General features: G+C 71.9%; 54 protein-coding genes and 2 pseudogenes (1 of these 56 cut by a window edge). 35 read left to right on the top strand and 21 right to left on the bottom strand.

Annotated features, from left to right (window positions below):
- Nucleotides 1-5 precede the first annotated feature (5 nt).
- Nucleotides 6-1661, top strand: a complete 1656-nt coding sequence (locus JOC24_RS19445) for an HsdM family class I SAM-dependent methyltransferase (protein ID WP_205021610.1) — start codon at nt 6-8, stop codon at nt 1659-1661.
- A gap of 51 nt (nt 1662-1712) precedes the next feature.
- Here the strand turns inward: JOC24_RS19445 and JOC24_RS19450 are convergent, their stop codons facing one another.
- The 3 genes from JOC24_RS19450 to JOC24_RS19460 are packed head-to-tail and all read right to left on the bottom strand — an operon-like array spanning nt 1713 to nt 6942.
- Complete coding sequence (locus JOC24_RS19450) at nt 1713-3848, bottom strand: UvrD-helicase domain-containing protein (RefSeq protein ID WP_205021611.1); 2136 nt, start codon at nt 3846-3848, stop codon at nt 1713-1715.
- Nucleotides 3849-3874: 26 nt separating this feature from the next.
- Nucleotides 3875-5113: an McrC family protein gene (locus JOC24_RS19455; protein ID WP_307792731.1), complete on the bottom strand. Its 1239-nt coding sequence runs from the start codon at nt 5111-5113 to the stop codon at nt 3875-3877.
- Between the two features lie 11 nt (nt 5114-5124).
- Complete coding sequence (locus JOC24_RS19460) at nt 5125-6942, bottom strand: AAA family ATPase (protein WP_205021612.1); 1818 nt, start codon at nt 6940-6942, stop codon at nt 5125-5127.
- A gap of 317 nt (nt 6943-7259) precedes the next feature.
- Here JOC24_RS19460 and JOC24_RS19465 point away from each other — a divergent pair, with 317 nt between their 5' ends.
- From JOC24_RS19465 to JOC24_RS19475, 3 genes are all read left to right on the top strand, one after another.
- On the top strand, nt 7260-8573 hold the full coding sequence (locus JOC24_RS19465) for a hypothetical protein (protein ID WP_205021613.1): 1314 nt from the start codon (nt 7260-7262) through the stop codon (nt 8571-8573).
- A gap of 134 nt (nt 8574-8707) precedes the next feature.
- A complete protein-coding gene (locus JOC24_RS19470) occupies nt 8708-9898 on the top strand; it encodes a helix-turn-helix domain-containing protein (protein WP_239580686.1) in 1191 nt (396 codons plus the stop codon).
- Nucleotides 9895-10461, top strand: coding sequence for a hypothetical protein (locus JOC24_RS19475; protein ID WP_239580687.1), 567 nt, complete (start codon nt 9895-9897; stop codon nt 10459-10461). Before JOC24_RS19470 ends, JOC24_RS19475 begins: the two co-directional genes overlap by 4 nt.
- Nucleotides 10462-10728: 267 nt before the next feature.
- Here the strand turns inward: JOC24_RS19475 and JOC24_RS19480 are convergent, their stop codons facing one another.
- The 4 genes from JOC24_RS19480 to JOC24_RS19495 form a co-directional block, all read right to left on the bottom strand.
- Nucleotides 10729-13230: an Hsp70 family protein gene (locus tag JOC24_RS19480; protein ID WP_205021614.1), complete on the bottom strand. Its 2502-nt coding sequence runs from the start codon at nt 13228-13230 to the stop codon at nt 10729-10731.
- Nucleotides 13231-13386: 156 nt separating this feature from the next.
- Entirely contained in the window at nt 13387-14022 is a 636-nt protein-coding gene (locus JOC24_RS19485; RefSeq protein ID WP_205021615.1) for a nucleotide exchange factor GrpE, read from the bottom strand.
- On the bottom strand, nt 14019-14261 hold the full coding sequence (locus JOC24_RS19490) for a hypothetical protein (protein ID WP_205021616.1): 243 nt from the start codon (nt 14259-14261) through the stop codon (nt 14019-14021). Before JOC24_RS19490 ends, JOC24_RS19485 begins: the two co-directional genes overlap by 4 nt.
- Nucleotides 14262-14299: 38 nt before the next feature.
- On the bottom strand, nt 14300-16123 hold the full coding sequence (locus JOC24_RS19495; protein WP_205021617.1) for a hypothetical protein: 1824 nt from the start codon (nt 16121-16123) through the stop codon (nt 14300-14302).
- Between the two features lie 316 nt (nt 16124-16439).
- On the opposite strand from JOC24_RS19495, the gene JOC24_RS33395 reads away from it, so the two are divergent.
- Nucleotides 16440-17612 (top strand): restriction endonuclease, encoded by a 1173-nt coding sequence (locus tag JOC24_RS33395; RefSeq protein ID WP_205021618.1) that lies wholly within the window; start codon nt 16440-16442, stop codon nt 17610-17612.
- A gap of 142 nt (nt 17613-17754) precedes the next feature.
- Here the strand turns inward: JOC24_RS33395 and JOC24_RS19505 are convergent, their stop codons facing one another.
- On the bottom strand, nt 17755-18201 hold the full coding sequence (locus JOC24_RS19505; protein ID WP_205021619.1) for an ATP-binding protein: 447 nt from the start codon (nt 18199-18201) through the stop codon (nt 17755-17757).
- A 174-nt stretch (nt 18202-18375) separates the two neighbouring features.
- Here JOC24_RS19505 and JOC24_RS19510 point away from each other — a divergent pair, with 174 nt between their 5' ends.
- Nucleotides 18376-19257, top strand: coding sequence for a helix-turn-helix domain-containing protein (locus JOC24_RS19510; protein ID WP_205021620.1), 882 nt, complete (start codon nt 18376-18378; stop codon nt 19255-19257).
- A complete protein-coding gene (locus tag JOC24_RS19515) occupies nt 19254-19445 on the top strand; it encodes a DUF397 domain-containing protein (RefSeq protein ID WP_205021621.1) in 192 nt (63 codons plus the stop codon). The genes JOC24_RS19510 and JOC24_RS19515 overlap by 4 nt, the downstream gene beginning before the upstream one ends.
- A 54-nt stretch (nt 19446-19499) precedes the next feature.
- Here the strand turns inward: JOC24_RS19515 and JOC24_RS19520 are convergent, their stop codons facing one another.
- The 5 genes and pseudogenes from JOC24_RS19520 to JOC24_RS19540 all read right to left on the bottom strand — a co-directional run.
- A complete protein-coding gene (locus tag JOC24_RS19520) occupies nt 19500-20015 on the bottom strand; it encodes a hypothetical protein (protein WP_205021622.1) in 516 nt (171 codons plus the stop codon).
- A 69-nt stretch (nt 20016-20084) separates the two neighbouring features.
- Nucleotides 20085-24197, bottom strand: a complete 4113-nt coding sequence (locus JOC24_RS19525) for an Eco57I restriction-modification methylase domain-containing protein (RefSeq protein ID WP_205021623.1) — start codon at nt 24195-24197, stop codon at nt 20085-20087.
- Nucleotides 24198-25420: 1223 nt separating this feature from the next.
- A pseudogene (locus JOC24_RS34235) lies at nt 25421-27160 on the bottom strand (DEAD/DEAH box helicase family protein); the annotation flags it as partial.
- Between the two features lie 42 nt (nt 27161-27202).
- On the bottom strand, nt 27203-33607 hold the full coding sequence (locus JOC24_RS19535; RefSeq protein WP_205021625.1) for a protein kinase domain-containing protein: 6405 nt from the start codon (nt 33605-33607) through the stop codon (nt 27203-27205).
- A gap of 160 nt (nt 33608-33767) precedes the next feature.
- Nucleotides 33768-33950 (bottom strand): annotated as a pseudogene (locus JOC24_RS19540) (iron chelate uptake ABC transporter family permease subunit); the annotation flags it as partial.
- Nucleotides 33951-34063: 113 nt separating this feature from the next.
- On the opposite strand from JOC24_RS19540, the gene JOC24_RS19545 reads away from it, so the two are divergent.
- On the top strand, nt 34064-35200 hold the full coding sequence (locus JOC24_RS19545) for a peptidase C39 family protein (RefSeq protein WP_205021626.1): 1137 nt from the start codon (nt 34064-34066) through the stop codon (nt 35198-35200).
- A 93-nt stretch (nt 35201-35293) separates the two neighbouring features.
- Here JOC24_RS19545 and JOC24_RS19550 read toward each other — a convergent pair whose 3' ends face one another.
- Nucleotides 35294-37291: a beta-N-acetylglucosaminidase domain-containing protein gene (locus tag JOC24_RS19550; protein WP_239580688.1), complete on the bottom strand. Its 1998-nt coding sequence runs from the start codon at nt 37289-37291 to the stop codon at nt 35294-35296.
- Nucleotides 37292-37721: 430 nt separating this feature from the next.
- On the opposite strand from JOC24_RS19550, the gene JOC24_RS19555 reads away from it, so the two are divergent.
- From JOC24_RS19555 to JOC24_RS19575, 5 genes are all read left to right on the top strand, one after another.
- Nucleotides 37722-38462: a FadR/GntR family transcriptional regulator gene (locus JOC24_RS19555; RefSeq protein WP_205021628.1), complete on the top strand. Its 741-nt coding sequence runs from the start codon at nt 37722-37724 to the stop codon at nt 38460-38462.
- A 181-nt stretch (nt 38463-38643) separates the two neighbouring features.
- Nucleotides 38644-38817, top strand: a complete 174-nt coding sequence (locus JOC24_RS19560; protein ID WP_205021629.1) for a hypothetical protein — start codon at nt 38644-38646, stop codon at nt 38815-38817.
- Nucleotides 38818-38823: 6 nt separating this feature from the next.
- Nucleotides 38824-39969 (top strand): galactonate dehydratase, encoded by a 1146-nt coding sequence (gene dgoD / locus JOC24_RS19565; RefSeq protein ID WP_205021630.1) that lies wholly within the window; start codon nt 38824-38826, stop codon nt 39967-39969.
- A gap of 50 nt (nt 39970-40019) precedes the next feature.
- Entirely contained in the window at nt 40020-40721 is a 702-nt protein-coding gene (locus tag JOC24_RS19570; protein WP_374104510.1) for a bifunctional 4-hydroxy-2-oxoglutarate aldolase/2-dehydro-3-deoxy-phosphogluconate aldolase, read from the top strand.
- Nucleotides 40718-41707, top strand: coding sequence for a sugar kinase (locus tag JOC24_RS19575; RefSeq protein ID WP_205021632.1), 990 nt, complete (start codon nt 40718-40720; stop codon nt 41705-41707). The genes JOC24_RS19570 and JOC24_RS19575 overlap by 4 nt, the downstream gene beginning before the upstream one ends.
- A gap of 259 nt (nt 41708-41966) precedes the next feature.
- On the opposite strand, the gene JOC24_RS19580 is transcribed toward JOC24_RS19575, so the two are convergent.
- Nucleotides 41967-42944, bottom strand: a complete 978-nt coding sequence (locus JOC24_RS19580) for a mannose-binding protein (RefSeq protein WP_205021633.1) — start codon at nt 42942-42944, stop codon at nt 41967-41969.
- Between the two features lie 524 nt (nt 42945-43468).
- Here JOC24_RS19580 and JOC24_RS19585 point away from each other — a divergent pair.
- The 4 genes from JOC24_RS19585 (at nt 43469) to JOC24_RS19600 (ending at nt 50204) form a co-directional block, all read left to right on the top strand.
- Nucleotides 43469-44278, top strand: coding sequence for a type VII secretion system-associated protein (locus JOC24_RS19585; protein ID WP_205021634.1), 810 nt, complete (start codon nt 43469-43471; stop codon nt 44276-44278).
- On the top strand, nt 44275-45504 hold the full coding sequence (locus JOC24_RS19590) for a ricin-type beta-trefoil lectin domain protein (RefSeq protein WP_205021635.1): 1230 nt from the start codon (nt 44275-44277) through the stop codon (nt 45502-45504). The genes JOC24_RS19585 and JOC24_RS19590 overlap by 4 nt, the downstream gene beginning before the upstream one ends.
- Nucleotides 45505-45651: 147 nt before the next feature.
- Nucleotides 45652-48963 (top strand): right-handed parallel beta-helix repeat-containing protein, encoded by a 3312-nt coding sequence (locus JOC24_RS19595; protein ID WP_205021636.1) that lies wholly within the window; start codon nt 45652-45654, stop codon nt 48961-48963.
- Complete coding sequence (locus tag JOC24_RS19600; protein ID WP_205021637.1) at nt 48960-50204, top strand: S8 family serine peptidase; 1245 nt, start codon at nt 48960-48962, stop codon at nt 50202-50204. Before JOC24_RS19595 ends, JOC24_RS19600 begins: the two co-directional genes overlap by 4 nt.
- A gap of 66 nt (nt 50205-50270) precedes the next feature.
- Here the strand turns inward: JOC24_RS19600 and eccCa are convergent, their stop codons facing one another.
- Nucleotides 50271-54275: a type VII secretion protein EccCa gene (gene eccCa / locus JOC24_RS19605; protein ID WP_205021638.1), complete on the bottom strand. Its 4005-nt coding sequence runs from the start codon at nt 54273-54275 to the stop codon at nt 50271-50273.
- Between the two features lie 460 nt (nt 54276-54735).
- On the opposite strand from eccCa, the gene eccD reads away from it, so the two are divergent.
- The 11 genes from eccD (at nt 54736) to JOC24_RS19660 (ending at nt 103224) form a co-directional block, all read left to right on the top strand.
- Nucleotides 54736-56145 carry a type VII secretion integral membrane protein EccD gene (gene eccD, locus JOC24_RS19610; RefSeq protein WP_205021639.1) on the top strand — a complete coding sequence of 470 codons (1410 nt, stop codon included), beginning with the start codon at nt 54736-54738 and terminating at the stop codon, nt 56143-56145.
- A gap of 47 nt (nt 56146-56192) precedes the next feature.
- Nucleotides 56193-57803, top strand: a complete 1611-nt coding sequence (gene eccB, locus JOC24_RS19615) for a type VII secretion protein EccB (protein ID WP_205021640.1) — start codon at nt 56193-56195, stop codon at nt 57801-57803.
- Between the two features lie 467 nt (nt 57804-58270).
- Complete coding sequence (locus tag JOC24_RS19620) at nt 58271-58606, top strand: hypothetical protein (protein ID WP_205021641.1); 336 nt, start codon at nt 58271-58273, stop codon at nt 58604-58606.
- Between the two features lie 92 nt (nt 58607-58698).
- Nucleotides 58699-59007, top strand: coding sequence for a WXG100 family type VII secretion target (locus tag JOC24_RS19625; protein WP_205021642.1), 309 nt, complete (start codon nt 58699-58701; stop codon nt 59005-59007).
- Nucleotides 59008-59138: 131 nt separating this feature from the next.
- The gene (locus JOC24_RS19630; protein WP_205021643.1) at nt 59139-59603 is read left to right on the top strand and encodes a type VII secretion system-associated protein; all 465 of its coding nucleotides are present in this window, start codon (nt 59139-59141) and stop codon (nt 59601-59603) included.
- A 122-nt stretch (nt 59604-59725) separates the two neighbouring features.
- A complete protein-coding gene (locus tag JOC24_RS19635; RefSeq protein WP_307792732.1) occupies nt 59726-63883 on the top strand; it encodes an AAWKG family protein in 4158 nt (1385 codons plus the stop codon).
- Between the two features lie 190 nt (nt 63884-64073).
- The gene (locus JOC24_RS19640) at nt 64074-64529 is read left to right on the top strand and encodes a YbaB/EbfC family nucleoid-associated protein (protein WP_205021644.1); all 456 of its coding nucleotides are present in this window, start codon (nt 64074-64076) and stop codon (nt 64527-64529) included.
- 2 nt (nt 64530-64531) lie between these two features.
- Nucleotides 64532-64900 carry a hypothetical protein gene (locus JOC24_RS19645; RefSeq protein WP_205021645.1) on the top strand — a complete coding sequence of 123 codons (369 nt, stop codon included), beginning with the start codon at nt 64532-64534 and terminating at the stop codon, nt 64898-64900.
- 81 nt (nt 64901-64981) lie between these two features.
- A complete protein-coding gene (locus tag JOC24_RS19650) occupies nt 64982-101692 on the top strand; it encodes a lonely Cys domain-containing protein (RefSeq protein WP_205021646.1) in 36711 nt (12236 codons plus the stop codon).
- Nucleotides 101693-101759: 67 nt separating this feature from the next.
- Nucleotides 101760-102512 carry a type VII secretion system-associated protein gene (locus tag JOC24_RS19655; protein WP_205021647.1) on the top strand — a complete coding sequence of 251 codons (753 nt, stop codon included), beginning with the start codon at nt 101760-101762 and terminating at the stop codon, nt 102510-102512.
- Nucleotides 102505-103224, top strand: coding sequence for a type VII secretion system-associated protein (locus tag JOC24_RS19660; protein ID WP_205021648.1), 720 nt, complete (start codon nt 102505-102507; stop codon nt 103222-103224). Before JOC24_RS19655 ends, JOC24_RS19660 begins: the two co-directional genes overlap by 8 nt.
- 79 nt (nt 103225-103303) lie before the next feature.
- Here the strand turns inward: JOC24_RS19660 and JOC24_RS19665 are convergent, their stop codons facing one another.
- Nucleotides 103304-104380: an NADH:flavin oxidoreductase/NADH oxidase gene (locus JOC24_RS19665; RefSeq protein WP_205021649.1), complete on the bottom strand. Its 1077-nt coding sequence runs from the start codon at nt 104378-104380 to the stop codon at nt 103304-103306.
- Between the two features lie 174 nt (nt 104381-104554).
- On the opposite strand from JOC24_RS19665, the gene JOC24_RS19670 reads away from it, so the two are divergent.
- Complete coding sequence (locus JOC24_RS19670; protein WP_205021650.1) at nt 104555-104908, top strand: ArsR/SmtB family transcription factor; 354 nt, start codon at nt 104555-104557, stop codon at nt 104906-104908.
- Between the two features lie 223 nt (nt 104909-105131).
- Here JOC24_RS19670 and JOC24_RS19675 read toward each other — a convergent pair whose 3' ends face one another.
- Nucleotides 105132-105536: a MerR family transcriptional regulator gene (locus tag JOC24_RS19675; protein WP_307792733.1), complete on the bottom strand. Its 405-nt coding sequence runs from the start codon at nt 105534-105536 to the stop codon at nt 105132-105134.
- A gap of 409 nt (nt 105537-105945) precedes the next feature.
- Between JOC24_RS19675 and JOC24_RS19680 the strand changes: the two genes are divergently transcribed.
- A complete protein-coding gene (locus JOC24_RS19680; protein ID WP_205021651.1) occupies nt 105946-107451 on the top strand; it encodes a SulP family inorganic anion transporter in 1506 nt (501 codons plus the stop codon).
- A gap of 554 nt (nt 107452-108005) precedes the next feature.
- Here JOC24_RS19680 and JOC24_RS19685 read toward each other — a convergent pair.
- A complete protein-coding gene (locus JOC24_RS19685; RefSeq protein WP_205021652.1) occupies nt 108006-108650 on the bottom strand; it encodes a dihydrofolate reductase family protein in 645 nt (214 codons plus the stop codon).
- Between the two features lie 199 nt (nt 108651-108849).
- On the opposite strand from JOC24_RS19685, the gene JOC24_RS19690 reads away from it, so the two are divergent.
- From JOC24_RS19690 to JOC24_RS19700, 3 genes are all read left to right on the top strand, one after another.
- Nucleotides 108850-109080 (top strand): hypervirulence associated TUDOR domain-containing protein, encoded by a 231-nt coding sequence (locus tag JOC24_RS19690; RefSeq protein WP_205021653.1) that lies wholly within the window; start codon nt 108850-108852, stop codon nt 109078-109080.
- A 170-nt stretch (nt 109081-109250) separates the two neighbouring features.
- The gene (locus JOC24_RS19695; protein WP_205021654.1) at nt 109251-110762 is read left to right on the top strand and encodes a cryptochrome/photolyase family protein; all 1512 of its coding nucleotides are present in this window, start codon (nt 109251-109253) and stop codon (nt 110760-110762) included.
- Nucleotides 110763-110908: 146 nt separating this feature from the next.
- Nucleotides 110909-112084 (top strand): spore photoproduct lyase family protein, encoded by a 1176-nt coding sequence (locus JOC24_RS19700; RefSeq protein ID WP_205021655.1) that lies wholly within the window; start codon nt 110909-110911, stop codon nt 112082-112084.
- 73 nt (nt 112085-112157) lie between these two features.
- Here JOC24_RS19700 and JOC24_RS19705 read toward each other — a convergent pair whose 3' ends face one another.
- A complete protein-coding gene (locus JOC24_RS19705; protein WP_205021656.1) occupies nt 112158-113075 on the bottom strand; it encodes a universal stress protein in 918 nt (305 codons plus the stop codon).
- 350 nt (nt 113076-113425) lie between these two features.
- Between JOC24_RS19705 and JOC24_RS19710 the strand changes: the two genes are divergently transcribed.
- A complete protein-coding gene (locus tag JOC24_RS19710; protein ID WP_205021657.1) occupies nt 113426-113983 on the top strand; it encodes a DUF3291 domain-containing protein in 558 nt (185 codons plus the stop codon).
- A gap of 539 nt (nt 113984-114522) precedes the next feature.
- Nucleotides 114523-115251 (top strand): TOPRIM nucleotidyl transferase/hydrolase domain-containing protein, encoded by a 729-nt coding sequence (locus JOC24_RS19715; protein ID WP_239580689.1) that lies wholly within the window; start codon nt 114523-114525, stop codon nt 115249-115251.
- Here JOC24_RS19715 and JOC24_RS19720 read toward each other — a convergent pair.
- Nucleotides 115179-115343 carry the 3' portion of a vWA domain-containing protein gene (locus tag JOC24_RS19720; protein ID WP_205021658.1) on the bottom strand. It continues 1107 nt past the right edge of the window, so only the last 165 of its 1272 coding nucleotides appear in the window; the start codon falls outside the window, past its right edge; the stop codon is at nt 115179-115181. The two genes, JOC24_RS19715 and JOC24_RS19720, sit on opposite strands and share 73 nt — an antisense overlap.

A 115343-nucleotide genomic window follows, 5' to 3' on the forward strand; every position in this document is an offset into this window, starting at 1 on the left:
CGGGTATGAAGGACGACGACGCCTCGCCGATCGGCCCCCTGGTCACTGGCTCCGAGATCGCTCGGTTGGCCGGTGTCACCCGGGCTGCCGTTTCCAATTGGCGACGGCGGTACGACGACTTCCCCGCCCAGGTGGGTGGTGCCGCGAACAGCCCGCTGTACGCGCTCGCGGAGGTCCAGGTGTGGCTGGACAGGCAGCGCAAGGGGCAGGAGGTGTCACCCGAGGTCGAGTTGTGGCAGGCCATGCGGGCGGCGTTCGGTGAGCAGATGACCGCCGGTCTGGCCGAGGTGGCTGCCATGCTTGCCGGAGCGCGGGCAGCGGGACTGCCGGATGATGTCGCCACCCGTGTGGAAGCGCTTCTCGAACGTGAAGGACCCGTCGATCTCGTGAACGGGCTGACCGAGCGTTTCATGGACTCGGCCAGGCGTGCGGGGTCGGACCAGGTGACCTCCGAGCGCGTGGTGCGCGCCGTGTGTCATTTCGTCCCCGAACTGCCGTCCGATGCGACGGTATTCGACCCTGCGTGCGGAATCGGCGTGCTGCTCCTTTCCGTGGCCCAGGAAGTGGGGGCACGCTGCCACGGCCAGGAGATCGACGCCGACAGTGCCCGCTTCGCGCAGCTTCGTGCCGATGTCCTGGGTCGATCGGGTGTCCGCATCGTGGCAGGTGATTCGCTGCGTGCAGACGGATGGCCCGATCTCCGTGCGGATCTGGTCGTCTGTGATCCGCCGGCCGGCGTGACCGAATGGGGGCGGGACGAGCTGCTGCTCGACTCCCGCTGGGAACTGGGGACTCCTTCCAAGGCCGAAGGGGAGCTCGCGTGGCTTCAACACGCTTACGCGCACACCGACCAAGGCGGTCAGGTCCTCATGGTCATGCCCGCCTCGGTCGCCTATCGCAAGGCAGGCCGTCGTATCCGGGCGGAACTGGTACGCCGGGGCATCCTGCGTCAACTGATCGCCCTTCCTCCGGGGACGGCTACCTCCCACGCGCTGCCCGTCCACCTGTGGTGTCTGCGGCGTCCTGAGGGCACGGGGAGCGCGGAGGAGATCCGGACCGTGCGCATGATCGACCTGACTGACAACAGTCCGGAAGAAAGCTTGGAACCACGACCGGACCAAGTCGTCGACGTGCCGCTCATCGAGCTCCTCGACGACACCGTCGACCTGACCCCCGCCAGCCATCTGCGGATCCGGCATCGTGACTTTCCCAGTGAGTACGCGGCCCTGCGCAAGGAACTGGACGACCAGATCCGCCGGCTCGCCGCGCTCCTGCCGGGGCTGAAGCCGGGCGCGCGACCGGGATCGCTGGACGGTGCCACCACCAGCGTCGCAGATCTCGCCCGCGCCGGACTCGTCGCGTACGACGGTTCGGAACCGGTCTCGGTCAGTGAGCAGTTGGACACGGACTACCTGCAGGGATTCCTGCTCAGCTCCGTCAATGCCCGCCGGTCCACCAGCGCCAGTGGGACCTACCGCATGGATGGCAGGGGTTCACGCATCCCTCGCATGGACATTGCCGACCAGCGGCGGTACGGGGCGGCGTTCCGCGCCCTGTCCGCGTTCGAGGAAGGCATGCGCAAGGTCGTCGATCTCAGTCGGCAACTCTCCGAGGTCGCCCGTGACGGCCTTGCCGCGGGCGCGCTGATGCCGGAGGAGTGAGGGCGGTGCGGGCACCCGGCCCGGGTGCCCGCACCGGCCCGGGGACGCTTCTCAGGTGGTGCGGTCCAGGAAGGGACTCGGAGCTCCGTTCCACGTCACGCTCAGGGCCTCGCGGGCGCGCGTGCAGGCGACGAAGAGGAGGCAGCGTTCCCGGAGCAGGTCGGAGTCGTGCTGCAGCGGGTCCGCCTCCCGTGAGGTGATCTCACGGGCGAACGGGACGGCGCCCTCGTTGACGCCGAGAACGGACACCGCCCGGAACTCCAGCCCCTTCATCGCGTGCATGGTGGCCAGCCTCACTCCCTCGGCGCCCTGCGCGATCTGACCCCTGACCCGCAGCACAGGTATACCGGCGGCCTTCAGCTTCTCCTCGGCCGGATCCAGGGAGAGGTTGAAGCGGGCACACACGCCGATCTCGTGCGGTGCGAGGCCGTCGTCGAGCAGCGCACGGACCCGGTCCACCAGGGCTTCGGTCTCCTCCTGCCGCGTCGCGTACTCCTGTACCTGGGGCAGGCGCCCGTGCAGCAGGGACCGGTATCCGGCCAGCGAGTCCATCCCCTCGCCTCCGAGCGCTTCGACGGTGACCGGTGCGAGGAGCCGCGCCGACCAGGAGAGGATCTCCTCCGTGGAGCGGTAGTTGACACGCAGCCGGAAGCTGCGGCCGACCGTCGCGATACCCAGGGAACCGAGGGGGACCCGGGAGTCGTAGATCCGCTGATGCGGGTCACCTGTGACGAACAGGTCGTCCGGGCCGGCGGAGACCGCGGCGCGCAGCACACGCCACTGCGCGGGGTGCAGATCCTGAGCCTCGTCGATGACGACATGGGCGTACGGGGCCGCACCGTCGGACAGGAGTTCCGCCGCCCTGGCGCAGACACCCAGGTGTGTGGTCTCACCGCGAGCACGCAAGAACTGTTCGAACCGCTCCACGGCGCTCCACACCTCACGCCGGCGTGCGGAACCGAGGCCGGTGCCGCGGCCACGACGACTCGCGCCGAGGTAGGCGTCGAGATCGCGCAGATCCTGGCCGAGTACGACGTGCCGGTACTCCTGCGCCAAGAACTGTGAGGTGAACGGCAGATCGAGCTGCTTGACGGCCTTCTCCCACAGCTGACGTTGTTCCCGGTCCCCGACCGGCTTGGGCGCGATTCCGGACTTCGCGCGCACGATGCCGTTCGCGTAGGCGTCGACCGTCGTCACGTCCACCCGCGCCAGGAGCTCCTCGTCCTCGTCGAGGAGGAGGCCCAGCATCTGGCGCAATCCGGCCGCGAGCGCGTTCGTATAGGTGGTCAGCAGGACGCGACCGTCCTCGCGGCGTCCGAGCAGATGCTTGACCCGGTGCAGGGCGGCGACAGTCTTTCCCGTCCCCGGCCCTCCGGTGACCTGGACGGGGCCTCTGTACGAGGTGCGGTAGGCCACGCGGCGCTGGGAGGGATGGAGGAAGACGCGCCAGGCGTCGAACGGCTTCTCCAGCATCTCCTCCAGCTCGTCCGGCCCCGTGACCAGGCGAATGCGTGCTGAAGTGTTGGCGATCACGGTGGCCAGGTCCTCGACCGGCTCGGCGGGCGCGTCGGCGGGCCGGCGGACGGCGACGACGTCCCGGTAGACCTCATCCGGTCCGAACCCCTCTGCCAGGTACTGGAGCACCTCCAGCTGGTCCTCCGGCAGAAGCGTCGCGAAGGCGTCCAGCTGTGCCTTGTCCACGAGCGAACGTGCGGCGCGCAGCACCTGGTCGTCGATGCCCAGTTCGTGCAGAGTGCCGTCGGAGACACCCGCGAACAGCAACGCGGGAGCATCGCGCGCGGCTGTCTCGTACAAGGGGGTCAGCTCGTCCAGGGCGACGGCGTTCCGCACCTCCAGAGCCCTGGTCGCGGAGTTCGCGCTGTACAGGCGCTTCGCCGCCCAGGTGTAGGCGTCGTCGTGCGGCAGGACGTTGACCAGCAGGAACATGTCACTGCCGTCGTCGGGGGCGAGGACGACGCCCCGCCAGAAGTCCGTGATGCGGATGGTCCGCATCCGCGGATCGCGGGCGCTTCCGACGGATTCCAGGTGCAGGCCCTTGTCCGCGTTGAGTTCGGCGGCACTCAGGGTCTGGAATTTGCGCATGGCCTTGCGGACACCGGCTCGCACCGGCTTTTCCAACATGTCGTAGCCGTCCCAGAAACTCTGGGCGAACGCGAGCCGTGGCATGGGGGTCCTTCCTGCCTGACGGGTTTTCATGAGCGTGGACCTGGTCCGGTGGTGGCAGGCCTTGCGGCGATGTTCCGGAGGGACGACAGGATCTGGTCCGGCTCCTGGGAGAGGTCGAGGGTGTGCTGGTACAGCCGTACCCCCCGGCCGTCCCGCCCGGCAACCGTGCCGCGTACCTCATGGAAGTGCTCCGGTCGCCGCCCCGCCGCGTACACGAGGTGTGCCTCGCGCAGGCCGAGCACCGTGGCGTACGCGAGCGCCTGGTACAGGTCGGCGTTGTGGAGGCCGTCGGACTTCTCCACCTTGTACTTGGCGTCGAAGACGGCGAGTGGAGTGCGGCCGTCACCGGTGCGTACGACGAGGTCGGGGCGGATGCGTACACGGCCCGCGGCGTCCAGGTGGTGCGGGTCCTGGAGGTACGCGGTCAAGCCGTGTTCCCGGAAGGCCTCTCGTAGAGCGACCGTGACGAAATCCTCGAACAGTCTGTTCATGTCGAGCAGGAACCCGTCCATGCTGAGCGGTTCGTCACCGGCCGGCCGGTGTTCCGGGGAGGTGTCTCGCAGGACGGCCTCGGCGAGTCGTAGCGCGGGCTGGTAGCGGGAGTTCAGCCGCGACGGCTGCCAACGCGGCAGTCGCTGTCCACGTATCAGTGACCGGGCGTCGGCGAGACGCACACGCTGATGGGCGAGGCGCCGCCGGACCGGGCCGGGGACCCCCGGCAGCCGCAGCAACCGCTCGGCGGCCGCGCGCAGGATGCGGTTCTCGGCGGTGTCGCCGGTGTACGCGTCGTAGGCGACCTCCACGGGCGGGGTACGGCCGAAGTGCCGCCGGATCTGCTCGGCCTCCCGGAGTCGACCGCGTACGACCAGGGCGGACTCCTCCACTTCCCGGTAGCCCTGGAGGACACCCCGTCGCAGCGCCGCGTCGATCTGCCGCTCCACGGCGTGCGCGAGGGCCGGGACGACGTCGTCGTACGCGCCGGTGTCGACGCTTCCCTCCCGGCTGTCACGCCAGGCGCGTGCCGGATCGAGGCTGAAACCGAGGAGGAAGAACAACCGGCTCACGGGGGTCTTGGGCATGATGCGTACGACTGGACCGCCGGGGGTGCGTACGGCACCCACCCGGCTGCCCGCCCGCAGCATCCAGTGCCCCTCCCTGCGCGGATCGGGGGCCGCGCTCTGCAGGATGCCGGAGCCGGCGAGGGCCAGCCCGGCCTCGGTGCACAGCGGGACCGAGACCGCAGGCCCGTACTCGTGGAGTGTCACATCGGGCACGGTCACGGGAGCTGCTCGCGCAGCGAGGCGAGACCGTAGCGGGCGGCGACGTCGAGGCCCTCTCCGTAGTGGTACTCCTCGAGCAGCGGGAGGATCTTCGTGCGCCAGGTCCGTTCGAGGCCGCCGTCGCGGTACACGCCCGGCTTCATCAGGTAAGAGGGGCCTATGGCGAAGTCGGCGTCGTCGATACGGGCGTTGAGAGCGTCGAGAAGGTGAGCCGGCTCCTGCTCCTTGCCCTGACGCTCCAGCCAGCGGGCGAGCAGCCCGGCTGTCGGCTCGACACGGGGGGAGAGTTCCACGAACGCGAATCGGCGCCGCATCGCCGCGTCGACCAGTGCGATCGACCGGTCGGCGGTGTTCATGGTGCCGATCACGAAGAGGTTGGGGGGCAGCGCGAAGTCGTCCCCGGAGTAGGTGAGACGGACGGACTTCGTCCGGTACTCCAGGAGGAAGTACAGCTCACCGAAGACCTTGGCCAGGTTCGCGCGGTTGATCTCGTCGATGATCAGGAAGTGCGGCACATGCCGATTGCCTTCGCGGGAGGCGAGGTCGGCGAGCTCCCGGAGCGGACCCGCGGTAAGCCGGAAGGCCACCTCGCGCGTCTCGGGGTCCTCCATGGGCCGAAATCCCTCGAAGAAGTCCTCGTAGGAGTAGGACGGGTGGAACTGCACGATCTTGACCTGCTCGGGGCCGCCGCCGAAGTACTCGGCCAGCTTCATCGCCAGGTAGGTCTTGCCCGTGCCCGGAGGTCCGTAGAAGACCAACTGCTTGTCGTCGGTGAGGAGTTCTCGCATCTCCTCCAACCAGGCCCGGTCGTGGACGAGGAGATCGGCCGCGAGGGGCCCCGTGACGTCGGGCAGTGACAGGTCCCGCGGTGCCTGCCCCTCGGATGCGGACTGCTGGACGGGTGCGCCGACCGCTGACGCTCCGGTCTGTCCCTCGAGCGTGTCCAGCGCCTCGAGGACACCGGTCAGGTCGACGACGTCATGCTGGACCGACAGCTTCTGCTGCACTTCCTCCGGCAGCTCCTCGTACGGGTGGCTCCCCGTCTCCCAGGTGACGGTTCGCCGCAGATTGGACCGGCCGCCCGGGGACGGGGTCTGTACGGCATCCCCGGTGATCCGCCCGACGTGAAGCCGGCCGTCGCCGATGGTGGCCACCGTGTCACCGACACGCATCTGCGTCAGGAAGGCGTGCAACTCGTCGACGAGGCCCCGCTTCTGGTTGTACGAAGCCGCGCCCTCGTACCCGTCCTCGACGAAGCGGCGCAGCGCGCTCTTCGTCGGATCGCTCTCCTCCAAGGGCGGCAGATGTGCGCCGGCGATGGAGACGACGCCCTCCTCGAGCCACAGCTGCCGGACCAGGTTGTGGCCCGAGACGTTGGAGCCGCGCACGAGCCACGCCTTGCGCGGGGCGCGCCAGCCGGTGGACAGGTAGTCGGCCAGTGGGTGACCCTCGACGGTTCGCCAGGACTCGGGGCCCGAGGCGTCGTAGCCGTACACCAACGCGGCGGCGGCCGAGGAGGAGTTGCACGTGATGTCCCGGGTCGCCACCCATCGCCGAGCTGCCTCCGGCCGCCCGGGATCTGGCGGGACGTCGGCCAGGGCTTCGTCCGCGCGCAGCTCCGCACGGTTCCGGCGCGCGTGGTCGCCCAGCCCGGGCCACGCTTCGGCGGCCACTGACGAACCCTTCTGCAGGACGAACTTGTGCGTGCCGTTGCCGCCGAACTCGGTGAGCAGATGTCCGCGCGCCGCACCGCCGTCCTTGGGCAGCGTGATGCTGAACTCGGGCGTGCCGGGGAGCCGGTCGAGCTGCGGCATGGGTGACCTTCCGGTTCGGGCGTGAGAGCGCGACACCGCACAGCCTACCTGTTGACGCCTGTTGACGATGTAAACGGAACTAATCTACGGTGTGGACGCATCCGATCGGCTCTTCCGAACGGGAATCGGGACTGGCGAGGTCGTCGGGGCGGGGGCGCCGGAGCGGGGGCGCTGAGGGTGGGGATTCGGTGGCTGAGTCGAACGACGCGCGATCGGGCGGAGGTTGTCGTCTGTCGCTGCGATCCAGCACGACGGTCATCGAGCGTTCGTGACGGCCAGTCAGCCGTAGGGTGTCGTGTGAAAACAAGGGGGAGACGATGATTGACTACCGCAAGGCAGCAGCCGTTCCGGTGTGGACGCTGGCGACGGGGGACGTCCGGGTGCCCGCAGTGGCCGGGGACGGGCCGATGACGGCTGAGCGCCTGGGTGAACTGCGCGGCGTGCTGGCCGCGCTGGCCGACGAGCCGATCGCCACTCTCGAGGTGCATCCGCTGCCCGCCGAGCTCGACCGCAGCCGAGGCCTCCCGCTCGATGCCGTGAGTCCCTTGGCGCAGCACCTGTCGCAGCTCGTCACGCAGACGGCGCGGAATTCCTCTTCGGCTGCCACGGCGACCGCCGCCGGCGAGAACCTGTATCGCATGGTGGTTCCGGCGAAGGTCGCCGCCCAGTTCGGTCAGGGCATCGTTCGCCCGATGGCGGCGAAGGGAGTGGTCTGTGGCTTCCGCGGCCCACTCGTGGATCCCATGGGACGCATCGTGGCCGGCACGACGTACGTGCCGGTCGGTAAAGCGGCGGCAGCTGGCGCAGCCGGTGGGGCCGGTGCGACGGCCGGTGTGGCGGCCGCCGGCGGCGCGGCGCTCACCGTGGCCGCGCCGCTCGTGCTCATGGCCGTGGCTGTGGGGGTGAGTGCGCATGCCGACCAGCAGCGTCAGCAGGCCATCGAGCACATCACGGAACTGCTGGAGCAACTGCACGAAGACAAGCTCGATGACGAGCACAGCGCCCTCGACGGCTGCCGCGGTGCCATCGACAAGGCCACCGCCATTCTGCTCGACCAGGGCAAGCTCGGTGTCTCGCTGGGACTGGACTCTGCGGTGTACGCCATCGACACGGCGCTGGGCAAGGCCGGCCGACGTCTTGCCCGGTGGCAGAGCGCACTCGACAACCTGCCCGACGGCAAGGCCGTCGAGATCGGCACGCTGACCGAGTCGTTCCCAGGCGTGGACGACCACGGCGGCACGTTCCGTGCCCACCTCGAACTCGCCGCCTTGGCCATCGCGCTGATGCGGCGGGTCATCATCCTGCAGGCCGTCGAGCATGCCCAGAGTGACCCTGGCAACCTGTTCGAGAACTTCACCCGCGCACTCAAGCGCGACCAGCAGCGCCTCGACGCAATGGAGTCGGGTATCGCCGGTGTCCTACTGCGCCTGTCGGCGCTGGAGCTGGCGCGTCCCAACGGTTTGCGGCCCGTCTTCACGCCTGGTGAAGTCGATCGCCTGATGCGCGCGACACACCGGATTCACCAACTGGGCGACGGCGTCACGGCTGACAGCCGCCCCACGGACGTGACGATCGAGATCGCCCGCAACAGGGACGGCTCGGTGGTCGTCTTCCCCGCGCTGCCCGCGTAGGCGTACCGGTGGAGGTCACCGCGGACGCGGGTGACCTCTACGCGAAGGTGGCCGGCCGCCGGGGGGAGGGGAGCCTCCGGCAGCCGGACGCCACGCGTGTTGCGATTTTCGCAACGCGTCGATACGGTGAGGGAATGACCGAGACTGTGATCGACCGTGTACGTGGAGTCATGGACGCAGCCTCCCTCTCCCAGACCGCGTTCGCCGAGCGGGTCGGCCTCTCCCCGGACAAGCTCTCCAAGTCGCTCAGCGGCGTGCGTCGCTTCAGCTCCCTGGATCTAGCCCGCATCGCGGAAGCCACCGGCACGACGGTGGACTACCTGCTCGGCGGACGCGAGCCGGTGCGCCCCCGCTCAGCCGCCCGTTCCGGCGGTGCGGTGGCCGAAGGGGCCCGGTGGGCCGAGGTCGAGGCCATCGCCTGCCGGTTCCAGAACGCCTACGACGTGTTGGACCTGCTCGGCCGGCCCCGCGCGATCCCCGACCTGCCTCAGCCCCGCCCTGAACTCGAGCGGTACGTCGACCAAGGGGAACGCCTCGCGGCCGACTTCACGGAGCACCTCGCGCGGCAAGGCGCGGGGGCTCCCGCCGGTATGGATCTCCCGTCCCTCACCCGCCTCCTCGCGGACCACTGCGGAATCGACGTGGCGCTCGTCGACCTCCCCGCCCAGGCTGCCCTCTCCGGCGCGACGTGGCAGTCCGACGCCTTCCGCATCGTTCTGCTCGCAACCACCCAGGAATGGACCCGGGCACGCTTCACCCTGGCCCATGAGGTGGGACATCTCCTTGCCCGGGACGCCCAGGACCTGCGCGCCGACGCGGTACCGCAACCCGGTAGGCAGAAGGACTACACAGAGGTGAGGGCCAATGTCTTCGCCGCCCACTTCCTGATGCCCGAACCCGAAGTGCGAGCGGTCTGGGAGCGCGCGGTCACCGACCGGAACGCTCCCACGGACGCCGAGCTCAGCGAGCTGGTCGTCGCCTTCAAGGTGTCGCCGAGCGCGCTGGCCGCGCGACTCCACCGCATCGGGCTCCTCGACACGGCCCGCCGGGACAGGCTCCGTGGCTTCACCACCGAGATCTGCCACGTCCTCGCGGGGCGGCTCGACGACCACTACCGCCACCGCGCCGAATCCGCCGTGGCGCGCCCGCCACTCGTCCCGATGGCAGAACTGCACGCCGCGTACGAGGCCGGCGAGACGACCCTCCGCCCCCTGGCCGCCTATCTGGACCGCACCGTCGATGACCTGAGAGCCATACTCGAGCCGTCGCGCGCCCCGCGGGCGCTGCCGGAGGACGAGAAGGGCGACCCGGTATTCCAGCCATGACCAACCCCCTGGACCTCTCCAGCCGCGTCAGCCTGTTCCCCGACAACACGGTTCTCTGCAACTTCGGTGCCGTGAGCCGTCTGGATCTGCTCCGCAAGGTGCTCGGCGGGTGTGGCCGCTGGACCGAAGCGGTGGCGGAGGAAGCCCGCCGCTCAGCCGCCTACGTCCGCGACCTCGGTCAACTCCCCGTCGAGGGCTGGCTGGGGGAGCCGATCGAACTGTGCACCGAGGCTGAGATCGCCTTCGCGGACCGACTGCGACGAGCGGTCTTCGGCGGCATTCCGAGCGAGCCCCTGCGTCATCTGGGCGAAGCCGAGACCCTCGCCCTGATCCAGACGAGGAAGGAGTTCGCCGGGGCCGTCTGGATCACGGACGACCGCGACGCGGGCGAGTACGCCGCAGCGCGCGGTATTCCCGTCAAGAACACCGTCACCCTCATGCGCGAGGCCGCCGTGTCCGGGCTCATCCATTATGCGGAGGGGCACCGTCTCCTTCTCGGGATGGTCGCCGACGGGCGGCACATCCGTGGCGTTCCGGACCGCGCCGAGCGCTTGCTGGACTGACGGTTCACGACGGGACGGGGCGCCCCGGGTACGGGGTCCGGTCCGACGGGCGCCCCCGGTAAGCCGCAGACCGTGACCGCCTCCACCATGGGCCGACCGAAGCAGGGCCGGCCAGGTGTCATCGGAAGCCTCCCGGGCACCGAGCCGGTCGGATGGGTATGCGAGAGCGGCCGGTCTCGCCCACTCACCCTTGCTCGGGGCCTGGGGCCCCGGGACGTGCGGTGCGGGGCCGTACAGTCCCCGCACCGCGCCGGTCGCCGCAGCCCGTTACCGCTTGGAAGGCAGCACGCTCCCGGCAGCGGGGGCGCTCACCTCCGGGAACTGGTCGCGGCCCTGTTCGGCGAGACGTCCGAGGCGTACGAGCTGGGTGTCCTGGGCGGCCTGGTCACTGCGCTCCACGGCGCTGCGCAGAGCGTCGCGGGCAGCCAGGACCTCCTTGCGGAGAGTCGCCGGGTAGGAGTCCTGTTCGGCGAAGCGGATGGTGAGGATCGAGGTGCGAACCGCCGGGTCGAGTCCGGTCCACAGTTCCTCGGCGCGTTGCGTGGCCGTTCGCATGGCGTCAGTGTCCATGGCCTTACGCGTGTCCATGACCGCCTCCGCCGCTCTCCGCAGTTGCTCCAGGAGCGGCGACGGCAGTAGCCCCCGTCCGCCCTGGCCGGCGATCGTCGCCCGGGCGTAGGCACTTCGGGCTCGGGAGCACAACTCCAGGGTGTCGCGGGCAGAGTCCAGCAGTCCGTCCAGGGAGCGGCCCACCTTCTCTCCCTTGCTGAGTGCCGCCAGGTCGGCCATGACCTCGGTGAGGGCGTCGCGCTCGGCCGGGGTGACTTCCCGGCCCCAGTCGTCCAGGAAGTGGGCGTATCGATCGTGGAGTTCGGCCGACTTTCGGCCGATGGCGGGGGAGACCATGCTGCGCCGCAACCGGGCACCGTGCCAGTCGCCCGCGCCGAAGCGGTACATCAGGTCGATGGTCCGGTCGGCGTCGAGCCGCACCTGAAGGGTGAGGGGTACCTCGCCCCGAAGTCCGTCGGTGCGAGTGTGGACGTAGTTGCCGCAGAACTCGTTGCGCTGCGCCGAGCGCAGGTGTGGTCCCTCCCAGAGTTGGAACCGCACCGACCCGGCGCGGGCGCCGGGCACCTTCAGGTTGTCCACCCGGTGCCATTCGGTCGGGTAGGGCATGCCGCCGGGGAAGAGGACTTCCACGGTGCCGTCCTCGAGCTCGAGTCCGATGTGCTGTGCCGTGACCTGTTCGGCAAGGGCGGTTCCGAAGTCGCCCCCACAGAACGAGCATGTGGTGAAACCGGCCGCGTTGACCATCCCGCAGCCAGGGCACTTCAGGCCGCCCGCGTCCAGCGTCGCGTCGCAGTCGAGGCACACGGTCGCGGAGGCGGGGTTGTCGTCCCGGCCGCATTCCGTGCACTCGGTAAGGGTGGACACCGGGCGGGCGGTGCGCAGCCCGGACAGGTCCGTGGCGCACACGGGGCAGGCCGCAGTGAGCTCGGGGGCGGGGACATGGCAACCCGGGCAGTCCACGGTGGCCGTCCCGAGCAGCGGGGTGGCGCAGCCCGGGCAGACGTCGGCCGTGACCGGAATGCCCTCGACGGTGCAGGTCTCGGCGGGGCAGGCGAGGGTTCCGAGGAGGCCGGTCTCCACGGCGGCGCCGTGGGCGACGGCCGTCATGGGATCCACCGCATGCGACACCGTCTCCTCGCCGAAGAGGTCCTCGAGGGTGCGCCTGACGGCCGGGATGCGAGTGGAGCCACCGACCAGGAGGACGCGCTGGACATCCTCCGGCAGCGCGTCGCCTTCCTTCAACACGGACTCGACCGTTTCCCGCATACGGCCCAGATGCTCGTTGAGGAGTGCTTCGAAGTCAGTGCGCCGTACCGCCCCGGACCAGGATCCGCCCTGGCGGCCGAGCGGAGCGAGGGTTACCTCGGAGACATCGCGCGAAGAGAGTTCGACCTTCGCGCGCTCCGCGGCTGCCCGGATGCGCGAGGCGTCTCCATCGCCACTGTGGTCGCGCCCGTCCAGCTGTTCGCGCAGATGGTCGTCGAGCAGAGCGTCGAAGTCGCTCCCGCCGAGGAGGTTGTCCCCTCCCAGCTGGCCCACCAAGAAGTAACTGGGACCGATCGTCAGCAGAGACACGTCGAAGGTACCGCCACCCAGGTCGAAGACGAGCACGGTGGCGTAGTCCTCGGTGCCGTCCTCGTCCGGCCTGATGCCGAATGCGTGCGCGGCGGCGGTCGGCTCCTGGACGATCCGCGCCACGTGGAAACCGGCCAGCCGCCCGGCCTCACGCACCGCGCTGAACTGCGGTTCGGCGAAATACGCCGGCACCGTGATCACCGCACGCCCGAACGGCACACCGGCAGCGGCCTCGGCGTCCTGCTTGAGCCTGCGCAGCAAAATGGCGGAGACCTGGACCGGGGACAGGTAGTGCTCGCCGAGCCGGATCTCCACCGAGCCGTCGGCGCTCGCCCGGACGGGCGACGCGTCGTGCGGCCGCGCCTGCAACGCCTGCTGCACGAGCTCGTCCTCCCAGCGCCGCCCGATCAGCCGCTTGGCCTCTGTGATCACGGAACCTGGCTGTGCAGTGCTCCAGTTGAGGGCTTCGTGCCCGACCAGGAGGGCGCCGTGGGGATCGACTCCGAGGGCGGAGGGGGTGGCCTGGTCGCCGTGCCGGTTAGGCAGGACGACGGGGACGCCGTCGCTCAGCCAGGCGGTGACGGAGTTCGTGGTGCCGAGGTCGATGCCGAGAATCCGGTGCATGGAATTGCTTCCTGATCGTCATGGGGCGTCGGACGTAAGACGTGGGTGCGGTACATGGGCGACGGCGTCCGGCCCGGAGCGGGACGGGGCCGCCGGGCATCCGGGACGCGCCGGGTGCGCTGCGGGCAGGTGCGTCGACGAAGTGCGGCGGCAGATTCAGGCGCGACGGGTGCGACGCCCTCGCCTCGCCGATGGTTTACGCGGCAGCTGCCGCCCGGAACGGGTGGTACGCCGTGGCTGAGTCCGCTTGCCCCCGGACGAGCTCCCTTCGGAGACCGCCGGATCCGTGCTGTCCGCGCTTGCCGGGACCACGGTGGGTTCCGGGACGGGGCCCGGCGCGGCGACGACCACCTGCGCGGACCGAAGGGTGGAGTTGCCCAGGCGGAAGCCGGTGACCCTCTCCTGCAGCACCATGCCGTCCGGGGCGGAGGGATGTGGCGCAGTCCCGACGACGCGCATCTCCGCCGGATCGACGGCCCTGCCCACCGCGTCCATCGGACTGACGTCGTTGCGCGCGAATTCGCTCCGCAGCATCACGTGGGCCGCGTCGATCTGCTCGCTCAGTGCGACGGCAGCCGAGGTCGCCTCGCGTGCGGACCGTGCCTCGTGCAGAGCGCCGGTCCGGCGACGCGTGTCGGCGAGCAGGTCGTCCAGTGGCAGCAGGGCTCCCAGCAGTGCGTGCAGCCGGGCTTCGGCCTTGTCGCGTTTATGGGACAGCGCCTCGACCCGGCGACGCAGTTTGTCCAGTTCGGACGGAGGGCCGGCAGGAGCGCTCGGAGCGGGATCGTTCACGGGAGTTCCTCGGTGTCATGGCCGGGCAGGGGCGGCGTGAGCATTTCGGCGACGAGGGAGTCGACCGCACTGCGGGAGGCCTGGTCGGCCCCACGGATGAGCCCTTGCCTGACCGGGTCCTGCCTTGCGGCGGTGAGGGCCTGTGCCGCCTGCCTGCGCAGGGCCGGGGGCCGGGTGCCCGGCACGGTGCCGGGCACGAGTTCGTGCAAAGTGGGACCGAACCATGGAACAGACGGCATTGCGTCGTCCCCTGTGCCCGAGTCGGCTTCGTCGACGGTCAAAAGAGGGATTCCTGTCCGGAGTCGTGGTCGCGGCGGCGTCGGGGGGAGGGACCGAACAGCAGGCCCTGGTCGGAAAGTCCGGCGCCGATCCGTTCCGCACACGCACGGTCGCGCTGCGCCCCGCCGAAGTCTCCCTCTGCCTCGCGCGTCGAGGCGCGGCGCAGATAGGCGGATTCCACGGTCTGGTCGAAGCGCGCACTGACGCCGATCCGCATCAGGTCCCGGAGGAACAGCTCGATCACGTCCGACGGCGACGCCTCTGCTTCAAGGTGTTCGGCGAGGTCGAGCACCGCGGCGTCGCGTTCCTCCGTGACGTGTCCACGGGCCGGGCCCGCGACACCGGCGGCGGTGCTCAGCAGGGCCACGCGGTGTTCCATCCACGCTCGCGCACTGTCGGCATCGGAAGACAGGGACGCGTCGATCAGCAGGTCGACGAGCACGTCGTCGACGAGTTCCTCACTGTGAGGGGACCGGGTCTCGCTGTACTGGATCACCTTGCGCACGGCGGTCCGCGCCACTGACGTAAGCCCGCGGGACGCGGCGGCCACGACCTGCCCGACGTAGTGGCGCGTCAGCCACTCCCGGCCCGGCGCGCCGTCCGGGTCGCGCCGGAGCAGGTCGCGCACGGCGGCTGCACGGATCGTCTCCTGAGGTTGCGCCCCGTCGAGTACCCGACGCAGGTCTGCTCGCAGATGGTCGTCGAGGCCGCACCTGGCATCCGGCGCATGGGGCGATACGACCAGGGCCCGCGCGAAGCGGTTCCTGCTCTGCCGAGGGTCGCTGTCGAAGACTTTCCTGCCCTGGCGGACCAGCTCAGCGGTGAGCTCGGCGGCCTGTGAGCCGTCCCCGGGGAGCAGTGCGTGCGCGAGTTCCAGGCCGTGGATCCGTGTGACGGGGGAGTGGCCGCGCCCGTTGCGGCGCCGTCCGACGTTCTTCCCCGCGCGCAGTACAGCCGCCTGATCCTTGGCGTCGAGGGTGTGCCCGAGTCGCGCCGCCGTGCTGAAGTCTGCGAGCGCCTCGCTCCACTCCCCGCCCAGCACCCTGTCCTGACCCCGCTGGGCGAGGGCCCGGGCGAGAGCGTCTGCACACCCGCGGTGATCGGGCGAGTCCGCGATCCAGGTGGAGGGGTCGGGGTGCCGGGCGGTGTAGGCCTCGAGGAGGACGACATGGCGGCCGTGGCCCACGAGATGCCAGGCGGCATGCCCGAGCGGGATCAGGCCGTCGGTTCCTACGTCTGCCGGGATGACCTCGGGGCCGGAGCGCTCGGCCTCCCAGGCCGTCTCCCATGCGGCAAGGGCGTCTCGGCCGCCCCGGACATCCAGGGCGTGCAGCAGATCGGTGATGCGCCCGAGTAGTTGACCACGGGCCTTCTCCCAGAGTTCGTCGGGCACAGGAGTGCAGCGCCGCCCGGTGAGCAACGCACGGAAGTCGCCCGGGTCGTCCTCGTCCAGGAGGTGTGCCCACAGCACGATCGCGAGGGCCGCTGTGCCGGCATCGTCGTGCCGTCCGCCCTCTTCGCCCAGCCGACGGAGAGTACCCACCGCAAGGGCGTGCACGACCCCCGTTGCCGCCAGATCCAACTCGCTGTCAGGGCACCGCTGGACAGCCTCCGGCCAGTTCCCGACCCGCGCGGCCAGCGCGGCGCGGAGCACGGCGTACCGCACCGCAGCGTCGTCGGTGTCGGGTGTGCCGAACTCACTGTGGAATCGCTGCACAAGTGGTCGCACGACGCCGAAGTCGGCGCGCAAGAAGGCGCGCTCGGCCTCGTCGAGCAGTCGGGCACCAGTGACGGTCCGGCCAGATCCACCGGCATCGTCCACCCTCACGGCTCATTGCCCCCTGATCCCCCTGCATGGCAATGGCCACCGTAAGTAGATGTGTTGGCGCCGTCAACACGCTTATGGTGTGGGGTGGCCGAATCCCGTGCGGCGATACTTCCTGTTGGCGGTACCAGCAGTGGTTCACGGGCACGCACCCCTTGTGAAGATGGCGTCATGACATCTGACCTACCGGCCTGCGTCACACCGAATCCACGCCGGAACCCATGTCAGGCGTGGGGAGTTGAGGCAAAATGAGACGGTGTCAAGTCTCCGCAACGACCCTCGCACCTCCGCTGCCGTTCGCGGTAGCGGCTGGGTGGCCAACTCTCCGCAAGCCGACCAGTTATTGGCGCGTCTGGAGCCAAACGAACGGGTCGAGCTACTGTTCACCACGCTCCGGTTCCATGGCGCGCTGACCGGTCGACGTCTCCTCCTGTGGCGGGGCACCTTCAAGGTGGCCCACATGGAACTGCGCCGTCCCCTTACCTTCCTTGAGGGGAGAGGCGCTTCCCGGTTCGGAGAGGCGGTCGTACTCGACGGCCCCGAAGGCGCGATAGAGCTCAGTTCCCTCTCTCCGGCCGCGGCCAGGGCTCTGGCCGACGCCGGGCGGCGCAGCAACGGCAACGTCTCTGGTGCACCTCCGCGCGTCGCGCAGCACGACCACGAGCTGTTCGGGATGACAGGACCGGGCCGAAGGTCACCCGGCCAGGCCCCCGCACCCCCGTATGCGGAAGGAAGTACACGCTCAGCGCGGGAAAGTTTCCACACAAGGAGCATCCGCACATGGCAGGACGCCGAGCTCGCCGCCGCTGACCACATGCGCAGTCTCGGCTTCACCGACGCGCGGGTGACGGGCGCCGGCGCGGACGGCGGCATCGACGTGGTCGCCCGCGACGCCGTGGCGCAGGTGAAGCACTACAGCCAGCCGATCGGTGTCGGACCCATTCGAGAACTGCGGGGAGTAGCGGACTCGCACCACCACCTGCTGTTCTATGCATCCGGTGGCTACACGGCCAGCGCCCGGCAGTTTGCCGACGAGAGGGAAGTCGCGCTGTTCTCCCTCCCGGAACTCGGTCACATCACTCCGCTCAACCCGGCAGCGGTTGGCTTGTCCGCTCGTCCGGCCCCGCCCGCCGGAGGGAGCCGAATGATCTCCAGTCCCGACCAGGCAGCTTCGGGGCGAGGCTGGACGCCGACTGGGCGCGCGAGTCAGCGTGCCGCCGAGTTGGATGCCCAGCGGCAGACCGTGCTCCGCCTGATCACTCGCGTCCGTGCACGCACCAGTGAGGTGCACGCCCTGCCGTCCAACCGGTACACCAAGGACCTCATCAAGTCGCTGCAAGCGGCGCACAAGCTGACGGAGCGGGCGGCCTCCTTGCTGGTCAAGTCTCAGGCCGACTTCCAGACGTACGGCACGCGGAAACGGTTCATAGCCATGGCCGACGAGAAGGCCCGCGAAGCCGCCCTCAAACTGGGGATGCGTACCTGACGGTCAGGCGTTCCTCTCTTGAGGCCGAGTGCATCTGTAGTCGCCGTTCGAGGACTCGCTGGGTACCAGCACCGGCTTGAGGGCCCGGCCGGGTGCAAGCGCCCGCTGAAGACAGCCGTCACCCGCTCTTGCGCCGACGGGATCACGATGTGGTGCCGTGAAGCTCGGCCCGGACGGTCTTGCCGCCGGGTGGGTGGGGTACGCAGTCCCAGTGGTCGGTGAGGGCGGTGACGAGCAGCAGGCCCCGGCCGCCGGAGTGCAGCGCCTCGGGGTCGGTGTCCGCCGGAGCGGGCTGCGGGTACACCTCCCCGCGGGCGTCGGTCACTTCGACGCGGAGGCGGCCGGCCGCCGGGTCGTAGGCGAGGGTGAGCCGGAAGCACCGACCTGGTACGAGGCCGTGGAGGACGGCGTTGGCCGCGAGCTCCGCGACCACGAGCTCGGCACGCTCCGTGAGTTCCTGCGGGGCACCCCAGGACCTCAGCTCGGTCCCGGCGAGCAGTCTGGCCAGCCGGGCGCCGCGTCGCGTGGACGACAGGAGCTGGGAGAAGGTGCGGGTGGGGCAGCCAACTTGGGGCAGCGCGTGGTTCATGGCGCCAGAGTGACGGCAGGACGCGCCTGGGAGCGAGAGCCACACCCCGTACGCGGAGTCAGCGTACGGGCACGAAGAGTGGACAGTACGGTGCGGCTTCCGTCACGCTGAGTGGTGAGCCCGGGGCGGTGTCAGGAGCCGTCGCGGTGCGATGCGGAGAGAGGCGGGGGCCGGATGAGCATCGGTGTGGGGGAGGCGGCCGGGGGCGTCGGCGCGCAGGGGGTTCCGGCGGGGGAGTGGGAGCGGGAACCTCATCCGTCCGACAGTCTGCGCACGTTCGGCGCGGTCGTCCAGGCGCTGCGCGAACACGCGGGGCTCAGCCGGATCGAGCTCGGCGCCCGGGTCCAGTACTCCAAACACACGGTGGAGTCGGTGGAGTTGGGCCGACGCATGCCGGACGAGGTGTTCGTGGAGCGTGCGGAGGAAGCGCTGGGCAACACCGGTGCCCTGCAGAAGGCCGCCTGTCATCTCACCCGGGGCGAGGCCGGGCTCGCGGCATGGTTCCGGCGGTGGGCGCGGCTGGAGCGTGAGGCGGTGAGCCTGTGCACGTACGAGTGCCGGCTGGTGCCGGGGTTGTTGCAGTCGGAGGCGTACGCGCGGGCCGTGTTCGACAACAGCATCCCGTTGCTGACCGATGAGCAGGCGGAGGCACAGCTCACTGCGCGGATGGAGCGTCAGGCGATGTTGCGGGAGCGGCCGACCGTGCCATTCAGCTTCATCGTGGAGGAGTCGGTTCTCCGGCGGCGACTCGGGGGAGCGCACGTACAGGCGAACATGCTGGACCATGTGCTTGAGCTGACCGCACCGCGCAACGTGACGTTTCAGGTGGTGCCGCTGGAGTTGCCGTTCCACGGGTGCCTGGACGGCCCTGTCCAACTGGTGGAAACCGCGGAGGGGCGACGGCTCGGATACTCCGAAGGGCAGCAGAACGGGCGACTGATCTCCGACCCGAAAGAGGTGAGCCTGCTCTGTCGTCGCTATGACACACTGCGCTCGCAGGCCCTCAATCCCAAGGAATCCCGGGACCTGCTGGAGCGACTTCGAGGAGAGCGATGAGCAGCGGTACGACGGAACTCGCCTGGTTTAAGTCCAGCTACAGCGGCACCCAGGGTGACAGTTGCGTGGAGGTCGCGGTCGCCGAACAGGGCGTATACGTAAGGGACTCGAAGGACGTGACCCGCCCGGCCTTCGCGGTGGGCCGCGAAGGCTGGGGAGAGTTCGTGCGGTTCGCGTCGGAGCGCTGAGCGACAGAAGGTGTGCCGTCGGGCCGAGCGGTGGACGGCACACTTTCGTCGTGCTCAGGAACCCTTGGTCTCGGTGTAACCGAGGGCCGCGCGGTTGATGAAACGGTCACCGAGGTCGCGAACGGGCGCGGGCTTAGGCTTCTGCGCGGCCTTCTTCGCCGTGGGCTTCTTCGGGGCGGGCTTCTTGCCGCCCGCACGCTTGGCCGGCGCCGCCTTCGCCTTCGCCTGCCTGGCGTTCTTCGCGGCCGGTGTGTTGCGCGCCGCGTGCCGCTTGCGTGCCGCTGAGAGTTTCTCGCGTTCTCGAACGGCCACGTTGGCGGGGAGGGCGTTAGCCAGGGTGCGGGCCCGGCTGAGCGCGTAGCGCGCTGCGGTCCAGTGCTTCTTGTCGATGGCCAGGTTGGCCAGCCTGACGGCTTGCTGCAAGGCCTTGATCTTCGCGGGCTGCCGTTGGGGTATCGGGGTCTCGGCCCCGCTGCTCCGCTTCTGTCCGGCGGCACGGGTGCCCCAATCCGTACCGGAGGTCAGGACGACGACCGAACGAGGGTTGCTGCTCTGGCTTCGACGTACCACGTGCGTTGGTTCCTTGGATGAGCGAGGGGCGCCCCTGGGTGACCGCAGATGCGGCCACCCAAGAGCGGGTCAGTCGTGACGAGGGCCCTGGCCGGGGGACAGGGTGAGGGTGGACCGGTAGGTGCCGGACTCGCCCTCGGTTAGCGGGGTTTCGAGGGTGAGGCCGGCGGTGGCCATCCGGTCGTACTCGGCGAGGGTCAGGTTCTTGGTGCGGTACTCACCGTACTTCTCCTCGTCTTTTCGTTTAAGGATGGGAAACGTATTCAGGATGTATGACACGTCGTCGCGACTGATTCCGTAGAGGTGGAAGAAGAGTGCGTCCAGCTCGGCACGGATTACGGATCGGCGGTCCTCGTCCCAGTGGAAGGGGGTGCCCGTGTCGCCGAGGTCGCGGGCGAAAGGGGTCATGTCATGTGCAGTGTAGGTGAGTTCGAGGACTCGGGGCGTGATGAAGCTGAGATGGGGCTCCATCTGCTTAGGGTTCGGCAAAGGGAGCTGATACGTAATGAAGAAATTGAGGTGAGTCCCACCTACCTTGAATCGCGCGATGAAGTCGAACACCGTCGATGTTGCCGCCGCACAAAGTGCTGGTACGGATTTCGACAGGTCGCTTCTCGTGATCGATACAGGCAGGCTGTTGCCAACGCCAGCGTACGGAATGGGGCCAACGATTGTGGTTCTCTCGTTAGTGGCCGAAGTGATGTCACGCCACCCAAGAAGCCACTTCTGCTCCCAGCCTTGATCGGACAGTCTTTTAGCTACCCCCTTGTACTGGCGTCCGCTAATGGTCACGTCAGTTTCGGGTACCCAATTCAATGGCTGAGGTAGGCGGTCCGGGTCATCGAGGTCTCGGGCGGTCAAGTATCTTGGCTGATTTTGCCGCTTCGTTGCTGTTTCGCTCTTGACCACATCGGCCACGCGATGGTTGTAGAAGTCTGCCATCTTCGCCTCATAGAGCGGGAGAAGGCGCTCCCCGCCGCGGACCAGTATGTTGCGGTCAAGGCGCCAGCCGTCCCTGAGGAGATCGTCGAACGTCTCGCCATTCTGAATATCGGGGCGGAAGAGGTGGGATTCGTGCGACATGTCGAACATGCGCAGGAAGGAGACTCCCCAAGGGTTCCCAGCGGGCCCCTTTGATGCGTCGAGGAGGACGGGCACGCGTCGATAGATTCCGAGAGTGATTTCGGCATCGCGTCGGGAACGGAAAACAGGGCAGGTGCCAGTATTGGGATTTAGAAGGTTGATCTCTTCTGCTGATAGTGGGAACGTCTTCTCCGGGTCGGTCAACTCGGTTGGATCGTGCAGGAAGAAGCCGAATTGAGCGATGGGCTGGCGAACATTTTTCCCTGTCATTGAAAGTACACAGAACTTCATGCGAGAATCGACATCTGGAAAAAGTCCACTGCGGTTTTCGAAGTCGAAAAGTGCCGACAAAGACTGTGATGCGATAAGGTCTTTGAAAAAGTACTGTGTTCGAGCATCAGTTGCGATGCCAGTCGGAACGATCACTCCTGTGCGGCCACGGTGAGATGTCAGAACGCGGTCGTTCTCGGCGAACAAGGCGTAGAGGTTGAGATTTCCCTGGCCGGTCAAAGGGTGTCTGCTAGAGGTGCGGAGAAAGTGACTCTCTCCATACACCTGGCGCTTTGCTGCTTCGTACTCGAAATAGAGTTTAGCTGTATCCGGACTGTCCTTGAGCGCCTGAATCTTCTTCTTTCTGGCTGCCGTGTTATTGATTTCTGCGATTCCCGGCGCGCGCACAGCAAAAAACTCTGTCTCGGGGAAATTCACACTGTCCCACGGCGGGTTCCCCACCACCGCGTCGAATCCGCCGGCCCACCCCGTCCCCGGCTGGACACCGGCTCTCGACTCCGGGACCGCGAACACCTTGGGGAACTCCAGGTGCCAGTGGAAGAAGCGGTACTGCTCCCTCAGCTTCCGGATTTCCGCGTGGGTGGTGTCCGGCACCGCGGACTGGTTACGGCTCCGCAATGCGCGGAACACCTGGTCGGTCGGCGCCTCGGGGGCGCCGTCGCGCTTGGGCCAGACGAAGGCGGCGCACCAGGCGTCGGCGGCGTGCACGTCGTCGATGTACGCGGCCGACTCCGTGTGGGCGCGGTAGGCGGACTCCTGCGCCCGGACCTGTTCCAGGAGGTCAGACGGGGCCGTGGTGATGCGGGCGAGTTCGGCGGCGTAACGGTCGTTGCCCGGCAGCGTCTCCGTGTCGAAGAGCAGCTCGTCCTGGCCGCCGCGCTGGACCTTGTTGCGCTTGACCAGCCCGGCCGCGTACTTCCGGTCGTCGCCCTCGATCGGCTTGAACGCGTCGTCCGGGACGCCGTCCGCCAGCAGTTTCGGCGTTGCCCCGATCAGGCCGTTGCCGTGCTTCACATGCGCGTCCAGGAACCCCAGCGCCTTGCCCGGTTCCATCGCCTCCAGCCAGAGCGAGACCTTCGCCAGCTCCACGGCCATCGGGTTGAGGTCCACGCCGTAGACGCAGCGGGCGACGACCTGGTGCAGCGCGTGCCGCACCGCGTCGACCGTCGGCTCCGGGTTGCGCTCGCGCACCGACGCCACGCGCTTGGCGATGCGGCGGGCCGAGGCGACGAGGAAGTGCCCGGAGCCGCAAGCCGGGTCGCAGACCGTCAGGGACAGCAGCTCGTCCACGATGTCGTCGGTCGGGTCGGGGTGGCCGGCCTCCGTGGCGCGCTGTTCGCCGCGCTTGACCGCGTCGTCTATCACCGGGTCGAGCGTCGTGTCGAGCAGACACTCGATGAGCGAGGACGGGGTGTAGTAACTGCCCGTCGTCTTGCGGCTGTTGCCCGCGACCTCGATGAGTTCGAAGGTGCGGTCCGTGGCGGAGTGCTTGGGCTCCAGCTCCAGCAAGGACTCGTAGACCGAGCCCAGTTCCTCGGCGTCCAGGTGCCGGTAGTCGATGGGGCGCCAGCGGCGGGCGCCCGGGTCACGCATCTGGGCGAGGTGGCGGACTGCGGCGAGCAGCGACTCGTTGGACAGCTTCAGGCCGTCCAGCGGGGCATCGGTCTCCTTGGGGGAGAACAGGCCACCGAGGCCGGGCAGGCCCAGTTCGGGGCGGCCGCCCTCCTTGCCGAGGGCGTCGAGGACGAGGCGCAGCGCCTCGTACTGGTCACCATGGGCGGTGCCCTGGCGCCGGCGGGCGCGCTCACGCAACCGGGCCGAGGAGAAGTACCGCTCGTACGCGCCCCGCTGCCGCTCGTCGGCCTTCGGGTCGAGCAGGGCCCCGCGGTCCTCGGCGACGAAGACGAACAGCAGGCGGTAGACCAGGCGCAGCAGGGCGTCCCGCAGTGCCTTCGGGTCGGTGTCCTCGCGCAGCCGGGTGTTGTCCGGGTGGCGCAGGAAGCCGGTGCCGAGAGCGGTGAGGGCGTTCTGCACCCCCAGGCGCAGCTGGTCCAGGGCGCGGGCGCCGGAGCTGACGGCCTCGGCGCGCCACTTCTCCAGCCAGCACCCCGAAGCCGCCGCCCCCTCGGCCACCGCGAACCGGGACGCGTGCAGCACGCAGTACAGCAGCACGAACTCGCTGAACAGCTCGCCGTCGAAGATGGCTTCCAGGTCGAACTCCACGTACGCGGCGGTCGCGAAGGACGACGAGTCGCGCAACAGCCGCACCCGGCGGCCGTTGGTGAGGACCGCCCACAGGTGGGCCTCGGTGCGGTTGAGGCAGTCCTGGAGCATGGACTGCGGCGGTACCTGGCCGAAGGTCAGGCGCTTGTCGAGCTCCTGGTTCCAGGGGACCTGGTGGACGAGGGCCGGGCCGTGGCGGTGGGAGACCGGGAAGTGCTTGTCCGGGTCGGCGTCGGCCGGGATGCCCGGCGCGCCGACCTCGGTCAGCGCGCCGAAGTCCAGCTTGCGGAAGAGCTGGGCCAGCCAGTCGGTGCCGGCCCGGCCGGTCGGGTCCGCGGCCGGTGCGCCGGTCTTCGGGTCGGCGGGCAGGGCGGTGCGCAGGTCGCGCCAGAGCGGCTTGAGGTACTCCCAGGCGCGCTCGGCCTCGTCGCGCACGGGGACGGAGGCGGGCAGGCCGTAGTCGGCGGGCCTGGTGCCCGGCAGGTTCCGTGCCTCGGCGATGCGCAGCAGCATGTCGGCGGGGAGCAGGCCGCCGACCGTGGTGACGGCGGTGAAGGCCAGGGCGGTGCGGGTGGCGGCGGACATCAGGCTTCGGCTCCGGACACGGTAGAGGCGGCGGGGGCGACGGGCGGCAGGTAGACGTACACGCCGAGGACGTCGGCGGGTTCCTGCGGGACGACCTTCAGGCCGCGGACGATCTCCTCGTTGGCCTTGCGCACCCGGCGGTGCGAGGCGTCGAGCTCGGCGGCCAGATTCGTGCCGTACTCCGTGAGGTGTGCGGCGAGGTCCCCCAGGCCGTCCAGGGCACGGGAGATGGCGTTGTGGGCGGACTGCTCGTGGGTGTTCGCCACGGCGCGGGCCGCGAGGAGGGCAGCGGCCGCGTCGTCGTCGAGCCAGCGGGCGCGCGACGGCATCCCCTCGAAGGCGAGGAGGCGTGCGTCCTCGGCGACGACCTGCCGTTCGCCGGTGCGGGACGGGAGGGTGAGGTGGAAGCGGTAGCGGACCAGCAGGAGCGTGGTGCGGGTGGTGACCGCGTCCGTGGTGACGACGCCGCAGCGCCGTGCCGGGCGGGGGCCGAGCGCCTTCACGTCCAGCGCCGAGTCCAGGACGTAGGAGGCGATGGCGCCGATCGCCGGGTCGGTGCGGACCAGGGCGGCCTCGCCGCGGGCGATCGCCGGGGTGGTGCGGAAGGGGATCTCGCGGTTCTCCTCGACGAGCCGGTTGCCCAGGGTCGCTGCGAGCGCGTCCCGCAGGCCCGCCGGGGTGCCGCCGGCCTGGGCGGTGAAGTCACCGGTGCCGTCGCGTGGGTCACGGACCAGCGCGTCCAGGTCGCGCAGGGCCTCCAGGGCGAAACCACGGACCTCCTCCGCGCCGCCGAGCGCGGCCCGCACGGCGGCGACCTCGCGGGCCACCTCCTCCGGGTGGATCGCGCGCTGGGCGTACTTCGAGCGGGAGGTCTTCTCCCGCTCGGCCGCCGAGGACCACTCGCGCTCGATGCGGTCGAAGGACTCCTGGTGGCCGTCCTCCATGTCGAACAGGCTCTCCTGGCTGCCCTGCCGCCCGTGCAGCAGCAGCCACTCCACCACCGCGTCGGTGACACCGGACGCGGTCTCGTCGGGGACGGAGACGGAGATGCCCAGGTCCTTCTTGATCTGCCGGTGCTTCTTGAACAGCACCTCCAGGACCTTGCCGTCGATGCCGTTGTCCTCGCCGTACATGGTGATGACGCGAACCTGGTCGCGCTTCTGGCCGTAGCGGTCGACGCGTCCCTCCCGCTGGTCGTGCCGGGTCGGGTTCCACGCCAGGTCGTAGTGGACGACCGCGTCGAAGTGGTGCTGGAGGTTGACGCCCTCGGACAGGCAGTCGGTGGCGATCAGCACCCGGCGGGCAGCCGGGTCGCCGGCCTCTGCGGCCTCTGCGGCCTCGGCGGCGAGCTGCTCGATGCGCTCAAGACGCTGCTGCGGGGAGAGGGTTCCGGTCACGGCGGCGATCTTCGTCTTCTTGCCGAGCTTGCCGTCGAGCTGATCGGCGAGGTACGTCGCCGTCGGGATGTAGCGGCAGAAGACGATCGGGTGGTAGCCCTCGGCGATCAGGCCCTTCAGGTGGCGGGTGAGTGCCTTCAGCTTCGCGTCCTCGGCGGGGCCGACCAACTCCGCCGCCCGCGAGGCGAGTTCGAGCAGCCGGGCGCCGGCGTCCTCGGACTCGGCGGCACCCGGTGCGACGTCCATGCCCTCCAGCCGGTCGTTGTCCGCGGAGTCGGCGGCCACCGAGGCACCCAGCAGGTCCGCCTCGTGCGCGGTGCGGGCGACGGCCGACTCGGAGCGGGTCTTCAGCGTCTGCGCGGCGGCGGCCGGGGAGGACACCATCGAGCGCAGCAGCGCGATCACCGACCACCACGCGATCCGGGCTTCCCGCTTCCCCTGCTCACCGGCCTCCGCGACCCGGTCACGCGCGTAGGCGATGGCGTCGTCGAGCAGCGCCCGGTAGGCCGGTGTCAGCTTGTACGGCTCGTCCTTCGTCCAGCGGTCCGAGGGGAAGGCGGTCCGCTCGGCCAGCGAGTCGTCGGTGAGACCGTCCTCCTTGGTGAGGTAGGTGCGGACGTCGGCGCGCTTGCGGGCCACGAAGTGCTCGGCGAGCTTCGCCCGCCCCGCCGGGGACTCCAGGTCCAGGGTCGCCAGTTCGGGCCGTACCAGACCCAGCAGGTTGCGGAAGGCGGACTCCTTGCCGGAGTGCGGGGTCGCCGTCAGCAGCAGCAGATGGCGGTCGGCGTCGGCGGAGACCTTCCGCAGCAGCTCGTAGCGGAGCTGGTTCGACGCGGAGGACGCGCCGCCCTGCGTCGCGTCGTCGGCGGCCACGCAGGAGTGCGCCTCGTCGACGATCACCAGGTCGGGGCAGTGCCTGAGGAAGTCCTCACGGTGCCGGGTCGACTTGATGAAGTCCGTCGAGATGATCGTGTACGGGTGCCTGTCGAACAGGGACTGGCCCAGCTCCAGCCCGCGTTCCAGCCGCGACACCGTGGAGGCCAGGACCAGTTCGGCGTCGATGCCGAACTTCTCCCGCAGCTCGCCCTGCCACTGCTCGGCCAGCGACGGGGAGCACAGCACCGCCAGCCGCGTCGCCTCGCCCTGTGCCAGCAGCTCCTTGGCGATGAGCCCCGCCTCGATCGTCTTGCCGATGCCGACGTCGTCCGAGATCAGCAGCCGTACGGTGCGCTGCCGCAGCGCCATCAGCAGCGGGACCAGCTGGTAGGCCCGGGGTTCCACGGCGATCGACGCCAGGGAACGGAACGGACCCGCCCCCGAACGGAAGCCGATGCGCAGCGCCGTGCGCAGCAGACCGGCGGCCCGCTGGTCGCCCAGGTCGGACGGGCTCGGCGGTGCGAACTCGGCCGGACGCACCTCCTCGAAGGAGGGAAAGACGGCCGCGACGTCGTCCTCGCTCCCACCCAGGGGGCGCAGCACCAGCATGTCGGCGGCGCTCTCGGGCAGCACCACCCATTCCCGGCCACGGGCGGCGACCAGCGAGCCGGCTGTGTACGTGAGGCTCATGAGATGTCTCAGTTTCTGGAGATCCGGAAGAGGGCGGCGCGGTCAGCGCAGGTGGAAGTAGGCGGCCTGGTGGCCGGTGATGGCGTCCCAGTCCGCGTCCGTGGGGAAGCGGACGACGTCCCAGCCCGCGTCCTCCAGCCGGTAGCCGGCCTCCAGGTCGCGGGTCGCGTCGGCCGGGTGGCCGGGGACGTCGACGAACACGGCGAGGCTGGCACCGTCCAGGCGGAAGACGAGGTCGGGGCAGGCTCCCGCCTCCGGGGCCAGGGTCTTGACCTCGTCGGGGAGCCGGTAGCCCTTCGCCCTGAGCCAGCCGAGCAGATCGCCGTCCGCGACCAAGGCGGCCAGATCCGTCTCCAGCACGGTCGGCGAGGGCGCCGGGGTGCTCGTGGGAGGGGAGTCCACCGTGCGCGCGGCCGGGGAGTTCTGCGGTGCGGTGGTCGCGCTGTCCGCCGCCGGGGCCAGCCTGCGGAAGAGTTCGCTGCGGGACTCTCCCCGGTCCTCCCGCTCGGTGCGGGCGCCGGCCAGCCGCTCCAGCAGCGGCCGGGCGCTGTGCCGGCTCAGCCTGCGGTGGTGGGTCTGGTTGGCGTAGGAAAGCAGGCAGGCGTAGCAGCCGCGGGCGCACTGCTCGTCGTCCGACGGCCCGCCCTCGTCCTTGCCGGTCTCCGGGTCGAAGTGGCAGATCTCCATGGCGGTCCTGGCCGCCTTGGCGAGGGCGTCCTTGTCGTGCTGGATACGGCGCAGCACACCGGCGCCACCCTCGGCCGCCTCCGTGAACAGCAGGTGGCGGCGCGGGCCGTCGTCCGGAGGCAGCAGCTCCGCGGTCAGCTCGGAGTCCTCCAGCTCGAACGCCGCCTCGATGCCACGCTCCAGGGCGTACAGGAACGACAGGGCCACCGGCTCGGGCTGCGGCTCGTCCAGGGTGACGACGAGGATGTTGCGGCGGTCCTCCACGTAGGGCAGGACACGCCGCTTGCGGCGCTTCTCGTTGCCGTCCTCGTCGACCACCGGCATGCCGGTGCCCTCGATGGCGTCCGCCGCGGCCCGGTCGTTGAGCCAGCGGCCGTCGCCGAGGTCGAGCCAGTAGCCGTCCGGCTCGCCCTCCTTGTCGCGTACCCGGCCGAGGTTGGTGATGCGGACCGTCGCGGAGTCCCCGTAGTCCAGGTCGAGGACCGGAGCGCCTTCGCGGTCGGTCACATGGGAGGTGAGACGCCCCTTGCGGACGCCGTGGTCCTGGAACGCGTACGAGGTCTCCAGGCGGAAACCCGCCCGGCGGCGCTCCTCCTCGTCGGAGGAGATCCGCTCACGCGGGGTCGTGTACACGGTGTGCAGGTGGAGCAGGCCGGTGCGCTTGCCCGTCAGCTGCTCGTGGCACATCGTGCAGACGTCCGTGCCGACCTTGACGGCGTAGTGGTAGCCGCAGCCGTCACAGCGCCTCGCCTCCGCCGTCGCCAGGTCACCCGAGGCGTCCGGCGGCAGCTGCACCCGGGTGACCTGGTAGCGGGCCCCCTCGTGGTAGATGAGCGCCCCGGGTCCGAACTCCCGGATCGCGAGGAACCGGGGACGCTGCAGGTAGTCGCCGTCGGCGTTGCGGCGGTTGCCGGACCGCGGGATGTACGCGGCCAGCGGGAGCCGCGGGAAGCTGTAGCCCGGCAGGAACCCCTCGGAGGCCAGATAGCGGTACGGATTGAAGTCGCTCATCACCGACTTGCTGTCGGACGAGCGGTTCAGCAGCAGGTTCGTCTGGGTCTCCGCCTCGCGCCGGCGGGTCCGGGCCCGGCCCTGCTCGCCGGGAGTCAGGGTGTGGTCGACGACCCGCTTGTTCTGCTCGTACTGGTCCATGACGGCCGCCCGGAACAGCTCCCGCCACCGGTCGAAGGACGCGTGGAACTCCTGCGGGGCCCGCTCGATCCGGTCCTCGATCCACTCGTCGTACCACCACGTGGTGGCCTCGAAGTCCCCGATGAGCGGGGTCAGTACGGTCCGGGCGGTCGCGATCGCGCGTCGGCGGGCGTCCTCGTCGAGGGACAGGTCGTGGATGTGGGGGAGGAGCGCCAGCGCCATGTGCGGATCGGGGCGGTCGCCGCCGTCCGGGTCGTAGGCGACGTCGACGACGTCCGGGATCGCCCTGCCGAGCTTCATCCCGGTCTCCGCCAGCCAGATGCCCTGCAGATGGGAGCGGACCAGGTCCTCGTTGGCGAGGTCCAGACGCGGCGGGGCCACCTGCCCGGACACCATGTCCTGGGAGCGGCGGAAGTAGTACTGATCGTGGCTGTTGCCCGTGGCGCAGTACGTGGTCACGAGTGCGGGCTGGCCGGAACGGCCCGCCCGGCCCGAACGCTGCGCGTAGTTCGCCGGGGTCGGCGGGACGTTGCGCATCATCACGGCGTTGAGCGAGGAGATGTCCACGCCCAGCTCCATCGTCGGCGAGCAGTACAGCAGGGGCAGTTCGGCGGAGCGGAACTCCCGCTCGCGCTCCAGCCGGTCCTCCGGCGTCACCTGCGCGGTGTGCTCCCGGGCGAACAGGCCCGCCAGCTCGGCCGCCGCCGTCCGGTACAGGTCACGGAAGAACGGGTTGACCCGCGGCCCCTCGCCGCGGTTGTACGTGCGCGCCAGCGGGTCGATCGCGCCCCGCTCGCCGTTCCCGGCCCGCCAGACGAGGGCGGCGGCCGACACCCGGAACCCCATGCGCTTCTGGGCCGCACGGCGCCGGTAGGCCGGGCCGGCGTGCTCCGGAGCCGCCTCCACCTCACGCACCAGGTCCGCCTCGCGCAGCACCCTCAGCAGGTCCTCGATGATGCCCTGGACGTCCTCCGGGGGGAGGTCGCGCAGCTCGGGCAGATTCCGCCGCAGGTACTTGCCGAACTTGCCGCGGGCCGACAGGAACAGCGCGGAGCGCTCCATACCCGGCCGCGAGCCGTACGGGTAGGCGGTGCCGACGGTGGGGCGGTCGCTCTCGCTCAGCACCCACGGACCCGCGAGGCGCTCCTCGCTCGCCCGCTGCAAGGTGTCGAAGTCGTCGCGGAAGTACTGCACGTCGATGGCGAGGGCGCGCCGCATGAAGTCGAGCAGCGTCCGGGCGATCTCCTCACGCAGCGCGGGGTCCGCGTCGCGGAGCGCCGCGTGGACGGAATCCCAGCGGTCCGGCTCGGCGGCGATCCAGCCCAGGTCCTCGTAATCGATGCGCAGCAGCCCCGTCTGCTCGAGGTTCGGCATCGTGATGCGCCAGCCGCGCTCCAGGTCGCGGTAGAGCCGGTACCCCACGACGTCACGGAAGGCCTTCGCCGCACGGCTCTCCATCGAGGGAGCCAGCTTGCTGTGCTTCGTGTTCGCCGCGTACTCGCGGGGCGTCAGCCCCATCACCTCGGTCACCGCCTCGGCGAGGTCGTCATGGCGCAGCCCCTCCTCGCCGGCCCGGACCGCGGCCTGGTGGAGGGCGCCGCGCAACTGGGTCACCTGCGCGAAGTCGTTGAAGTGCCCGGCCTGGAGCGACGCGTCCTGCCGGTTGTCGACGAAGGTGAGGAGCTTGCGCGCCTCCTTGCCCAGGCTCTCCTCCGGCACCGCCCGCAGGGACTTCACGATCGACGCGGAGATCAGGGAGGTCGCCGAGGAACGCCCTTCCTGGTCGAGGGTGGCGAGCTTGGCGAAGTCCCGGCCGCGGGTCTGCTCGTAGGAGACCTGGCAGTGCACGCAGAACAGGAACGGCGCCGGCACGAACGCCGCCACCAGACCCTCGTCCGACTCGTTCCCGAAGGCGTCCACGACGACGCGCTTGGGCACCCGGGGGCGGTAGGACTTCTTGACGACGGTCACGCCCTGCGCGTCCGGTTCGAGCCACGACTCCGGCAACCGCCGGTCGTCCACGGCCTTCTGCGCATCGGCGGGCCACTCGTAGTCCTCCCCGGGCACGCCCAGGTACAGATAACCCTCGCCTTCACGGCCCCCGGAGGCGGAGGTGTCCCGGCGCGGCTCGTACCGGAAGGCGCCGCTCTCCTCGGAGCGCCAGACGGTCAGGTACTCCTGGCCGCACTCGCGGCAGAACGCCAGCGGGAACAGCGGCTTGCCGGCGCTGCCGGGCTGCTCCAGCTGGTAGGTGCGGGTGAGGGGGCGGGTGAGCGGATCCTCCAGCGTCGTGTAGACGGTGTCGCCCTTGGAGAGGAACTGGTGCAGCCGGAAGGCGAACAGCGGGCGTTCCGTCACCGGGTGCTTCGCCTGCGCACCGGCCTCCAGGGTGGTGCGGATCGCCTCGCGCACGCTCTCCTCGGCCACACCCGAGGAGTCGGCCAGCTCTCCGGCCGCCGTCTCCAGGGTGCCCGGGGCACACCGGCGGTACCTCCCCGTGCCCTCCTCGCGCTCCAGACCGAACCGGGACTCCACCCAGCGGGCCAGCGAGTCCTTCGTCAGCGCGTCGTACGAGCGGGGTGCCGCCGGAACCCGCAGCCGCTCGGCGGGCACGTCCGCCGGGGCCTCCTCGGTAGCCCGGACGAGGGTCTCGCCGATGACCCGCTTCGGCAGGACCGTCGTACCGAACAGCCGGCCGGCGACCCTGGCCACCTCGCGCCGCTGGTCCTCCCAGGACCCCTCGGTCGACATGGTCGCCGAGGTGCCGATGCACTGCAGGGTCGCCGAGGCCCGGCAGGCCTCGCGGACCCGGCGGATCAGGAACGCCACGTCCGCGCCCTGCCTGCCGCGGTAGGTGTGCAACTCGTCGAAGACGAGGAACTGCAGCCCCTCGGCCATGCGGATCAGGCTGGACCTGTCGTCCGGCCGGGTCAGCATCAGCTCCAGCATCACGTAGTTCGTCAGCAGGATGTCAGGAGGGTTCCTGCGCAGCTCCCGACGCTGTTCGTCGGACTCCTGCCCGGTGTAACGGGCGAAGGTGACCGGCTCGCCCCCCGTCCCGAAACCGTGGCGCAGGTACTTCTCCAGCTCGCCGAGCTGCGAGTTGGCCAGGGCGTTCATCGGGTAGACCACGATCGCGCGAACCCGCCCGCCCCCGCCGGGGCCGGCCGCCTGACGTTCCTTCAGGACGCGGTCCACGATCGGGACGATGTACGCCAGGGACTTGCCGGAACCGGTGCCGGTGGTCAGGACGTAGGAGTCGCCCGCCTGCGCGGCCTCGATCGCCTGCCGCTGATGGAGGTGGAAGGTCAGCGGACGGCCGTCCGGGCGCCGCGCGTTCTCCTTCTTCCCCGCCTGGAAGATCTCCGCGCACCTGGGGTGCAGCACGCCGTCCCGCACGAGGTCGGTGACCTGGCCGCCGTCGGCGAAGAAGGGATTGAGCGACAGCCACGGGTCGGGCCACTGCGACTTCGCCGCCAGGTCGTCCTCGACGAAGCCTTCGATCCGGGCGTCCCGGATCACCGTCGCGCTCTTGGTGAAGTCCTCGTACTCCTCGATCAGATCGGCGTGGATGCCGAAGACGTCCATCGTCTCGGGCAGGCGCGGCTCCCTGCGCGGCACGGGCGCGGGCGCGGCAGGGGTGCGCTCGGGGAGCAGGGAACGCAGCCGCGCCACCGGGTCCATCACCCGCCAGTGCGGGGCGAGCAGGTCAGCGGTGTCGTCCGGCGCGAGCGCGAGCGGGACCAGGGCGTCGTGGACCTGGGCGGCGTTCTCGGGCCGCAGGTCGGCGTCCTTCTCCAGCAGGCGGCCGACGAGCCGGACCAGCTCGGCGGGAAGGTCCGGGCGCACCAGGGTCAGCTGCGGCGGCGCTTCGTGCTGATGCTGCTCGGAGAGCTCGAAGGGCGTCCTGGCGGAGAACGGCGGCCGCCCGATGAGCAGTTCGTACAGGATGCAGCCGAGCGCGTAGAGGTCGGCGAGAGCGGAGACGGGTTCGGCCCGGAACTGCTCCGGGGCCATGTAGCGGGCCGTGCCGACGCTGACGCCCGTGCTGGTCAGCCGCGTCTGGTCGGGATCGTCGACGATCGAGCCCATGCCGAAGTCGAGGACCTTGAGGGTGCCGTCACCGGTCAGCATCACATTGGCCGGCTTCAGGTCGCGGTGGACGACCCCGGCCGTGTGCGCGGCCGTGAGAGCCGCGGCGATCTGGGCTCCGACGGCGGCGGCCCAGGAGACCGGAAGCTGGGGCTCCTCGTCGATGAGGTCGGCGAGCGGATGACCGTCCAGCAACTCCATGGCCAGGTACGGCAGACCGCTGCCGCCCGGCGTCCCGTCCACGCCGCCGTCGATCAGCAGGGTGAGGTTCGGGTGCCCCTGGGAGAGCATGCGCATGATCCGCACTTCGCGGCGGAAACGGTCGATCTCCTTGCCGGACCCGGAAGTGTCGACGGCGACCCCGGTCCGGCCGCGCAACACGGTCTTGACGGCGACCTCGCGGTGCGGGGAGTCCGGGGCGGCACGCAGGTCCTCCGCCCGGTGCACCTCACCCATGTTCCCGCGGCCCACGACCCCCGTGATCCGGAACCGTTGGTCAACCGTCTCCAGGCTCACTTGCCCTCCCCGTTCCCCACCCGACACATGCAAGACGGCCACGTCTCGCAGGGAGCGTACACCGTACCCCCTGAATGGAGAGTAGATGCTGTGCGTTTACGGTGTCAACGGACTGATTTCCCGTGAATCCTTCGTTGGGGCTTTGGTGTGGGCCCCGGTGTCATGCACGGGACTGCCTGAGCACCCGGATGAAGTGCGGTGCTCCGACCAGGGCGACCATGAGGCCCGCCGACATCTGGGCGGGTGCGACGAGCGTGCGGCCGAGGGCGTCGGCCACGCGGACCAGCAGTCCCCCGAGCGGCATCGCCACCGCGATGGCGCGACCGTGCCGGGCGCCCACCAGTGGACTGTGACGGCAAGCGGAATATAGCCTTTTCGAAGTTAGGTGACCCTTAGTCGGCGAGGGTGCCGAGGTTGACCCCACCCCACTCCCTCCGACCCGTAAGGAGCACCACGATGGCGGCCCAGCAGGAGACGCCCGTGAGAAGCGTCGTCGTCCCCTTCGAGCCCGACACGTCGCTGGACGCGCTGAGGCGCCTCGGCCCTCACGAGGTGGTGGAACGCTGGCACGCGGTCGACCGGTCCACCCAGGCTCCGCACATCGTGGCCGTTCCGGGTGACGACGGAGAGGAATGGGTCGCTGCCGCGCTCGTCACGGCACGCCCGCACACGGCCTACCTGAAGATCGTCGACGCCGTCGGCGACGTGCCGGCCGCTGTCGCGGCGGTCGTCGCGCACGCACGCGGTCTGGAGCTCGCGCAGGTCAAGTGGGAAGGATGGACGGTGAGCCCGGAGGCCGCCGCTGCCGCCGGCTTCGTGCCGTTGTGTCCCCCGCTCGGGCAGCCGGACAACGCCACCGGGCCCGCCACGGGTCACGTCCGCTGGCTGGACGACCGGGCGGTGACGGAACCCCCGTACTACGGGCAGACCACGCACTTCACCTGCGGTGCCGTCACCGCCCTGGTCGCGCAGGCGCATGCGGGGGTGATGCCCGCGGAGAGCATCAACCGCCGGGCGGAGCTGACGTTCTGGCGCGACGCGACCAACTTCCCCGCCTGCGAGCCCGTCGGACTGGGCGTCGCCGTGCGCCGGGCGTGGCCGTCCTCGCCCGTCGCGGTCCACCTCGACACGGACCGGCCCGTCATGCTCGACCACCTCTCCGAGAGCGAGCAGGAGTGGCGTGCCTGCCTCCAGCGCATGTCGCGCACGGACGCCGACGGGGTCGGCGTCCCGGTCCACCCGCGCCACCTCTCCGTGGCCGCGATCCGGGATGCGATCGACCGAGGGGAGCACGTGCTGCTCCTGGTGTCGCTCGCCGGAATGCAGGGCTTCGACGTCCCGCACTGGGTGCTCTGCCACGGCACCGTACCCGGCGCCGTGGTGATCGAGGACCCCTGGGCCGACGCGGCGAAGGGGGACACCTGGGTCGACGCCCATCTGCTGCCCGTCGCCGACCCCTCTCTCGACGAGATGTCGGCCGTCTCGGCGGACGGCTTCCACGGAGCGGTGGCCATCGGCCGCCCGCGGCGGGGCGGGGTGCCGTCATCCGGACCTGGGGGCGAGCAGTCGGACAACGGCTGTCTGCAGCGCTGACTCACGCCCGACCGGGCACGGCGGTCACGCCCTGCCCGGTCGGCCTTCGTCGTGAGGGCCGAGGGCGCCGCTCATCGGCGCCCGGGCGTCATGTCACATCTTCGGCGCCTGCTCGATGAACGTGTCCAGCACCCCGTCGGCCACCTTGATCCTGCCCTGCGGCCGGGTCGTGCCCGGGATGGTGGTGAACGCGGCGGCCTGCTTCGCCAGGTCGGCGGCCTCGGCGAAGTCCGCCTGTCCGCCGCCCGAGTGGAGCTGGGCCCGCAGCCCGTCCAGGGTGGCGTTCAGGGAGTCGCCCCATACGTCGAGGGCGTCCAGCCAGGGCTTCGTCTGGGCGAGGAAGGCCGGGTCCCGCACACCGGCACGGATCTGCTCGGGAGCCCCGGCCAGTACGTCGGCGTAGGCGCCGAGCTCCCGCAGTGCGGCCTGGCGGCGGGCAGGGGATCCGCTGCTCCAGGCAGCCGTGAACTTCGCCAGGCGCGCCTTCAGTTCGGGGGCCTGCGGCTGCCAGTTCGTGTCGCCGAACGTCGGCGCGAGATGTTGGGTGTCGAAGAAGGCCAGCAGCGCCCGGGCGGTGGCGCGGTCACCTCCGGCCAGGTAGTCGGCCGCCGCGCGCCACGTGCGGTCCGGGTCGTAGTCGTCGTCGTTCCAGGCGAACGACGCCCCGCCGAAGAGGGCGACCTTGCTCGCCGCGGCCTGGTTCATCGGGTTGAGCACGATGCCGCTCAGTGCCTTGTGAAGGCCGGCTTCCCGCTTGTCGTAGGGGGCCATCAGCAGCCGGCCCGTCGTCTGGCCGTAGTCGTTGACCGGGTAGTTGTCCCAGAGGAACACCTTGCGTCCCCACACCGCGGAGGCGGCCTCGGCGTCCGCCAGGCTGATCGAGGGGGGAACGACGTCCGTGCCCGTCCACTGCACGATCACCTTCGGGTCCAACTGCTCGCGCAGCACGGACTTGTAGGCGGAGTCGGCGGTGTCGGAGTACTCCGTGGGCACGAACTGCAGCGGCTCGGCGTCCGCGCGCTTGTCGATGAAGTCGTGCTGCACGGCGTTGAGCAGGTCGGCCTGCGCCTGTCCGGCGCTGCCCCGCCCCGGGGCGCCGTACTTCGCCTGGTCGCCGTCGCAGTTCCACTTGGTGTAACTGATGTCGTCCAGTGCCACGTAGAAGTTGCGGGCGCCCTGGTCGTAGAGGCTGCCCAGCTTCTCCTTCAGGGCGCTCACGTCATCGGGGTCGCTGTAGCAGACGGACAGGCCCGGGGAGACGGCGTAGGTGAAATCGACGTGGTGGGCGGTTGCCTGCTCGATCAGTTCACGCAGGTCGGCCAGCTTCTCGGCAGGGTAGGGCTCGCGCCACTCCTCCCTCAGATACGCGTCGTCCTTCGGCGTGTAGATGTAGGTGTTGGCCTTGATGTCGCCGTAGAAGGCGAGTTGGTCGAGGCGGTCGGCGTGCGACCAGGGTGCGCCGTAGAAGCCCTCGATGCTGCCGCGGAGCGGCATGGACGGGTGGTCGGTGATCGACACGGATGCCATGGTGTGCTTTCCGGTCACCAACTGCCGCAGTGTCTGGGCGGCGTAGTAGATGCCGTCCGCGTCGTTGCCGGCGAGCACGACGCTGTCGCCGCGGGAGGCGAGGGAGTAGCCCTCCGCGACCAGCGTGCCGGGTACGGTGCCGCCGGTGGCACGCAGGACGCCGGCCACCGCCTTGTCCTTGACGGAACCGGCCACGACGGTCAGTTTCGTTCCATGGGCGGGCGGCGCCGAGGTGGTGTCCCCGGCCGTGGCCGACTCGATGTGACGGGCCCCGGCCGCGGTCAGTGCCCGTTTGATGACGTCGGCGCTCCGGGCATCGACGCCGTCACCGAGGACGAGGCGCACGCGGGCCGGCACTCTGATGTCGCGCCCCGTCGACTTCATGCTCTGCGGGGTGGGGGTGACGACGGGCGTGGCTGCGGACGGGGCGGGCGCCGCCGTGGTGGCGGACCCCCCGGCCGCCCACGCGGGAGCGGAGAGTGTGCCCAGGGCCAGCAGGGCGGCGGCGCCGAGAAGCGGGAGCCGGGGAACACGGGGCAGACAGTACGGATGGCTTTCAGACATACGGATCACTGCACCTCCACGTAAGTGGACCACCACATTCAGGTGGAGTGGTCTAAACCACCACTCGTCGGCGGCGGTGTCAAGATCGCGCCATCGGAAAGATGGAAATGGTCAGCCGTGGCGGGCTGCCGCGACGCGCACGGTGGCCCGGTGTACGGGTATCAGCCGGCGTCGTGGAGCGCGGCCGTCTCATGAGCCGCAGTGAGGCCGTCACGGACGGACGCGAGCAGTGCCGGCGACGCTGTGGACCCGGTGGTGTGCCGACGAGACGGCTCTGCGAAGTGCTCTTATCGGCAGTGCACTTACCAGGGGTGTGAAGATATATTCATAATTAATGTTGAACGCTATGATGACGGCCGGACTGACGCGCGCCCGTGGCGCGCGCTGATCGCGCACTCCTCGGTGCGCCGTGACGTGAGGAGTCGGCTGCATGGCGGCCTACAGCGCCCGAGGTGTCCACGGGCAGGTGGTCCAGTCGCTCGGTGCGCGCATCGTGAGCGGCGCCCTGGGTGAGGGAGCGATCCTGGATGTGCGGGCCCTGGGGGAGGAACTCGACGTCAGCCTCACCGTCATGCGCGAGTCGCTCAAGGTGCTGGCCGGCAAGGGGCTCACCGACGCACGGCAGAAGCGGGGCACCTTCGTCAGGGAGCGCAGGCACTGGAACCTGCTCGACGCGGACATCATCCGCTGGCGGGTCGAGGGTGGTGACGGTGGCCGGCTGATGCGGGACCTGGCCGACGTCCGCTCCGTCGTCGAGCCCGCCGCCGCCCACCGCGCGGCCCTGCACAGGACCGACGCCGACCTGGCCGCGCTGGAGCGTGCTCTCGACGCCATGGGGCGGGCCCGGGTCGACGCGGCCGACGCGGACGCGGCCTTCCACCGGGCGCTCCTGGTGGCCACCGGCAACGAAATGCTGGCCCGTATGGACATATTGCTCGAACCGGGTCTGCGGGAGCGCGACCGGCTGGTCCACGCCCACGCCTCCGTCGACGATCCCGTGCCCAGCCACCGCGCCGTCCTGGACGCCGTACGTGACCGCGACCCGGTCCGGGCCGAACTCGCCATGCTCGACCTGCTGGCGAAGGCGGCCCGCGACTTCGAGCGACTCGGCGCGCACACCGAGGGGCCGGCCGGCCACGCCCCGGCGCGACCTCCAGAGGTGGCCCGCTGACCCGTGGTCGGTTCCGGCCGGCGCGGGTGAGCGAAGCCGGCGCGTGAGTTCCGCCCGTCGCGCTGCGGGCGATCGACGGTACGTGGCGGCTCGGGCACGGACCATTGGAGTTTCGAGATAATTCATATTTAATAAGTCTCGGTGGATCTCCCGAGCGCTGCCGTCCCCTCCGCATCCGTCCGTGCCGCTCCTTGCCGCCGACATCGACACCACGGAGGGCGAGCGCACGACACGCGCCATCCGGGACACCGGGGGAGAAGCGCTGTTCCACCGCACCGACGTCAGCCAGGAGGCGTCCTGGACCTCGGCGCTGAGCGCCGTGCACGAAGCGTTCGGCCGTTCCAAGAGAAGGTGAGGGAACATGAAGATCGCCCGCGTCGAGACCTTCGCGGTGCCACCCCGCTGGCTACTGTGCCGGGTCGAGACCGACGACGGCGTCGTCGGCTGGGGGGAGCCGGTGGTCGAGGGCCGCGCCGCCACGGTCCGCGCCGCCGTACGGGAACTGTCCGAACTCCTCATCGGGCAGGACCCGCTGCGGATCGAGGACCACTGGCAGACCATGTCCAAGGGGTCGTTCTACCGCGGCGGGCCGGTCCTCTCCAGTGCGGTCGCCGGACTGGACCAGGCCCTCTGGGACATCGCGGGCAAGGTGTACGGCGCCCCGGTGCACCAGTTGCTCGGCGGCCCCGTGCGTGACCGCGTACGCGCCTACACCTGGGTCGGCGGGGACGAGCCCACGCAGATCGCCGAGGCGGTGCGGGAGCAGGTCGAGGCGGGATTCACCGCCGTGAAGATGAACGCCTCCGGGCGGATGAACCGGCTGGCGACCACCCGCGACATCGACGAGGTGGTCGCCCGCGCCGCCGCCGCGCGTGAGGCGCTCGGCTACGACAGGGACTTCGCCGTCGACTTCCACGGCCGGTTCACGGTCGCCAACGCCGCCAAGATCCTGCCGCACCTCGCCCCGTACAACCCGTTGTTCGTCGAGGAGCCGGTGCTCCCCGAGTACACCCACCGGCTGCGCGACCTGGTCGCGGGATCGCCTGTGCCGCTGGCCACCGGAGAGCGCCTCTACTCGCGTACCGACGTACTCCCCGCCCTCATGGCCGGAGTCGCGGTCATCCAGCCCGACCTCTCGCACGCGGGAGGCGTCTCCGAGGTCCGCAGGATCGCCGCGCTGGCCGAGACCTTCGACGTACTCCTCGCTCCGCACTGTCCGCTGGGCCCGGTCTCGCTCGCCGCCAGCCTCCAAGTCGCCTTCGCGACACCGAACTTCCTGATCCAGGAGCAGAGCATAGGCATCCACTACAACGTCGGCGCCGGCCCGCTCGACTACCTGGTGGACACGGAGCCGCTCCGCTTCCACGACGGCCACCTGTTGCGGACCCCGGCACCCGGTCTCGGCATCGAGGTGGACGAACGCGCGGTCCGCGCCGCCGACGACACCGTCGCCGACTGGCACAACCCGGTCTGGCGCCACACCGACGGCTCCTTCGCCGAATGGTGACCCCCGGCCGCCTCCGAAAAGGGGTCGCGGCCCCTCCACGGCCCCTGGACGTGAACGACGTGAATGATGTGAACGACGTGAACACCCCGAACAATCCGACCACCCCGAACAACGAAAGCTTCGGAACGGTGCTCCGGCGCACCCGCCTGGCCGCCATCGTGCGCGGATCGGACCCCGACGCCGCGCTGCGCACCGTCCTGACCCTCGCGGAGGAGGGTGTGGCGCTCGTCGAGGTCTCCCTCAACACCGCCGACGCCCTCGGCGTCCTGCGCCGTGCAGCCGCCGAGGTGGGCCCCGGCACCGTCATCGGGGCGGGCACGGTACTCACCGAGGACGACGTCGCCCGCGCCCTGGAGGCGGGCGCCGGGTGGATCGTCACCCCTGCCTGCACCGAGTCCGTGGCCGCCTCGGTCCGTGCCGGACTGCCGGTCCTGGCCGGCGCGCTCACCCCGACCGAAGCGGTCACCGCCGTGCGCGCGGGGGCCGAGGCGGTCAAGCTGTTCCCCGCATCGCTCGGCGGTCCCGCCTACCTCAAGGCCCTGCGGGACCCGTTCCCCGACGTGCCGTTCGTACCGGTCGGCGGAGTGGACCTGACCAGCGCCGGGCAGTACCTCGCGAACGGGGCCGTCGCGGTAGGCGTCGGCTCGCCGCTGGTGGGCGACGCCGCGCACGGCGGCGACCTGGTGGCCCTGCGCGGACGCGCCCGCCGCTTCGTCGCGCTCTGCGGTCGCGACGAACGGGCCGAGGCATGAGTGCCGGTACGGGCGCCGTACCCGCCTCCGTCGACGTGCTGACGTTCGGTGAGACCATGCTCGCCGTCCAACTGCCGGGGCCTCTGGCGGTGGGGGCGCAGGCCCGGACCACGGTGGCCGGCGCCGAGTCCAACGTGGCCGTCGGCCTGTCCCGGCTGGGCCACCGCGCCGCCTGGGCCGGCCTGGTCGGCGACGACGAGCCCGGCCGCCTCGTGCTGCGTACGCTCCGCGGGGAAGGGGTCGACACCACCCGCGCCGGCACACACGCCACGGCCCCCACCGGCGGGATGCTCCGCGAGCGGCGCGTCGCCGACCTGGTGCGCGTTCACTACTGGCGCGGCCGTTCCGCCGCTTCGCAGATGACTCCCGCCGACATCGCACCCGCCCTCGGCGACGGCGCCCGCGTCCTGCACCTGACCGGCATCACCTGCGCGCTCGGCCCCGGCCCGCTGGAGGCCGTCCGCGCTGCCGCGGCCCATGCGCACGCCCAGGGCTGGACCGTCACCCTGGACGTCAACCACCGGCAACGTCTCTGGACCGCCGAGGAGGCGGGCAGGGCGCTTCGACCGCTGCTGCCGCACCTCGACGTCCTGATCGCCTCGGACGACGAACTCCCCGTCGTGACGGATGCCTTCGCCGCGACAGCTGACGGGGAGGAACGGGCGGTGGACGCACTGCTGGAAGCCGGTGTGCGCGAAGTGGTCGTCAAACGCGGGGGAGAGGGAGCCGCGTACCGCGACCGGCAGGGCGCGCGGCACGCCCGGCCCGCGCTGCGCGTACCCGTGCTCGACACGGTGGGGGCCGGTGACGCGTTCTGCGCCGGGTACCTCTCCGGTCTGCTCGACGGGCTGCCACCGGCTGAACGTCTGGCCCGCGCCAACACGCTCGGGGCGTTCGCCGTGGCCTCGGAGGGCGACTGGGAGGGACTGCCCCGCCGTGACGAACTGGGCCTGCTCGCCGCCGCCCCGGGGACGGCGATCCGCTGACCGCCCGTCACCTCGTCCGCGCCGGCCGGCGGCCGTGCACCCGTCAGGCCGGTCCCGGCACCGTGTGCGGTCCACGGTGCCGGGACCGGCGCGTGCGCTCCCCGCGGTCGGGCACCGGCGCGTGCGCTCCCCGCGGTCGGGTCGCCCGCACAGGCTGACCGGGGCAGGGGGATCGCAACCCGCGCCGACTCCGTCGGCCGGTGGCCGGCCGCGTGAGGGCGCGGCGCACACGGGTGACCGGGTTCGCTGTTGCGGGGGGTCAGGTCGACCAGACGACGTTGCCGTTGTCCAGGACGACCACCCTGCCGTCCGCTCGCAGGACCAGCTGGGCTCCCGGGTGGTCGTGGGTCTTGGAGGCCCAGATCGGGCGGTCGTCACCGTTGTGGATGACGAGGTTGCCGTCGGGCTGGAAGATCGCCCGGTGGTTCTGGCCGAAGGTCATCGCAGCCCAGATCGGCTTGCCGAACTCGTTGAGGACCACGAGGTTGCCGTCGGTCTGCATCACCATCTTGATGCGGTTCGTCGTCCAGGCCTGGTTGACCTGGATGACGCTGGGAGCCGAGATGGCCACCGTGCTCCAGTCCGGCTTCGGGGACGCCTTGGGCTTCGGCTTGGCCTTGACCGTGGCCTTGGGCTTCGTCGCGGACGGGCTGGGAGTCGGCTCCGGCGCGGGAACGACGGGGGCGACGGCCTTCGGTTCGACCGGCTTCGGCTTCTCCTTGGTCGGGGACGGGCTCGGCTTCCCGGCCACGTAGTCCTCGAGGTCGGCGGGGGCGGAGTTCGGGTTGAGGACGGTGTCGGCACCCCCGGCCACCGGCCGCATCGGCGTGTCGTCCCCTCCCTTGTCGTTGGCGCTTCCCACCAGCAGCAGGGGTATGGCCACCAGGGCCGCGCCCAGGAAGGCGGCACCCGCCAGGACCGGCGTACGGGGACGGCCGCCGTTGACGCCCGTGGCGGTCTTGGTGCCGGGCGCCGTCACGGCTGCCGTCGCGACGCCGACCCCCTCCTCGGACGCCTCGGGTGCCTCGGCCTTGGCGGCCGCCGGGGCGGTGGCCGTGGCGTCCCCGGCCGTGGCGTCCCCGGCCGGGGTGGCGCCGGACTCCGCCTCGGGGGCGGCCGCACCGGCCGGTGTCTCCTCGGCCGGCACGGGCGACGCGGGCCGGGAGCCGGCCTCCTTCGCGTCGGGGGCGGCGGCCGCCGTCGTGTTCGCGCCGGGGGTGGGGGGCTGGGAGGACATGCGGTTACTCCTTCTCGGTGGCGGAGCTGTCGGTGGGCAGCGAGGCGCCGGAAGAACACCTGCGAGCCCTCGAGGCGTTGGCGGACGTCGCGTCGAAGGGGCCGGGTCGCCCCGGTCCTCGCCGTCGGATTCCGGATGACCCGGCGCGGTGGCGGCCGCTGGTCCGACGCCTTTCCGAACTGTGAGGCTGTGCCGTGCGGCCCGGTCCGGACGGCCGGGCCGTGAGGCGCTGCACGTCGAAGAGGCCGATGGCGTACACAACGTAGCCCGTCGCGGCGAGAAGGGCCGTGCCCTCACCTCGACACCCACCGTCACTTTGTCCTCCTCTGCCTCACTGCTCCCGGAAAGTTCTCCATACGGTCAGGAAACGGGCACGTCAGCGGCGCAAACGGACCCACTCCGAAGTCCTGTGGGCGGAACTCGTATGACATCCTGTTGGCTCCCCGATCTGATCAAAATGTCGGCGTGCGCGCATGGCGTTTCAACAGCCGAGAATTCGTACAGACCCAAGAGTTCAGGTGGAGATGCGGCCCGGAGAGCGACAAGAGGGCGCGAACAGCGCCCCGTTCGTCATGCCCGAAGCCTCGGATCCGGCCGTCGAACCCGGGGCCGTCACCGGCCACACCGTCGCCGCCGACACCTCCGGGATCCCCGAGGCCGTGAAGGCCGCCGCTCGCCGTGCTCCGGGGCACTGGGTCGGTGTGGTGGACCCCGAATGGACCGAGGAGCGCACGCCTGCCGAGTGGGCGGTGCTGGGGGAGTGGCAGTCGGACGCGAGCGGCAGCGTCGGGGAGTACCGCGCCAACCCGGCCTACCGGCCCTCGGCACGCGTGCTCGGCTGGCCGGAGCCCACCGATCCGGTGGACGCCGCCGCGCAGCGGGCCGCCACCGGCTACGGCACGGTGGAAGAGGCTCTCGCCGCGCTCGCCGAGGCGGACGTCACCGTGGTGCGCGGACCGGACGGCGGGCCGCTGACGGCAGCCGGACGGGACGGGGCGCCGGTGGTCCTGCTGTTCACCTCGCCCGCACACGAGTTCATGTCCTCGGCACTTCACCATGACACGCTGCCGGCACGGGAACTGGCCCGCACACTGAAGGACCCCGGCACGATGCTGATGGTCAACGCGGGAGCCGCGGCCCCGTTGCTCGTCCCGGCGGAGAGCCTCCCCGGCCCCGCGCACGCCGCGGGCGACACGTGGGCGTCCGCGGCGGAGTACGTCGCTGCCGTCTCAGGTACCGCGGAGCACGTCGGGACCGCCCCGGCGGAACCCTCCGCGGACCGGACCGCCAGCTCATCCGACCAACTGCCCCCCACCACAGGCAGGACCCCATGACGAGTTCGTCCCAGCAGCCCCCCGCCTCCCCGAAGGCACGCGCCGAGTCCTCCGCCTCCGGCGGCGAGGAGTCGGCCGTCGGCACCGCGCCCACCGCCTCAGCCGCACCCGCGTCCGGATCCGCAGGGTCGACGACCGGGGCGGACGCCGGGAAGGCCGGTACGCGGACCACGGAGGCCGAAAGCACGTCCGGAGAAGCCGAAAAGGCGTCCGGAGAGGCCGCGAAGCCCTCGGGAGAGACCGCGAAGGATCCCGGCGCGACGGGAGAGGAACCCGCAGGATCCGCGGCGGGCACGACCGCCGAGCCCGAAGCCGGCGCCCGGCCCGAGTCCGAGTCCGAGGCCGACCAAGGCGGCACCGCCGCCGCGCAGAGCCGCTTGCCCGCACTCGTACGGACCATGACCGCGACCGCGATCGGCAGGCCGGAGCAGGACGCCGGCACCGTGGGCAGGCCCGGCAAGGCGGTGCTCGCCGGGGCGGCGGTCGCGGGGGCGCTGCTCGTGTCGGTGCCCTTCCTGATACTCGTCGGGAACGACGACAAGGGACCGGAGCGGACGTCGGTCGCCGCCGCGGGGACCGTGCTCGACGGGAGCGGGCCGGAGGCGCCGGGTGACTTCGCGGTGACCCCGGCCGAGACCACTGCTCCGGCCGAGGACAAGAAGAAAGACGCCGACGAGCCGGTGGCCGAGAAGCCGGTGGAGAAGGTCCCGGTTCCGGAGAAGACGAAGGACGTGCCGAAGAAGGCCGCCGACCCGGAGGAAAAGCCCAAGAAGGAGAGCGCGGAGAAGAAGTCCGACGGCGCCGGGAAACAGCCCGCGAAGGCCGCTCCCGCCGTGACCCTCAGTGGGCCCGTCTCCTTCCGCAGCCACCTTTCGGGCCGTTGCATCGACGTACCGGGCCACGACTTCAGTGACGGCAAGGCACTCCACGTGTGGGACTGCAACGGCGCCCCCGCGCAGAAGTGGCAGTTCGCCTCCGACGGCACCATCCGCATCAAGGGCCTGTGCCTGGACGTGGCCAACGCGAACTTCAGCGACGGCACCCCCATCCAGATCGCCTGGTGCAACGGCAACGCCGCCCAGAAGTTCGCTCTGAACGGCGCCCACGACCTGGTCAACACCGTCGTCGGCATGTGCGTCGACATCGCGGGCGCCAACCGGAACAGCGGGGCGGCGCTGCAGCTGTTGCACTGTTCGGGCAACCCCGCCCAGAAGTGGAGCACCTGACCGCAACGCCTCGACGCCGGGAGGACCGGTCCCGGAACCCGTTCGCACCGGGGACGAGGCATGATGGCATCGTCGGCCCGCCGACACGCGCCCCCGGCGAAATGGGGGAGTTCGCAGAAGACGCCGCCGTAGCAAGGAGGTTGGTGCGTGTCGCGCCAGGTACTGTCGGTCGGCCCCACTGACCGCTTTTCGACGATCGGTGAGGCACTCGCCGCAGCCCGCACAGGGGCGCTCATCAGCGTCCGGCCCGGGACGTACGCCGAGAACCTGGTGATCCACACCAGGGTCACCCTCACCGCCGCCGAGGGGCGGGGCACGGTGGAGATCCGGCCGCGTTCGGGCAGCGTGGTCGCGTTGCGCGCCGACGCCGTGATGCTCTCCGAGCTGACCCTGCGGGGCGGCGACGCCGAGCTCCCGGCCGTGGACGTGCGGCGCGGGCAGGCCGCGCTCGACGGCTGCGAGATCATCGGCGCCGCGTGGACCGCGATGCTCGCCGGGGGGACAGGTTCCCTCGCGCTGCGGAACTGCCGGGTGAGCAACCCGCAGGGCGCCGGCATCGTGGTGACCTCGACCACCCCCACCACCGTGGAGTCCTGCACGCTCGAACACCTGGGAACCAGCGGCCTGGTCCTCGCCGAGCAGGGCGAGGCACGCATGCGTGACTGCACGGTGCGCGACGCCCGCGGCAACGGCCTGCTCGCCAACGGCGAGACCCGCGGCAACGTCGAGGACTGCGACATCTCCTCCACCGACAAGCCCTCCATCGCCCTGGAAGGGAACTGCACCGTCTCGGTGGTGCGCACCGTGGTGCACGACACCAGCACCGGTGTGCACCTGAGCAGCTCGGGCCGTACGACCCTGGAGGACGTCCGCGTCACCGGGGCCTCCGGGAACGGGATCGCACTGGCCGGGGGTACCGACCCGGTGCTGCGACGCTGCCGCGTCTCACGCGCCCGCGGGCACGGTGTGCTGGTCACCGACCGCTCCCGCGGCACCTTCGAGGACTGCTGGGTCGACGGCGCGCAGGGCGCGGCGCTGCGGGTCGCCGGGGCCGCGTCCCCGGCACTGACCGGCCTGACGGTCCGCGACTGCGACGGTCCCGGACTGCTTCTGGAGGAGGATTCGGCACCGGAGCTGGACCGCCTGGAGGTGATCGGCGGCTCGCCCGCGGTCGCGGTGGTCGGCGGCGCCAACCCGTTGCTGCGCCGGGCCCGGCTGGTGGAGCCCTCCGGCGACGGCATCGTGGTGAGCAAGGACGCCCGGGGCCGCGCCGAGGACTGCGAGATCGTCCGTCCCAAGGGCGCGGGTGTGCGCGTGGCCTCCGGCAGTACCCTCTACCTGGCCGGTGGCGGGGTCTCCGACACCGCCACCAGTGGGCTCATCGTGGAGGACGGCGGCAACGTCACCGTCCGCGACTTCCGCGTCGAGATATCCGGCGAGGAGGGCGTGGTGGTCGCCGCGGGCGGCGAGCTGACGGCCAACCGCACCACCGTGCACGCCCCGAAGGGGCACGCCTACCTGATCCGTGAGGGCGCACTCGCCTCGCTCAGCGGATGCGAGGCCACCGGCGGATCCCAGGACGGCTTCCGGGTGGAGTCCACCGCGCCGGTCTCGCTCGTCAACTGCCACGCGCGGGAGAACGAGGGCGGCGGCCTGGTGCAGACCGTGCCCGGCGAACGTCTCGCGGTGGACAACCTGAACAGCGTGAGCAACGGCAAGCGGGATGCCTGGGGCACCGGCAGCGCCGAGAACACCGACCCGGCCGGCTCCGGCGCCGCGGACGCGCCCCCGCCGGACCGCGCGGACGGCCCGCTCGGCGCCCTCAACGCGCTGATCGGCCTGGAGAACGTCAAGCAGCAGGTGCGTACCCTGGTCAACCTCACCCAGCTCGCCCAGCGCCGTGAACAGCTCGGCATGTCGGCACCGCCGATGAGCAGGCACCTCATCTTCGCCGGCCCGCCCGGCACCGGAAAGACGACCGTCGCCCGCCTCTTCGGCGCGATCCTGGCCGAGCTGGGATCGCTGCGCAGCGGGCACCTGGTGGAGGTCTCGCGCGCCGACCTCGTCGCCCAGGTCGTCGGCGGCACCGCGATCAAGACCACCGAGACCTTCCAGCGGGCCCTCGGCGGGGTCCTGTTCGTCGACGAGGCGTACACGCTCGCCTCCGACAGCGGCAACGGCGGCGCCGACTTCGGCCGCGAGGCCGTGGACACCCTGCTGAAGCTGATGGAGGACCACCGCGACGACGTGGTGGTGGTCGCGGCCGGCTACTCCCGCGAGATGGACTCCTTCCTCGCCTCCAACCCCGGCCTGGCCTCCCGCTTCTCGCGGACCGTCGAGTTCGAGAACTACTCCGTGCCCGACCTGGTCGCGATCATGGAGAGCATGTGCACCCAGCACCAGTACGAGCTGGGCGAGGGCACAGCGGCCGCCCTGGCCGCGCACTTCGAGGCGATGCCACGGGACGCCGGCTTCGGCAACGGCCGTGCCGCACGCGGGGTGTTCGAGGAGATGGTGGACAGACAGGCGGTCCGGCTCTCCGAGCAGACGCAGGTCAGTGAGCACGACCTGCGGGTCCTGCTGCCGGAGGACGTCTCCGCCACCGCCGCGGCGGCGGCCATGGACACCGCCGTTCCGGACGACGACCCGCTGACCCGCCTCGGCGACATGATCGGCCTCGCCGAGGTGAAGCGCGAGGTCGCGGACCTCGTCAACCTCATCACCACGGCCCGCCACCGTGCCGCGGCCGGGCTGCCGGTCCCCTCGCTCAGCAACCACCTGGTCTTCACGGGCCCGCCCGGTACCGGCAAGACCACCGTCGCCCGCCTCTACGGGGAGGTCCTGACCCAGCTCGGGGTGCTCGACCGGGGCCAGCTGGTCGAGGCGGCCCGCGCCGACCTGGTCGGCCGCTACATCGGCCACACCGCACAGCTCACCCGGGAGGTCTTCGAACGGGCCCGTGGAGGTGTCCTGTTCATCGACGAGGCGTACACCCTCACCCCGCGCGGCGGCGGCGCCGACTTCGGCCAGGAGGCCGTGGACACCCTGCTGAAGCTGATGGAGGACCACCGCGACGAGGTGGTCGTCATCGTCGCCGGCTACACCGACGAGATGGAGCGCTTCCTCGGCTCCAACCCGGGCCTCTCCTCCCGCTTCCCGCGCCGGATCGCGTTCGCCGACTACTCCTCGGAGGAGCTGGTCACCATCGTGCGCACCCAGGCCGCCAACATGGGCTACGAGTGCGGACCCGGCACCGGCCCGCTGCTCAAGGAGTACTTCGACGCGATGCCCAGGGACCGTTCCTTCGGCAACGCCCGGCTGGCCCGTCAGGTGGTCGAGTCCATGGTCACCCGCCAGGCGGGACGGCTCAGTTCGCTGGCCGCGCCGACCCTCGACGACCTGCGCGTCCTCCTCCCCGCCGACGTCACGGCCGCGGCACCGAAGGTGGCACCCCGATGAGCCCTCAGGGGAACGGGGCCGCCCGCCTGCTGTCCGGTGCCGGCCTCGCCGCCGCGCTGCTGCTGCCCACTGCCCTTCCGGCGCAGGCGGCACCCCCCTCGCGCGTCCCCGCGGCCGACGGGAAGAAGGGCCAGGAACTGCCCGGGATGCCCTCCGCCCTGGACCCCGAGGCCGAGGAGGTGGTCTGCACCCCGGCCTCCCGCGAGACGGCGAAGAAGCAGGACTGGTCGCGCCAGCGCCTGGACCTGGACCGACTGCACCAGCACAGCACCGGTGCCGGGGTGACCGTCGCGCTGATCGGCACCGGTGTCGCCCCCGGCGCGGCCGGGCTCAAGGGCCGGGTCACCGCCGCCGGTGAGGCCGCCGACGACTGCGTCGGGAGCGGCACCTTCCTGGCCGGGCTGATCGCCGGGACCGGCGGTGATAGCCCCCGCCTGGCCGGAGTGGCCCCTGGTGCGAAGGTCCTGGCCCTGCGCGGCACCGACCGACGCGGCCTGGCGAGCGCCGACCTGGTGGTGGACGCGCTGCGTGCGGCGACCGAGGCACGCGCCGAGGTGATAGCGGTGGCGGTGGCCCTGCCGCGGCAGGACGCGGCGCTGAGCAGCGCGGTCGCGGAGGCCCGCCGCACGGGCGCGGTCGTGGTCGCGGCGGCCGCCCCTGACCCGCCGTCCCGGGGCGGGTCCGACGAGGTACCGTCCCGCACCTACTGGCCGGCGGGTGAGCCCGGTGTCATCTCGGTCGCCGACATGCTTCCCGGCGGCGCCCGCCCGGAGGGCTCCCTGCCCACCGACGGCGTCGACCTGGCCGCACCGGGCGCGGGGGTTGTCTCCGGCGGCCCGCGTGGCACGGGCCACTACCTCGGCGGAGGCGTCCAGGTGGCCACCGCCTACGCCGCGGGGGCCGCAGCGGCCGTCCGCGCCGCCCACCCCGACGCCTCGCCGGACGACGTGATCCGCCGTCTGACGGCCACCGCCTACCCCGCCGACATCCCTCAGCTGGACGCCTACGCCGCCGTCACCACGGTCCTCGGTGCCGCCGCGTCCGCCGGCGACAAGGACGCCGCGGAACCCGTGACCGTCCGCGACACCTCCGCCGCCGACCGCGCCACCGGCCGGGCCACCCTCTTCGTACTGCTGGGCTCCGCCGCCGTCCTCGCCGTCCTCTGGGCCGGTTTCGCCCTGTCCCGGGCCCGCGCCCGGGGGTGGCGCCCGGCGGGAGCGGCCGGCACGGCATCGGACTGATCAGGGGCCTGACGACGACACCCTCCTGAGGTACGCCTCAGGAGGGTGTCGTCGTTCCGCGTTGTGTCAGTCCTGGCTCCGGCTCTCCTCCACCAGCGCCGTCTGCATGAGACGCGGCCGGCGGCGCGCGATGTGGAGGGCCCGGCCCGGCGGGAGGTTGAGGGGCTTCGCGTCGCCGAAGAGGCGGCCCTCCGTGGGCGGGCAGGAGAGCAGGACCGCGGGGTTGTTGGCCTCGTCGAGCCGGCGGATGAGCCCGTCGCTGAGGCCGCGGCCGGCGCCCATGGCACTGCGGGCGACGACGAGGTGCAGACCCATCTCGAAGCCCAGGGTCAGATTCTCGAAGAGCGGTTCGAAGGGGCTCTGGAAGGAGTTGCCGGAGACCATGTCGTAGTCGTCGACGAGGACGAACAGGCGGGGGCCGGTCCACCAGTCGCACCTGCGCATACGGGCGGGTGCGATGTCGGCGCCGGGGACGCGGGACTTCATCGCGCGGGCCGCGCCCTCGATGGTCTCCTTGAGGTTGTCCAGGGAGATCACGTGCCCGATGCGGTACTCCTCGGGAATGGCACCGACCAGGGTGCGGCGGTAGTCCACCGCGATGATCTTCGCCTCCTCCGGGGTGTAGCGGGCGGTGATGTTCCTGGTGATGCCGCGCAGCAGGTTGGTCTTGCCGCTCTCGGTGTCGCCGACCACGATCAGGTGCGGCGTACGGCTGAAGTCGTGCCAGACCGGTTCCAGTGCGTCCTGGTCGATACCGAGCGGGATACGCATGCCCCCGCCCTCGGTGGCCTCGGGCGCGGGGAGCTCGGCGGCCGGGAGCCTGTGCGGCAGCATACGGACCTGCGGGGCGGGTGCCCCCGTCCAGTGCCGGGAGATCTCCGCGACCAGGTGCGTGACTCCGTCGCCGAGGTCGTCCAGCGAGCCGCTGCCGTCCAGCCTGGGCAGGCCGGCGAGGAAGTGCATCTTGCTGTCCGCGGTGATGCCGCGGCCACCACTGCGCGGGACCGAGCGGGCCTTGCGGGTGTCGATCTCGGAGTCCATCGGGTCACCCATCCGCAGTTCGAGGCGGGTGGCCGCCTGGTCACGGACCTGGGCGGACAGCTCCACCCAGCGGGTGGTGGTGATGATCAGGTGGATGCCGTAGTTGAGTCCCCGGGCGGCGAGTTCGTTGAACTTCGGGATCAGGTCGTCGTAGTCCTGACGGACCGTGGACCAGCCGTCGACCACCATGAACACGTCGCCGAAGGGCTCGTCGGGGAACTCTCCGGCGGCCCGGCGGCGGCGGTAGGACTGCATGGAGTCCAGCGTGTGGTCCACGAAGAACTGCTCGCGGCGGGCGAGCAGCGTCATCACCTCGGCGACGGCCCGGTGCACCCGCTCCGGGTTGAGGCGTGCCGCGACCCCGCCGACGTGCGGAAGGGCGGCGAGCTGCGAGAGGCCGCCGCCGCCGAAGTCGAGGCAGTAGAACTGGATCTCGGCGGGGGTGTGGGTGAGGGCGAGGGCGGCGATCAGCGTGCGGGCCAGTGTGGACTTGCCGCTCTGCGAACCGCCAGCGACGGCGACGTGGCCGCCGGCTCCGGAGAGGTCCACGACCAGCGGGTCGCGGCGCTGCTCGAAGGGCTTGTCCACGAGACCGACAGGGACCCGCAGCCGACCGGTGCCCGGCCACCCGGCGGCGGTCAGGCCGCGCTCAGGGTCGGACGTGATGCCGGGCAGCAGGACGTCCAGCGGGGAGGGCTCGTCCAGCGGCGGCAGCCACACCCGGTGGGCGGCCGGGCCGGAGCCGCGCAGCCGGTCGAGGGCCACGTCGAGCAGGGCCTCCTCCTCGCCCGTCTCCTCGGCTTCCGGCTCCGGCTCGGTAGCCGGGTCCAGGGTGCGCGGCACCACCCAGCCGCTGGTCCACGGCACCACCTGGCTGGCCACCCGGGCCTGGACCACCGCGCCGGTGCGGCGCCCGTACGTGCCGGACGAGTAGGCGGCGCGGAAACGCGTGAGGGCCTCCACCCCGGACTTCAGGTATCCGCTGCCCGGCTGGGCCGGCAGCTCGTAGGCGTCCGGTACGCCGAGTACCCCGCGGCTCTCCATGGCGGAGAAGGTACGCAGACCGATGCGGTACGACAGGTGGCTCTCGAGCTGGTGCATGCGGCCCTCGTCGAGGCGCTGCGAGGCCAGCAGCAGATGCACCCCGAGGGAGCGGCCGAGCCGTCCGATCATCACGAACAGGTCCATGAACTCCCGGTGCGCGGACAGCAGCTCACTGAACTCGTCCACCACCACGAAGAGGCTGGGCAGCGGGGTGAGGTCCGCACCCCCGGCGCGGGCGCGCTCGTACTCCAGGGCGGAGGTGTAGTTGCCGGCGGAACGCAGCAGTTCCTGGCGCCGGATGAGTTCACCGTGCAGGGCGTCCTGCATGCGCTCGACCAGGGCGACCTCGTCGGCGAGGTTCGTGATGACGGCGGAGGTGTGCGGGAGTTCCTCCAGACCGAGGAAGGTGGCTCCGCCCTTGAAGTCGACCAGGATGAAGTTGAGGGTCTCGGAGGAGTTGGTCAGGGCGAGACCCAGGACGAGGGTGCGCAGGAGCTCGCTCTTGCCGGAGCCGGTGGCACCGATGAGCATGCCGTGCGGGCCCATGCCTCCCTGCGCGGACTCCTTGATGTCGAGGTCCACCGGGCGGCCGTCCACGCCGACCGCGATCGGCACCCGCAGCCGCGTGGAGCCGGTGTGCCGGTTGAAGAGGGTGTGCGGGTCGTGCCGGTGCAGGTCGGGGATGCCGAGCAGCGTGGTCAGCTCCACGTCCGTGTCCATCGGCTGCGCGATGTCCGTGCCCAGGCTCATCCGGCGGGGGGTGATCAGCCGGGCCAGCGACTCCGCGCCGAGCAGGCCGAGCCGGTCGGGCCGGCCGAGCGGCACGGAGCGCTCCTTGCGGCTGCGGTCGGTGCGCACCAGGCTCACCTGGTCGGTGCCGACGGTCAGCCTCAGGGTGTTGCGGCCGGGGCGCCAGCGCAGCGCCCCGGATATGTCGAGGGTCAGGGCGTTGCGGTAGCCGTGCCCCTCCCAGCGGTGGCCCTCGGGCACGGTGACGCCGTCCAGGACGACGATCGTGTACGGCTCGTCGCGGCCGGGGCGCGCTTCCGGGTCGAAGCCGGGACGCTCGGCGAACTCGGCACCGAGGAGGTCGTCGAGTTCGGTGACGTCGGCGGTGATCCGGCGGGCCTGGCCGGCGCCGTCCTCCTCGTACGGGTCCAGAGTGTGCGGAAGCCACTTGACCCATTCCCAGTCGGGCCGCCGCTCGTCGCTGACGCAGAGGGCGATCCACAACTCCTCGGGTGCGTGGAACACCGCGAGCTGCCCGAGCATGGCGCGCACCAGGGCGCGTACCGCTTCGGTGCCGGGGCCCTCGCCTGCCTCCCCGGGCGGCGCGGTGCCCTGCTCGGCGGTGTCCTGGCCGGGTGTCTCCTCGGGGCGCAGCAGGATCCGGGCGGAGGAACGCAGGTAGAGGCCGAGGGGCTGCCCGGGGATGGTGGAGTAGGCGCGGACGAAGCGGCGCAGGGCGTGCGCGCAGAGGGGTTCGAGGTCCTCCACCGGGCGCGTGGAGACCGGGTTCAGGGTGAGTGCGAGCTGCTGCTCGCCGACCGCGAGCCGGACCTCGCCGAAGTCCTCGTCGGCCGGGCGGCGTTCCCACAGACGTGAGGTGCGGGCCAGTGAGCGCAGCGACGAGGGCTCCGGGTGACGCCAGGCGAGTGCCCGCTGCTGCTCCGTGATGGTGGTGCGGACCCGCTTGCGGATCTGTGCCAGGTACCGCAGGTAGTCGCGGCGCTCACCCTTGAGGCGCTGCTTGCGCTCACTGGAGCGGCGCATCAGCTGGCCCAGCAGCATGGCACCGGCGGAGAGCGCCATGACGCCCATCGCCAGGTACATGAAGACGCCGTTCCCGCCGCCGGGGCGCAGGAACATCAGCATCATCGAAACCGACATCAACGCCATCGGCAGATAGGTCCAGATCGCCGAGGTGTCGGGCACCGTCTCGGCGAGGACCGGCGGTTCCTGGAGGGTCAATTGCCCTTCGGGCATCTCCGGCCCGCGCCTGCGGGCCGGGCGACGAAACAGCACGACACTCAAGGGAACTGAACCTCCGGTTCACTGACTCTCCGGCCCGCACCGGAATTCCGGCGCACCCGGCGGTGGAAAAGGCCGCACCGCACTGATTCTCCGGGCCCCGCGTGACGCGCGGTGAACGCCGGATGAATGTTTCGAGCGGATGGCCGGGTGCGGTCAACTTCGGTGATGGCCAACCACATACCGGATAAATGGTGTCCGGTCCGCAGCACGACCCCGTGGTCGTAGGCAGTAGTGTGCATTCACGGAACGCGACCTGTCCACGCGGGAGTGGTCGTCGCCGGGCCCCGCGGAGGCAAATTCCGCGCCCGGCCCCCCGGTTCGCGGCCGCGCGGACCTTCCGTACTGTTCGCACATCCCCTCTCGCGGGGAAGTCCTCCCTGTCAAAGCCTTTCGGAAGACGAGAGTTCAGCTGATGACCGACAGCGCGGTGGCCGAATCGTGCCGCCTGACCGTACGTGCACCGAGCGTCAGCATCGATCTGGCGGTGCCCGCCGACGTACCCGTCGCCGATCTGCTGCCCACACTGCTGCGTTACGTCGGCGAGGAGGCCGAGGAGGCCGGACTCGACCACGCCGGCTGGGTGCTCCAGCGACTGGGTGACGCCCCGCTCGACGAGGAGACCACCCTGGCGCGGGCCGGGCTGGCCGACGGCGCCGTGCTCTACCTGCGCCCGCACACCGAGGCGCTGCCCGAGGCGCGCCTCGACGACCTGGTGGACGGCATCGCCGAGACCGTGGGCCGACGGCTGCGCACGTGGTCGCCCGGCGCGGCCCGTGGCCTGCTGGTGGGCACCGCGGTGGCGACCGTGGCTACCGCCCTCGTGCTGGTCTTCTGGCCGGGCGTGACGACCAGCTCGGGTGCTTCCCGGGCGGCCTGCGCGGCCGTGGTCGGGCTGCTCCTCCTCGCGGGGGCGGGCTCCGCCAGCCGCGCGGTCGGTGACCGCCTCTCGGCGACCGCGCTCGGCCTGCTGGTCGCACCGTGCCTGGCGCTGGTCGGCTGGGTGCTGCCCGGCGGAGACCTGACCGGCCCCGACGCGGAACAGGTCGCCGGCGCCCGGCTCCTCGCCGCGGGCGCCGCGGGTGCGGGAGGAGCGGTCCTGGCGCTCGCCGCCACCGCGGTCGGCGCCCCCGCCCTGCTGGCCACCGCGATGGTCGCGGTGGCCACGGCGATCGCCGGGGCACTGATGGGATACACCGGCCTGGACGTGCCGGCCGCGGTGGCGCTGGTGGCGACGGTGATCGTCCTCGCCGCCGGGGCGGTCGCACCGTTCGCCTTCAAGCTGGCCGGGATGCGGATGCCGGCGCTTCCGTCCACCGCCGGACAGCTCCAGGAGGGCATCGACCCCTACGTGGGTGACGAGGTCGCCGAACGCACCGAACTGGCAGGCCGCTGGGTCACCGCACTCTTCGCCGCCACCGGCACCATCGCCGCGGCCGCCCTGGTGGTCCTCGCCGAGAAGCCGAACCTGCCCGAGGTGCTGACCGGACTCGCGCTGAGCCTCCTGCTGCTCCTTCACAGCCGGGGTCTGGTGCACATCGGCCAGCGGCTGACCCTGGCGCTGCCCGGGACCCTGGGGCTGCTGCTGATGGCCCGGGCCTGGGCGTTCGACAGCGGAGCGGACGGCCGGGTGGTGGTCTTCGGCGTGCTGCTCGCCGCAGCGGCGGGGCTCGTCGTCGCGTCCTGGACGCTGCCCGGCCGCCGGGTCCTGCCGTACTGGGGCCGTGCGGCGGAGCTGGCGCACACCGGCCTCGCCGTCGCGCTGCTGCCGTTCACCCTCTGGGTGGCGGGACTCTTCGGCTGGCTGCGCGGCCTGTTCGGCTGATGACGACAGCCGGACGCCGTTACAAGAGAACGAGTTGAGGAGAGGCTGTGCAGTCCAAGCGCGACCAGGTACAGGCCCACGGTTTCATGATGGGCAGGCTCAGCTCGGGCCTGCTGACGGCCGACCCGGACGCCCCGGAGAGCCCGCTCGGGCGCACCACCCGGGGTGTGGTCTTCGGCGTGCTGGTGACCGTCCTGATCGGCGCGGGGGCCACCGTGTACGGGTTGCTGCGCCCCGGCGGCAACGACGGCTGGCGTGACGCGAGGAACCTGGTGGTCAACAGGGACACCGGGGCCCGGTACCTGTGGACCGGCACCGACGGCGTGCTGCACCCGGTGCGCAACTACGCCTCGGCGCGCCTGATCGGTGGCTCGGACCTTCCCACCGTGGACGTCGCCACCGCCTCGCTGCAGGACATACCCGTGGGGTCCCCGGCCGGCATCCCCGGCGCGCCGGACACCCTGCCCGGACCCGGACAGCTCGACGAAGGTGCCTGGCACATGTGCGTCACCGGGCCGGGCGGGGCGCTGGCCAGCACCTCCGGTGCCGCGGCGGGCGCCGGGGTGGAGAAGCCGGGCGCCACCACCGTGGTCGCCGGGGCACCCCTGGACTCGCGCGGAGTGGGAGCCGACCGCGGGGTGCTCGTCCGCGGCCCGGACCGCACCGAGTACCTGGTGTGGCGGGGCAGCAGGCTGGCGCTGGACCGTGCCTCCGACGCCCGTACCGCCCTCGGTTACGGCTCCGAGCGGCCCATGCCGGTCTCGGCGGCCTTCCTCGACGCCCTGGCCCCCGGCCCCGCCCTGAAGCCGCCCGAGGTCGAGGGGCGCGGCGGGGAAGGACCGGTGCTCGGCGGTGAAGCCAGCCGGACCGGCCAGCTGTTCAAGGTCAGCGTGCCCGGCGGAGGCAGTACGTACCACCTGCTGCGGAAGGACGGCCTGGTGCCGCTGACCCGGCTCGGCGCCGCGCTCGTGCTGGGCGACCCGGCCACCCAGAAGGACGCCTACGAGGGGCGGTCGCCCGAGGTGCGCGCGCTCGGCGCGGACGCGCTGCGCGAGCACAGGGCGCAGGACTCCGGCACCGCCGGGTCCGCGGAGCTGCCCGAGACGCCACCGGTCCCGCAGTCGGCGCCGCGCGGTACCGCGCTCTGCGCCCAGGTGGACGGCGACAACGGTGGCGCGCGGATCAAGTCGGTGCTGGTACCGCTGGCCGAGCTCGCCCCGGTCGCCGTGTCGGAGGGAACCGCCCAGCCGCTGAAGGCGGCCTGCGTCAGGACGGACGCCACGGTGGTGCGTCCCGGGCACGGAGCTCTCGTCCGGGCGCTGCACGCGAGCGGTGCCGCGCACGCCGGCACCACCTACCTGGTGGCGGAGAACGGCGTGAAGTACCGGGTTTCGGCCAAGGACTCCCTGGCGGCGCTCGGTTACGCGGACGGAGACATCAGCTCGGTCCCCGCACCCCTGCTGGCAACCCTCCCGACCGGCGCCGACCTGGACCCGGCGGCCGCGTCCGGTGCAGCGCAGACCAAGGTCACGGCTCCGCAGTGCGGTGCCGACGAGCCGGAGGGGCAAGGCGGCGAGAAGGGCGAGAAGGGCGAAGCGGAGCGGGTGGACCAGGCTGCCGCGGAGGGCGGGGCCAAGGCGGCCGGCTCCACGTCCTGACACCTGGCGACCCGCTCCCGCGGCGTCGAAGAATGAGAAGCCGAGGGCAGTGGTGACTTTATGCTGCGCTCTCGTCGCTCTCAGGTGGATTCGTCGTGCATCGGTCGCGGCGGGAAAGCTCAGAATTTGCTCAAACTTTCTTGGGCGCCACCCTCGCGGAGGCCCGTTCCTGAGAGACGCCCGTTTCACCTGAAACGGGCGTCTCCGGTGACCGTTCTCAGCGCGCCCGCGCCCGTTTCCTGACCGCATGATTCGGAACGGGGCGTTGGCGGCCCATCGGTCCTGTCCACTGGGTAACACACGTTCATTTCGCGGAAACATCTCGACAACTCCATTGCCCCGCAGGGATTCCGGCGAGCTGACCTATGCTCAAATCTCCCCAGCATCCGTTGCGCCGGACGGTGGATTCTCTTTAGCCTCAGCGGGCAACGGTGCGAGGAGACTCGCCTGAACGAAGGGAGCGTGACATGGCGGACGGTTCCGGCAGGAAAGCGGAATATGCCAAGGGCTTGGGAGGTGTCTCCTCCCTGGAGTCGGCCCGGGCCGCGGTCGAGAAGATCCAGAACAACGTGGCCGAGGTCGCTGCGCGTTCGGGTGTCGGCGGCGACGAGGGCCAGGCTCTGCTGAAGCTCTTCCGCAGTTGGAACGGCGAAGCGCAGAAGGTCGTCGTCCAGATCAGCAAGATGATCGACGCGCTCCAGGAGAACGTGACCTCGGCCAACCGCCTGGCGAAGGAGAACCAGGACCTGACCGAGGTGCTCAACAGCAAGACCAGCCAGGGTGTCTTCGAAGCGCTGCGCTGACCCAACCCCCAGCGGCACCCGGCCCCCTGCGAAGAGGCCGGCACCCGTGAGCTTCCCGGGCCTCGACGCCCGGCCACCCGAGAGGAGACGTCATGGCCGACGGCATCATCGATGTGCAGTACGCCACGGTCCGGAACGCGATTGAGGAGCTGAAGGGCCAGACCCAGCAGATCATCACCACCCTCAACAACCTGGAGGACGAGCTGAAGCCGCTCGTCATGTCCTGGGAGGGTGACGACCAGCAGATGTACCGCGGAGTCCAGGCGGAGTGGGACCAGGCCACCAAGAACATGGCCCTGCTCCTGGGCGACAGCGGTGAACTGGTCCAGAGCATCCACGACAACCACTCCCGTGACGAGCGCAAGAGCGCCGACAACTGGGGCAATGTGCGAGCTCGCTGAGGTCCTCCGTGCGGATCGCGCCGGGGTGTTCCCCGGCGCGATCCGCACGGCAGGTCCCCGGGGCCGGCCGGACTCCACTTCGTCCGGCCGGCCCGCGTTCCGTCCGGTACCGAACGGCAGGAGGACGTCCCATGGCCGGTGAGAAGGCCGACGTCAAGCATTTCGACCTCAAGCAGATGGAGAACTTCCGGGACAACGAGGTGCAGCCTGTGTACACCAAGGCGAAGAAGCACCGGGAGGACGGCGAGCCGCCCAACATCCGGCCACTCGGTGACCTCATCGACGGGCACACCAGCCCGGACAACCTCGTCCAGGGCCAGCAGCTCCTACGCATCGGCAAGATGGCCACCGAGGCCCTGGTCTCGGGCCCCAAGCTGATCGAAGGTGTCCGGACGGCGGCCGAGGCCATCGACAAGCTGCTCGGCGACCAGATGGAGCTCTTCAAGGAGCTGCAGGAAGCGCTCACCGAGACCATCGAAGAGGCCAACAAGACCAAGAACAAGAACCTGGACGCGATCGACGCCCAGACGCTGCTCCAGACCTTCGACGAGGTCGACACGCTCACCAGCGGGTCCTCGGAGACGAACGAGACCTGATCCAGTGCCGTGCGAGGCGTCGGCGCCCCGCCCGGCACACGCTGTGAGAGAGACCCGGCTGCACGTCCACACGACGGGGCGGCGCGCCGGCGCGGACGACAACAGACCAGAAAGGGTCCCCGGTGCCCGATAGGTACGATCCCACATCCGTCGACAACGTCGGCAAGTACGAGGACGTCGGTGGAGCATCGTCCGACACCTGGGCCGGCCTGGTCACCCACATCACCGGATATCCGGTACCCGACCGCGCCACCATCTTCGACAAGCTCCGCTCCGACCACGGCGGCAAGCTCTTCCGGATGGACATCAAGGAGCGCAGCCTCGGCCTGCTCGTCAAGGACTCCGGCTTCCTGCAGAACAAGGGCGAGGACTACGACATATGGTTCTTCGACGGCGGCAAGAAGCGCTCCATCATGCAGGCCCGCATCGTCTTCGAAGGGCGGGTGAAGGCCGGTGAGGAGATCATCTTCGCCGGGACCGACTCCGACGACGTGAACAACGTCCAGGTCCGTGAGGGAAACGAGTTCACGGACTACAACAAGGACAAGATGAGCACCATCCCGCTTGCCCAGTACATGAACGGGCCGCGGGCAGCGCTTCTCGAACTGCTGACGGGCGACACGAAGAACGCCCGGTTCAGCAACCTCGGTGTGGGCGACGAGGCCGTGGTGGACCTGAACTCCTTCAATCGCACGGGGGAGTCCTTCGACTTCGCGGCCAAGTTCTTCAAGGACCAGGCGCCGCTGCTCAAGGACTGGGAGGACCGCTTTGGCCGCGACGACGCCAGCTGGAAGGGCGAGGCCGCGGACGTCTTCCGGAGCCTGCTGAAGAAGGTCCGCGAGAACTACGACAGCTACGTCGAGACCTTCAACTCCTCGCCCGGCACGGGGGACGAGGCCGGAACGGGTAACACGCTCTACTCGCGGTCGCTGTCGCTGGGACGCTCGTACCTGGTGGACGCCGCCAACACGCTGCTGGCGGCGTGGCTGAAGTGGGCGAAGTCCCCGTACTACGACCCGCACCGGGTCCTGCGCTACGTCCTGGACGACCTCGCCCAGTGGGTGGACACCGAGAACGTGGCCAAGACGGAGATCAAGTCCTACACCAGCCGTTACTCGACGACCGTCAGCCACAGTCCGAAGGAGGGGTTCTCCCAGGTGCACCCCGACTACGGGGACCTCACCGACATCGCCAACTGGGCCAAGGTCGGCGACAAGGCGGTCGAGATCTGGAACAAGGGCGTCGACGATCTGCTGATCACCCCCGCCCGTCAGGTGCAGTCCACTCTGAACAACCACTTCCTCGACCTGGGCAAGGACTTCGCCGAGAGCGTGCCCAAGCCGAAGTCGACCAGCACGGCCTCGGAGGAGTACGAGAAGAAGAAGCTCGAGGAGGAGAAGGAGGAGATCAAGAAGGAGAACGAGGAGAACAAGAAATACCAGGACGAGCTGCGCGAGGAGCAGAGAAAGCAGCGCGAGGAGGACAAGAAGTACCAGGACGAGCTGCGCGAGGAGCAGCGGCTTCAGCGAGAGGAGGACAAGCGGCTCCAGGACGAGCTGCGGAACGAGCAGAACCAGCAGCGCGACGAGGACAAGAAGTATCAGGACGAGCTGCGCGAGGAACAGAAGCGCGAACAGGAAGAGGCCAAGAACCTCCAGGACGAGCTGCGGAACGAGCAGAACCAGCAGCGCGAGGAGGACAAGCAGTACCAGGACGAGCTGCGCGAGGAACAGAAGCGCGAACAGGAAGAGGCCAAGCGGGAGGCCGAGGAACAGCAGAAGATCGTGGAGGAGAGCCTCGGCGGCCTCAACGATCCGAACGCGGTCAACACGCAGAACCTCGACGAGCTGTTCAACGTGCCGGTCACCGAGAGCAACGGTGATCTCGGTAACCTGAACAATCCGGGTGGTCCCGACGACCTCAACAACACGATCACCGAGGAGCTCGGCAACCTCGGCGACGTGAACAACCCCGGTGGCGAGAACCAGTCGCCCCTGGGTGTCACACCGCCCGTGTCCCAGAACCTCGGCAGTCTCGGCAATCTCAACGGTGGCCCCGGCGGCACGAAGAACGCCACCGACGCGGCCAACGAGGCGATCGCCCAGAACCTGGGCAACCTCGGTGATCTGAACAGTGGTGCCGGCGGCTCTCTGGACACGCCGACCGGAGGCAGCACCCAGCTCGGTGACAGTGGACTGACGACGGACTTCCCGGACGGCAGCAGTACGCAGTTCGACCCGGACAGCGGTGTGCTGACCACCACGCATCCGGACGGCAGTGTCACCACGCAGAACCTGGGCGACGGCGCAAGGGTGACCAACCCCGACGGGTCGGTGACTTCGCTGGGTGACGACGGGAAGCTGACGACGACGTTCCCCGACGGCACCACCCAGGTCGTGGACCCGGCGACCGGCCAAGCGGTCTCCACCGCTCCCGACGGCACCGTCACGACCGAGAACCTCGGCAACCTCGGTGGTCTGAACAGCGGGAACGGCGGCCTCGGAGACCTCGGCGACATCAACTCCTCGCTGCCCACCGACTCGATCGGCGACCTGGGCAACCTCGGCAACCTGAACGGTGGTGCCGGTGGCTCCCTGGACACGCCGACCGGGGGCAGTGTCCAGCTCGGTGACAACGGTCTGACGACGGACTTCCCGGACGGCAGCAGTACGCAGTTCGACGCGGACACCGGTCAGCTGACCACCACGCATCCGGACGGCAGTGTCACCACGCAGGACCTGGGTGACCTCGGGCAGGTGACCAACTCGGACGGGTCGGTGACTTCGCTGGGTGATGACGGGAAGCTGACGACGACGTTCCCCGACGGCACCACCCAGGTCGTGGACCCGGCGACCGGCCAAGCGGTCTCCACCGCTCCCGACGGCACCGTCACGACCGAGAACCTCGGCAACCTCGGCAACCTGAACGGTGGTGCCGGTGGCTCCCTGGACACGCCGACCGGGGGCAGTGTCCAGCTCGGTGACAACGGTCTGACGACGGACTTCCCGGACGGCAGCAGTACGCAGTTCGACGCGGACACCGGTCAGCTGACCACCACGCATCCGGACGGCAGTGTCACCACGCAGGACCTGGGGGACCTCGGGCAGGTGACCAACTCGGACGGGTCGGTGACTTCGCTGGGTGATGACGGGAAGCTGACGACGACGTTCCCCGACGGCACCACCCAGGTCGTGGACCCGGCGACCGGCCAAGCGGTCTCCACCGCTCCCGACGGCACCGTCACGACCGAGAACCTCGGCAACCTCGGCAATCTGAACAGCGGGAACGGCGGCCTCGGAGACCTGGGTGGCCTCGGGAATCTGGACGGCCTGGAGACCCCGACGGGCGGGCAGACCGGACTCGTCGACGGCGACTTCGCCACGATGTTCGCGGACGGTGGCTCGGCGCGCTTCGATCCGGAGAGCGGGATGCTGACCAGCACCGGCCCCGACGGCTCCACCGTGGAGACCGACCTCACCCACGGGGCGAGGGTGAACAACCCGGACGGCTCCACGACCTTCCTGGAAAACGGCGAGCTGACCACCACCTTCCCGGACGGCACCAAGCAGGTCATCAACCCGGACACCGGCGTCGCCACCGTCACCGACCCTCAGGGCAGGACCGAGACGGTGAACCTGAAGGACCTCAACTCGTCGATCCCCACCAATAGTTCGGGAATCTTCGACGAGCTCGGCGGCCTCGGTGATCTCGGTGGGTCCGGCGGCGGTGGTGGTGGTACCACCAGCCGCGACGTACCACTCTCCGAGCTGGGCCTCGGCGGTGGTGGCGCCACCGGTGTGTCCGGCGGCGGCATCCCGGGGGCCTCCGTGGACGGCATCGGCACGGGTCAGGCCGCCCCCCTCTCCGACAGTGCGACCGCCGGCGCGGGAACCCAGCTCGCCGCCGCCGCCGGGGGCACCGGCGGAGCCCCCGGCGCCCCCGGCACGCCCGGCAGCCCCGGCATGCCCATGGGTGGAGGCATGGGCGGCATGGGCGGCGGTGGCGAGAAGGGCAACGGCGAGCGGGTGCGTTCCGTCCTGGTCGACGCGGCCGAGGAGAGCGAGCGCCGCACCCGCCGCCGACGCAGCCCGTGGAACCGGCAGGAGGACAGCGACACCTTCCTGTCCCCGGCCTCCCGGGTGACGACCACCGGCGGCGATTCCCCCGAGGAGTCGACCGAGCCGGGCCGCAGGCCCACCACGTCCGCCGACTACCTCGAGGAGGACGCGGACGTGTGGGGCACCGAGGAGGGCGGCACCCCGTCCGTGATCGGCCGGTGACCACCACTCGGATCCGGCCCACCACCGCGGTGAGAGGCTCCCGGACCCACCCCGGCTTCCGCAGCGGGGTCTTCACCAGGCAAGATCAACGGAGCAGTTGAGTCACCGGGGACCAGGGGCCCGGCACATCCGTCCGGGCCCAGGGGCGCACGGACGTACGGACAGACCGACGGAGAGGGAGGGAACGAGCATGACGGAACCGTTGGAGAAGCGCCTCGAGAAGGCCATGGCCGAACTGCAGTCGGCCCAGGAGGCGGTCGCACGCACCGAGCGTGAGCTGCGGACGGCGTCGTTCGCGGCACTCTCCTCCGACCGTGCGGTCCGAGCCACGGCGGGCCCGCAGGGCGAGCTGACCGGGATCGACTTCCTGGAGAACAAGTACCGCGACATGTCACCGCAGGAGTTGGCTGCCAGCGTTCTGGAGGCGGCGAACGCGGCGCGCCTCAAGATGAACCGTCATGTGATGAAGGCGATGGCGCCCTTCGCCGAGCCCAGCAGCAACGTGCCGGAGCTGAAGGGCTTCGAGATGGACTGGGAGCGCATCTTCGGTCCAGAGGTGCTGCGCGAGGACGACGGGGACACGGCACGAGACGCTCAGGCCGCGCCCGCCTGGCGGGACGCGATCGGCGAAGAGGGAGAGGACTGACGATGGGACAGCGCTACTACGTAGACCCGCATCGCATCGAGGCCCTGGCCAAGCAGCTGGAGGAGATCGGCACCCTGACCAGGAGCATGACCGAGGAGTTCCTCGACGAGCTGGCACCCACGGTCAGCTGGCCGGGCACGGAGGGCGAGTTCGCGGAGAAGGCGAAGCCGCAGGAACAGAAGGAACGGCAGACCACCAAGGACACCATGCTGTCCATCCGTGACGCGCTGGTGGGCATCACCGACGCCACGCTCGGCAACGTACGGATGATGAAGGACACCCGCGACCGCAACATCGAGAGCGTCGAGCAGGGCACCAACCGCATCAACACCGATGGACTCGACGGCCCGGGCGGGCATGGGCGCCGCTGACCTCCGCGCCACAGGCCGCTCCCACGGCATAACGGGAGCGGCCGCTCCGTCCTGCCCGCACGGGCACGAGGACGGCCCCCGATGAGCATCCAGGTGTCGCCCGAGGTCAACGCGATGATCTTCATCCTCACCGGGGAGAGGCTCATGGACGCCGACGAGGATCTCGCGTTCGAGAGCCGTCGGCCGTACTCCGGCCTGGGCCGCAAGCTGGACAGGCTGTCCTCGCTGATCGACAAGTCGGTCCACGACATCGGCGAGTCGATGCCGGACGACCTCGCCAAGTCGTACGGCAAGGCGATGGGCATGCTCATCGACGACGGTGGCAAGAACTACCTACGCGACTTCGCCGAGCAGCTCGACAAGATCGCCGAAGGCCGGCGCAAGACCTCCATGGACATCATGGAGTCCAAGTGGCAGGTCATCGCCGAGATCATCCGGCTGCTCATCGAGATCGCCATCTACCTGGCGCTGTCCTTCTTCACCGGCGGCGCCTCGGCCAGTCAGATCATGCTGGCCAAGATGCGCAGCCGTTTCTTCATCCTGACCACGCTCAGCCACCTGCTCCAGCGGCTGCACCTCGCTCCCTCGCTGACCGAGGCGTTCGCCGAGGCGTTCACGACCTTCGCGGTACGGCTGGCGATGATGAACTTCGCCCCGGACGGCCGCCGCCCCGACGGCATCGACTGGAGTGACATCGGCAAGGCCGCCGCGTTCGGCGCCGCGGCCGGCTTCCTCACCAGCGTCTTCGACAAGTTCGCGCGGAGCATCGTCAAGAGCTTCGACGGCAACTTCCTCAAGAACGCCCCGGACCTCGACTTCAAGAACAACCCCAACCTGAAGAACAACCCCGACCTCAACCTCCCGAACGACCGCCCGAACCCCAAACCGAACCCCGAGCCCGGTCCGAAGCCCGACCGCGACAGCCTCCTCGACGACCGCCCCGACCCCAACCCGTACGGGAACGGCCCCGGCCCTTCGAGCAACCCGCCGGTCACCTTCCGGAACAACCCGCTGTCCTTCCGGAACAACCCCGAGCTGTGGCGGAACAACCAGATCCTGCGCTTCAACGCCGACCGGCCGGGTGCGCTGGCCGGGCACTACGGGTTGAAGGGCACGGCGGACTTCCTCGCCGCCGGCTCCGGTGAGGCGCTCGCGGAGATCCTGATCAAGGGCGCCTTCGACGGCGACTGGTCGACCAGCTGGTCCACCTTCGTCGGCGCGGGCATCAGCAGCCAGGTCGAGGCGACGCTCAGCGACACGGCCGTGAACAGCGCCGCCGAGCTGCGTCACGTCATCGACAAGCTGCGCAACCCGCCGCCCACCGTCTCCGGTGGCACCACCGACTCCGACGACGGTTCGTCGCGCTCGGGCGGTGGCTCCGACCGCACCGACGGTCCCTCGCGTCCGGACACCACGGGCGGCGACGGCCCCATGCCCACCTCATTGCCGCCGGTCTCTCAGCAGACCACCGGACCGGGGGCCGTCACCGGCAGCCAGTCGCCTCCGCCGTACGTCTCCGAGAACCCGCCGCCGTACACGTCCCTGGATCCGCCGCCGTACTCACCGGGTCCGCTGCCGGTGACCGCCACCGAGAACGCGCTGTGGCAGCAGGTCCACCAGGGTCCGGCCGAGGTCCGTGAGCAGGCGCTGCGTGACCTGGCCACGCTGCGTGGCTCCCAGCCGCCCGGCAACGCCGAGATCGGTGTCCGGGACAGCCTGCACGGCAACCTGTCGCAGCTGCCCGAGGTCCGGGTGGTGCCCGCCGGGGGCAGCCCCGCGAACCAGGTCGACACGGACGAGGTCCGCCGCGCCCTCGACGGCTTCGGCACCCAGGTCACGGTGGACGCCCCGATCGCGGTGGGCGCCACACCCGGAACGGTGGACGGCCCGGGTGCGGTGAACGGTCCCGGTACGTCCGGCAACACGTCCGGCACGGTCGGCAGTTCTGGCGCGGTGGACGGCCCGGGTGCGGTGAACGGTCCCGGCACCTCCGGCAACACCCCTGGCACGGCCACCGGGAACCCCGCCGTACGTCCGACCGGGGACAACGCCGACCTCGTGGTGGACCACGGAGCGGACGCGACGCCGGAGAACGTGGAGAACGGGCCGGACGCCGCGCCCGGAACGTCCCCGGAGTACGTCACCGCGGACGTTCCGGTGGATTCCGCTGTGACGTCGCCGACCCCGGAGGGCAATGTCCAGGGTGTTCCCGAGGGCAGCACGCAGGGGTCTCCCGAGGGCAATGTCCAGGGTGTTCCCGAGGGCAGCACCCAGAGGTCTCCCGAGGTCAACGTCCAGGGTGCTCCGGAGAGCGAACTCCAGACGTCTCCCGGGGAAGCGGCGGGCCGGAACGACGACACGGCCGCCGTGCCGGGCGGCCAGGGGAACACCACTCCCGTGGCCACGGGCGGCAGCCCCACGCCCTCCACCACCCCCTCAACGGGCAGCGGCGCCCGACCGGGTGGCGTGCCCACGGCGGGCGGGGCCCCAACTTCCTCCACCACGTCCCCACAGGGCACCCGCGCTCCGGAGGGCGCAGCTCCGGTGGACGGCTCGCCGGCCACGACGAACAACTCCCCGCAGAGCACCCCCGCTCCGGAGACCGTCGATCCGAACAGGCCCGAGGCCACGACGGATCCCGAGGCAACGACGGCCCCTGGCGTCACCACGGGTCCCGGCGTCACCACGGACCCCGGTGTGACGACAGACCCTGGCGGGCGCATCCCTGCCCCCGTAGGCGACAGCACCACGGTGGACGCCGCCACAGACCCGTCGGTCGAACCCACCACCGACACCACCCCCGACTTCGCTGCCGACACCGTCACGGCTCCGCCGAAGGTGAGCACCGTCGGCTCGTTCACGGACTCCGGCGATGTGCGCGATGGCAGCGGCACCACCGACGTGAAGTCCGACCCCACACGCGCCGTGGACCCCGCCTCCACCAAGGCGCCGCCCCTGACGATCGTGGTGTCGCAGGTGCCGCCACCGGGGGAGGGGTCGCGGGAGGCGGCCGAGCTGCTGGACGGAGCCGGCACCGACCGGGCCGTGGTGCTCGGGCCGGCCGTCGCGCCCGACGGGACGGCACGCCCGGTACGCGCCGCGGTCGAGCTGACCCGCGAGGGGCCGGGCGCCCCGGTCCAGGTCCGCACCCTCACCGGCCCGACGCCCGCCGCGACGGCCGACGGCACCGTGGACACCGCGTTCCCCGGCGCGGACGTGCTGCTGCCGCTCGCCGACGCACTCGGCCCGATGCCCCGCCCCGCCACCCAGAGCACCGAGACCGGCGACGGAGCCCCGGCCGTCACCTCCACCGACACGCCCCCGCCGACGGGCCCCGTGGAGAAGGCAACCACCGTACACAGCAACCCGGTTGTCCAGGACTCCACCACCACGACGCCCGCCCCCGACAAGCTCGCCACCCTGTCACGGCCCTGGAGCGAGTCGGCCACCGACGTGTACCTGGAGTCGGGCGACAGCGACAGCGACAGCGACCGTGGCGGGGCCGGCGGACGGGCTTCCGGCCCCGGCACTGGACACGGCACCGGTAACGGCGGCACCCCGCCCCCGCTCGCCCCGGTCACCGCCGAAACCTCCCCCACGACACAGCCCGTGGCCCTTCCCCCGCCCAAGGCCCGGATCGTCGTGCGCCCCGTGGACGGCGCAGCCACCACCGACGGCGACGGAGACGGGACCGGCAGGCCCACGAGCGAGCCCGCCGTCGTCACCCTGGACGGCCTCACGGTGCCCCTCAGCCAGTTGCGGCGCCTGGTGTCGGACACGACGTCGCAGCCCCAGCCGGGCCGTGCCGTCCGGACGCTGACCATCTCGCAGAGCCCGGCCGAGGACGGCACGCGACGCGACGCGGGGCGCCGGGCGCTGCTCGGCCAGGACACGTTCCGCGGGGTACGCACCGTGTCCGACGACGGCTCCCCCTCCTCGTCCCCGCGAGTCGGGGCGGACGCCGCCGCGGGTACCGAAGCCCAGCAGTCCGCCCCTCGCACTGTCTTCACCGGCCCGGCGGTCCCACTCCCCGGTGCGGGCACCGAAGAGGGCGCCGATTACTTCGTGGAACACGGCACCCCCCGTACCGTCACGCTCGGCACCGAGGACGCGGCGCTGCCCAGCGTGGAGGTCAGCGGTGTCCAGTTCGGGAAGGCGCTCAAGTTCTGGGCGGTGGACGGCGATGAGAACCGGCCGCTGGTGCTGTTCTCCTGCAAGACCGGACAGCAGCCGGCGATCGCGGGCCTGCCGGTGGCGCAGCACGCCGCGAACGAGACCGGTCGGTCGGTGTGGGCGCCGACCACCGAGGTGGGCACCGCCCGCGACCGGGACGGCGAGGTCCGCGCGGTGCTCACCGAGGGCGCGGACGGGCCAGGGCGCTGGCGGTTGTTCACCCCGGAACCCAAGGGCGCGGACCTGGACCGGGCGGCGCGCGACGCCGGTCTGCACGCAGGCCCCGGTCCGGCCGACCCGTTCGCCCGGGCCCGCACCCTCCAGCAGATCCGTACACTGCGCGACGCCCTCGGATCGGACGCCGAACAGCGCCCCGAGAACGCGGAGTTGCTCGCCGGTCTCGCCTACGTGGACGGCCTGCGCTGGCTGAACGCGGACAGCGCCGCCCGTTACGGCGACGGCCGCATGACCCCGGACCTGCTGCGCCGCATGGTCACCGACTGGCACACCGCCACCGGTGCCACGCCAGCCGACCCGTCCGCCGACCCCACTGTCGAGCAGTACACCGCGTTCCTTCGCGCGGCGGCCGGATTGCGGGCCGGTGCCGGGCCCGAGACCACGCTCGGTGACCTGCTGCCCCCGCCGCCCGCCCAGTTGTCGCCGACCGCGTTGGTCTCGCGGGAGGACGTGCGGGGACTCTCCTACGCGCCGTCGGCGGAGGTGGCCTGGTCGTTGTCGAGCGCTCCGCTGCCGCTGTCCGAGCTGGCCCTCGGCCCCGAGGACACCGCCGAGCTGGCTCGGCGTCTGAACGACCCGGCGCCCACGACCACCGGCCGGCAGGAACAGCCGACGCCCGAGCCGTTGAAGGCCGGTGAGGTCGATTCGTATGCGGCGCGTCATGTGTACGGGATGGCGGAGAAGGGGTTCAAGGAGTTCCGTGATCTGGCGCGGGACAAGAACGTGGTCATCGATGTGCGGCCGACGAATCCGCTGGCTCCGAAGTGGCTCGAGGCGGGTGCGTTGCCGAAGCCGGCGGAGATCAAGGCGAAGACGGTCGACGGTGTCGATGTCCTTCTGGGTGCTGATCCTGCCGTTGTCGGGCTCGTGGGTTATTTCAAGCCGGTGCTGGCTGATGTGGAGGCTGTTTCGGAGGGTGATCGGGACAGGGTCCTGTCGCGTTTCAATCAGCGGTCGACGGAGTTTCACGAGCTCGCCGGGAAGATGGCGGGTTTCGAGGCGGAGAACAGGTTCGTCGTCCGGGACGGTGTGGTCCACGGGAGGAGGCCGGACGGTGAGTGGCGTCCGCTCACCGGTGACAACGACGTGTTCGACATCTCGACGCCTGACGGGGTGCGGGTCACGCTGCCGGAGCATGATGCGCTGATCGAGGAGATGCGGGCGAAGGACATCGCCGTGATGCACGGCGCGCACATGTTCTGGAATCCGCCGACGGCTTTCGACAAGTCGGTCTTCGACAAGATCGTCGGTTCTCATCAGGGTCCGGACGGTCTGCCGTTGCTCCGGTTCCACCCCGGGAACAACAACGCCCAGCTCACCTGGACGGCGCTCTCCGCGCAGAACCGGACAGAGAGCCTGGCGGAAAGCCTGGCCCTGCTCAACAAGGGCAAGGGCCCCGTGACGACGCCCGACCCGGCGGATCTCGTCCGGGCGCAGGGCCTCGCCTTCCGACGGGTTGACGTCCCGGGTGACGGCAACTGCCTCTTCCGGGCGGTGCTCGACAGTGCGCGTGGTCGAGACGTGCCGCCCGCCTGGGCCTCGCGGAACATCGCCGGGCTGCGCGGCCTGGTGCGTGACCGCGTCACCGGGTCCGAGCTCGGTACCGTCGCCGATGCCCTCGTGCCGGACCCGGTGTTCACCGTGGTGGACGACCTGCGGATACGCGCGCTGGCCGGTGTGACCGACGCGGACGAGCAACACAGGATCACCGAAGCCTGGAACGGCGTCGCGCAGGCGGTCATCACCGACGGCGACGCCGACCGGTGGCGGCAGATCCTCGCCGACAGCGACTACCCGCAGCTCGCCCAGGTGGCGCCCACCCCCGCCGACGCGCGTCGGCTCGGCGGACGCGGCCTGCTCGCCGCGGCCGCGGACCGACCCGGACTGTGGTCGTCCCCCTTCGCCGACCTGCTCCCGGACGCGCTGGCGCACACCCTCGACCTCGATCTCCGCCTCGTGCGGCCCGACCCGCATACGACGGGCGCGCTCCTCGTCACCGAGCTGCACCCCGGCGGCACCGGCGGCACCCTGCACCTGGCGTACAACGGAAGCGATCACTACGACGCGCTGGTCCCCGCCCAGGAGCCCACCTCCGACCCGGAGCCCGAGACCAAGGCGAAGCCCGACCCGGAGCCCGAGACCAAGGCGAAGTCCGACCCGGAAGCGAAGCCGGACCCGGAGCCGGATCCGGTCACGCCCCCCGTGCCACCGGTCTCCCAGCAGCCGGACGGTTCCGACCCGTTCGGGGAGTGGCTGCGCAGCATGGCCGGGATCACCGGTCCCGACGACGCCGGGACCCCCGACCGGGGCGACCCGGTGCCACTGGAGACCCAGCTCGAACGCCACCGTCCCGCCCGCCTGCTGACCGGCGACGACGTCCGTCCGCCGGGGCCGGCCCCGCGCACGGTCACCTTCGAGGACGGCAGCAGGCTGCCCACCGCCCTGATCAGGCCGGGCGCCGACCCGCGGGACACCCCTCCCGACGGGGCCCCGCAGGGTGCGCGCACCGGGCTGCTCACCGGACCCGGCACACTCACCCTGCGCTCGCCCGAACTGGCGGCGCGGGAGATCCTCGACAAGCTGCCGGCGTCGACGCGTGCACACTTCGACGAGGCGGAGCTGCTGCGCCTGCTGACGTATCACCCCTCGGCGTTCACCGCCCCTCGCGGCGCCCGCATCGTGGGCCGGGAGAAGTCCGGGGTCGGCCTGGAGATGACGGTCGAGGCCATCCCGTACCACCGGTGGGAACGCTTCTCCGACGTCGGCGGTGCCACGGTGCGGGTGGACACGATGCGGCGCGGGCAGGCCGGGACGGGTGGCGGCCGCAGTGTGGGCATCGGGCGCCGTATCGCCGGTGGCGTGGGCATGGGGCCGCCGCTCAACTGGCTCCTGAAGATCGGTACGTCGCTGGGCTGGAGCCGCAGGACGGACTACACCCAGGGCACCTCGGCGTACAACCAGGGCGAGCACCGCGCCCACGAGGGCTCGCACCTGCACCTGGACGACGTGCACTACCGGGTGCGGGTGGAGCGGGTCACCGAGGCGCCCAAGGCCACCGAGGGGCCCAGGACCACCGGGACCGACACCGTGGCCACCGGTCCCGCCGCGGGGCCGCGTTGGCAGCGCACCCGGGTACACACCGCCGAGTTCGGCATGCGGGACGGTCTGACCTGGCGGCTGCCGGACGACCTCACCGTGCCGTTCACGGGGCCTCGCCGCGCCCCGGAGACCCTGACCTTCCCGGGCGGGGTGGAACCGAGGATGAACGACTCCACCGCCCTTCACCTGACGACCCCGCCGGAGGACATCGCGCTGGCCCTCTCCGGGGCGCGACCCGGCAGTTCGGCGCACCGCACGATGGTGTCGTACGTCCGCCCGGGAAGACTGCTCGGGCTGTTCGGGCGGCTCACCGGGCCGGTCAGCGGTCCCGAGCTGACCCGTGGCAGCGGCCAGCACCCGATGGGACACCTGGTCGTGGAACGCTCGGTGGCGCACCGGGCCGTGCTGGTCACCGAGTCGGTCAAGGCGGAGGTGCGCGACCTGACCCAGACCACCTACCAGAACCAGCGCGGTCACGTCCGCGAGACCAAGTTCGGATTCCAGGTCACCGCCGGTCCGAACCACACGCTGCCCGGGCTCGAGACCGACGTACGCCTCCAGGGCGGACCGCTGGTCCGCGCGGACCTCGGCGTCGGGCGGGGCCACTACCTGGGCACCGACGCGGCCCGCAAGGTCACCGGCCGGGTCCGCAACCATCCGATGGCGCTCTACCAGGTGGAGCGCACCCTGATGGTCCGCAAGGCCGGTGAACCGGCGTCCGCGGCCCGGCCGGTGCGGGTGGTCAGCCTGGACTGGATCTCCACCCAGGACGCCCGCCGGCTCGCGGGCTGGGACAGCCGTACGCCCGGCCGCACCGGACCGAACCCGGACGCCGAGCCGCCCGTGCCGTGGTACCTCACCCGTGAGAATCCCGTCCACCTGGGCGGACAGGTCCGCGCGGAGGGCTTCCGCCCGCAGCAGCGCGCCGGGACGCAGCCGCCGACGACGCAGCAGTCCCCGCCGGCTGTCACCGATCAGCAGACGCCTCCGACGACCCAGCAGCAGACACCTCCGACGACCGATCAGCAGCAGCCCGCCCCGCAGGACGGCACCGCCCCGCCGGACCCCATGCGGGTCTTCACGGACGCCGTCCTGGACACTCTGCACCGCTCCTACCCGTCGATGTTCGTGCCGCCGATGATGCTGAAGCACCCCAGGCTGGCCCGGCTCTGGTACGGCGACGGGCGGTTGCGGACCGCCCTGCACAACGACCGGCAGGTACGCGAGGCGCTGAACCGGCCCACGCTGGCGCAGAGCCTGGACAACTTGACGACCACCGGGGTCCCGGTCACGCTCACCGAGGACGGCAAGGTGCGCCGCGGCCATCACACGCTGATCCTGCGGGCGTCGCTGACCGACCGCCGGTTCGAGACCACCATGAGCGAGCGGTCACTGCGCAACGCCGTGATCGGCAACGAGGTCTCCGGTCAGGGGCAGCAGGACTCCAGCACCTACTCCGCCGGCCTCGAGGTGGGCGTCTCGCCCCGGGACCACGACAAGGTGCCCGGGCCCGGTCTGCCGCGTCAGGCCGGCAACGTCTCGGTAGGTGCCCGCTACGCCCGCACCTACCAGAAGGCCACCCGGAACACGGTCACGGTCGCCCACGACCACCTGACCTTTCAGAACGGCGCCGACCTCTACAGCTACCAGGTGGAACTCGGCGCGACCTTCGAGGGCCACCGCCGGCCGCGCGGCTGGGCGCGGCTGCTGACCGTCGGTCTGCTCGGTGCGGGCGTCTTCGTCAGCAAGGTCGAGGAGCGCCCGCTGTTCAGCCGGGGCACCGAAACCGTGGGACGGGTCGAGCTAGCCGTGCCCGCCGCCCACGGGTCCGACCGGCACGCGCCGGCCGACCCGCCCGCCGACGGCACGACACCCGCGCCTACCCCCGCCCCTACGCCGCAGCGCCTCTCCGCCGCGGAGGCGGACCAGCTCCTCGACGGCACCCGCCCGCTGCCCAGGGCGGACTCGGACGGCCGCCGGCTCGTCCGGCAGCTGCTGAGCGCCCCGCACGTGGTGCTCAGCGCCGAGGGCGGCCCGCAGCGCCAGCAGCTGATGCAGGCCACCGCGGACCGCGCCGCGGGCACCACCTGGCACGTCAGCGCGCCCGGTGCTCCGGTGCGCACCGCGCTGCGCCGGGCGATGGCCAACCTCGGTGTCGCCGGTCAACTCGGCCAGTACCTCGGCCCGTTCGGCTCCCGGATCACCGGCCTCAACGGCGCCGGGCCGTTCCGGACGCACTACCTGAAGGCCGCGGTCCGCGGTGAGCTGGACAACCTACGGGTCAAGAGCGATCCGAAGCCGGCCAGCCTCGAGAGCACCATCGCCAACGATCACCGGGTCGTCGGCAGCACGAGCACCGCCTCGCGCACCACACTGGGCGTGCAGGGCGGCTACATGCCGTTGCAGCAGCTCCCCGGCAAGGAGCCGGTCGTCGGCTCGTACTCCTCCGCCCTCCAGTACGCCTGGGGCAAGGGCCGCGGCTTCTCGCAGGCCCTGACCCGGGGACGCAGCACCACCGTGACCTTCGCCGGCCGGATGTACCTGGTGGTCGCCGACGCCACGGAGACCGTGGCGGTGCGGGACCGCTGGACGGCCGCGATCGGCACGGTCGGCACCCGTGCCGGGGGCCGCGTCAGCTCCGCCGCCGGAAAGGTGTCCGAGAGGCTCGGACGCGGCCTGGCCCCGCGCCGGGCCGCCGCCGCGCTCCAGCGGATCCGCGACGCGGTGATGTTCCACCTGCCGATGCAGGACGCCATCGAGGCCGGGCTGGCCCCCGACGGGCTGGGCCCCACCACCCCGAAGAACCTCGGCGGCGGCTACCGGGTGCCGGCCTTCCTGCGGAACCGGCGCTTCCCGACCCACCCCAGCGGCCAGCTGGACGCGAGCCGGGCCGCACAGGTGCTGCTGCCGCGCCTGCAGAAGATCGGCGTGCCCTCGCACGACCGCGAACAGGTCCTGCAGCGGCTCTCACCGGACTTCCTGCGCGCCCACCTGCACGAGCTGACCACCGAAGGGATGAGTCTGCCGGTCCGCTACCGCGCCTGGAGCAGCCCGCACCTGCTGCCGGTCGGGGGCAGCCCCGGGCAGGTCCGGTTCAAGCTGACACCGATCACCACGACGGTGCAGCGGCTGCGTACGGGGTTCGAGCTCGAGGACTACCGCAACATCTCCCGTGACGACGCGGACAACACCCACCAGGACCGTGGCGCCGACCTCACGCTGTCCGCCGGCGAGCGCGCGGCGGACAACGGGGTGCTCATCGCCAACCCCTCGCTCCAGGGAACGGCGGCCAAGCAGCGGGGGAGCACCCGGACCGAGACCGTGGGCACCACCTCCATGCCGAACATCGCCACCACGCAGGCGCACGCGGAGATCGTCACCGGCTACACCCTGACCGTCACCATGACGGACGCGGCCGGTGACCCACTCGCCCCGCGTGCCGTCGCCCAGGTCGGCACCCTCAACGAGATCGCCCCGGCGAGCTTGCTCACCCCGGTGGGCGACGGCGACGACGGCGCGGTCACCGAACAGGACGTGCCCCGACCGGACCGCTCGGTCCACCTGCTGACGGCCGAACGGTCCCTGCCGGACGGCATCGCCGCCTGGCGCACCTCCGACGACGGCACGAGCGGCCCCGACCCCGACGTCCTGCCCTTCGACGACCGGATCGGCTCCGGCATCCTCGCCGTCGACATGCGCGGTGCGACAGGGGTGAACGACGCACTGACACTCGCCACCGCCCGCGCCGACGGCTTGGGCGACTCCGACCTCGGCAGCCGGCACACCGGTGGCGTCCTCGCCGCGCGCGTACGCATGGCCCGCCACACCCCGCTCACCGCCCTGGGCACGGCGCCCGCGCAGGCTCAGGCGGAGGCCACCTCCCAGGGAGGTCTGACCGCGGGGTTCCGTGAGGCGCTCGGCGCGAACGGCTCCCAGCTGCCCGTCCAGTCCTCCGCCCGCCTGCTGGGCCAGTCCCACACCGCCGACTCCCGCCTCTACGCGAAGATGCACCGCCGCGGCGCGCGGCTCCTGGCCGTGGAGAACAAGCCCCGCATGGAGGCCATGCAGCGGGCCAAGACCTCCGACGCGCTGGAGGCCGGCATCACCGACAACGTCGAAGGCGCGGCGGGCACCGCGCCGCTGGCCGGCAACAGCAACGCGGGTATGACCAACCCCGGTGGCGCGGTACCGATCGGCGGCTCGAACGACGGCACCACGCTGAAGGGCGCCACGGACACCACCCTGGGCACCCACGTCAAGGTCGTCACCGACCGCAGCATGCTGTTCGCGGTGCCGGTGACCTGGCTGGCGGTGGCCGAGGTGGACCACCGCATCACCAACAGCCGCCCGTTCCGCGCCCTCGGAGCGGCCCCGCGGGGACCGCGCGCCGCCGAGGCCGCGACCACCGCGCTGATCTGGCTGCGCGAGGACATCGCCCGCGACTACGGCCTCCTGGACGACAGCTCGTTCCCGGCCGAGGCAAGCACCGCCTGGGACGACATGGCCAAGGCCGCCGCCGACCTCGCCACGGCGGAGAAGGAGTACTACGACGCCCGCGCGCGGGCCCGTGAGGCCTGGCTCTCCCTGAGCCCGGCGGAGCGGAGCACGCTCGGCGACCCGCCCCTGACGACCGTGCTGCCGAAGGACCTGGCGCAGTCCCCGGCGGTCATCACCTGGCAGGCGGCCCGCGACGACGTACGGCTCTGGGAAGGGCGCACCGACACCGCCGCCGCCGACCACCACCGGCTGCACCTCGCCGCCTCCCGTCTCACCTCCCACCACCAGGGCTCGACGTCCGTCCCGGTCGCGGACGCGCCGCAGGAGTACACGGCGCCCGGATGGCGGTCCGAGGCGCCGGAGCCGTACGGGATCACCGACGCCACCGGCTCCGCCCCGCGCACCCTCACCTCGCCGGACGGCGCCACGGTGCGCGAGGTGCACGACGTGCCGCACGACGGCGCCTCGTTCTTCCACGCGCTGCTCGCCGCCGCCGGTGCCAGGGGGCAGCTGCCCCGCCTGCTCGGCGGCGATCTCGCCGCCCGCTTCGCCGAATCCCCCGGTGACCCGGCGGTCGGCGCCGAGGCCATTCGCGCCGCCCGTGACCGCCTGGCCTGGGCCCTGGGCGAGGACGGCAACCAGGATCTGCTGGACGCCCTCGCACTGGACACGGCCGACACCTTCGCCCAGGCCGAACTGGACGGCGCGGGCGTGGTACTGACCTCGGCCCAGCAGGCCGAGTTCGACGCCTTCGGCCGTCTCCCGCTGACGTTCTGGCCGACGCCCGAACAGCGTGTGGCGCTGGCGACCGCCGCCCTTTCCCGTCCGTTCACGAGCGAGCCGTCCGGCACCGGGCCGGCGGGCGCTCAGGCCCCGCACGAGCGCCGCGCCGGGGACCACGGCGGCGCCGACCTGCTGCCCGCGCTCGCCGCGCGGGTCCTCGGCACCCCGCTGACCGTGGTGACCGGTGAGGGCCGCGATCAGCTGTTCCTCCCGCACGGCACCGATCCCGCCGCCGTCGATCCGGCCGCCGATCCGGTGCTCTTCTCCACCGGGGGCTTCTTCCACGCCGCCCTCCCGCCCGGCTCCCCGGCCCCGTCCACCGGCGCGCTGCCCGCCCCGACGAGTGCCCAGACCTCCGGCACGGAGACCACGGCCGGGGATCCGCCCGCGCACCGCAGCCACACCACCGCGCCCTGGCTGCCGCCCGCCGACAGCAGCGGACCGCGCTACCGCCTCGCACGCGACGGCGTCCTCACCGCGCCCGACGGCGCCACCTACACCCAGGGCACGCCCACGGGACGCGGCAACGGCTTCTTCGGCGCGCTCTCCACGGCCCTGCGCGACGCCGCCGGCCTGCCGGGGACGGACCGCCAGGACGCCGCCCGGCTGCGGATGCGCTCCGGGGCGATGCCGACGCAGCTCATGCGGCTGGCCGGCCTCCCGGGCGACCCGGCCGAGCGGGACGCCCTGTTCGCACCCCCGCCGCTCGTACCGCGCCGCGGCGCTCCCACGCCGAGCAAGGACGCCCTGGAGGGGCGCCTGCGCCGCCACCTCGCCGAGGCCCCCTGGGGTCCCGGGGCCGACCGGGCGGTCGCCGAGTGGGCCGCCGGCGCGACCGGCACCACCGTCACCCTGATCGAGGAGAACGGCACCGCCCACACCTACCCCGGCCCGGCCGGCGACAGCGGTCCGCACATCCGGCTCCGCCGCCGCGGCGGCGACTTCGTCCCGCTGGTCCCGCGCACCGCGGCGACCGGAACGGGAACCGAGGCCACGCCGGAGAAGGGGCCGCAGACCGACGGCACCACGCGGCACACTCCGACGACGCAGGCGTCGTCGTCCACCGTCCCGCCGGTGGCGGACCAGGAGTCGCCGGTCCCGCCGCCGCTCCACGAACCCGTCTCCGACCCGCTGTCCCCGTCGTCGGCCCCCGGCGAAACGCCGGGTCTGCAGGGCGAGGAGGAGGCGTACGAGCTGGACACGCTGTCCGGCCGGCCGCGCCCCTCTCAGTCCGACGCCGAGGCGCTGGCGCAGTTCCGGTTCACCGACGACACCAGCGAATCCGAGAGCGATTCCGAGTCGGAGTCCGATTCCGACTCGGACTCCGGCAGCGAGGACGGCACCACCGGGAGCACCCACGAGGCCTGGCTCGACCTCCTCTTCGGACCCGCGGTCCGGCACGACTACTCGCCCGAGATGCTCGTCGGCACGGCGCTGTCGCTGCGGGAACTCGCCCGGAGGGCCCCGCAGCCGGCCACCGGTGCCCGCGACCCCCTCCGCGACCTGACCAGGCGTGTGCTGAACCTCGGCCCCGACGTCGCGGTGAGCGGGCAGCACCTCCTGCTCCTCGGTTCGCTGGCCCTTGGCGCGTCCCCGGCCGAGCTGGCCGACGAGGGCGCCCTCGCCTCGCACCTGCGACGGCACGACGCGGCCCTGGACCGCAGCACCGCGCTGGTGTCGCAGGACGCCACCGTGCGCAACTGGACCGGCACCGGGGATCAGGTGCCGCCCCTGGACTCGTACGCCGTGGAAGGGGACGACGGCCGGGTGAGCACCTGGCCCGCGCCGTGGTCCGACCCGTACGTGGTCCTCGCCCAGGACAGCGAGGAAGCGGTCCTGCTGAACACGCCGCGCGGCACGTTGACGCTGGACGACCTCGGGGACTTCGCCCAGCTCGTCGCACGGGACCCGGCGAGGCCCGCGGACGCCGACGTCGTCCTGGCCTTCCCCCACCAGGACATCGAGGACCTGGCGCGGTACGTCGCCGAGCTGACCGGTTCCAGGGTCTGGTACTCGGAGCACGCCCCCCGCCCGTCCACCGACTGGCGGACCGGCACCGAGCGCATCACGCTGGGCCCCGCCGGGGACGACGTCGGCAGGGTGTGGAAGTCCGTCCAGCCGGCCCAGGACGCGGACGGCGCGGGCGACTTCGACGAGCTCATCGGCCTGTACGAGGACGACTCCGACCGGGCCGACTCCGGCCGGGCCGACTCCGGCCGGGCCGACGGGATCGCGGCGCGCCGGCCGGACCCGCTGACCACGACGGACTACGGCGTCGTGGACGACAGCGGCGAAGGAGTGCTGTTCCGCAGGCCCGGGGGCATCGGCGGCCGCTGGCAGACCCCCCGGGCGCTGAGCGGTACGGAGGACGCCCCCGAACTGGCCATGTCCGTGCAGGAGTACGGCAACACGCTCGTCAGCGACCGGCCCGCCCTGCGGATCTCCCCGGACCGCACGCTCGCCGTCGAGGACGGTGCCTACGGGCAGCAGGTCTTCGCCACGGAGGAAGCCGTCGCGAGCGCCTCCGTCAAGCTGTCACGGGCGGGCCTCGCGGTGCGGCTGCGGGCCGATCAGGAACTGAGCATCATCCTGCCCACCCCCGACGGGGGCAGCAAGCGGCTGTTCCGCGTCACCCCCGTCTTCCTGACCCGTTCCGGTCAGTCCACGGAGGAGATCTGCCGGGACTTCGCGGACATGCTGGCCGACGGTGCCCGCACCTCGCACATGGTCTTCCGCGGTCCGGGGGGCGGACCGGCGGTCACGGCGCCCGTCAACGCCTCCGACGGCGCGGAGGTCACCGGCACCCATCACCTCGCCGACACCCTGAGCCACGTCGCGGACGGTGACATACCGGCGGAATCCGCGGATCCGGCCTGGGCGGCCTCCCTCGCCCGCCGGGACGACCGGCCCACCGGCGGCGACGGGGGCCCGCTGCCCGGCCGCGCGTACGGCAGGGCGCTGAGCCTCGACCAGCCGGACGACCCGCGCCGCGACGCCCTGTCGGACGCCGCACGCCGGATCGGGGTCAACGAGCACGCGTGGGCCGACATCGGCGAGGGCTACGTCGTCCAGTCCGTCGCGGCGGCCGGCGCACAGGGCCAGCCGAGCCTGGAGCAGAACTTCGCCAAGCCGCAGAACCCCACCGGGGGCGCGCACTTCGGCTACCACTTCGCCACGGTCGTCCTGGCCAGCGAGGACGGCAGCCACCAGATCTCCCTGGAGAACCACGCGCGTTCCTCGGTGCGCAACCACCGGCACCGCAGAGCGGTCCGGGCGAACCTGGACTCCCTCACGGTGGACGAGATGCGGGAGAACGCGGCGCTCCTGCGCCAGGCGATCGAGGGGCGGCAGGAGGCCGGGGACGTCGAGCACCTCACGGAGCTGCGCGGCCACCTCGACCTGACCCTGGCCATGATCAGGGCCGGCCAGGCCCGTACGGAGATGCTGGCGGCGCCGGCCGGGTCGCCGGAGCGCGCCGCGGCCGAGCGCACGCTCGAGGCGGCCACCCGCGCGGCCGCGACGCGCGTCGGACAGCTCGAAGCGGTCATCCCGGGCAAGCGGCAGTGGTACATGCGGATGTACACGCAGCGTCCGGGGGAGTCGGCCCACGACACCAACGCGGAACTGCTGTCCGAGAAGCCCTCCGCCGAGGCCAACCCGTTCACCGCCGTGGTGCTCCGCGGCCAGCTGGCACTGCCGGTGTCCGTCACCTTCGCCAAGGACGCGCAGCAGACGCCCGAGAGCGCCACGCACCCCGTCCGGCACCTGGCCAAGGTGGTGGCCAGGGCGGGGCTGTGGAACGCCGCGAACGGGCTGCCGCTGCCCGACGTCAGGATCAGCGGCGTGCGCGGCGGCCGCCTCCTCGGGCGGGACCTCACCAGGACACGTGCCGAGGCGGTCGCGGCCTCGTTCCGGCAGGAGCTCGCCGACGCTCTCGCGGGGTACCAGGAGGGCACCCCGCGACCGCACCTCACCGCGGACCGCTTCACCCTGGAAGCCGTCGCCGTGCGCGGCCGCCGGCCCTCCACCGGAGACGCGGGTACCGCCACCGTCGACATCACGGTCGACGACCACCGCGGCGGGCCCCGGGACGTCGCCACCCGCGGTCCGGGCGGTTCCCGGCAGCGCCTGCCGGGCGGCTCCCGCGACGACGGCCTCGACCCGGTGGCGGAGCAGTGGCCCATCGGCCGCCAGGTCACCGTCGGGCGGCCCCGCTACGGCGTCGACCCGGGCTTCATCGTGGCCGCCGCCGACGTACCCGACACGAGCACACCCGCCACCGGCGTACCCGCGGACACCGGGAAGGGCAAGGAGCCGGCCGTCCCGGACACGGACGACGCGACGGCCACGGACGGCCCCCGGCCGAACCGGTGGTTCACGTACACGCGTTCCGCCGAGTCCCGCCCGGAGCCCTTCCGCTACGAGGTCGCCGACACCGGCCACATCCGGCTCCCCGGAGGGGACGAGATCCCGCCGACCGGGTGGACCAGGTTCGGTCACGACTTCGTCCACGGGACGGGCGCGATCCTGCGGGGCGACAGCGGCTGGATCGGCCGGGTGGACAACATGGAGACGCTCTCGCTCCTCATGGCCGACCTGGACCAGGACTCCACGCCCCACCGGGTCGTGGCGGACACCTCGGCCCTGTACGTGGTGCCGGAGGGCGACGGGGACTCGGCGCTGCGCATCCCGCTGCGGGAGACCGCTGACGCCACGCCCCCCGGGCCGTCCCCGTCCGAGCCGCCCCGTGCCCGCCTCGACGACCGGCCGCGCATCGTCGTGCGGTCGGCCTTCGACGTGCGGCGCCTCACGCACGGCGGCGAGACCGTCACCGACCTGACCGTGCGGCTCGCCCTCCGCCCCGGGGACGGACAGGCGGACACCGACGCCGTCCTTACGCGGGTGCTCCAGGGCGTGGAGGAGTTCTACAACCGGCCGGAGCACAAGCTCCCCAACGGGGACCGGTTGCACGTCACCGTCGAGCCCGTCCGGCCGGACGAGAATCCCCACCTGACGGTCGATCTCGTAGGCCGTGACCAGCGGATGAACCAGCGGGCGTGGTGGGCCGACGCCGACCCGGCGGACTTCGCGCACGAGCTGGCGCACCAGCTGTTCCTGCGCGACGAGACGCGCGACGCGAGCAACCCCGAGCGCCTGCACGCGCCGGGCAGCCTGCTCGGACCGTTCCGGGAGCAGGCCCCCGAGGGTCTCGCGCAGACCGGCCTGCGCCCGCGCCACCTCCAGCTGTGGGCGGCGGTCGCCGGGGACATCGACGCCCACACCTCACCGGAGGGCACGAGCTGGGCCGACGCGCGGACGGACGCCCCGGCGGAGAGCCGCGAGCCCGTGTGGGTCGACCCGGTGTCGCTCCCCGCCGCCTCGCCGCAGACCGGTCCGGACGGCGCGGTGCCGCCCCCGCTGCCCCCGGGGCGTGACCTCTCCCCGCTCGCGGAGGAGTCCGAGGACTCCGACTCCGACTCCGACTCCGACTCCGACGACGAGGCGTCCGACCCGGGCTGGCTGGACACCGTGTTCGGCCCCCACCGGGGAGGCATCCCGCGCGCCCGGCTCCGCGAGACCTCCCAGGCGCTGTTCGACCTCGTCCGTGAGGAGGCGGCCGCACACCCGACGTCGCGGGAGCTGCGCCACGGCCTGAACCGTGTCACCCGCCAGGTCCTGCACATGGGCGGCGGGACTCGGCCGGGCCCCGCGGACTACCTGCTGCTCGGCTCGCTGGCGCTCGACGCCTCTTCCGACGACCTCGCGAGCCCCGAGCAGCTCGCCCTCTACTTCATCGAGCGGCAGATCGAGACCGGCCGCGGCGCCATGGACGAGGGCACGCTGCTGCGCGACGACGACGGGGCCGTCGTCGGGCGTGACTTCACCGGGCGGGGACTGCCCGCCCCCGAGCCGGCCTCCTACGCCGTGCGGGGCCGGGGCCGGGTCATCCCGCGCCCCGCCCCGTGGCAGAACCCGTACACGGTCGTGGCCAGGGCGGCCGGACACGCCGTCGAGGTCACCATGCCGGGGCGTACCTTCCGGGTGAACAGCGCCGACGAGCTGGCCATGCTCATCTCGTACGACTCCCGGCGGCCCCGTGGCGCCGACATCGTGCTGGCACTGCCCCCGGCGTACGCCGAGGACGTCGCCCTCCTGGTCACCGGGACGACGGGCCGTCGCGTCTGGTATCCCGAGGCACCGGTCGACGTGGCCACGCACCCCACCGCCGGGACCCGGCACCTCATGCTGGACCTGAACGACGGCAACACCGGTGCGGGCTGGGCATCGAGCGACCCGTCCGAGGGCGACGGCCTGCCCGGCGCCCGCGACATCGGCAGCGACGCCGAGGGCGGACCCGGCCCGGACAGCGACGACGACCCGTCCAGCTCCGACGGGGACGCGGAGTTCGACCGGCTGGCCGACCAGGCCGTCCGCGAACGAAAGATCGAGGAGCTCCGCCCCCGGCCGCTGACGACGCGTGACTACGGCGTCATCGACAGGCGCGGTACCGGGGTCCTGTTCACCCGGCCGCTCCCGCCCACCGTCGGCGAGGTCCGGGCGGGCACCGGCTCCGACGCGCTGGTCCTGCCGCGCCAGGACCAGGGGGCCGTCCCCATGGCCGGCCGGCCGCCGCTGCACATCTCCGAGGACCGGACGCTGGCGATGCTCGCGGGCGACGGGGACACCACCGGCCGCAGCCGCCAGGTGTACGCCACCCGAGCGGCGATAGGACGTTCCGCGGCGCGGCTGACCGCGGCCGGTGCCGGAGTCCGGCTGAAGGCCGACGAGTCGGCCGGCGTACTGCTGCCGGAGGAGGACGGTTCGTACGGCGAACCACTGTTCCGGGTGGAGCCGGAGTTTCTGACGGCTTCCGGCGGTTCGGAACACGCCTTCACACGGTCCTTCGCCCAGATGGTGGCCGGCTCGGCGGACGCGCCCCTGTCCCACATCGCCTTCCGCGGCCCCGGCGGCACCATGGTCTCCACGGCGCCGGTCAACGGGCAGCACGGCCGTGAGGTCACCGGGACGCACCACCTGGCCCAGGCGCTGACGGAGGTCGCCGAGGGCTCGCGCCCCGCCACCGACGTCACCCCCCGCTGGGCCGCCCGCCAGACAGGCCGGGACAAGCGCTTCACCGGTGGCGTGGTGGGCGCCCCCACACCGGGCGAGCGCTACGGCCGGGCCCTGAGCTACGAACCGGACAACCCGCTGCGCACCCCGCTGGCGTCGGCCGCGCGGCGCATCGGTGTCAACGAGTACGCGTGGGCGGGGGTCGGCGAGGGCTATCTGATCCAGTCGGTCAGCACCACGAACGACGGCGGCGCGCAGTTGTTCACGCACAACCACGCCAAGCCCGGCGACCGGGTGGGCCCGCACGCCCCCTACCACTTCGCGCAGGTCGTGCTGGAAAGCGAGGACGGCACCCACCAGATCGCCCTGGAGAACGAGACCCACTCCCGGAACGGGATCTCCGCCGAGGTCCTCGACGACGTCATCGACGGGAACCTCGACCGCTACTCGGAGCACGAGCTCCTTCAGCTGGCCCGCGGCGCCGAACGGCACGTCGCCGAGGCACGGGAACGCGGGGCGGACCGGTCGGAGACGGACGGCCCGGCGGGCTTCGCACGGGTGGCCAGGGCGCTGGCCGCTGTCCACGACGCCGAGCAACTGCCCCCCTTCTTCGACGAGGACCGGCCCGAACACGCGCTGGCACTGGGTGAGGTGGACCGGGCGCGCTCCCGCGCGAAGGAAGCGATCCGGGACGCCGCGCCGGTGATGGACGACAAGGACCTCTGGTCCTTCCGTGCGTACAGCAAGCGGCCCGGTGAGTCCGCGCACGAGGTCAACGCGGCACTGCTGTCCGACTCCTCGCCCGCGGTGGCCAATCCGCTGACGACGGTGGTGCTGCACGGCCACGCGCCGCGCTGGCACCAGCAGGCGATCCACTTCGACGAGGGGGACCACGGCCTCCCCGCCGACGCGGGCGGCACCATCGACGGCCTGGCGCAGTCGCTGGCGCGCGCGGGCCTGTGGAACCGCGCCCACGGACTGCCGATGCCCAGGATCACCCTCACCGGGCACGGCAACCGCTCGCAGGCCAGCGGCCAGGACCGGGCGGACGCCGTCGCACGTGCGCTCGCGGCCAGGCTGGCCCAGGTCCTGACCACCTTCCAGGCGGACATGAGCGGACCGCGCGTCGGCGTACGGGACTTCGGTCTCTCCAAGGCCGCCAAGCGGGTGCGCAGGGCCACCGACCCGGCCCAGGGGCGCGTGGTGACGATCGAGATCGACGACCACCGCCGGGTCCCGCCGGGTTCGTCGGAGCCGTCGGGGACCACCACGCCCGTCGGGGAGACGGCGCCGTCCGAGCGGCCCGCACCCGAGCGGACCTCCGGATCCCCGGTCACCGGGCCCGAGACCCGTGAATCCCCGTCCACCGGGCCCGAGACCCGTGAATCCCCGTCCACCGGGCCCGAGACCGCCGAGCCCTTGACGGTACCCACCCCCGAGCGCGGCAGGTCCCGCTCACGCGGCCGTTCCGCGCGTCCGAGCCCGGAGCGCAGGAACAGCGACGCGCCCCCGTGGGTCCTGACGCGTATCCGCTACGCCGAGGAGTCCGCCGCCTTCGACCGCCGGCTGGGCGAGTACCTGGCCGAACACGAGGCGGTCACCGCCGAGTTCAGGAAGATGGCGAGTGCCGCGTGGGCGGCGGCGCGCATGCGGCATCCGCGCGCGCTGGCGACGTTCGGCGACACCAGCAAGTTCAAGGCGGGCGTCGTCGGCACGTCCCGCGACGCGCTCCAGCGGGTGCTGAGGAGCGGGAACCTGCGGGAGCTCGTTGCGTTCCTGTACGAGGGGATCTCCGAGAACCTCGTGCCGGAGATGCTCGGCGGCGTGGAGGAGCAGCATCCGGAGATCGCCGCCGAGCGGCCGAGCCGCCGGCAGCGGGAGGCCTACGCCGAGTACATGCGGCGCGCCATCGAGATCCAGCAGTCGGCCCTGACCCTGGAGGAGAAGGAGGCCGCCGTCAGGGAGCTGCCGCGGCCCGTGGCGGACCCGGCACATCCGGACACCGCGCGTCCGCCACTGAGCGCGGCGGAGCGCCGGATCGCGGTCGACGAGGCCGGACTGACCTGGATGCCCGCGACGGCGGTGTACGACCTCGCGATGAGCGCCGACTTCCAGGGCCGGTCCGAGGACTCGGGCGGCCTGGTGGCGACCGGCACCGCCGGGTCCACGTACCGCTTCGTACTGCACGCCGCCCGGATGCGGGACCAGTGGGGCCTCGACCTGGACCTCGGTCTGATCCGGGCCGGGATGCTGGCCATCTCGCTGACCGTGGGCCACCACACCGCCCATGAGGTGATGCGCGGCGCCCAGCTGGCACTGGACGGCGTACCCGGTCACGACCCGGCCCTGGACTACGCGGACAACTGGGGCCGGTACTGGAACGTCTATCCCCTCGACGAGCGGGAGCTGAGGGAGAACGTCGCGCGGGACGGGCTCTTCCCCGACGAGCACGCCCAGGCCCTCCTGGACGAGCTGGAGCCGAAGCCCGTCGGCGGCGTCGTCCGCCGGGACGGCGCGCACACCCACGCGACGCTCCCGCACCGCCCGGGTCCGGCCCGCCGTCCGGTCCACACCCGGCCTGTCGCCTCCGAGCCGAACCACCCGGCTCCCCAGATGCCGAACGCTCCCGCCCCGTACCAGGGCACCACCGCCGCGCCGCCCCAGGTGTCGCCCGACGACGCGGAACGGCACCGCGAGGCGGTCCTCGACGCCCTGTACGGCCTCGGCGCCCTGAACGGCGTCGACCGGGGGCGCGCCGTCGAGGGGCTGGAGCGGCTCGACCGGCTGCGGGCCTCGGACCCGGAGCTGCGCGGCGGTTTCCTGGACCTGGACGCACTGGTCCGCCGGACACTGCTCCTCGACCCCTCCGACACCGTGAACGCCGCCGCCCGCGGAGCCCTGGTACGGCTGGTGACGGACCCCTCCACCGCAGGCGCCGGCACACTGAGCGCGGTGTCCGCCCACTACCTCGCCCGACGCGGCGCCTTCCACGCGGACTTCCGGATCACCGACGCACAGGGCCGCCCGCGCGGCTGGAACTGGCTCGGCAGGCCCCTGCCGGCCGACTTCGACCCCGGCACCACCGGCCGCGTCTCGCGCGCCCCCGACGGCACGACCGGCCACAGCGGGCCCGAGACCGCGCCGTGGCTCCCCACGCCCGGCCACCCCGACCCGTACTTCCTGATGCTCGGCGGGCGGTCCGACGCGGTCGTGGTGCGCGGGCTCGGCGGCTTCGCGCGTCCCGTACCCCCCGAGGTCCTGCACGAGCTGATGGCCCTCGACCGGAACCTCGCGGGCCGGCCGGGGCCGCTGCTGCTGCACGTCGACCGGCCCGGAGCAGCGTCCCTGGACCTGCCTCGCGGGCTCGCCGACCGCCTCGGCAGAGAGGTGTGGGCCACCACCGGCCGGTCGGCCGTCGGACGCCTCCCCGGAGCCCCGGACCGCTCGGTCGTCCTGCTGCTGGACGAGGAGAAGCAGGCGCCCCGGGGCCAGTGGTTCGCCAACGCGCCCGCCACAGCTCCCACTTCGACCGCCGACACGACGGACGACCAGGTCAGCTCCCTCTCCATCGCCCACCACGGGAACCGGTCCACGGGATACATCTCGATGGACCTCGCCGACTCCGACGACGGGGGCTGGTCGCGGACCCTGAACCACAGCCGGCTGGGGACGGTCACCTCGTACACCTTCCAGCGCACCTCCTACGACTTCACGCAACCCATGGCACCCGTGCCCTGGGTCGAACTCAACCTGCCGACGCCGTACTTCCCCAACAACCACGGTCTGCCGGGCTCCGTCATGTGGCACACCCCGCAGGGGGAGCGGACCGACGACGGGCCGCAGTTCGCCCGCAGGCTCGCCCGCCGCCGCAGCCTGGCCTCCCTCGCCCCCGAACACCCCGTGGTGCTGCTCGTCTGCTACGCGGCGGCGACCCCCGGCATCGGGGAGATGCACGGGCAGCACATCGACGGCCCGCTGCCGTTCACACCCGACCCGCTCGCGGACGTCGCGGTCGGCCAGCACGCGGCCAACGAGACGGGCCGCACGGTGTTCGCGAGCACCCTCATGAACGCCGCCGTCCAGTCGCGGCACGGCGCCCAGGAGGCCTACCTCAGCCTCCACACCGACGCGCGCGGCCGCGCCTATCCGTGGGCCGTGTTCCGGCCGGAGCCCACCGGGGCCGCACTGGAGCAGCGGGCCCGCGACGCAGGGCTGCACCACGGCCCCGGGCCGGTCCCCGAGGCCGTACAGGAACGGACGCTGCGACTGGTCCGCGCGCTGCGCCAGATCTTCGGCGCCGCGGTCGACGACGCCCCGGACCATCAGGTGCTGCTCCGCGGCATCGGCGCGCTCGACCTGATGCGCGAGGCCGATCCGTACCTGGACCGCGACGGCGCGCGCACGTTCACCCTGGACCTGTACGAGGTGCTCCTGACCGGCCACCAGACGGGAGGGCTCGCGACCGGGCCGGCACCGCAGTTCACGCCGGACGCCCACCGGAGCCTGCTGACGGAGGCGGCCCGGCGCCGGGACGCGGGGCCGCTCGAACCCCTGACCCGCTGGATCGCGCTGCCCCACCTGGTCCACATGCTGACGGACCTCGCCTCCACGCCCCGCCGCGAGGAGATCGCCCGCGACGTCCTGGGGCTCGACGCCTCGGCGCCGGTGGGCGAGGCCGAGTGGTCGCGGCTGGTGTGGGCGTCGTTCAAGGTCGCCCTGATGACCGGGCAGGTGGACCAGGGCGCCTTCGCCGCCACCGTGCTGCACCTGCCCGCGCCCGACCCGGCGCGGTTCGGCGAAGCGGTCCTCGTGGCACGGCGGGCCGCCGCCGCCGGCCGCGACCCGTGGCAGCTGAGCGAGCTGGCCGCACACCACTTGGAGCAGCAGGGCGCGCTGGACTCGGACCGGCTCCTGACGGACGACGACGGCACGGCCTGGGGCCGGGCGCTGGACGGTGTGTCCCGGCCGCAGGGCACGTTCGACCCGGACGTCGTCACCCTGCTGGGGTACGCGCCCGACGGCACGCTCGTGCCCGTCGGCACCGAGCCCGCGCCCTGGACCGCCGACCCGCACCGCCCGCGGCCCTTCGTGTACGTCGCCGACGGTGACGCCGACGGTCTGCGGATGCAGGGACCGGTGCCGCCCGGCGAATTCGGCGAACTCGTCTTCCGCGACCCGGAACTGCTCTCCGAGGACGGGTACGCCGAGGTCATCGCCGTGGTGCCGCACGGCAGGCCGTCCGGCGCGCGGCCCGTCGATGGCAGCGTCCCCGGTGAGGGCGCCCGCAACTCGGCCCGCAACTGGTGGGCCACCCACAGCGCCACCACGCTCCACCACGACCCGGCGACCGGGACGTACACCGTCGCGGTGCTGCCGGGTCCCGACGGACAGCCGGCCACGGCGGGCACCTGGGGGCGGATCACGAGTGCGGAGGGCGACGGCCCCGGCAGCACCGGCACGGCGGTGGCCACCAACGCGAAGTCGCCCCGCACGGCCCCGCAGACCTCCCCGCCCGCAGGGGCCCGCGCCACCGCCGGGACCGGCACCCCGGAACTCGATGCCGCCCGGGACACGCACGCACGGGCGCTGGGAGCACTGGACGAGACCGCGGCCGAAGCCGCCACGACGGAGCGGATCAGCGGTGACGAAACCGCGGTGGCCGACGCCTGGGCCGGGGTCGACGAGGCGCGCCGCCAGGTGGAGGACGCCGAGGCACGGCTGTGGGCCCTTGGCGTCGCACCCGACGCGCGGGACGCCGACCCGGACGACACCTCCGACGCCGGTGACGCGGCCCCGGTGGTCCCGCGGGACGCCGATGAACGCGCATGGATCGCACGGCAGTTGACCGAGGGTGACCTGCCGCCCGCCCCGCTGCGACCCGCCGAGGACGAGACCTTCGGCCCGCAGGAACGCGAGGCCGTGGGCATCACGCTCTCCGTCGGCCAGCGGACCGAGATGATGCTGCGCGGCGACGACCGGCTGCCCGCGGGCGCGCTGTCGCCGCTGGACCTGATGCGGGTGCGGATGGCGGGTGACGGCGCCTGGTCGGACACGCTGGACACGGCTGCCGCGCACGCGTCACGACGGCTGTGGGCACGGGCGTACGCGGACTTCGCCGGAGCGGCTCCCGAAGGCACGAGCGAGAGCGGAACCAGCCGCGCCTGGGACACCGCCGTCTCCCTGGTGCTGCCGGCGGAGCCGCACCCGGTCCTCGCCGACTCCCGGTACGCCGGTGACGGCTTCCGCGACGCCGTACGCCGCGTCGCCGGCCACCTGCTGGGCACCTGGACCGGCACCGGGGCCGCACCGGTGTCCGCCGTGGAGCTGGCCGACACGCTCCGCTCCGGGCTGGGCCTGCGACAGCGCTGGACGGCGTCCGCCACTGACACCGGCGCCGAGGCGGAAGCGACGACCCCGGCCCCGACCCCGGTGGCACAGTCCGGCACCGACGCCCGAGCGACCCCGGTGGCACAGTCCGGCACCGACGCCGACATGCACGACATCGACATGTCGGTCCTGGACGAACTGGGCCTGGACACCGGCGACACCGGCGACCTCGACATGTCCGCCTGGGACGGCCTCGACCTCGGTGACTTCGACCCCGGTGACTTCGACTTCGGTGACTTCGACTTCGGCCTGCTCGGAACGGGCCTCGAGGATCTGACCGTCCCCGACGCGACCGACGTGGACATGGCCGACGCGGAGCCGACCGGCCCGGACCCGACGGCGGTGGAAACGGGCGGCGCGCAGCCGGTGTTCGCCGCACCGACGGCCGCCGCACCGGCCCGGCCACTCGCCCGCCTGCCCCGGGAGAGCCTCGTGACGTACGCCCAGGGAGAGACGCGCCCCTCGGCCGACGCCCAGGAGAGCGTCGAACGGCTGGCGTTCCAGGTCGCCAGGGCCGGTCTGCGCAACCTGCGCACCCGGGTACCGCTGCCGAAGATCGACATCGCCGGCTTCGGCGCCGACGCCCGCGGGGCCGGAACCGCGCAGGAGCGGGAACAGGCTGCCCGGCAGAGGGGTGACCAGCGTGCCCGGACCGCGCACGACCTGTTCGTCCGGAAGCTCGACGACGCGCTGCGCGCCCTCCAGACGAACCTGCCGGCGGGACGGACCCGGCTGACCCCGAAGGACTTCAAGATCACTCAGCGTGGCCGGGCGCGCCTGCCCGCCCAGGGCGGCACCGCCGGCATGCCCGGGTCGGTGAGCCGCGCGGACCTGGGCCGCCAGGCCACCATCGCCGTCACGTCGCCGGGTCACGCGGCGGCGGTCGAGGCCCTGGACGCGGCACGCCGCGACGACCGGGAGCTGCGCACCGGGACGTTCGACGTGGACGCGGTCGCCCGGCGCGTCCTCCACCTCGCCCCGTCCGTCCTCGTCGACCCGGAGATGCGCAGGGACCTGTACACGATGGTCGAGCGGGCGCTCGCGGCCGGACGTGCGGACGGCCTCGCGGCTCTCACGGCGTTCTCCCTCGAGGAGGAGGGCGTCCTCGCCGCGGACCGCGCCCGGCACGTCACCGTGGGCGGGGCCCGGGTGGCGGGCCTGAACTGGGCCGGATCCGACGTCGTCGAACTGGACAGCATGTTCATCGAGGAGCTCCGGCCCGACGGGTCCGGCGGCTTCGAGTCGACGGGCATCACGGACTTCGCCCCGTGGACGTGGAGCGAGACGCCGTACGCCGTTCTGGCCGACGGGCGCCACGACACGGTGACGGCGCGGCTGCCCGACGGGACGACGCGCGACCTCCGCGCCGACGAGTTCGCCGAACTGGTCGCCGCCGACCCGGCGCTGCAGGGCCTGCCGGCCGAGGTCCCGATCGTGCTGGCCGTCCCGTCGGCCGGTGACCGGTACCTGGACCTGCCGCGCACGCTCGCCGAGCGCACCGGCCGCACCGTGTGGGTCCACAGCGGCCAGGCGCGGCGTAACCCCGGTCCGGCCGGGCAGAGCACCATCGCCTTGATCCGGGAGGACGGACAGCCGCACGGCTCCTGGGTCCCGGTCCGGCCCGGCCTCGCGCCGGACGCCGACGACGGCGCACCGGACTGGCACCGTGACGTGCTGACCCAGCCCGTCGTCAGCGCGCTGACCGGAGAGCAGATCGGCCGCAGTCTGCACGAGCCCGGTGAGCTCGCCGGGTCACGCGAGCACAACTTCAGCCGCCTCGACCAGATGACGCTGTACGTCCACTTCGACCCCGCCACCGGCACGTACTCCGCGAAGCTCCCGCTGGACGATCCGGGGCCGAAGGACAAGGCGTACCACCTCGCGGGCCACGGCCTGCCGGGGCAGCTGGTGCTGCCGCTGGCCGGCGGCGGGTCGAGGACGGCGGACCGGCACGAGGCGGGCGAGTGGCTGCGCCGGCGCAAGAGCCTGTCGAGCAGGCCCGCCGACCACTGGATCGACATGGTGGTGTGCTATTCCTCGACTCCCCTGGACGGCACCACACAGGACCTCTCCCAGGCCGGCCACTCCTTCGCCGTGCCGTTCGCCGCCGATCCGCTCGCGGACGAGGCCCTCTCCCTGGGGCAGCACCTGGCGAACGAGACGCGGCGCACGGTGCGCCTCTCCTACGCCCTGCAGGGCGCGTTCACCTACCAGGACGACCCCGTGCGGGTGCTCTTCACCGAGGCGAGCGGCCGCCAGTGGTGGTGGGAGACCCGTCGTCCGGAGCCCGACGAGGCCGAGCTCGACCGGCTCGCGGAACTGGCCGGATTCGAGGGTGAGGCGTCGCCGCGGAGCCGTGCCGCGCTGCTGCGCCTGGTGCGGGCCATGCGGCTGGTCTTCGGGCACGACGTGGAGGACGCGGACGACTTCACGACCCTGATCCGCGGAGCCGCCGCGGTCGTCAACATGTGGCACTCCGATCCGGACCTCGGGCCGACGGGACCGTTCTCGCACGACCTGCTGCGACGGGTGATCGCCGCCCACCCCGAGGCCGCGTCCGGGGTGGACCGGGACGTCACCCGTCGTGTCCTGGCCGCGGCGGCACAGGCATGGCAGGCCGGACCGTCCCTGCCGGTGAGCCGGTTCGTCGACCTGCCGGTGCTCGACTCGGCCGCCCACTGGCTCACGGACACCGCGGCGGTGGACACGGCGGCCGTCACCGCGCTGAAGCTCTCCGGCCCCGACGAGGTGGGCGAGACCGGGCGGGCACGGATGTTCTGGGCGCGGGTCAAGGCCGAGGAGACACTGCTCGCGGCCCAGGACGCCGACGCGCTCACGACGAGGATGCTGCACCTCGACCCCGCCGTCGATGTGGACGAGACCCTGCGCGGCGAGGCGCTCACCCTGCTCACCAAGGGCTTCGCGGCGGGCCGGAACATGACCGACGCGGATGTCGCGGCAGCTTACGACCTGGAGGCACGCGGCGCCTTCGACCGCACCTCGGCGGCCACGACCATGGGGGCCGCCCTGGGCGGCGGTCTCGACTGGAAGGACGGCGCCGCCGCCCTCCTGCCCGGACTGGACACGTTCCGGGTGCCGAGCGGCGTCGTCGCCGCTCCGTGGGCCGGGCAGGACGCCTCCGGCACGGCCAAGCCCGTCCCCTACCTGGTGCGGGCGTCCGTGGACCTCCAGGACGGCAACAACCTCCATGTGACCTTCAACGGCGCCGAGTACCAGGTGCAGGCCGCCGAGTTCGCCGAACTGCTCGCCGCTGACGTCGAGTTGCGACGCAAAGACCTGACGACCCCCGTCCTCCTGGTGCTCGACGGATTCGACGGGCCCGCACCCGGCGTCGCGGACCTGGTGGCCCAGCGGCTCGGCCGCAGCGTGTGGTGGAGCCCGTTCCCGGTGGAGCTGTCCGGTACGGACGACGCGGGTCTCACGGTGCCCACGCTCGTCGGCTCGCTGATGACACTGACCAGCCCGACGGCCGCCGACTGGCGCGAGGCCCGGCCCGTCGACCGGGGCGGGGTCCAGGAGGGCCGCCGCCCGGTCGATTCGCCGCTGCCCGCGGCACCACAGTCCGGGACGGCCTCCACGGCCACGGGCGACGCCACGTCCGGCGACGCCGCTGCGGTGACCTCCCCCGCGAAGGCCCGCTCCTCGGCCGGAGACCCCATGCAGGGTGTGGAGACGGCATCGGATCCCATGCAGGGGGTGGAGACGTCCTCGACACCTGTGTTCACCGCGCCCGTGTACACGGCCCCGGCCGCCCCACCGCCGCCCGCGCTGCCCGCGCGCAGCCTGGTGGCGTACGCGCACGGGGGCACGACACCGTCCGCGAACGGCACGGAGACCCTGCGCCTGCTGGCCTCCCAGGTGGCCACCGCGGGACTGCGCAACCAGCGGGCGGGCGTGTCGCTGCCGCGCGTCTCCGTCACCGGCTACGGCGCCGACGCGCGGCGGGCCGACGGCGCGCACCGTGACGAGCAGGTCACCACGGCCAGGCGGCGCGCACAGACCGCGCGGACCCTGTTCCGGCGGCTGCTGGCCCGCGCGCTCGACGACCTCCAACAGGACCGTCCCGCCGGCGAACCGCGCCTGACCATCGATGACTTCACGGTCGGGGCGCGGAGCCTGACCCGGCCCCCCGAGGACTGGGTGGGCACGGGTGCCCTCGACGGCGTGACCCGGGTTGAGCTCGGCCGGCAGGCCACGATCGGCATCTCCCAGCCGCCCGACGCGGCAGCGGTGCAGACCCTGGACACCCTGCGGCGCCGGGACCCGTCGCTGCGGGACCGGCCGCTGGACATCAACGCCCTCGCCCGCCGCGTGCTCCACCTGGACCCCGGTGCGGATGTCGGACAGGACCGGCGCGCGGAGCTGTTCGCCCTGGTGGAACGGGCCATGGCGGCCGGAGCGGCGACGAGCCTCGCGGCACTGGGCGCCTTCCACCTCACCGAGCTGGGTGTCAGGGCACCCGGCCGCACGCGCCACTTCACGGTCCAGGGCCGCCGGGTGCCGGGCCTCAACTGGGACGACGACGCCGTCGCGGAGCTGGACACCGCAAACGGCGACGTGCTGGAGGACACCCCGTCCGGTACGTACGACGTCCTCGACACCCAGGGGACCCCCTGGCCGCAGGGCGTGACCCCGTACGTCGTGGCCGCCGGCGGAGCGCACGACCGGGTGGAGGCACGGCTGCCGGACGGCTCGACGCGCGAGCTGGGTGTCGACGAGTTCGTGGAGCTCGTCGCGGCGGACGTGGCGGGGGAGGGGCTGTCGCAGGGCACCCCCATCGTGCTGGCCGTCCCCTTCGCCGCGGACGCCTACCTCGACCTGCCGCGCAAACTCGCGGACCGTACCGGCCTGACGGTGTGGGCGCACAGCGGCGAGGCGACGCTCAGTTCGGCGCCCGGCGCGGCGAGCACCATCGACGTCGTCCGGCGCCCGGGCGTCCCGCAGGGCGACTGGATCGCGAGCGTGCCCGGCCTGGCGCCCGACCCCGACGACGACGCACCGGACTGGCACCGCGACGTGGTGACACGGCCCATCGTCAGCGCCCTGAGCGGGAAGCAGATCGGCCGCGCCTCGCACCACCCCGCCGAGTACGCCAAGCACTTCGAGGACGAGGGCCGCCACTTCGACCGGATGACGACGTTCGTGCACCACTACCCCGCCACGGGCGGGATGTCCCAGGAACACGACCTGCCGCGCCCGGGACCCGAGGACACCGCCTACCGCCTGGACATGCACGGCGAACCGGGCGTCCTCCAGCTGGCGATGCGGGACGGCGGCGTCCGGCTGGTCGACGAGCGTGAGGCCGGGCCGTGGCTCAAGCGCCGCAAGAGCCTGGCGAGCCTGCCCGCGGACCACTGGATCGACATGGTGGTCTGCTGGAGCGGAGCGCCCAGGGGCAGCGCCGTGCCGGCCCCGGACACCGTGAGCGACGCCTTCCCCGGCCCGTTCGTCCCCGACCCGCTGCGCGACGTCTCCATGGGGCAGCACCTGGCGAACAGCACGGGACGCACCGTTCGCCTGGCGTACAGCTCGCAGGGGACGCGGTCGGCCGACGGCCGCTACATGCGCACCCTGTACGCGGACGCGCAGGGACGCCACCGGGCCTGGGACCTGTTCCGGCCGGAGCCCACGGGCCCCGCACTGGACCGCCTGGTCGAGGTCGCCGGATACCGCACGGGCGCCGGACCCGTCACGGACGAGGCGCGCGAGAGGACGCTGCGCCTGGTGCGGGCGCTGCGGCTCACGTTCGGGCACGAGGTGGACGACGCGCCGGACTTCGGCGATCTGCTGCGCGGTGCGGCGGCGCTGGACCACATGTGGAGCAGCGACTCCGACTTCGACGCGGCCGGCCCCTTCACGCTGGACCTGCTGCGCCGGGTGGCGGAGGCGCACGCGGGCGGCGCTGCCGCCGTGGACCAGGAAGCCACCCGTCGTGCGCTGACCGCCGCCGCCGAGCAGTGGTCCATGTGGCCCGGTGACGTGCTGGTCAGCTTCGTGGACCTGCCGGCGGTGGAGGCCGCCGCACAGTGGATGCGGGACGGCGACCCCGCGGACGAGGCCGCGACCGCCCTGGACATCGAGACCGACGAGGTCGGCGTGACCGAGCGGTCACGCATCTTCTGGGCCCGGGTCAAGGCCGAGGAGGTGCTGCCCGACACCGACCCCGACCAGCACGAGTTCATCGCGCAGGTCCTCCACCTGCCCCTGGGCGCCCGGACGGGCCGAGCGGAGCGCGACGAGACGCTGGACCTGATCACCCGCGCCTTCGCGGTGGGCCGCGACGCGTCCGACCCGGACGCGGCGGCGGCATACGCCCTGGAGGAGTCCGGCGCGTACACCACCACCCGTCTGCGCACGGTCCAGGACGGCGTACACGGGGGCGGCCGCGACTTCACCGGCGGACAGATGCCGCCGAGCGTGGACCTGGCGCAGTTCCACACACCCGCCGGGACGACGGACGCGCCGTGGAAGCAGGGGACGGACACACCGGTCCCGTACCTGGTGCGTGTCGCCCCGGACCCGCACGACCCCGACCTCCTCCAACTGTCCTACGACGGCGAGACGTCCAGCGTGCCCACCGGCGAGTTCGCGGAAGTGCTGGCGAACGACCTGCCGTTGATGCGCCGGGAACTGACCACCCCCCTGGTCCTGGCGTTCTCGGGACCGCCCGCCGACGCCGGGGACGTCGCCCACCGGCTCGCCCAGCGGCTGGGCCGCTCCGTCTGGTGGACCGACTTCCCGGCGGACCTGTCGGCGGCCGGCGACTCCGGACAGCCGGTGCTGACCCTGCACGACTCGCCCTTCGCAGGGAGCGTGCCGACCGCCGACGTCTGGCACGAGACGAGCCCGGTCCGGTACGCCGCACCCGGGGACGCGCCCCGCACGCTCCCCGCGCCGGTGCCCCGGTCCACCGGACGGGGCACCGCGAGCCCTGCCGTGTCCGAGCCGGCGTCCACCGCCTCGCTCCCGTCCGTCGCCGCCGCAGCGGACCCGCTGCTGTCCGAAGCCACGCTGATGACCGACGCCCAGGGCGCTCCGCACGGGCGCGACTGGACCGGCACCGGCATCGAGAGCGTCGACGCCTCGCGGATCCGGCTCCAGGAACAGCGGGGCGGCGAGCTGCGGACGGTCTCCGAGGGGGCGTCACCGTGGGGCGAGGGGGCGTACGTGGTGGCGGCCGAGGCCGGCTACGACGAGGCCCTGTTCGCCGACGGCCGTGAGCTCGGCCCGCAGGCGCTGGCAGACCTCCTGGCCGCCGATCCCGTGCTGGCCACGCTGCCGCCGGACGTACCGGTGGTGCTGGTGAGCCCGTACGCGGGAGCGCAGTACGGGCCGTTGGCACGGGCCGCAGCGGCGCGGCTGGGCCGCAGGGTCTGGGCACCCAGTGGCGACGGCCGCCTCACCGGGACCGAGACCGGAACCGGGACCGAGGCCGGCCCCGACGTGACCACCGCCGGGCCCGTCGCCTCCGTACCGTCGCTCGTCGACTCCGACCCCGACGACGCCTACGGCGACTGGGTGCCGTTCGATCCCCCGTCGGACGGGACCGTGCGGCCCGAGGACCGCGAGTGGGTCACCGTGGACGGCGTCCGGTTCCGGGACAGCGACGTGGACACCCGCCCGCTGGTCGGGGCGGACCACCGCTTCGAGGGCCGCGAGTCGATGCCCGACGACGGCCGCAGGCGGCTGCGGGAACGGCGGCTGAGGCTCTACCGGGGCATGCGGGAGCGCACGCACGTGCTCCGCCTCGGCGACACCTTCCACACGGTCGGCGCCGAGGAGACCGCCCCGGACCCGGAGGCGTCCGTCTACACCTTCCACGCCCACGGAGTCCCCGGCGGGCTGAAGCTGGCCGGCAAGGACGGCCGGGTGCTGCTGCTCGGCTCCGAGGACGGCGGGCGCTACGTCGGCGGGCTGCCCGAGGTGGTCGCGCGGGCGGCCGGGGACGCACTGCACGTCGCGAGCTGCTACGGCGCCGTGGCCGGCGACCCGCTTCGCCCGCAGTCCCTCATCAGGCCCGCGCCGCTCGTCGAGGACCCCCTGGAGGAGGTCGCGCTCGCGCAGCACGCCGCCAACCACAGCGGGCGCACCACCACGGCCGCCACCGGCAGGACGGGCTACAACGACACCGTGCGGCTGCTCGCGGCGACACCCGAAGGCACCCTGGCGCGGATGGAGACCTTCCTGCCCGAACCGATCGGCAGGATCGGCGAGTTGGCCGAGGCGGCGGGCCTGCGCCCCCTCCCGCGCCCCACCGGCCTCCCCGCCTGGGACGACGAGACGCCGCGCGCCCTGCGGCTGGTACGGGCGCTGCGGCTGGTCTTCGGCAACGCGGTCGAGGCCGATCGCGGTGTGCCGGGCGGCCGTCACGAGCGGCTGTTGCGCGGGATCGGCGCCCTGGAGACGCTGCGCGCGAACGACCCGGCACTGAACGGGTACACCCCGCTGCGCATGGAGCTGTGGCAGCTCCTCGCGCCGACGCCCGACGGGGGGCCCGTCCCGCGGCCGGCCGACTTCGAGGCCGTGCTCGACCGGGCCCTGGCCGCGCCGGGGGACGCCGCGCTCACCGCCGTGTGGGACGTGCCCGCACTGCGGGCCGCGTCCGACCGGCTCACCGCCGGTGGTGACGGAGCGGTGCGGTCGGTGCTGCGGATGGCCACCGGACCGCTCACGCGTCGCGCGTACGCCCGCGCGCTGTGGGCGATGACCGGCGCCGCACGGCTGCTCGACGCCAAGTCTCCGGCGGAACGCGAGGAGACGGGGCGCGCGGTGCTCCATCTGTCCCCCGGTACCACGTGGGACGCGGCGGCGGAGGCCCGGCTGAGGGAACTGACCGAGCAGGCCTTCGCCACCGGACGGGACTCCGGCCACCCGGACGAACTGGCCGTCTTCCACCTGGAGACGATGGGGGCGTTCGCCGACGGAAGCCGGATGCGTACGCCCGACGGCCCCCTCCAGGGCCGCAACTGGGGCCCCACGCCGACCCCCGGCGGGCTGGATCCCGCACGTCTGTACACCGTCGGGGCCGGAGACACCGGCTCGCCGGAGTTCGCCCCGTGGGCCCAGGACGGTGCCGTCGCTCCGTACTTCGTGTACGCGGAGACGAACGCCGCCGGTGCGGTGGTCCTGCGGCTGCCGGGCGGCACCGCGCAGGTCACCGTGCGGGAGTTCTACGCGCTGCTGGAGGCCGACCCGGAGCTGTCGCTGATCAGCGCGCACCGCCCCCTGGCCCTGCTGGTGCCGGGGATCGGCGCAGGGGAGCCGCGCGATCAGCAGGGCTTCTCCCTCACGAACGACCGGACCGTGTGGAGCTACGACGGCGCGCTCACCGTGGCCGGGGGCAGCGCGACGCGACCGGGCGTCGTCACGGCCCTCCCGCGGCCGGAGACGTCACAACCCGCGTCGGACACCGCTGACGTGCGGCGGCCCGGTGGCTGGCACAGGACCGTGCCGCGGATTCCGTCCACCCCGCCGTCCGTCACGGCTGACACGGCCGACATGGCTGACGCGGCCCGGACCGCGGAGTGGAACGCGAGCACCGCCACCGACACGGACGCCGGTGCGGTTCCGGCCGGGCAGGCCCCGCCCTACTCGGCGGACGGCCGGTTCGACGAGCGGTTCGCGGAGACTCTTGAGGCCTTCCCCGTGGCCGCCTCCACCGACCGTCACACGGTGTGGGGTTACGGCCAGGAGGACGCGGAGTTCCACGTGTTCGTGGCCGAGATACCGTCGCTCGGACTGCGCGGCGAGTACACCTCCGACGGCCCGTCCGCCGGCGGTGTCACCGACATGGCCGGGAGGGTGTACTCCGACGGGCCGGCCTGGGACTGGTACCTGCCCGGCCGCGGACTCGTCGCCTCCTCCCGCCTGCTGACGGAGCCGCACACCGCGACCGAGGACGGCCCTCCGCCCGTACCGGTCATCTGGCCCGCCACCGGGCCGGTGAGCCCCACCCCGCCCGTCGCCCCGGCCGCCGTCGCCGCCGACCCGGCCGCGCTGGCGGGCAGTACGCTCCCCGACGCGCTGTGGCGCGACCACGACGGCCCGCTGTTCCGCTTCAGCCCCGACGGGCCCGAGCGGGTCTTCGGCGAGGGCCTCCGGCCGTACGGCCCCGACATGGTGCACCTGATCGACCACGTCTACGGCGGCAGCTCCCTGGTGCCGACCACCGTCTTCGCCAGCGCGACGGCGAACCGTCACTACGTGCGCGACAGCGCCCGCGCGAACCCGATGGGCGCCCCCGCCCTGTACCACCGCTACCGCTGGCGCTACGACATCCAGGTCCCCGGCGGCATCGACGTGAACGCCACCCTGGGCCTGGCCTCACCCTTCCCCGACCAGGAGGAAGTGCTCTTCCCCGGAGGCATCGACCGCCGGTACATCCGCGGCGCGCAGCCGATGGAGTACGGCATGCCGCTCGGACCGTACGTCGCCAACCCGTACTTCGCGCCCGCCCCGCCACCCGACGGGGCCGGGAAGGCCGACCGGCCGGGGGCGGGGGACGCCGGTGGTGCGCACGGGTGATGAGATGTACTCGTGTCTTCCTCCGCGAGCCGGGCCCCCGCGCGGCGTGACTGTCTGGAGTGACCCCATGCCGACCACCAGCGGACAGCCGGACGGCGCCCCCGGGCCCGGCGCGGTCTCCGCCCCCGTGTCCGCGCCGCCGCGCGTGACCGTCGCGCGGGGCGAGCCGGACTTCCCCGTCCCGCCCGAGGACGTCGCCGCCGCGGCACGTACCGCCCCCGACCACTGGCTGTCCGTGACAGACCGGCACTGGCTGGGCGTCACGGACGACGAGCCCGCGCCCCCGTGGGCCGTGCTCGGCCGCTGGCGCAGCAACACGCAAGGCCGGATCGTCTCCTGGGAGGCCAACCCGGACTACCGGCCCTCGCCCGCCGCGCTCGGCTGGGCCCCGCCGGTCGACGACGCCGACGCCGCCCTGCACCTGGCCGCCACCGGGTACGGCCCCGACGAGGACGTCGCCGAGGCGATCGCGGAGGCCGGCGCCGTGGCCGTGTGCGTGGCCGAGGACGGGGAGCCGGCTTGGACGCGGGCACCCGGCGGCGTACACGCGGTGGCCGTCTTCACGTGGCCGCCGGAGGCGTCGGCGGAGCGACTGCCCGCGCATGTGACGATGACGCTTCCCGATCTCCTCGACCGGCTGCCGTCCGGCCGGGACGTGCTCTTCCTCAGCCCGTCGGCCCCCGCCTCCCTGCTCGTCCCGGCGGACGGGCTGCGTGCACGGTGGCAGGAGACGTCCGGCGAACTCGTGCACCGGGCCCGGACAGCCGGGCGCTCCCGCACCGAATCAGGTACCCCCAGCAAGCGAGGCCAAGATGAGTGAGTCCGGCGCCGAAACCCCCGCCGCCCCCAAGGATCCCGTTCCGCCCGAGGAGTTCGTCCAGGCCGCCCGACTGGCACCCGACCACTGGCTCTACCTGGCCGATCCCGCCTGGCAGGGGGACGGCCCGCCACCCGAGTGGGCCGTGGTCGGCCAGTGGCGCTCCGACTCCGAGGGCGAGATCGTCGAGTGGGAGGACAACGAGGACTACAGGCCGTCACCCGAGGCGATGGGATGGCCCGAGCCCGCAGACGACGTGGACCGCGCGATCCAGCTCGCCACCACCGGGTACGGCCCGGTGGAGGACGTCACCTCGGCCCTGGCCAGGACCGAGGTCGCGGTGCTGGTCACGGCGGACGGCGAGCCGGTGAGCGCGTCGGCGTCCGACGGCACGGCGGTGGTCCCGGTCTTCACCTCCCCCCGCTATCTGCAGGCCGCCGGGCAGCTGGGGTTCGAACGGCTGCCGGCCGTGGACCTGCTCGGCCGGATCCCTTCCGGCCACAGCCTCTGTCTCAACAGCTCGGCCCCGGTCAGCATGGTGCTGACCACGGACGGGCTCGCGGAGGTGCTGCGCGAGGCGGGGGAGCCCGGGGCCGCGGGGTCCGAGGCCGACGGGCCGGAGCGGGGAGAGCTGCCGGGTTCAGGCGCCGGGGCTGCGGCGGGCCCTCCCACTCCTGAGGGTTCCCGGGACTCAGCTCCGCCTGCCGGGCACTGACAGGCGGTCACTGAAGTCCGAGGAGTCCCTGGGCACTTGCGCCGGCTGTGCGCTGCGTGCCACCACGCTCGCCTCCCGTTCAGGGGCGCCAGCCGTACTGCGGGGGGATGCGCACCTGGTCGCCCAGTTCGCGGGCGGCCCGGCGGGCCCAGGTGGGCTCGCGCAACAGCTGCCGGCCGACGAGGACCGCGTCCGCCTCGCCGTTCGCGAGGATCTTCTCGGCCTGTTCCGGGTCGGTGATCTCGCCGACGGCCGCCACCGGCATCCGGGTCTCGTGCTTGACTCGGGAAGCGAACGGGACCTGATACCCGGGGCCGGTCGGGATGGTGACGCCGGAAGCGTTGCCACCGGTCGACACGTCCATCAGGTCGACGCCGTGCTCGGTGAGGATCCGGGCGAGGGCGACGGTGTCCTCCGGTGTCCAGCCGTCCCGCTCCAGCCAGTCGGTGGCCGAGACGCGGAAGAACAGCGGCAGCTCCTGCGGCCACACCTCACGTACGGCGTCGACCACCTCCACGGCGAGCCGGACGCGGTTCTCGAAGCTGCCGCCGTAGGAGTCGGTGCGCCGGTTGCTGTGCGGGGAGAGGAAGTTGCCGATCAGGTAGCCGTGGGCGCCGTGTATCTCGATCACCTGCATGCCCGCCCCCAGGGCCAGCCGAGCCGACGCACGGAAGTCGTTCACGACCTCCTGGATCTCCTCGGTCGTCAGCTCCTGGGGCAGGTGCAGGCCGGGGTAGGCCACAGCGCTCGGCCCCACCGGCTGCCAGCCGTTCTCGTCCGGCCCCACCGGGCGCTCGCCCTCCCAGGGCCGGCTGGTGGACGCCTTGCGTCCGGCGTGCGCGAGCTGGATTCCCGCAACCGTGCCCTGTTCCTTCAGGAACCCGGTGATGCGCCGCAGCCCGGTGGCCTGGGTCTCGTTCCACAGTCCCAGGTCGTTGGGGGAGATGCGGCCCTCGGGCGCCACGCCGGTGGCTTCCAGGATGATCAGGCCCGTGCCGCCGGCGGCACGCGAACCGTAGTGCTGGAAGTGCCAGTCCGTGGCCACACCCGTCGCGGGCCCGGTGGGCGCCGCCGAGTACATGCACATCGGCGGCATCCACACGCGGTTGGGGATGGTCAGGGACCGCAGCGTGTACGGCTCGAAAAGGGCACTCACGGAAAGCTCCCGTCGGTCGGGAAGTGGAGGGGGTACGTCGAGGGGCGCCGGGTGGGGCGACCGGACGACAGCAACTACGATAGTTGGCGTAGTACGTCATCTGTCAAATTACGAAGATCCTCGTACAAAGGTTGGTGCGGGGAGCCGAAGCCACCGTTCAGGAGCTGACCGACCATGACGAAGCAGCCGGACGCCGCGCCCGCGAGGGGCCGGGAACTGCCGCACCCCGACTCCGACGCGATCCGGCTCGGCGACGTCCTGCACGCCCTGGCCGACCCCGTGCGGCTGAGCGTCGTCAGCACCCTCGCCGCCGACGGCGGCGAGCTGGCGTGCTCCGAGATCGAACTGCCCGTCTCCAGATCCACGTGCACGCACCACTACCGGGTGCTCCGCGAGAGCGGGGTGCTGCGCCAGGTCTACCGGGGCACGGCGAAGATGAACCAACTGCGGCGCGAGGACCTGGACGGCCGCTTCCCCGGACTGCTCGACAGCGTCCTCGCCGCCGCCGATGAGGGGGCCGGTGTCTGAGTGGTGCGGCGCCTGGGGTCCGGCGGCCGGGGCCGTCGGACTGTTCCACGCACCATGGGTGAGTCGCGGGTGCTGTCACCGGCCTGCAGCGGTGTCGGAGACCTCCGGGTGAGGCGGGAAGGGCTGCCGCGCGCCGCTGATGTGCTCTCGCCGTGCGGGCGCGGGGCGAGGTGGTGGTTCGGGTCGGTCGGTGTCGCGCGGCGTGCTCCGGGTGCGGGGCCGGTCAGGGGCGCGCGGCTTGCTCCAGGTGCGTGCGGAGCGTGGCGGCGAAGTCCTCGGCGCGGGCCAGCTGGACCCGGAGATCCTCGATCTTGCGGGCGGCGCTGAGTTCGTACGCCCGGACGCGCTCCAGGAGTTGTTCCCTCTCCTCGGCCGCCGGCGGCTCACCGGTGTCGAGGCGGTCGGTGGCTTCCAGGAGGTCGCGCATCTCGTCCAGGGTGAAGCCGAGCGGCTTCATGCGCCGGATGACCATCAGGCGTGCGACATCCGCCTCGGTGTAGAGGCGGAACCCGCCCTGCGAGCGGGCGGAGGGGATGACCAGGCCCGTCTCCTCGTAGTGCCGGATGGTGCGCAGCGAGAGCTCGGTCCGTGCGGCGACCTCACCGATCTGCATGTGCCGGCTGCTCACGCGGCGCCCTTCCTCTTCTTCCGCCGGGACCAGAGGCGGCCGACGTCGATCTCTACTGTAACGTTAGGTTAGAGTTGCGGAGCCCCGGGGGCGGCACCTGCCGTCCGTGGCTCGCTCCGCGCCGGGGACGGCTCCGGATTCCGTGACCCGTGCCGGGGGCGACGACGCCCCCGGCGAAGACCGTCCCGCAGGAGTTGATCGCGCGCATGTCCATGACGCCAGGCATCGCCGCCTGCCCGCCGTGATCCTCCGCCCCTGAGCAGTCCCGGACCCCGCTCACCCGTGTCTGCCGTCCCTGTGACCTCGGCCCGCCGTACGTGGGCTTGACGGAGGGCCGCCCCGGTCCTCCCGCTCCTCCCCGCACGCCCTGATGCCGCCGGGCGTGCCCGAGTACGACAGGTAACCCATCTTGTCCACGTCCGTACTGTCCCCGGCCGCTCGGTTGCGCGGTCTGCGTCCCGACTGGCTGCACGACCCGAAGGTCTGGCGTACCGAGGTCCTGGCCGGACTCGTGGTCGCGCTCGCCCTGATCCCTGAGGCGATCTCGTTCTCGATCATCGCCGGCGTCGACCCCGCGATCGGCCTGTTCGCCTCGTTCACGATGGCGGTGACCATCTCCGTCGTCGGCGGGCGCCGTGCGATGATCTCCGCGGCGACCGGCGCCGTGGCGTTGGTGATCGCGCCTCTGAACCGTGAACACGGCTTCGGGTACCTGGTCGCGGCCGTGATCCTGGCGGGCGTCTTCCAGATCGTCCTCGGCGCACTCGGCGTCGCCAAGCTGATGCGGTTCGTACCCCGCAGTGTCATGGTCGGCTTCGTGAACTCCCTCGCCGTCCTGATCTTCATGGCGCAGGTCCCCGAGATGCACGACGTGCCCTGGCCGGTCTACCCGCTGATCGTCGGTGGCCTCGCACTCATGGTCTTCTTCCCGAAGGTCACCAGGGTCGTCCCGGCCCCCCTGGTCTCCATCGTCGTCCTCACCGTGATCACCGTCGCCGCGGGCATCGCGGTGCCGACCGTCGGCGACAAGGGGGACCTGCCGTCCTCCCTGCCGGTGCCCGGCCTGCCGGACGTGCCGTTCACCATGGACACCCTGACCACCATCGCCCCCTACGCGCTCGCGATGGCGCTGGTCGGCCTGATGGAGTCGCTGATGACGGCCAAGCTCGTCGACGACATCACCGACACCCATTCCTCGAAGACCCGAGAATCCGTCGGTCAGGGCATCGCCAACATCGTCACCGGATTCTTCGGTGGGATGGGCGGCTGCGCCATGATCGGCCAGACCATGATCAACGTGAAGGTGTCCGGTGCCCGCACCCGCCTCTCCACCTTCCTGGCGGGCTCGTTCCTGATGGTGCTGTGCATCGTCTTCGGTCCGGTCGTCTCCGACATCCCCATGGCGGCCCTGGTCGCGGTGATGGTGATGGTGTCCTTCGCCACCTTCGACTGGCACTCCGTCGCACCCGGGACGCTCAAGCGGATGCCGGCCGGCGAGATCGCCGTCATGGCGGTCACCGTGGCCTGCGTGGTCGCCACGGACAACCTCGCCATCGGTGTCGTCGTCGGCTCCGTCACGGCCATGGTGATCTTCGCCAGGCGCGTGGCCCACCTCGCCGACGTCACCGCGGTGACCGCCCCCGACGGCGGCAGCGCGGTCTACACCGTCACCGGCGAGCTGTTCTTCGCCTCGTCCAACGACATCGTCGGCCGGTTCGACTACGCGACCGAGGCCGACAGGATCGTCATCGACCTGACCGCCGCCCACATCTGGGACGCCTCTTCCGTCGCCGCCCTCGACGCCATCGAGACCAAGTACGCCCAGCGCGGCAAGACCGTCGAGATCATCGGCCTGAACGAGCCGAGTGCGAGGATCCACGCACGGCTGAGCGGCGAACTGACCGGCGGCCACTGAGCGTGTCAGGGGATCGTCGCGGCGGCGGTCGAACCGCGGGGCGAGACGGGTGACGAGAGCGCCGCCACCATGAAGGGCACGCCCTCCTGGACGAAGTCGCGGTCTTGGCGAAGGCCTCGTCGAGCTCGCCCGGGGTAACCCGGCACTCCTGGCCGGCGAGGGCCTTGGGGGACTCGAAGACGGATACCTGGTTGCGGAGTTCACCGCCTCGCAGGCCGTAGTGCACGAAGTGGCACGCCGGGCCGACGTTCACCACGACCTCGAGCTCGTCGACAACGCTTACGTGGTGTCGGACGAGAACGCCGAGGGTGGGGCCCGCGTCTCGCTCGACTCCGGCGGGGCCCACGAGGGCGGCATGGCCCGGGGCCCGCCGCCTGCACGGTGGGACCGGTCCCCGCCCGGCGTCGCGTCCGGACCGACGGGGTGGACGCCTCGCTCTCGTCGGAACGCCGGGCGCGGATCCCTGACGAGGTGATCGTGACGCCTGCCGGGGGCTGCGGTGCCTCCGGCAGGCGTCACGCCTCCTCGGCGTGGGCGTGCACGTGTCCCAGGCGTCACTTCCGCCAGAACAGGTGGTGGGTCACGCCGCTCGGGCTGGGCACGACCTCCAGGTGGAACCGGTCGAGCAGCTCATCGGGTGACTCCCAGAGCCGTAGCCCGGAGCCGAGCTTCACCGGCGAGACCGCCACGTGCATGGTGTCGACGAGGTCGGCGTCGAGGAACTGCCGGATGGTCGTCACCCCGCCGCCGAGCCGTACGTCCTTGCCCTGTGCCGCCTCCCGCGCCTGTCCGAGGACCGCGGCCGGGTCGCCGTCGACGAAGTGGAACGTGGTGTCGGAGAGCGTGAAGGACGGCCGCCCGTGATGGGTCATCACGAACACCGGGGTTCGGAACGGAGGCTCGTCCCCCCACCAGCCGCGCCACTCGTGGTCGCTCCAGGGTCCGCGCTGGGGACCGAACTTGTTGCGGCCCATGATCTCGGCACCGATGTTGCGCGGGTAGTCCCGCGTGAAGTAGTCGTCGAGGCCGCGGCTCCCCCCGGGATCGGTGCGCATGGGCCAGCTCGCGGTGGCGCCCGCCCAGGCGAACAGCTGCCCGGGATCCACGCTGCCGAAAGGATGTTCGAAGCTTTGGTCCTCGCCGGCGGCGATGCCATCACTCGAGATGCCGAAGTTGTGGACTCTCAGTAGCTGGGTCAACGGATTCCTCCTGCGTTGTCGACAACATCAGTAGGACCGTCCCCGCCGGAACGGCTCATCGCTGCGTCCGGGGGAACTGTGCCCCCATTCTCGCCGACACCGCCGGGAGCGACTGCTCGCCGGAGTGCGCCGCGCGTCGAAGAGCGGGAGAGTGAGCAACGTCGTCCACCGCGGGGGCCTGGAAGGGAGAGTGCGGACCATGGCGAAGGAGAAGAAGCTCGGCAAGGGTGACGAGGTCTCCTGGAGCAGCCACGGGCAGGACGTCCCGGGGAAGGTGAAGAAGAAGATCACGGGGCGCCGGGAAGCGGCCGGACGCACCGTCGACGCCTCCGAGGACGAACCGCAGTACGAGGTCGAGAGCGACAGGAGCGGTCGCAGGGCCGTCCACAAACCGCAGTCCCTGCGCAAGAAGAAGGGCACCGGTTCGTGAAACGGAGCTCCTCGGGCGCGCACGGCGCGGTGCGCGCACACCCGGGAGAAACGGGATCACCGGCGTGTGCGGGGTACGGCGCACGCCGTCGTGCGCTTTGATCGGCGTAGGACAGCGCCGCGTCGCGCAGTGCGCCGGCCAGGCAACAGACCGTCATCGGAGCGCTCGGCATGGCTGAGGAAGAGTCCGGCACCCCCCACTGGCTGTTCGGCGACCAGCTCGGCCCGCATTTCGTCGACCCGTCGCGGGGCGGCCCCCACCGGGACGCGCCACTGCTGATGATCGAGGCCCGCAGCGTCTTCCGACGACGGCGGTTCCACCGCGCCAAGGCCCATCTGGTGCTGTCCGCGATGCGCCATCGAGCCGCCGAACTCGGTGACCGCGTGAGGTACATCAAGGCCGACACCTATCGTCAGGGCCTGCGCGAGGCGGTGGGGGACGGCCCGGTGACCGTGCACCATCCCACGTCGCACGCGGCCCTCGATCTCGTGCGCGCGCTGCCCTCCGTACGCGTCCTGCCGGCACGCGGCTTTCTCGTGACGCACGACGAGTTCAGGAACTGGGCGGACGACCGCGTCACGAAACACCTCCGGCAGGAGGACTTCTACCGGTGGGTCCGCCAGACGCACGACCTGCTCATGGAGGGCGACCGCCCCGTGGGCGGCCGGTGGAACCTGGACCACGACAACCGGCAGCCCCCTCCGAAGGGAGCCTCGGATCTCGGTCTCCCGGCGCCCTACCGGCCGCGGGAGAGCGAGATCGACGCCGAGGTGCGGTCCGACCTGGACCGCTGGGCGCGTGACGGGGACGTCGAGTTCGTCGGTGAGGACGCGCCGCGCAGGTTCCCCGCCACCCGCCGCGAGGCACTCGCCGCGCTCCGCCGCTTCGTCGAACACCGCCTCGCCACGTTCGGCGCGCACGAGGACGCGGTTCTCGCCGGCGACGCGACGATGAGCCACAGCCTGCTCTCCTCGTCGCTCAACCTCGGCCTGCTGGACCCCGCGGAATGCGTCGAACGGGCCGAGGCGCGATGGCGTTCAGGCGACGTCCCGCTCAACAGCGCCGAGGGATTCGTGCGGCAGATCGCCGGATGGCGCGAGTTCGTCTGGCACGTCTACTGGTACTTCGGTGCGCAGTACCGCGCGAGCAACGCCCTGCGCCACCACGAGCGCCTGCCCGACTGGTTCACGGAACTGTCCTCGGACGCGACGGAGGCGAACTGCCTGTCCCACGTCCTGGAGCAGGTAAGGACGACAGGCTGGACGCACCACATCCCACGTCTCATGATCCTCGGCAGTTTCGCCCTGCAACGCGGATGGGAGCCGCAGGCCGTCACCGACTGGTTCCACCGCAGTTTCGTCGACGGCTACGACTGGGTCATGGTCCCGAACGTGGTGGGCATGTCCCAGTACGCGGACGGAGGCCGCATGACCACCAAGCCGTACACGTCCGGCGGTGCCTACATCGACCGCATGAGCGACCTCTGCGGCCCCTGCAGGTTCAAGCCGTCCGTGCGGGTGGGGGAGGATGCCTGCCCCTTCACGGCCGGTTACTGGAACCTTCTGCACCGCCACCGCGACAGGTTCGAACGCAACGCGCGGATGACCCAGGCGGTGCGGGGGCTGGACCGGCTCCGTGACCTCGACGAGCTGCTCGAACAGGAGCGCGAGCGTCAGGACTGAGGCCGTCCGGTCGGAAGCGGCCCACGCGGCGCGGCATGATGGGTCCCGGGGCGGACGGACCCCGGCAGGCCGGCCTCCCGTGGAGCGCGTTCTCCGTCCCGCCGGCATCCGATCGAGAGGCCGCAGTACGCGGTGAGGAGAAGCACGTGGAGCGACCGGCGTCGGGGCCCGCCCCGGGAGAGCCCGAGCAGCAAGCGCTCTTCGGGTGGCCGGACGCCGCTCCGGCGCAGGTCCCGCACCAGCCGTTCCGGGACAGCCCGCAGGCACGCCGGATGCTCGATGTGCGGGAGGTGTACGCGGAGCCTGCGGCCCTCGACTCCCCGCGCGGCCGGCAGATCATGGCCCGGCTGCCCGGGGTGCGCGTGACCGAGGTCGACAGCCACTGGCGCATCCCCTCCCTCCACGGAAACGACGGCAACATCGCCCGGTGGGTACGCATCAAGACCGAGACGCTCGTCCTCGGGGTCAAGCACACGCTGGCGACGCGCCCCAACGGCAGGTCTGCCGACTGGATCGCCCCCGGCCCCTCCAACGGCTGCGCGATGGCCTGCGCCTACTGTTACGTCCCCCGCCGCAAGGGCTACGCGAACCCCATCACCCTGTTCACCAACATCGAGGCGATCGTCGCCCACGTCCGGCGCCACGTCAGGGCGCAGGGCCCCAAGACGACACCCAACCAGTGTGATCCGCAGGCATGGGTCTACGACGTCGGCGAGAACGGTGACTGTTCCGTCGACGCCCTCGTCTGCGACAACACGGCAGACCTCGTCGCCGCCTTCCGCGGTCTGCCGACGGCGAAGGCGTCCTTCGCGACCAAGTTCGTCAATCCCGACCTGCTCGCACTCGACCCCCAGGGGCGCACCCGGGTGCGCTTCTCCCTCATGCCGGCCGACGACGCCCGGCTGCTGGACATCCGCACCAGCCCGGTCGACGAGCGGATCGCCGCAGCCGCCGATTTCCTCGATGCCGGCTACGAGGTCCACTTCAACCTCTCCCCCGTCGTCCTGCGCCCGGGCTGGCAGCGGGACTGGGCCGACCTGCTCATTCACCTCGACGACGTCCTGCCCGCCCGGGTGAAGGAGCAGGCCGCGGCCGAGATCATCATGCTGACCCACAACCAGCAGCTCCACGAGGTCAACCTGGGCTGGCACCCCCGCGCGGAGGAAGTGCTGTGGCAGCCGGCCGCCCAGGAGACCAAGCGCTCACAGAACGGTGCCGTCAATGTGCGCTACGCCCGCGAGACCAAACAGCAGTCCCTGACCCGGATCCAGCAGCTGCTGGCGTCGCACGCGCCGTGGCTGCGCATCAGGTACGCGTTCTGACGGGGCGCGACGCGGGATCACACGGCCTCCACGCCGCGGGGACGACCACGTGCCGGCCCCGGGCCCCGGCCCGTCAGTCGTCGCTGCCGAGCCCCTCCTCGCTGACCCCCTGACCCTCGCGCGCGTACGGCACGATCTGCACGGGGCAGTGGGAGTGATGCAGCGCGGCGTGGACGACATGGCCGAGCCCCAGGACGGAGATACTGCGCCGCTCGTGGCTCCCCATGACGAGAAGTCCCGTCTCCCGGCTCGCCTCGACGAGCGCGGACGCCACGGAACGGGCCGTGACCACCTCCGCACGCACGGTGAGACCAGGACGGTCCGCGCGGAGCCGGGCGGCCAGGTCGTTCGTGAGCCGCTCACCCGGACCTCCCGCGTCGTCGGACGGGGCCGGACGGCCACCGACGCCGGCGAGCAGTCTCCGTACGTTCAGCAGACGCAGAGACTGTCCGCGTGCCTGTGCTTCCTGTGCCGTCCTGGCCAGCCACACGGCGTCCTGCTCGTCCCGGACCGCGGCCGTGACCGGTGCGCCGTCCTTCCCGCCGGTCTCACCACGCACCACGATCACGGGAGCGGGGCTGCCGACCGAGGCTTCGAGCCCGGTCGATCCCAGCAGCAGGGGACCGAACCCGCCGCTGCCCCTGCTGCCGACGACGATCGTGTCGCCCGGGCGGGCAGCCGCGTGGAGCGCGGCGACAGGGTTCCTGCGGCTCATCTTCACCGCGACGTCGAGCGAGGGGAATCGGCGCCGTATCTCCTTCTCGGCCTCCGCCAGCAGGGCATTGCCTCTGTCCTTGACGTGCTCGGACGTCTCGAACGAAGCGAATCGGTCCAAGCGGTCCAGGTTGGTGGCGTGTACGAGAAACAGGCCGTGGTGCAGCCGTGCGGCATCGGCCGCACCCCAGAGTGCCGCGGCCGTGGCCTGCTCCGAACCATCCACGCCCACGACCGTCCTCGGCCGCTCCCTGGCGCCGGACATCCGGGTACGCATGGCTACTCCTCGTGCCGGCCGTCTTCTGTCCGTACCTTCATGCTGTCACCGCCTGACGTGATCCGGCCAGCGCGGGAGGGGGCCCGGAACGGGAGATGAACCCCCGGGCCCTGCCGGGCGGGGCCACGCAGTGACCCGTTCGAGAGGCCACTCGGACAGGAAAACCGCAACTTGGACACGGCCCGCGAGGGCGGCTACCTTCACCTGGCCCTCGGCGATCGCCCACGGTCGTAAGGGAGTTCCCTCAGACCGACCCACCGCGACAGCATGAGCCGGCCACGCCCGACGAATCCTCGCGCTCATGCCTGGCCACCGAGCCGTGTCCACACACCCCGACCAGGGAGAGACGCATGCCCCATCTTGCTCTGTACACATTCGGCGTCCTGAAATCACCTCTCGCCGATCCCGCACCTCTCACACGCGAGTTCTACGACATCGGCGAGGCCGTCTACGGGAAGATCGGTCAGCACCCCGGGTACCTCGCTCGTGCCGAAGCGGCAGACGGTGACCCGGGCATGCTCTTCGAGGCCGACTGGTGTGCATGGGGTGAGTTCGCCGTACCGACCTGGTACGGCAAGGGCCGTACGGTGGAAACCACCGCCCTGGCCACGACCCTCTCACTCTGGACCGACCTGCGCCCCGCCTTCGACGCCATCTACACCGGGCTGCACCGTGAGGCGCTGAACAGGCGTTACGACTGGTTCGAGAGGACAGGACACCCGAGTTACGTGTTCTGGTGGGTCCCCGACGGTGTGACACCCACCTGGCAGGACGGGGTTTCCAGGCTGGAACACCTCCACGACCACGACTCCGCGCCGCACGCCTTCACCTTCCGCCACTCGTACACACCGGAGGGAACTCCGGCCGGGATCAAAGGCATCGCGCCGAAGAGCGACCAGGTTCGCTGACGAGGAACCCTGAACGACCGGATTCGCTGCCGCCGGTCCCGCAGAGGTCCTCGACTGCGCCTGCGGCCACTGCCTCACCGAGCCCGACCCCGCACCCACACGACCCGGGCTCCACGGCCGGCCACGCGCCTCCGGGACTCCTCGTCGCCGGTCCCGTGGCCGATGCGGTCGGTACCGGCCCGCCCTGGCGGGCCGCGCGATCCTGATCGCGCCGGCCACCGCGGGGGCTCTCCTGTCCTCGTCCGTACGCGGCCCGAGGGCGCCGCATGACACCGAGGTCCGGGCGGCCGGTGACCGGGCACCGGAAGCCGCGGAGCGCGCTGAGTGGCAACGGCGGGCCCGGTGGTGTTCCCGGCCCGCGGCAGCAGTGCCCGGGAGTTCGGGCCGCCGGCAGCCGCTCCCTCGCGTGTGATCCGCCGAGCAGGCGCTTGGCGCACGCCCGGGGCGAAGCCCTCCCCGAGGGGAGGGGCCGGGCCGGCGGCGTGCCCCGGGAAGAAAATGCCTACCGCGGGTGGCCGGGGACGGAGGAGACTCTGCCCATGGCTGACATGGGGGCGTTCCGGGAGGCGGTCACCGCGTGGGCGGCAGGTGGCCCCGAGGGTCCCGCGCGCGAGCTGGCCGCGCGGCTGCCCGTCCGGACCGTCGTTCTGCTCGAAGGACTGAGCGACGTCGCGGCGGTCGGCGCGCTCGCCGAGAGCCGCGGCCGGGATCTGGCGGCCGAAGGAGTCTGTGTGCTGGCGATGGGCGGCGCGATGAGCGTCGGGCGCTTCGCACGCCTCCTCGGCCCACCCGGTCTGGGTCTCCGGCTCGTGGGACTGGTCGACGAGGCGGAGCGTGGCTACTACGCCCGAGGGCTGGAGCGGGCCGGAGCGGCGCAGCAGGAGTTCTTCGTCTGCGAGGCGGACCTGGAGGACGAGCTGATCCGCGCACTGGGCGTGGCACGGGTGGAGGAACTCGTCCGGGCGGAGGGAGATCTGCGCGCCCTGCAGACCTTCCTGCACCAGCCCGCCCAGCGGGGGCGCGACGCGCAGCAGCAGCTGCGGCGTTTCCTCGGCACGAAGAAGGGGCGCAAGATCCACTACGGCCGCGTCCTCGTCGAGGCCCTCGATCCCGGCCGCGTACCCGCCCCGCTCGACGGCCTGCTCGCCGGACTCCGACCGCCGGCCGGACCGGAGGCTCGGCCGGGTGGGCCCGCTCACCCGATGGTCACCACCCGTGCCCAGGCGGGTGGCCCGTCCGGGACGTACTCGGGGTCGGACTCGTCGTAGGACGAGCGCAGCCTGCCGAACAGTCCCACCACCGTCCGGCAGGGCGGGCGCCGGGACGGCCACGGTGTCTGACCGTCGGTCAGCATCACCAG

The sequence above is a fragment of the Streptomyces sp. HB132 genome, from assembly GCF_016909575.1.
In the GTDB taxonomy this organism is placed as follows: Bacteria; Actinomycetota; Actinomycetes; order Streptomycetales; family Streptomycetaceae; genus Streptomyces.

Excerpts from the sequence above, each read along its gene's own strand:
- JOC24_RS19515 (WP_205021621.1), top strand. The coding sequence starts at position 19,254 with ATGAGCAGCGGTACGACGGAACTCGCCTGGTTTAAGTCCAGCTACAGC.
- JOC24_RS19660 (WP_205021648.1), top strand. The coding sequence starts at position 102,505 with ATGAGTGAGTCCGGCGCCGAAACCCCCGCCGCCCCCAAGGATCCCGTT.
- JOC24_RS19490 (WP_205021616.1), bottom strand. The coding sequence starts at position 14,261 with ATGCCGTCTGTTCCATGGTTCGGTCCCACTTTGCACGAACTCGTGCCC.
- JOC24_RS19600 (WP_205021637.1), top strand. The coding sequence starts at position 48,960 with ATGAGCCCTCAGGGGAACGGGGCCGCCCGCCTGCTGTCCGGTGCCGGC.
- JOC24_RS19585 (WP_205021634.1), top strand. The coding sequence starts at position 43,469 with ATGCGGCCCGGAGAGCGACAAGAGGGCGCGAACAGCGCCCCGTTCGTC.
- JOC24_RS19640 (WP_205021644.1), top strand. The coding sequence starts at position 64,074 with ATGACGGAACCGTTGGAGAAGCGCCTCGAGAAGGCCATGGCCGAACTG.
- JOC24_RS19645 (WP_205021645.1), top strand. The coding sequence starts at position 64,532 with ATGGGACAGCGCTACTACGTAGACCCGCATCGCATCGAGGCCCTGGCC.
- JOC24_RS19705 (WP_205021656.1), bottom strand. The coding sequence starts at position 113,075 with ATGCGTACCCGGATGTCCGGCGCCAGGGAGCGGCCGAGGACGGTCGTG.
- JOC24_RS19510 (WP_205021620.1), top strand. The coding sequence starts at position 18,376 with ATGAGCATCGGTGTGGGGGAGGCGGCCGGGGGCGTCGGCGCGCAGGGG.
- JOC24_RS19715 (WP_239580689.1), top strand. The coding sequence starts at position 114,523 with ATGGCTGACATGGGGGCGTTCCGGGAGGCGGTCACCGCGTGGGCGGCA.
- dgoD (WP_205021630.1), top strand. The coding sequence starts at position 38,824 with ATGAAGATCGCCCGCGTCGAGACCTTCGCGGTGCCACCCCGCTGGCTA.
- eccCa (WP_205021638.1), bottom strand. The coding sequence starts at position 54,275 with ATGCCCGAAGGGCAATTGACCCTCCAGGAACCGCCGGTCCTCGCCGAG.
- JOC24_RS19550 (WP_239580688.1), bottom strand. The coding sequence starts at position 37,291 with ATGTCTGAAAGCCATCCGTACTGTCTGCCCCGTGTTCCCCGGCTCCCG.
- JOC24_RS19445 (WP_205021610.1), top strand. The coding sequence starts at position 6 with ATGAAGGACGACGACGCCTCGCCGATCGGCCCCCTGGTCACTGGCTCC.
- JOC24_RS19450 (WP_205021611.1), bottom strand. The coding sequence starts at position 3,848 with ATGCCACGGCTCGCGTTCGCCCAGAGTTTCTGGGACGGCTACGACATG.
- eccD (WP_205021639.1), top strand. The coding sequence starts at position 54,736 with ATGACCGACAGCGCGGTGGCCGAATCGTGCCGCCTGACCGTACGTGCA.
- JOC24_RS19460 (WP_205021612.1), bottom strand. The coding sequence starts at position 6,942 with ATGCCGCAGCTCGACCGGCTCCCCGGCACGCCCGAGTTCAGCATCACG.
- JOC24_RS19475 (WP_239580687.1), top strand. The coding sequence starts at position 9,895 with ATGACCAACCCCCTGGACCTCTCCAGCCGCGTCAGCCTGTTCCCCGAC.
- JOC24_RS19590 (WP_205021635.1), top strand. The coding sequence starts at position 44,275 with ATGACGAGTTCGTCCCAGCAGCCCCCCGCCTCCCCGAAGGCACGCGCC.
- JOC24_RS19555 (WP_205021628.1), top strand. The coding sequence starts at position 37,722 with ATGGCGGCCTACAGCGCCCGAGGTGTCCACGGGCAGGTGGTCCAGTCG.
- JOC24_RS19670 (WP_205021650.1), top strand. The coding sequence starts at position 104,555 with ATGACGAAGCAGCCGGACGCCGCGCCCGCGAGGGGCCGGGAACTGCCG.
- JOC24_RS19470 (WP_239580686.1), top strand. The coding sequence starts at position 8,708 with ATGACCGAGACTGTGATCGACCGTGTACGTGGAGTCATGGACGCAGCC.
- JOC24_RS19580 (WP_205021633.1), bottom strand. The coding sequence starts at position 42,944 with ATGTCCTCCCAGCCCCCCACCCCCGGCGCGAACACGACGGCGGCCGCC.
- JOC24_RS19465 (WP_205021613.1), top strand. The coding sequence starts at position 7,260 with ATGATTGACTACCGCAAGGCAGCAGCCGTTCCGGTGTGGACGCTGGCG.
- JOC24_RS19575 (WP_205021632.1), top strand. The coding sequence starts at position 40,718 with ATGAGTGCCGGTACGGGCGCCGTACCCGCCTCCGTCGACGTGCTGACG.
- JOC24_RS19655 (WP_205021647.1), top strand. The coding sequence starts at position 101,760 with ATGCCGACCACCAGCGGACAGCCGGACGGCGCCCCCGGGCCCGGCGCG.
- JOC24_RS19525 (WP_205021623.1), bottom strand. The coding sequence starts at position 24,197 with ATGTCCGCCGCCACCCGCACCGCCCTGGCCTTCACCGCCGTCACCACG.
- JOC24_RS19630 (WP_205021643.1), top strand. The coding sequence starts at position 59,139 with ATGGCCGGTGAGAAGGCCGACGTCAAGCATTTCGACCTCAAGCAGATG.
- JOC24_RS19690 (WP_205021653.1), top strand. The coding sequence starts at position 108,850 with ATGGCGAAGGAGAAGAAGCTCGGCAAGGGTGACGAGGTCTCCTGGAGC.
- JOC24_RS19625 (WP_205021642.1), top strand. The coding sequence starts at position 58,699 with ATGGCCGACGGCATCATCGATGTGCAGTACGCCACGGTCCGGAACGCG.
- JOC24_RS19710 (WP_205021657.1), top strand. The coding sequence starts at position 113,426 with ATGCCCCATCTTGCTCTGTACACATTCGGCGTCCTGAAATCACCTCTC.
- JOC24_RS19650 (WP_205021646.1), top strand. The coding sequence starts at position 64,982 with ATGAGCATCCAGGTGTCGCCCGAGGTCAACGCGATGATCTTCATCCTC.
- JOC24_RS19505 (WP_205021619.1), bottom strand. The coding sequence starts at position 18,201 with ATGAACCACGCGCTGCCCCAAGTTGGCTGCCCCACCCGCACCTTCTCC.
- JOC24_RS19480 (WP_205021614.1), bottom strand. The coding sequence starts at position 13,230 with ATGCACCGGATTCTCGGCATCGACCTCGGCACCACGAACTCCGTCACC.
- JOC24_RS19545 (WP_205021626.1), top strand. The coding sequence starts at position 34,064 with ATGGCGGCCCAGCAGGAGACGCCCGTGAGAAGCGTCGTCGTCCCCTTC.
- JOC24_RS19695 (WP_205021654.1), top strand. The coding sequence starts at position 109,251 with ATGGCTGAGGAAGAGTCCGGCACCCCCCACTGGCTGTTCGGCGACCAG.
- JOC24_RS19620 (WP_205021641.1), top strand. The coding sequence starts at position 58,271 with ATGGCGGACGGTTCCGGCAGGAAAGCGGAATATGCCAAGGGCTTGGGA.